109 protein-coding genes (2 of these 109 only partly in view) are annotated in these 113,198 nt (G+C 73.0%); 60 read left to right on the top strand and 49 right to left on the bottom strand.

Annotated features, from left to right (window positions below; all coding sequences use genetic code 11):
• Positions 1 to 22: the start of a C40 family peptidase gene (locus HD601_RS11160; protein WP_184821870.1), read on the bottom strand. 1,328 nt of this gene lie to the left of the window's left edge; only the first 22 of its 1,350 coding nucleotides appear in the window; the start codon lies at positions 20 to 22; its stop codon lies off the left edge, out of view.
• Positions 23 to 192: 170 nt separating this feature from the next.
• The gene (locus HD601_RS11155) at positions 193 to 663 is read right to left on the bottom strand and encodes an Lrp/AsnC family transcriptional regulator (protein ID WP_184821868.1); all 471 of its coding nucleotides are present in this window, start codon (positions 661 to 663) and stop codon (positions 193 to 195) included.
• Positions 664 to 872: 209 nt separating this feature from the next.
• On the opposite strand from HD601_RS11155, the gene ddaH reads away from it, so the two are divergent.
• From ddaH to HD601_RS11125, 6 genes are all read left to right on the top strand, one after another.
• A complete protein-coding gene (ddaH, locus tag HD601_RS11150; RefSeq protein ID WP_184829700.1) occupies positions 873 to 1,670 on the top strand; it encodes a dimethylargininase in 798 nt (265 codons plus the stop codon).
• A gap of 62 nt (positions 1,671 to 1,732) precedes the next feature.
• Entirely contained in the window at positions 1,733 to 2,950 is a 1,218-nt protein-coding gene (rocD, locus tag HD601_RS11145) for an ornithine--oxo-acid transaminase (RefSeq protein ID WP_184829698.1), read from the top strand.
• A gap of 60 nt (positions 2,951 to 3,010) precedes the next feature.
• Complete coding sequence (locus HD601_RS11140) at positions 3,011 to 3,187, top strand: hypothetical protein (RefSeq protein WP_162605418.1); 177 nt, start codon at positions 3,011 to 3,013, stop codon at positions 3,185 to 3,187.
• A 37-nt stretch (positions 3,188 to 3,224) separates the two neighbouring features.
• Positions 3,225 to 5,546 carry a S8 family serine peptidase gene (locus HD601_RS11135; protein ID WP_184821866.1) on the top strand — a complete coding sequence of 774 codons (2,322 nt, stop codon included), beginning with the start codon at positions 3,225 to 3,227 and terminating at the stop codon, positions 5,544 to 5,546.
• 37 nt (positions 5,547 to 5,583) lie between these two features.
• Entirely contained in the window at positions 5,584 to 6,729 is a 1,146-nt protein-coding gene (locus tag HD601_RS11130; protein WP_184821864.1) for a hypothetical protein, read from the top strand.
• A complete protein-coding gene (locus HD601_RS11125; RefSeq protein ID WP_184821862.1) occupies positions 6,726 to 7,238 on the top strand; it encodes a hypothetical protein in 513 nt (170 codons plus the stop codon). The genes HD601_RS11130 and HD601_RS11125 overlap by 4 nt, the downstream gene beginning before the upstream one ends.
• Before the next feature lie 39 nt (positions 7,239 to 7,277).
• On the opposite strand, the gene HD601_RS11120 is transcribed toward HD601_RS11125, so the two are convergent.
• The 8 genes from HD601_RS11120 to HD601_RS11085 all read right to left on the bottom strand — a co-directional run bounded on the left by HD601_RS11120 (position 7,278) and on the right by HD601_RS11085 (position 17,667).
• Positions 7,278 to 7,958 carry a CbiX/SirB N-terminal domain-containing protein gene (locus HD601_RS11120; protein ID WP_184821859.1) on the bottom strand — a complete coding sequence of 227 codons (681 nt, stop codon included), beginning with the start codon at positions 7,956 to 7,958 and terminating at the stop codon, positions 7,278 to 7,280.
• Complete coding sequence (gene cobA / locus HD601_RS11115; protein ID WP_184821857.1) at positions 7,955 to 8,677, bottom strand: uroporphyrinogen-III C-methyltransferase; 723 nt, start codon at positions 8,675 to 8,677, stop codon at positions 7,955 to 7,957. The genes HD601_RS11120 and cobA overlap by 4 nt, the downstream gene beginning before the upstream one ends.
• Positions 8,674 to 9,813, bottom strand: a complete 1,140-nt coding sequence (locus tag HD601_RS11110; protein WP_184821856.1) for a uroporphyrinogen-III synthase — start codon at positions 9,811 to 9,813, stop codon at positions 8,674 to 8,676. Before HD601_RS11110 ends, cobA begins: the two co-directional genes overlap by 4 nt.
• The gene (gene nirD / locus HD601_RS11105; protein ID WP_184821854.1) at positions 9,810 to 10,151 is read right to left on the bottom strand and encodes a nitrite reductase small subunit NirD; all 342 of its coding nucleotides are present in this window, start codon (positions 10,149 to 10,151) and stop codon (positions 9,810 to 9,812) included. Before nirD ends, HD601_RS11110 begins: the two co-directional genes overlap by 4 nt.
• Positions 10,148 to 12,652: a nitrite reductase large subunit NirB gene (nirB, locus tag HD601_RS11100; protein WP_184821851.1), complete on the bottom strand. Its 2,505-nt coding sequence runs from the start codon at positions 12,650 to 12,652 to the stop codon at positions 10,148 to 10,150. Before nirB ends, nirD begins: the two co-directional genes overlap by 4 nt.
• Positions 12,649 to 14,109, bottom strand: a complete 1,461-nt coding sequence (locus tag HD601_RS11095; RefSeq protein ID WP_184821849.1) for an FAD-dependent oxidoreductase — start codon at positions 14,107 to 14,109, stop codon at positions 12,649 to 12,651. The genes nirB and HD601_RS11095 overlap by 4 nt, the downstream gene beginning before the upstream one ends.
• Positions 14,106 to 16,193 (bottom strand): molybdopterin oxidoreductase family protein, encoded by a 2,088-nt coding sequence (locus tag HD601_RS11090; protein WP_184821847.1) that lies wholly within the window; start codon positions 16,191 to 16,193, stop codon positions 14,106 to 14,108. Before HD601_RS11090 ends, HD601_RS11095 begins: the two co-directional genes overlap by 4 nt.
• 94 nt (positions 16,194 to 16,287) lie before the next feature.
• Positions 16,288 to 17,667: an MFS transporter gene (locus tag HD601_RS11085; protein WP_184821845.1), complete on the bottom strand. Its 1,380-nt coding sequence runs from the start codon at positions 17,665 to 17,667 to the stop codon at positions 16,288 to 16,290.
• 189 nt (positions 17,668 to 17,856) lie between these two features.
• On the opposite strand from HD601_RS11085, the gene HD601_RS11080 reads away from it, so the two are divergent.
• A complete protein-coding gene (locus tag HD601_RS11080; RefSeq protein WP_184821843.1) occupies positions 17,857 to 19,239 on the top strand; it encodes an FAD-dependent oxidoreductase in 1,383 nt (460 codons plus the stop codon).
• Here HD601_RS11080 and HD601_RS11075 read toward each other — a convergent pair.
• Both HD601_RS11075 and HD601_RS11070 read right to left on the bottom strand, forming a co-directional pair.
• Positions 19,205 to 21,682, bottom strand: a complete 2,478-nt coding sequence (locus HD601_RS11075; protein ID WP_184821841.1) for a transglycosylase domain-containing protein — start codon at positions 21,680 to 21,682, stop codon at positions 19,205 to 19,207. The two genes, HD601_RS11080 and HD601_RS11075, sit on opposite strands and share 35 nt — an antisense overlap.
• Before the next feature lie 246 nt (positions 21,683 to 21,928).
• Positions 21,929 to 22,447, bottom strand: coding sequence for a gluconokinase (locus HD601_RS11070; protein ID WP_246400982.1), 519 nt, complete (start codon positions 22,445 to 22,447; stop codon positions 21,929 to 21,931).
• Between the two features lie 92 nt (positions 22,448 to 22,539).
• On the opposite strand from HD601_RS11070, the gene HD601_RS11065 reads away from it, so the two are divergent.
• The gene (locus HD601_RS11065; protein ID WP_184821837.1) at positions 22,540 to 22,944 is read left to right on the top strand and encodes a VOC family protein; all 405 of its coding nucleotides are present in this window, start codon (positions 22,540 to 22,542) and stop codon (positions 22,942 to 22,944) included.
• Positions 22,945 to 23,413: 469 nt separating this feature from the next.
• Here HD601_RS11065 and HD601_RS11060 read toward each other — a convergent pair whose 3' ends face one another.
• The gene (locus HD601_RS11060) at positions 23,414 to 23,914 is read right to left on the bottom strand and encodes a CGNR zinc finger domain-containing protein (RefSeq protein ID WP_184821835.1); all 501 of its coding nucleotides are present in this window, start codon (positions 23,912 to 23,914) and stop codon (positions 23,414 to 23,416) included.
• A 142-nt stretch (positions 23,915 to 24,056) separates the two neighbouring features.
• Between HD601_RS11060 and HD601_RS11055 the strand changes: the two genes are divergently transcribed.
• Together HD601_RS11055 and HD601_RS11050 are read left to right on the top strand one after the other, a co-directional pair.
• Positions 24,057 to 24,890, top strand: coding sequence for an alpha/beta fold hydrolase (locus HD601_RS11055; RefSeq protein WP_184821833.1), 834 nt, complete (start codon positions 24,057 to 24,059; stop codon positions 24,888 to 24,890).
• A 38-nt stretch (positions 24,891 to 24,928) separates the two neighbouring features.
• A complete protein-coding gene (locus HD601_RS11050; RefSeq protein WP_184821831.1) occupies positions 24,929 to 25,351 on the top strand; it encodes a DUF1801 domain-containing protein in 423 nt (140 codons plus the stop codon).
• Here the strand turns inward: HD601_RS11050 and HD601_RS11045 are convergent.
• The gene (locus HD601_RS11045; RefSeq protein ID WP_184821829.1) at positions 25,348 to 26,169 is read right to left on the bottom strand and encodes a hypothetical protein; all 822 of its coding nucleotides are present in this window, start codon (positions 26,167 to 26,169) and stop codon (positions 25,348 to 25,350) included. The genes HD601_RS11050 and HD601_RS11045 overlap by 4 nt on opposite strands.
• 188 nt (positions 26,170 to 26,357) lie before the next feature.
• Positions 26,358 to 27,044, bottom strand: a complete 687-nt coding sequence (locus tag HD601_RS11040; protein ID WP_184821827.1) for a GNAT family N-acetyltransferase — start codon at positions 27,042 to 27,044, stop codon at positions 26,358 to 26,360.
• A 164-nt stretch (positions 27,045 to 27,208) separates the two neighbouring features.
• Here HD601_RS11040 and HD601_RS11035 point away from each other — a divergent pair, with 164 nt between their 5' ends.
• The 3 genes from HD601_RS11035 (at position 27,209) to HD601_RS11025 (ending at position 30,354) form a co-directional block, all read left to right on the top strand.
• A complete protein-coding gene (locus HD601_RS11035; RefSeq protein WP_184821825.1) occupies positions 27,209 to 27,880 on the top strand; it encodes a response regulator transcription factor in 672 nt (223 codons plus the stop codon).
• On the top strand, positions 27,877 to 29,103 hold the full coding sequence (locus tag HD601_RS35635) for an ATP-binding protein (RefSeq protein WP_184821823.1): 1,227 nt from the start codon (positions 27,877 to 27,879) through the stop codon (positions 29,101 to 29,103). The genes HD601_RS11035 and HD601_RS35635 overlap by 4 nt, the downstream gene beginning before the upstream one ends.
• Positions 29,104 to 29,286: 183 nt before the next feature.
• Positions 29,287 to 30,354 (top strand): fatty acid desaturase family protein, encoded by a 1,068-nt coding sequence (locus tag HD601_RS11025; protein WP_221440825.1) that lies wholly within the window; start codon positions 29,287 to 29,289, stop codon positions 30,352 to 30,354.
• 21 nt (positions 30,355 to 30,375) lie between these two features.
• Here HD601_RS11025 and HD601_RS11020 read toward each other — a convergent pair whose 3' ends face one another.
• Positions 30,376 to 30,873 (bottom strand): cupin domain-containing protein, encoded by a 498-nt coding sequence (locus tag HD601_RS11020; protein ID WP_184821819.1) that lies wholly within the window; start codon positions 30,871 to 30,873, stop codon positions 30,376 to 30,378.
• Between the two features lie 160 nt (positions 30,874 to 31,033).
• Between HD601_RS11020 and HD601_RS11015 the strand changes: the two genes are divergently transcribed.
• Positions 31,034 to 32,794: a DEAD/DEAH box helicase gene (locus HD601_RS11015; protein WP_184821817.1), complete on the top strand. Its 1,761-nt coding sequence runs from the start codon at positions 31,034 to 31,036 to the stop codon at positions 32,792 to 32,794.
• Positions 32,795 to 33,001: 207 nt separating this feature from the next.
• Here the strand turns inward: HD601_RS11015 and HD601_RS11010 are convergent, their stop codons facing one another.
• Entirely contained in the window at positions 33,002 to 33,406 is a 405-nt protein-coding gene (locus HD601_RS11010; RefSeq protein ID WP_184821815.1) for a hypothetical protein, read from the bottom strand.
• 144 nt (positions 33,407 to 33,550) lie between these two features.
• On the opposite strand from HD601_RS11010, the gene HD601_RS11005 reads away from it, so the two are divergent.
• The 10 genes from HD601_RS11005 (at position 33,551) to HD601_RS10960 (ending at position 44,558) form a co-directional block, all read left to right on the top strand.
• The gene (locus HD601_RS11005; protein ID WP_184821813.1) at positions 33,551 to 34,714 is read left to right on the top strand and encodes an ROK family transcriptional regulator; all 1,164 of its coding nucleotides are present in this window, start codon (positions 33,551 to 33,553) and stop codon (positions 34,712 to 34,714) included.
• The gene (locus tag HD601_RS11000) at positions 34,711 to 35,676 is read left to right on the top strand and encodes a carbohydrate ABC transporter permease (protein ID WP_184821811.1); all 966 of its coding nucleotides are present in this window, start codon (positions 34,711 to 34,713) and stop codon (positions 35,674 to 35,676) included. The genes HD601_RS11005 and HD601_RS11000 overlap by 4 nt, the downstream gene beginning before the upstream one ends.
• Positions 35,669 to 36,469 (top strand): carbohydrate ABC transporter permease, encoded by an 801-nt coding sequence (locus tag HD601_RS10995; protein WP_184821809.1) that lies wholly within the window; start codon positions 35,669 to 35,671, stop codon positions 36,467 to 36,469. The genes HD601_RS11000 and HD601_RS10995 overlap by 8 nt, the downstream gene beginning before the upstream one ends.
• A 24-nt stretch (positions 36,470 to 36,493) precedes the next feature.
• Complete coding sequence (locus tag HD601_RS10990; RefSeq protein WP_184821807.1) at positions 36,494 to 37,741, top strand: ABC transporter substrate-binding protein; 1,248 nt, start codon at positions 36,494 to 36,496, stop codon at positions 37,739 to 37,741.
• On the top strand, positions 37,738 to 38,853 hold the full coding sequence (locus tag HD601_RS10985; RefSeq protein ID WP_184821805.1) for a glycoside hydrolase family 15 protein: 1,116 nt from the start codon (positions 37,738 to 37,740) through the stop codon (positions 38,851 to 38,853). The genes HD601_RS10990 and HD601_RS10985 overlap by 4 nt, the downstream gene beginning before the upstream one ends.
• A complete protein-coding gene (locus tag HD601_RS10980) occupies positions 38,850 to 41,078 on the top strand; it encodes a glycoside hydrolase family 31 protein (RefSeq protein WP_184821803.1) in 2,229 nt (742 codons plus the stop codon). Before HD601_RS10985 ends, HD601_RS10980 begins: the two co-directional genes overlap by 4 nt.
• A 4-nt stretch (positions 41,079 to 41,082) precedes the next feature.
• A complete protein-coding gene (locus HD601_RS10975) occupies positions 41,083 to 41,487 on the top strand; it encodes a VOC family protein (RefSeq protein ID WP_184821801.1) in 405 nt (134 codons plus the stop codon).
• 103 nt (positions 41,488 to 41,590) lie between these two features.
• Positions 41,591 to 42,868 (top strand): ATP-binding protein, encoded by a 1,278-nt coding sequence (locus tag HD601_RS10970; RefSeq protein ID WP_184821799.1) that lies wholly within the window; start codon positions 41,591 to 41,593, stop codon positions 42,866 to 42,868.
• A gap of 122 nt (positions 42,869 to 42,990) precedes the next feature.
• Complete coding sequence (locus tag HD601_RS10965; protein ID WP_184821798.1) at positions 42,991 to 43,737, top strand: hypothetical protein; 747 nt, start codon at positions 42,991 to 42,993, stop codon at positions 43,735 to 43,737.
• Positions 43,738 to 43,745: 8 nt separating this feature from the next.
• Positions 43,746 to 44,558, top strand: a complete 813-nt coding sequence (locus tag HD601_RS10960) for a HoxN/HupN/NixA family nickel/cobalt transporter (RefSeq protein WP_221440823.1) — start codon at positions 43,746 to 43,748, stop codon at positions 44,556 to 44,558.
• On the opposite strand, the gene HD601_RS10955 is transcribed toward HD601_RS10960, so the two are convergent.
• Positions 44,516 to 46,048, bottom strand: coding sequence for a DUF7059 domain-containing protein (locus tag HD601_RS10955; protein WP_221440822.1), 1,533 nt, complete (start codon positions 46,046 to 46,048; stop codon positions 44,516 to 44,518). The two genes, HD601_RS10960 and HD601_RS10955, sit on opposite strands and share 43 nt — an antisense overlap.
• Before the next feature lie 17 nt (positions 46,049 to 46,065).
• Between HD601_RS10955 and HD601_RS10950 the strand changes: the two genes are divergently transcribed.
• The 4 genes from HD601_RS10950 to HD601_RS10935 are packed head-to-tail and all read left to right on the top strand — an operon-like array spanning position 46,066 to position 48,274.
• Positions 46,066 to 46,374, top strand: a complete 309-nt coding sequence (locus tag HD601_RS10950; protein WP_221440821.1) for a DUF2470 domain-containing protein — start codon at positions 46,066 to 46,068, stop codon at positions 46,372 to 46,374.
• 2 nt (positions 46,375 to 46,376) lie between these two features.
• Positions 46,377 to 47,327, top strand: coding sequence for a phosphotransferase family protein (locus HD601_RS10945; protein ID WP_184821795.1), 951 nt, complete (start codon positions 46,377 to 46,379; stop codon positions 47,325 to 47,327).
• A 36-nt stretch (positions 47,328 to 47,363) separates the two neighbouring features.
• Entirely contained in the window at positions 47,364 to 47,936 is a 573-nt protein-coding gene (locus HD601_RS10940; protein ID WP_184821794.1) for a dihydrofolate reductase family protein, read from the top strand.
• Positions 47,933 to 48,274, top strand: a complete 342-nt coding sequence (locus HD601_RS10935; protein WP_184821793.1) for a YciI family protein — start codon at positions 47,933 to 47,935, stop codon at positions 48,272 to 48,274. The genes HD601_RS10940 and HD601_RS10935 overlap by 4 nt, the downstream gene beginning before the upstream one ends.
• Before the next feature lie 380 nt (positions 48,275 to 48,654).
• On the opposite strand, the gene HD601_RS10930 is transcribed toward HD601_RS10935, so the two are convergent.
• The 3 genes from HD601_RS10930 to HD601_RS10920 all read right to left on the bottom strand — a co-directional run bounded on the left by HD601_RS10930 (position 48,655) and on the right by HD601_RS10920 (position 57,520).
• The gene (locus tag HD601_RS10930; RefSeq protein ID WP_184821792.1) at positions 48,655 to 49,305 is read right to left on the bottom strand and encodes a LysE family translocator; all 651 of its coding nucleotides are present in this window, start codon (positions 49,303 to 49,305) and stop codon (positions 48,655 to 48,657) included.
• A gap of 182 nt (positions 49,306 to 49,487) precedes the next feature.
• Positions 49,488 to 56,765 carry an HtaA domain-containing protein gene (locus HD601_RS10925; RefSeq protein WP_184821791.1) on the bottom strand — a complete coding sequence of 2,426 codons (7,278 nt, stop codon included), beginning with the start codon at positions 56,763 to 56,765 and terminating at the stop codon, positions 49,488 to 49,490.
• Entirely contained in the window at positions 56,762 to 57,520 is a 759-nt protein-coding gene (locus HD601_RS10920; RefSeq protein ID WP_184821789.1) for a hypothetical protein, read from the bottom strand. The genes HD601_RS10925 and HD601_RS10920 overlap by 4 nt, the downstream gene beginning before the upstream one ends.
• 141 nt (positions 57,521 to 57,661) lie before the next feature.
• Between HD601_RS10920 and HD601_RS10915 the strand changes: the two genes are divergently transcribed.
• The 5 genes from HD601_RS10915 to HD601_RS10895 all read left to right on the top strand — a co-directional run bounded on the left by HD601_RS10915 (position 57,662) and on the right by HD601_RS10895 (position 62,567).
• Entirely contained in the window at positions 57,662 to 58,342 is a 681-nt protein-coding gene (locus HD601_RS10915) for a biliverdin-producing heme oxygenase (protein ID WP_221440820.1), read from the top strand.
• A gap of 217 nt (positions 58,343 to 58,559) precedes the next feature.
• Positions 58,560 to 59,522: a heme/hemin ABC transporter substrate-binding protein gene (locus HD601_RS10910; protein ID WP_246400974.1), complete on the top strand. Its 963-nt coding sequence runs from the start codon at positions 58,560 to 58,562 to the stop codon at positions 59,520 to 59,522.
• Positions 59,519 to 60,679, top strand: a complete 1,161-nt coding sequence (locus HD601_RS10905; protein WP_184821785.1) for a FecCD family ABC transporter permease — start codon at positions 59,519 to 59,521, stop codon at positions 60,677 to 60,679. Before HD601_RS10910 ends, HD601_RS10905 begins: the two co-directional genes overlap by 4 nt.
• The gene (locus HD601_RS10900; RefSeq protein ID WP_184821783.1) at positions 60,676 to 61,506 is read left to right on the top strand and encodes a heme ABC transporter ATP-binding protein; all 831 of its coding nucleotides are present in this window, start codon (positions 60,676 to 60,678) and stop codon (positions 61,504 to 61,506) included. The genes HD601_RS10905 and HD601_RS10900 overlap by 4 nt, the downstream gene beginning before the upstream one ends.
• A 467-nt stretch (positions 61,507 to 61,973) precedes the next feature.
• Positions 61,974 to 62,567, top strand: a complete 594-nt coding sequence (locus HD601_RS10895; protein WP_343076399.1) for an RNA polymerase sigma factor — start codon at positions 61,974 to 61,976, stop codon at positions 62,565 to 62,567.
• 28 nt (positions 62,568 to 62,595) lie between these two features.
• On the opposite strand, the gene HD601_RS10890 is transcribed toward HD601_RS10895, so the two are convergent.
• Together HD601_RS10890 and HD601_RS10885 are read right to left on the bottom strand one after the other, a co-directional pair.
• Positions 62,596 to 63,006: a protein-tyrosine phosphatase family protein gene (locus tag HD601_RS10890; protein ID WP_184821779.1), complete on the bottom strand. Its 411-nt coding sequence runs from the start codon at positions 63,004 to 63,006 to the stop codon at positions 62,596 to 62,598.
• Between the two features lie 83 nt (positions 63,007 to 63,089).
• Positions 63,090 to 64,007 carry a DMT family transporter gene (locus HD601_RS10885; RefSeq protein ID WP_184821777.1) on the bottom strand — a complete coding sequence of 306 codons (918 nt, stop codon included), beginning with the start codon at positions 64,005 to 64,007 and terminating at the stop codon, positions 63,090 to 63,092.
• A gap of 66 nt (positions 64,008 to 64,073) precedes the next feature.
• On the opposite strand from HD601_RS10885, the gene HD601_RS10880 reads away from it, so the two are divergent.
• Positions 64,074 to 65,375: an aminotransferase class I/II-fold pyridoxal phosphate-dependent enzyme gene (locus HD601_RS10880; RefSeq protein WP_184821775.1), complete on the top strand. Its 1,302-nt coding sequence runs from the start codon at positions 64,074 to 64,076 to the stop codon at positions 65,373 to 65,375.
• A 185-nt stretch (positions 65,376 to 65,560) separates the two neighbouring features.
• Here the strand turns inward: HD601_RS10880 and HD601_RS10875 are convergent, their stop codons facing one another.
• Positions 65,561 to 67,819: a sodium-translocating pyrophosphatase gene (locus HD601_RS10875; protein ID WP_184821773.1), complete on the bottom strand. Its 2,259-nt coding sequence runs from the start codon at positions 67,817 to 67,819 to the stop codon at positions 65,561 to 65,563.
• 299 nt (positions 67,820 to 68,118) lie between these two features.
• Positions 68,119 to 68,466 carry an anti-sigma factor antagonist gene (locus tag HD601_RS10870; protein ID WP_184821771.1) on the bottom strand — a complete coding sequence of 116 codons (348 nt, stop codon included), beginning with the start codon at positions 68,464 to 68,466 and terminating at the stop codon, positions 68,119 to 68,121.
• A 92-nt stretch (positions 68,467 to 68,558) separates the two neighbouring features.
• Here HD601_RS10870 and HD601_RS10865 point away from each other — a divergent pair, with 92 nt between their 5' ends.
• The 3 genes from HD601_RS10865 (at position 68,559) to HD601_RS10855 (ending at position 72,455) form a co-directional block, all read left to right on the top strand.
• Entirely contained in the window at positions 68,559 to 70,985 is a 2,427-nt protein-coding gene (locus tag HD601_RS10865) for a DEAD/DEAH box helicase (RefSeq protein ID WP_221440818.1), read from the top strand.
• 80 nt (positions 70,986 to 71,065) lie between these two features.
• On the top strand, positions 71,066 to 71,521 hold the full coding sequence (locus tag HD601_RS10860) for a hypothetical protein (RefSeq protein WP_184821769.1): 456 nt from the start codon (positions 71,066 to 71,068) through the stop codon (positions 71,519 to 71,521).
• A 64-nt stretch (positions 71,522 to 71,585) separates the two neighbouring features.
• Positions 71,586 to 72,455 carry an EamA family transporter gene (locus HD601_RS10855; protein WP_184821767.1) on the top strand — a complete coding sequence of 290 codons (870 nt, stop codon included), beginning with the start codon at positions 71,586 to 71,588 and terminating at the stop codon, positions 72,453 to 72,455.
• Between the two features lie 40 nt (positions 72,456 to 72,495).
• Here HD601_RS10855 and HD601_RS10850 read toward each other — a convergent pair whose 3' ends face one another.
• The 8 genes from HD601_RS10850 to ssd form a co-directional block, all read right to left on the bottom strand.
• The gene (locus HD601_RS10850) at positions 72,496 to 72,858 is read right to left on the bottom strand and encodes an Rv3654c family TadE-like protein (protein ID WP_184821765.1); all 363 of its coding nucleotides are present in this window, start codon (positions 72,856 to 72,858) and stop codon (positions 72,496 to 72,498) included.
• Positions 72,858 to 73,235: a TadE family type IV pilus minor pilin gene (locus HD601_RS10845; protein ID WP_184821763.1), complete on the bottom strand. Its 378-nt coding sequence runs from the start codon at positions 73,233 to 73,235 to the stop codon at positions 72,858 to 72,860. The genes HD601_RS10850 and HD601_RS10845 overlap by 1 nt, the downstream gene beginning before the upstream one ends.
• Positions 73,232 to 73,420: a DUF4244 domain-containing protein gene (locus HD601_RS10840; protein WP_184821757.1), complete on the bottom strand. Its 189-nt coding sequence runs from the start codon at positions 73,418 to 73,420 to the stop codon at positions 73,232 to 73,234. The genes HD601_RS10845 and HD601_RS10840 overlap by 4 nt, the downstream gene beginning before the upstream one ends.
• A 162-nt stretch (positions 73,421 to 73,582) precedes the next feature.
• Positions 73,583 to 74,011: a TIGR03668 family PPOX class F420-dependent oxidoreductase gene (locus HD601_RS10835; protein WP_184821755.1), complete on the bottom strand. Its 429-nt coding sequence runs from the start codon at positions 74,009 to 74,011 to the stop codon at positions 73,583 to 73,585.
• 72 nt (positions 74,012 to 74,083) lie between these two features.
• On the bottom strand, positions 74,084 to 74,941 hold the full coding sequence (locus HD601_RS10830) for a type II secretion system F family protein (RefSeq protein ID WP_184821753.1): 858 nt from the start codon (positions 74,939 to 74,941) through the stop codon (positions 74,084 to 74,086).
• The gene (locus tag HD601_RS10825; protein WP_184821751.1) at positions 74,938 to 75,747 is read right to left on the bottom strand and encodes a type II secretion system F family protein; all 810 of its coding nucleotides are present in this window, start codon (positions 75,745 to 75,747) and stop codon (positions 74,938 to 74,940) included. Before HD601_RS10825 ends, HD601_RS10830 begins: the two co-directional genes overlap by 4 nt.
• Positions 75,744 to 76,913: a TadA family conjugal transfer-associated ATPase gene (locus HD601_RS10820; protein ID WP_184821749.1), complete on the bottom strand. Its 1,170-nt coding sequence runs from the start codon at positions 76,911 to 76,913 to the stop codon at positions 75,744 to 75,746. Before HD601_RS10820 ends, HD601_RS10825 begins: the two co-directional genes overlap by 4 nt.
• Positions 76,914 to 76,992: 79 nt before the next feature.
• Entirely contained in the window at positions 76,993 to 78,120 is a 1,128-nt protein-coding gene (ssd, locus tag HD601_RS10815) for a septum site-determining protein Ssd (RefSeq protein WP_184821748.1), read from the bottom strand.
• A gap of 372 nt (positions 78,121 to 78,492) precedes the next feature.
• Between ssd and HD601_RS10810 the strand changes: the two genes are divergently transcribed.
• Positions 78,493 to 79,302 (top strand): HAD family hydrolase, encoded by an 810-nt coding sequence (locus HD601_RS10810; protein ID WP_343076398.1) that lies wholly within the window; start codon positions 78,493 to 78,495, stop codon positions 79,300 to 79,302.
• Positions 79,303 to 79,461: 159 nt separating this feature from the next.
• Here HD601_RS10810 and HD601_RS10805 read toward each other — a convergent pair whose 3' ends face one another.
• Complete coding sequence (locus HD601_RS10805; protein ID WP_184821746.1) at positions 79,462 to 79,914, bottom strand: tetratricopeptide repeat protein; 453 nt, start codon at positions 79,912 to 79,914, stop codon at positions 79,462 to 79,464.
• 101 nt (positions 79,915 to 80,015) lie between these two features.
• Between HD601_RS10805 and HD601_RS10800 the strand changes: the two genes are divergently transcribed.
• Positions 80,016 to 80,921: a hypothetical protein gene (locus tag HD601_RS10800; RefSeq protein WP_184821744.1), complete on the top strand. Its 906-nt coding sequence runs from the start codon at positions 80,016 to 80,018 to the stop codon at positions 80,919 to 80,921.
• A 180-nt stretch (positions 80,922 to 81,101) separates the two neighbouring features.
• Here HD601_RS10800 and HD601_RS10795 read toward each other — a convergent pair whose 3' ends face one another.
• From HD601_RS10795 to HD601_RS10785, 3 genes are all read right to left on the bottom strand, one after another.
• The gene (locus HD601_RS10795) at positions 81,102 to 81,869 is read right to left on the bottom strand and encodes a Fic family protein (RefSeq protein WP_184821742.1); all 768 of its coding nucleotides are present in this window, start codon (positions 81,867 to 81,869) and stop codon (positions 81,102 to 81,104) included.
• A 271-nt stretch (positions 81,870 to 82,140) separates the two neighbouring features.
• Positions 82,141 to 82,701, bottom strand: a complete 561-nt coding sequence (locus tag HD601_RS10790) for a DUF1707 SHOCT-like domain-containing protein (RefSeq protein WP_184821740.1) — start codon at positions 82,699 to 82,701, stop codon at positions 82,141 to 82,143.
• The gene (locus HD601_RS10785; protein WP_184821738.1) at positions 82,698 to 83,309 is read right to left on the bottom strand and encodes a PadR family transcriptional regulator; all 612 of its coding nucleotides are present in this window, start codon (positions 83,307 to 83,309) and stop codon (positions 82,698 to 82,700) included. The genes HD601_RS10790 and HD601_RS10785 overlap by 4 nt, the downstream gene beginning before the upstream one ends.
• A 96-nt stretch (positions 83,310 to 83,405) precedes the next feature.
• On the opposite strand from HD601_RS10785, the gene HD601_RS10780 reads away from it, so the two are divergent.
• The 6 genes from HD601_RS10780 (at position 83,406) to HD601_RS10755 (ending at position 89,259) form a co-directional block, all read left to right on the top strand.
• Positions 83,406 to 84,131, top strand: coding sequence for a methyltransferase domain-containing protein (locus HD601_RS10780; RefSeq protein WP_184821736.1), 726 nt, complete (start codon positions 83,406 to 83,408; stop codon positions 84,129 to 84,131).
• A 67-nt stretch (positions 84,132 to 84,198) separates the two neighbouring features.
• Complete coding sequence (locus HD601_RS10775; protein ID WP_184821734.1) at positions 84,199 to 85,260, top strand: FecCD family ABC transporter permease; 1,062 nt, start codon at positions 84,199 to 84,201, stop codon at positions 85,258 to 85,260.
• Entirely contained in the window at positions 85,257 to 86,363 is a 1,107-nt protein-coding gene (locus HD601_RS10770; protein ID WP_221440816.1) for an iron chelate uptake ABC transporter family permease subunit, read from the top strand. Before HD601_RS10775 ends, HD601_RS10770 begins: the two co-directional genes overlap by 4 nt.
• A complete protein-coding gene (locus tag HD601_RS10765) occupies positions 86,356 to 87,159 on the top strand; it encodes an ABC transporter ATP-binding protein (protein WP_184821732.1) in 804 nt (267 codons plus the stop codon). Before HD601_RS10770 ends, HD601_RS10765 begins: the two co-directional genes overlap by 8 nt.
• 43 nt (positions 87,160 to 87,202) lie before the next feature.
• Positions 87,203 to 88,288, top strand: coding sequence for an IS630 family transposase (locus HD601_RS10760; RefSeq protein ID WP_184820886.1), 1,086 nt, complete (start codon positions 87,203 to 87,205; stop codon positions 88,286 to 88,288).
• Between the two features lie 146 nt (positions 88,289 to 88,434).
• Positions 88,435 to 89,259, top strand: coding sequence for an alpha/beta fold hydrolase (locus HD601_RS10755; protein ID WP_184821730.1), 825 nt, complete (start codon positions 88,435 to 88,437; stop codon positions 89,257 to 89,259).
• Here HD601_RS10755 and HD601_RS10750 read toward each other — a convergent pair.
• Positions 89,225 to 90,172, bottom strand: a complete 948-nt coding sequence (locus tag HD601_RS10750) for a LysR family transcriptional regulator (protein ID WP_184821727.1) — start codon at positions 90,170 to 90,172, stop codon at positions 89,225 to 89,227. The two genes, HD601_RS10755 and HD601_RS10750, sit on opposite strands and share 35 nt — an antisense overlap.
• 83 nt (positions 90,173 to 90,255) lie before the next feature.
• On the opposite strand from HD601_RS10750, the gene HD601_RS10745 reads away from it, so the two are divergent.
• The 5 genes from HD601_RS10745 (at position 90,256) to HD601_RS10725 (ending at position 95,447) form a co-directional block, all read left to right on the top strand.
• Positions 90,256 to 91,272, top strand: coding sequence for a threonine ammonia-lyase (locus HD601_RS10745; protein ID WP_184821725.1), 1,017 nt, complete (start codon positions 90,256 to 90,258; stop codon positions 91,270 to 91,272).
• A gap of 84 nt (positions 91,273 to 91,356) precedes the next feature.
• Positions 91,357 to 92,544 (top strand): sensor histidine kinase, encoded by a 1,188-nt coding sequence (locus HD601_RS10740; protein ID WP_184821723.1) that lies wholly within the window; start codon positions 91,357 to 91,359, stop codon positions 92,542 to 92,544.
• Positions 92,545 to 92,606: 62 nt separating this feature from the next.
• Positions 92,607 to 93,356: a LytR/AlgR family response regulator transcription factor gene (locus tag HD601_RS10735; RefSeq protein ID WP_184821720.1), complete on the top strand. Its 750-nt coding sequence runs from the start codon at positions 92,607 to 92,609 to the stop codon at positions 93,354 to 93,356.
• Positions 93,357 to 93,360: 4 nt separating this feature from the next.
• Complete coding sequence (locus tag HD601_RS10730) at positions 93,361 to 93,723, top strand: hypothetical protein (protein WP_184821718.1); 363 nt, start codon at positions 93,361 to 93,363, stop codon at positions 93,721 to 93,723.
• A complete protein-coding gene (locus HD601_RS10725) occupies positions 93,720 to 95,447 on the top strand; it encodes a sodium:solute symporter family transporter (RefSeq protein ID WP_184821716.1) in 1,728 nt (575 codons plus the stop codon). The genes HD601_RS10730 and HD601_RS10725 overlap by 4 nt, the downstream gene beginning before the upstream one ends.
• A 26-nt stretch (positions 95,448 to 95,473) precedes the next feature.
• Here HD601_RS10725 and HD601_RS10720 read toward each other — a convergent pair whose 3' ends face one another.
• Positions 95,474 to 95,830, bottom strand: coding sequence for a hypothetical protein (locus tag HD601_RS10720; protein WP_221440815.1), 357 nt, complete (start codon positions 95,828 to 95,830; stop codon positions 95,474 to 95,476).
• 47 nt (positions 95,831 to 95,877) lie between these two features.
• A complete protein-coding gene (locus HD601_RS10715; RefSeq protein ID WP_184821712.1) occupies positions 95,878 to 96,498 on the bottom strand; it encodes a nucleotidyltransferase domain-containing protein in 621 nt (206 codons plus the stop codon).
• Positions 96,499 to 96,825: 327 nt separating this feature from the next.
• Here HD601_RS10715 and HD601_RS10710 point away from each other — a divergent pair, with 327 nt between their 5' ends.
• The 3 genes from HD601_RS10710 (at position 96,826) to acs (ending at position 100,840) form a co-directional block, all read left to right on the top strand.
• Complete coding sequence (locus tag HD601_RS10710; protein ID WP_184829684.1) at positions 96,826 to 97,113, top strand: DUF485 domain-containing protein; 288 nt, start codon at positions 96,826 to 96,828, stop codon at positions 97,111 to 97,113.
• Positions 97,113 to 98,729, top strand: coding sequence for a solute symporter family protein (locus HD601_RS10705; protein WP_184821710.1), 1,617 nt, complete (start codon positions 97,113 to 97,115; stop codon positions 98,727 to 98,729). The genes HD601_RS10710 and HD601_RS10705 overlap by 1 nt, the downstream gene beginning before the upstream one ends.
• Before the next feature lie 146 nt (positions 98,730 to 98,875).
• Positions 98,876 to 100,840 (top strand): acetate--CoA ligase, encoded by a 1,965-nt coding sequence (gene acs, locus HD601_RS10700; RefSeq protein WP_184821708.1) that lies wholly within the window; start codon positions 98,876 to 98,878, stop codon positions 100,838 to 100,840.
• 45 nt (positions 100,841 to 100,885) lie between these two features.
• Here the strand turns inward: acs and HD601_RS10695 are convergent, their stop codons facing one another.
• Positions 100,886 to 101,851, bottom strand: coding sequence for a WYL domain-containing protein (locus HD601_RS10695; protein ID WP_184821706.1), 966 nt, complete (start codon positions 101,849 to 101,851; stop codon positions 100,886 to 100,888).
• A 63-nt stretch (positions 101,852 to 101,914) separates the two neighbouring features.
• On the opposite strand from HD601_RS10695, the gene HD601_RS10690 reads away from it, so the two are divergent.
• The 4 genes from HD601_RS10690 to HD601_RS10675 all read left to right on the top strand — a co-directional run bounded on the left by HD601_RS10690 (position 101,915) and on the right by HD601_RS10675 (position 105,232).
• A complete protein-coding gene (locus tag HD601_RS10690; protein WP_184821704.1) occupies positions 101,915 to 102,388 on the top strand; it encodes a pyridoxamine 5'-phosphate oxidase family protein in 474 nt (157 codons plus the stop codon).
• Positions 102,389 to 102,478: 90 nt separating this feature from the next.
• On the top strand, positions 102,479 to 103,774 hold the full coding sequence (gene nhaA, locus HD601_RS10685) for a Na+/H+ antiporter NhaA (protein WP_184821702.1): 1,296 nt from the start codon (positions 102,479 to 102,481) through the stop codon (positions 103,772 to 103,774).
• 121 nt (positions 103,775 to 103,895) lie between these two features.
• On the top strand, positions 103,896 to 104,309 hold the full coding sequence (locus HD601_RS10680) for a phage holin family protein (protein ID WP_184821700.1): 414 nt from the start codon (positions 103,896 to 103,898) through the stop codon (positions 104,307 to 104,309).
• Complete coding sequence (locus HD601_RS10675; protein WP_221440811.1) at positions 104,306 to 105,232, top strand: alpha/beta fold hydrolase; 927 nt, start codon at positions 104,306 to 104,308, stop codon at positions 105,230 to 105,232. The genes HD601_RS10680 and HD601_RS10675 overlap by 4 nt, the downstream gene beginning before the upstream one ends.
• Before the next feature lie 196 nt (positions 105,233 to 105,428).
• On the opposite strand, the gene HD601_RS10670 is transcribed toward HD601_RS10675, so the two are convergent.
• The 3 genes from HD601_RS10670 to nth are packed head-to-tail and all read right to left on the bottom strand — an operon-like array spanning position 105,429 to position 107,997.
• Positions 105,429 to 106,622 carry a MarP family serine protease gene (locus HD601_RS10670; protein WP_184821698.1) on the bottom strand — a complete coding sequence of 398 codons (1,194 nt, stop codon included), beginning with the start codon at positions 106,620 to 106,622 and terminating at the stop codon, positions 105,429 to 105,431.
• The gene (locus HD601_RS10665; RefSeq protein ID WP_184821696.1) at positions 106,619 to 107,296 is read right to left on the bottom strand and encodes an NUDIX hydrolase; all 678 of its coding nucleotides are present in this window, start codon (positions 107,294 to 107,296) and stop codon (positions 106,619 to 106,621) included. The genes HD601_RS10670 and HD601_RS10665 overlap by 4 nt, the downstream gene beginning before the upstream one ends.
• Positions 107,293 to 107,997, bottom strand: a complete 705-nt coding sequence (nth, locus tag HD601_RS10660) for an endonuclease III (RefSeq protein ID WP_184829680.1) — start codon at positions 107,995 to 107,997, stop codon at positions 107,293 to 107,295. Before nth ends, HD601_RS10665 begins: the two co-directional genes overlap by 4 nt.
• Positions 107,998 to 108,212: 215 nt before the next feature.
• Here nth and HD601_RS10655 point away from each other — a divergent pair, with 215 nt between their 5' ends.
• Positions 108,213 to 108,890, top strand: coding sequence for a Crp/Fnr family transcriptional regulator (locus tag HD601_RS10655; RefSeq protein WP_343076396.1), 678 nt, complete (start codon positions 108,213 to 108,215; stop codon positions 108,888 to 108,890).
• 10 nt (positions 108,891 to 108,900) lie between these two features.
• Here HD601_RS10655 and HD601_RS10650 read toward each other — a convergent pair whose 3' ends face one another.
• From HD601_RS10650 to HD601_RS10630, 5 genes are read right to left on the bottom strand one after another with little or no spacing between them, the layout of a single operon-like run.
• The gene (locus HD601_RS10650; protein ID WP_184829676.1) at positions 108,901 to 109,602 is read right to left on the bottom strand and encodes an MBL fold metallo-hydrolase; all 702 of its coding nucleotides are present in this window, start codon (positions 109,600 to 109,602) and stop codon (positions 108,901 to 108,903) included.
• Positions 109,603 to 109,658: 56 nt separating this feature from the next.
• The gene (locus tag HD601_RS10645; protein ID WP_184821694.1) at positions 109,659 to 110,345 is read right to left on the bottom strand and encodes an NUDIX hydrolase; all 687 of its coding nucleotides are present in this window, start codon (positions 110,343 to 110,345) and stop codon (positions 109,659 to 109,661) included.
• Between the two features lie 11 nt (positions 110,346 to 110,356).
• Positions 110,357 to 110,821, bottom strand: coding sequence for a RidA family protein (locus HD601_RS10640; RefSeq protein WP_184821692.1), 465 nt, complete (start codon positions 110,819 to 110,821; stop codon positions 110,357 to 110,359).
• Positions 110,818 to 110,976: a Sp36 family protein gene (sp36, locus tag HD601_RS10635; protein WP_184821690.1), complete on the bottom strand. Its 159-nt coding sequence runs from the start codon at positions 110,974 to 110,976 to the stop codon at positions 110,818 to 110,820. The genes HD601_RS10640 and sp36 overlap by 4 nt, the downstream gene beginning before the upstream one ends.
• A gap of 24 nt (positions 110,977 to 111,000) precedes the next feature.
• Entirely contained in the window at positions 111,001 to 111,513 is a 513-nt protein-coding gene (locus tag HD601_RS10630) for an Lrp/AsnC family transcriptional regulator (protein ID WP_221440806.1), read from the bottom strand.
• 113 nt (positions 111,514 to 111,626) lie between these two features.
• On the opposite strand from HD601_RS10630, the gene pdhA reads away from it, so the two are divergent.
• Together pdhA and HD601_RS10620 are read left to right on the top strand one after the other, a co-directional pair.
• Positions 111,627 to 112,772: a pyruvate dehydrogenase (acetyl-transferring) E1 component subunit alpha gene (gene pdhA, locus HD601_RS10625; protein WP_184821688.1), complete on the top strand. Its 1,146-nt coding sequence runs from the start codon at positions 111,627 to 111,629 to the stop codon at positions 112,770 to 112,772.
• Positions 112,769 to 113,198 carry the start of an alpha-ketoacid dehydrogenase subunit beta gene (locus HD601_RS10620; protein ID WP_184821686.1) on the top strand. The gene runs 581 nt beyond the window's last position, so the window shows 430 of its 1,011 coding nt (coding positions 1-430); its start codon is at positions 112,769 to 112,771; its stop codon lies beyond the right edge, outside the window. The genes pdhA and HD601_RS10620 overlap by 4 nt, the downstream gene beginning before the upstream one ends.

Raw genomic sequence — 113,198 nt, 5'->3', positions numbered from 1 at the left:
TGGCGAAGGCCCCCGCCCACATGCATTTTCGCACCCTGACAACCTCCCCCGTACCTGGCGTCCCATCCAGCACAGTAGCCAAGGAAGTCACGTTAAGGAACAGGAATCACAGGAATTTCAACCGTCACGCGGCGTGTCGACTTGACTAACCACACTCGTGTAATTTCGAAAGCGCTGGACAATCCGGCCGAATCAGCCGGTGGCACCCTCGTCGGTGCGGGGTGCCTGAACCCGGCGGAGCAGCGGCGACAGCACCAGGACGCTGCGGGTCCGGGCCACGAACGGCTCCGCCGAGATCGCCGTCAGCACCCGCTCGAAGTGCTGCATGCTGCCGGCGAAGACGTGCAGCAGGGCGTCGGCGTCACCGGTGACCATGAACGCCTCGACGACCTCCGGATAGGTCTGGACGCGGCGGGCGATGTCCTCGCTGGTCGTGCGCGGGTTGCAGAACAGCTCGACGTAGGCCTCGGTGCTCCAGCCGATCTCGGCCGGCTCGACCCGGACGGTGAACCCGGTGACGACGCCGCGGGCACGCAGCCGGTCGACGCGGCGCTTCACCGCGGGGGCGGACAGGCTGACCTTCGCGCCGATGGCGCCGTAGCTCGCCCGCCCGTCGGCCATGAGGACCCGGATGATCTGCTCGTCCAGCGCGTCGAGTGTCATGGGTGGATCGTCCCGTTTCACGGGTTCGCGCGCAACGAATCGCCGTCTGTTCGAGAACGGACGCAACGTTTCGCACGTAGGCGCGCAACAGAACGATCTCGATCGCCGCCCGGCCCCGGCTCTACCTTTCAGGTGTGACCGTGAACGACGCCACGGAGCTGACCCGGCTCCCACGCGGCCACCGCGTCGCGACGACCCGCGACTACGTGATGTGCCGCCCCGACCACTTCGCCGTGCACTACTCGATCAACGTGTGGATGAACCCCGCCCGCCCGGTCGACCGCGACCGCGCGCTGGCCCAGTGGGACGACCTCCGCGCCACATACGAGCGGCTGGGCCACCGCGTGCACCAGCTCGACCCGCTGCCCGGCCTGCCGGACATGGTATTCGCTGCCAACGGCGCGTTCGTGGTCGGCGACCGCGCGCTCGGCGCCCGGTTCCGCGAGCTGGTCCGCGCCGACGAGGCGCCGGCGCACCGGTCCTGGCTGTCGGGCGTGGGGATCGCGGTCACCGAGCCGCTGGCCGTCAACGAGGGCGAGGGCGACTTCGCCTGGGCCGGCGGGCGCATCCTGGCCGGCGCCGGCTTCCGCTCCGACCCCGCCGCGCACGCCGAGCTAGCCGCCGTCTTCGACGTCCCCGTCGTGCCGCTGGAGCTGGTCGACCCGCGCTTCTACCACCTCGACACCGCGCTGGCCGTGCTGGACGCGACCACGATCGCGTACTACCCGCCGGCGTTCGCGCCGGCCAGCCAGGAGGTTCTGGCCACGCTGTTCCCCGAGGCGATCGTCGCCACCGAGGCCGATGCGCTCGTCCTCGGCCTGAACGCCGTCAGCGACGGCCGGCACGTGGTGCTGGCCGCGCAGGCGGCCGCGCTCGCCGACGCCGTCGCCCGGGCCGGGTTCGAGCCGGTCCCCGTCGACGTCTCCGAGCTGTTGAAGTCCGGAGGCGGCGTCAAGTGCGCCACTCTGGAACTGCACCGCCGCCCGCACACCGAGGAGCGCTCATGACGGTCGCAGACCGCGAGGTCACCTACGGACACGAGTCGCGGAAGGGAACAGGGGAGCAGCCCATGCAGACCACCCGGACCCAGGACGCGATCGCGCTCGCCGAGAGCAGCACCGCGCACAACTACCACCCGCTCCCCGTCGTCGTCACCGAGGCCGAGGGCGCGTGGGTCACCGACGTCGAGGGCCGGCGCTACCTCGACTTCCTGGCCGCGTACTCGGCGGTGAACTTCGGCCACCGCAACCCGGAGATCGTCGCGGCCGTCAAGGCGCAGCTCGACCGCGTCACGCTGACCAGCCGCGCCTTCCACCACGACGTGCTCGGCCCGTTCGCGAGCGAGCTGGCCGCGCTCGCCGGCAAGGACCTCGTGCTGCCGATGAACACCGGCGCCGAGGCCGTCGAGACCGGCCTCAAGGTCGCCCGCAAGTGGGGCTACGAGGTCAAGGGCGTCCCGGAGGACCGGGCGACCGTCGTCGTCGCGGAGGGCAACTTCCACGGCCGCACCATCAGCGTCGTCAGCTTCTCCACCGACCCGGTCGCGCGCACCCACTTCGGCCCGTTCACGCCCGGCTTCCGCGTGGTGCCCTACGGCGACGCCGCGGCCATGGCGGCGGCCATCGACGAGACGACGGTGGCCGTGCTGGTCGAGCCGATCCAGGGCGAGGCCGGCGTCGTCGTGCCGCCGGCCGGCTACCTGCGGTCCGTGCGCGAGCTGTGCGACGAACGGCGGGTGCTGTTCATCGCCGACGAGATCCAGTCCGGCCTCGGCCGCACCGGCACCACGTTCGCCTGCGAGCACGAGGGCGTCGTGCCGGACCTCTACCTGCTCGGCAAGGCGCTGGGCGGCGGCGTCGTCCCGGTGTCCGCCGTCGTCGGGAACAGCGACGTCCTCGGCGTCATCCACCCCGGCGAGCACGGCAGCACGTTCGGCGGCAACCCGCTGGCCTGCGCCGCCGGCCGCGCCGTCGTCGCCATGCTGTCGACCGGCGAGTGGCAGCGCGCCGCCGTCGAGCTGGGCGAGCACCTGCACGCCCGGCTGCGGTCGCTGATCGGGCGCGGAGTGGTCGAGGTCCGCGGGCGCGGGCTCTGGGCCGGCGTCGACATCAACCCGGAGTTGATGAGCGGCCGCGAGGCCTGCGAGGCGCTGCTCGCCGAGGGCGTCCTCGTCAAGGACACGCACGGCTCGACCATCCGGTTCGCGCCGCCGCTCGTGATCACGCGCGAGGAGATCGACCTCGCGATCGACGCGCTGGAGCGGGTGCTGGCGGCGCGGGTGGCGTGACGGTGGACACATCCACGTCACCGTCATCTGGTGGACACCTGACAGGCGTACGGTGACCCGGTGCCGAAGAAGCCGGACGACGAGGTCACCGTATTCCGCGTCAACCCCGCCGTATGGGCCCAAGCACTGAAGGCCGCCGACGGCGACGCCCGACGCATCGAGATCCGCGGCGAGTTCGATGTCGTGGTGCACAACGAGCCGTTGCCACCCGGTGAGCGGGTCAACCGCCAGTCCTGACCCGTCTGGATCCAAACCCTGTGTAAGGTGACCGGCCGTGAAGCGCCCCCTGCTGCTCGGAATCGCCGCCGTAGTCGTCGTCATCGTCGTGGCCGTGGTCGCGATCGTGCTGGTCACCAGGGACGACGGTGAGAGCCCCGGCACCGCGGACGGGGGCGTCTCGCTCACCGACGTCCTCAGCGAGGACCAGCGCGCGCTGCTCGACACCGCCGTCCCGAGCCCCGACTGTCCGGACGAGCCGGTCGCCGCTCCGGACGACGAGTCGCTGGTCGCGCTGGACGTGCTGCGGGTCGACGGCGACTGCCTGGTCGCGACCACCGAGTACGTCGCCGCGGACGAGGTCGACGCGCGCCGGGAGGCACTGCTGTCGGAGGACGGCGTCGTCGCCGCCGGCGTCGTGCCCGACGTCTCGATCGACGAGGAGGACGACCGCCGCGACGACCAGTGGCCGCTGGACCGGCTCGGCGCCGAGGAGGACTCGCCGGACCTGCCCTGGCCGGACGGCGACGGCGCCGTGCTGGCGGTCCTCGACACCGGCATCGACGAGACTCACCCGGATCTCGGCGACGCCGTCATCGAACGCCGCCACTACCCCGGCGAGGGCGAGCACGACCCGGACGGCCACGGCACCCACGTCACCGGGATCGCGGCCGCCCGGCGCGACAACGGCGGCATCATCGGGGTAGCGCCGCGGGTGAGCGTCCTCGACGTGCCGGTCCGGCTGAAGGACGTCAACGACAACGGGCCGAGCTGGCCGACCGGCCTCGCCTGGGCCGTCAACCACGGCGCCGACGCGGTCAACATGTCCTTCGGCGGGCCGATCCCGGCGAACCCGGACGTCGAGGAGGCCCACAACCTCGAGGTCGCCGCGGCCGCGGTGTACTTCGCCGTCACCAACGACGTGGTCGTGGTCGCGTCCGGTGGCAACTGCGGGCCGTCGCCGCTCACCGACTGCGACGAGACGAACCAGCAGCAGAACCCGGCCTCGTTGCCCGGCGTGATCGCCGTCGGCGCGGTCCAGGAGGACTTCGACCTGCCCGGATACTCCACCCGGAACGAGTTCATCGCCCTCGTCGCGCCCGGTGGCGGCGACGCGATCAACACCGTGGTCTCCACGTACCCCGGTGGTGGGTACGAGGGGCTCAGCGGCACGTCCCAGGCCGCGCCGCACGTGGCCGCCGCGGCCGCGCTGATCCGCGGCTCGGCGCCCGAGGCCTCCGGCGACGACATCGCGCAGGCGTTGCTCGACACCGCCGACCTCGATCCGCTGGACGAGGAGGACCGGCTGGGACTCGGCGTGGGCCACGGCTTCCTCGACATCCGCGGCGCACTCGAGCAGGTGCTCGGCGGCGAGCCTCCGGCCACGCCGTCGGCGGACCCGGCGGAGGCCACGCAGGCCGTGTTCGTCGAGGACGACGTCGTGTTCGCGTTCGACGGCAGCAGCGTGCAGCGGGTGCGCGAGCTCGACCCGGGCGTGCGGCTGCGCTGGGCCGACTGGTCGGCGGATCGGTCGACACTGTTCGGCGCCGACGACGGCGAGCTGTTCTCCTGGACCGGCGCGGACGAGACACTGGTCGAGGCGCCGTGCAGCTGGTGCTCCGACGACGGCGTCACCCCGGCCTATCTCGAGGGTGTCACCGTCGACGGAGAGGCCGGTGACTTCGTCGTCGGCATGGACTACTCCGGTCTCCTCACCTGGTACGACGCGGCGACGTTGGACGAGGCCGGCACGACGACGGCGACGTTCCCGCCCGACGCGGTCGGTTCGAAGACGCTGCTCGGGGCGGTCGGCGGGCAGCTGCTCGTGCACGAGTCGGGCGGCGCCCAGGCGCTGGAGCGGGTCTGGCTGCTCGACCCCGCGTCCGGCGCCGCGGAGATCTCCTACGAGATCGGCGGCATCAACCAGGTGCCCATCGCCGTCGCCGCCGATGACTCACGGGTGGCCGTCGTCACCGGCTACGGCGCCTGCGGCGCGGAGGTCTCGGTGCTCGACGGCGGGGATCTCACCGAGGTCGCCGGCGCCCCGGTGCCGGAGGAGCTGATCTACGACGAGGTCTTCTTCAACGGCGACGTCCTCTACGCGACCATGGAGGTCGCGGCGAGCGACTGCTCGGCCCTGCAGTCGGGCGGGCTGTGGCGCCTCGACGGTGACCAGTGGGTCGAGGTGAACGAGCTGCCGATCGGCGCCCGGCCGCTCGAGGGGATCGCGGGCTCGGTCCCGCAGAGCTGGCTGCTCGCCCGCTCCGACGGCAGTGTCTTCGACCCGCCGCTGGACGGCACCCCGTCGCCCGTCGAGCTCCCCGCGATCACCGACGGTCCCTGGGCGACGCCGACGCGCACCGAGGTTCCGTGGCCGTGAGTGTCACAGGGCTGGGCCGGAGGCGACCTTCGGGGGTGTGAACGGGCCGGGCGGGGTGCGGCGGGCAGTCGAGTCACTGCTGCACGCCCACCACGATGCCCTGCGGTCGCTGGGCGGTGCCGCCGATGCCGCCCGCGACCGCGTCACCCGGGTCGCCGAAGTGGCCCGGCAGGCCGATCATCCGGCTGTTCGTTCCGTCGGTGACGATGTCGCGGCGGTCGCCCCCGGCGTCGAGCGCGCGATGGCGGATCTGACGGCCGCGACGGGGACTGTTCTTGCGCGCGAGGTGCACGCCCTCCTCGACCTCCTCGCCGTCTCGCACCACGGGTTGGACCCGCTCCCCGCGCTGGACCTCGAACCCTTGGCCGAGCCCGCCGACTCTCGCGCCTTCGTGGCCGCGTTTCCTGCCGGGTTCGCGCGCTCCTACGTGGCGACCGTGCTCGCCGACCTGCCCGGCGGCGCGACCACCTCCAAGGCCGAGGCGGCCGCCCATCCCGGCGCCGATCAGGCCGCCATCGACGCCGCGCGCGAGCGGATCCTCGCGGTGGTCGCGCCCGAGCACCGGGCCCGGGTGCGGGCCTGGCTCGAGCATCCTGACTGTCACGCGGTCGAGATCCACGGGCCGCAGGTGGGCGATCGCGAGCTCGAGCTGCGCGCCGGCTGGACCCGCCCGCCCGACCACGGCACGGATGGCGCCGACAAATGGCGCGTCCGCGAAGACGACCAGAAAGTCGTCTCTGAACACTCGGTGGGCATCGAGGCCAGCCGGTTCACCAGCCCGGAGGCGTTCGCGCGGCCGCTCGGTGTTCTCCTCGATGCCGCTTCGCGGCACCCAGATGGCCTCGACGGCTTCCTGGACCAGCATTTCCCCGCCGGGATCGCGCCGATCTTCATCGACGCCGATCGGGCCGGGCTCGCGCCCGGCGATGCAACCGGCTTCCGTGGCGCTGGGACTGGCACGCCACAGGCCGCGAAGGACTGGAAGAAGCTGCGCAACTCGGCGATGAAGAAGGACGGCGAGTGCCTGCCGCCGGTGCACACCGTTCCGTACGATCCGATCCAAGAGGGGTCCGACTCCGGCGCAAGACTGATCTTCAAGAAGCGGGGAACCTGGTCGATGACCACGTACTATCCGACCGGCGAGCCCGCCTACGACAACGTCCGGCTGGAGGAACTGACGTGACCCCGCGCTCCACGAACTTCCGGAGCTGGTTTGCCTGGTTCAGCGACACCTCGCAGGAGCCCGGCTCCTACATCGAAGCCTGTGAGCGGGTCTCGGAGTGGCTGGCCGAGGACAACCAGGCGTTCATCGAGTTCCGCGATGAGTTGGCCACGCACATCCGCGACTCGTCGTTGCCGCCGCGGCGCAACGACACGCAGTGGGGCACCGACGAATGGCTGCGCGACATCTGGTTCGACGCGTTCGGGCCGGAACCCGCGCCGGGCGACCCCTACCCCGTGCCGGCCGACCACTGGGGCCGCGTGCGGTTCACCGACTACATGCTGCACGCCGTCGATGAGGACGACGAGGGCAGCAGCGACGGCGCTGCCGCCTGGCTCGCCCAGCGCAACCTCACCGCCCAGGGGGTCTACGCGGCGTTCTCCCGCGAGATGACCCGCCGGCCGGAGCCGGAGGGGTACGCCGAGCACCTGCGCCGCGCGACGGAGGCCGGCCTCCGCGAGGATGGTTGAGGGATCGGTGTCGCCAGAGCGACACATATCCCTCAGCCATCAGCCCGCCGCCGCGCGATAACGAGAGGCGATCAGCTCGGCCACCAGGGGGTGCACGCCGATCGGGGGCGCCACCACGTCCGCCCCGACGGCGTCGAGGCGCTGCTGGAACAGACCGGGCGCCAGCAGGTAGGACGCCACCCCCACCGTCGCGTGGCCGTCGGCGCGGAGGATCGAGACCGCCTCGGGCACCGACGGGGACGCCGTCGTCACGTAGGCGGGCAGGACCGGCCGGTCCAGCGACATCGAGAGCAGCGAGGCGGCGACGTCGACCTCGGACAGCGCGTCGGCGTCGGACGAGCCCGCGGCCGCCAGCACCACCGCGGACGGCAGCGAGCCCACAACCGAGCGAAGCCGCGCCTCGACCGCGGCCACGATCGCCGGATCGGGGCCGAGCGCGGGCGTCACCACGGCACGGCCGCCATCCGAGGCGACCGCCGACGGCACGTCGACGCGCACGTGGTACCCCGATGCCAGGAACATCGGCACCACGACCGGCCGCACCCCCGCCGGCAACCCGGCCAGCACCGACTCCAGCGTCGGCGAGATCACATCCACGTACGCCACCCGGACGTCGACGCCGGGGAGCAGTTCCCGCACCGAGTCCAGCAACGCCGACAGCACCACCGGGCCTTCAGGGGCGCGCGTCCCGTGCGCCACCGCCACCAACACGTCAGTCACGACACCAGCATGGACCGTAACGCCACCACATCGCCCACCACCACGACGGCGGGCGGCTCGATCCCCTCGGCCGCGCAGGCCACCGTGTCCAGGGTCGCCACCACGACCCGCGCCCCGCTGGACACCACGACAGCGACCGGTGTGCTCCCCCGCCGCCCGCCGCGCACCAGCCGCGCACAAAGAGCAGCCAGGTGCGTGACGCCCATCAGCACGACGATCGTCCCCGAGCCGGCCGCCAGCCGGTCCCAGTCCACCGTCGACTCCGGCGAGTCGGGATGGGCGTGGCCGCTGACGATCGTCACCTCCTGGGTCACGCCGCGCTGCGTCACCGGGATGCCGGCCATCGCGGGGACGGCGATCGCGCTGCTCACGCCCGGGACCACCTCGAACGTGACGCCGGCCGCCGCGCAGGCCAGCCCCTCCTCGCCGCCGCGGCCGAAGACGTACGGGTCGCCGCCCTTGAGCCGGACGACGCGCAGGCCGCGGCGGGCGCGGTCGATCATCAGCGCCTCGATCTCGCGCTGGCTGCGCCGGTGCCGGTGCGGCTCCTTGCCGACGTCGACGACCTCGACGTCCGGGCGCAGCGCGTCCAGCAGCGACCGCGGCGCCAGCCGGTCCACCAGCACGACGTCGGCCTGCTTGAGCAGGTCGAACCCCCGCAGCGTCAGCAGGCCCGGGTCGCCCGGCCCACCACCGACGATCGCCACATGGCCCGTCATCGCGCACCCCCGTACTTCGCAGAACCGGACGCCTCCGGCTCGTAGGCCAGCCGATACCCACGTTTGACGACCGTCTGGACGACGCGGGCCCCGACGGCGCCGCGCAGCCGGGTGACCGCCATCTCGACGGCGTGCTCGTCGGTGCCGCCGCCGGGCAGGACGCCCAGCAGCTCGGCCCGCGGCACGACGACGCCGGGCCGGCGGGCCAGCTCGGCAAGCACCGCGAGCGGGCCGGGCGGCAGCTCACGCGCCTCACCATCGACGACGACGGCGTGCCCGCGCAGCTGGACGGCGTGCCCGGCGACCCGCAGCGTGCGGCGGCGGGCCGGCAGCTCGGCGACGATCTCGCGGACCAGCGCGCCCAGCCGGGAGCGGGCCGGCTGCACCGTGTCGACACCCAGCCGTTCCAGCCGCGCCCCGGTCACCGGCCCGACGCACGCGGCGAGCACCGACGAGCGCAGCGCGTCCAGCACCACGTCCTCCAGGCCCATCGACGACGCGAGCGCCAGCAGGCTGGCCACCGCCGGCGCGCTGGTGAACACGACGCAGTCGATCTGCCGGGCCGCGAGCGTCTCGACCAGCCGGCTCAGCGGCGCGACGTCGTCCGGCGGCACCCACCGGTACACCGGCACCGCGACGACGATGGCGCCGGCGGCGGTCAGCGCGTCGGTGAAGTCCGGCAGCGGCTCGCCGTGCAGCTGGACGGCGATGCGACGACCCACGAGGTCCTGCCCCAGCAGGTGCTCCAGCACCTCGGCCGACGACTCCGACGGCGGCGCCCAGTCGTCGGTCAGCCCGGCCGCCCGCAGCGCGCCGCGCGCCTTCGGGCCGCGCGCGAGCAGCGTCGCCGACCCGAGCCGGTCCAGCAGCCGCTCGCCCAGGCCCCAGCCGTCGGCCGCCTCCATCCAGCCGCGGAAGCCGATCCCGGTGGTCGCGACGGCGATGTCGATCGGCTCGTCGACGCACCGCTTGGTCGCAGCCAGCAGCTCGGCGTCGTCGTCCAGCGGCACGATCCGGATCGCCGGCGCCTGCACGACCCGGGCGCCGCGCCGCTCCAGCAGCGCGCCCAGCTCCTCCCGCCGGCGCGCGGCCGTCACCGCCACCGTGAAGCCGGCCAGCGGCGGGAGGTCCGTCACGGCACCGCCACCTCGACGTCGCCGTCGCGCACCCGCACGTCGTAGACCGGCACGGCGACGCCGGGCTCGTCCAGGCACTCCCCGGTGACCAGCGAGAACACCTGCTTGTGCATCGGCGACGCCACCGTCGGCCCACCGCCGCGCGAGCCCACGATCCCGCGCGACAGCACGTACGCGTCGCTGAACGGGTCGCGGTTGCCGACGGCGTACACCTCGCCGGAGAATCCGCGGAAGATCGCCACCTGCACACCGCCGACCAGCGCCGCCACCCCCCGTTCGGGCAGCAGGCGGTCGAAGCGGCAGACGACGGTCCACAGCCGGACGTCGAGAACGGTCATCGGCGCACCACCTCCAGGGTCGGCCCGGCCACCACCGGGCGGATCTGCCCACGCTCCAGCTCGAACCGGATGCTCGGGTCGGGGGCCTCGGGGGCGTTGACGAACGACACGAACCGGCCGAGCTTCTCCTCGTCGTCGAGGACCGCGGCCCACTCGTCGGTGTAGGCGCCGACGTGCGCCTCCATGGCCGCCGACAGCTCGGCGCCCACGCCCAGGGAGTCGTCGACCAGCACCCGCCGCAGGTACTCCAGCCCGTCGCCGTGCTCGTCGGTGAGCGCCTCGATCCAGGCCGACGTGCGCTGCAGCCGATCAGCCGTCCGCACGTAGAACATGAGGAACCGATCGACCAGCGCCACCAGCTCGGCCGACGACAGGTCCGACGCGAACAGCTCCGCGTGCCGCGGCCGGAACCCGCCGTTGCCGCCGACGTAGAGGTTCCAGCCGTTCTCCGACGCGATGATGCCGACGTCCTTGCTGCGGGCCTCGGCACACTCGCGCGCACACCCCGAGACACCGGCCTTGATCTTGTGCGGCGCCCGCAGCCCGCGGTACCGCAGCTCCAGCATGATCGCCAGCGACGTGGAGTCCTGCACGCCGTAGCGGCACCAGGTCGAGCCGACGCACGACTTCACCGTCCGCAACGCCTTGCCGTACGCGTGCCCGCTCTCGAACCCGGCGTCGACCAGCCGCTTCCAGATCGCCGGCAGCTGCTCCACCCGCGCGCCCAGCAGGTCGATCCGCTGCCCGCCGGTGATCTTGGAGTACAGCCCGAAGTCGCGGGCCACCTCGCCGATCGCGATCAGCCCCTCCGCCGTCAGCTCGCCGCCCGGCACCCGGGGCACGACGGAGTAGGTGCCGTTGCGCTGGATGTTGGCCAGGAAGTGGTCGTTGGTGTCCTGCAGCGCCGCCTGCTCGCCGTCCAGGACGTGCCCGGCACCCAGGCTGGCCAGGATCGACGCGACGACGGGCTTGCAGATGTCGCAGCCGCGGCCGCTCCCGTGCCGGGCGACGATCCCGCTGAACGTCCGCAGCCCGGTGACCCGCACGATGTCGAACAGCTCCGCCCGCCCCATGGAGAAGTGCTCGCACAGCGCCGGGTTCGCCTCGACGCCGGACTGCGTGAGCAGCGTCTTCAGCAGCGGGACGCAGCTGCCGCAGACGGTGCCGGCCCGCGTACACGCCTTCACCGCTCCGACGTCGGCGCAGCCCTCGTCGTGGATGGCCGCCCGGATCGCGCCGGCGGTGACGTTCTGGCACGAGCACACCTGTGCGTCGTCGCCGAGGTCCGACGTCGACGGCCCCGCCAGCAGCAGCTGCTCCGGGGTGTCGGTGAGCGGCTGGCCGACCATGGTCCGCAGCGCCGCGTACGCCGACGCGTCGCCCACCAGCACCCCGCCGAGCAGCCGCGACGCGTCGTCGGTCACGACCAGCTTCTTGTAGACGCCGCCGACGGGGTCCGCGTAGACCACCTCGAGCGCGTCCGGGGTCGTCGCATGGGCGTCGCCGAAGCTGGCGACGTCGACGCCGAGCAGCTTGAGCTTCGTCGACAGGTCCGCCTCGGCGAACGTCGCGTCGCCGCCGAGCAGCCGGTCGGCCACCACCTCGGCCATCTCGTAGCCGGGCGCGACCAGCCCGTACACCCGCCCGCCGGCCACCGCGCACTCGCCGACCGCCCATATGGACGGGTCCGACGTCCGGCACGCCTCGTCGACGACGACGCCGCCGCGCTCCCCGACCGCCAGACCGGCCGCACGCGCCAGCTCGTCCCGGGGCCGGATCCCCGCGGAGAACACCACCAGCCCCGTGTCCAGCGACGAGCCGTCGGCGAACGTCAGCCGCAGGCCGTCGTCGACGACGGCGATCCGCTCGGTCGCCGTGTCCAGCCGGGCCGCCAGCCCGAGCGCCTCGACCTTCCGGCGCAGCACCTCGCCGCCGCCCTGGTCGACCTGCGCGGGCATCAGCCGCGGAGCGAACTCCACCACGCTCGCGGCCAGCCCCAGCGCGAGCAGCGCGTTCGCCGCCTCCAGCCCGAGCAGCCCGCCGCCGATCACCACGCCCGACGACACCGACGCCGCCCGTGTGCGCAGAGCGTCCAGATCGTCGATCGTCCGGTACACGAAGCAGCCGTCCAGGTCCGCGCCCGGCACCGGCGGCACGAACGGCCGCGACCCGGTGGCCAGCACCAGCGCGTCGTACGGCAGCACTCGCCCCGACGCCGTCGTGACGACCCGCGCGACCCGATCGATGCCCGTCACCGCGTCGCCGACGGACAGCGAGCTGTCGCCGTCGTAGCATCCGTCCGGCACCAGCCCGAGCTCCGCCTCCGTCACTCCGGTGAGGTACGACGTCAGCGCGACGCGGTCGTACGCGGGCCGGGGCTCCTCGCCGAGGACGGTGATCCGCCACCGCCGGTCCCGGTCGCGCTGCCGGACCGCCTCGACGAGCCGCTGCCCGACCATGCCGTTGCCGACGACGACGAGCCGGCGTTGCGATGTGCTCATGCGGGGACCTCCACTGTGGGGCGCGTGGCGGACAACAGGGCGGCGACGTCGGAGCGGCACCCGCCGCAGCCGGTGGTCGCGCGGGTGGTGGCGGCGAGGTCGGCGACGGTGTCCGCTCCGGCCTCGCACGCGGCCCGGACGCGGCCCGCTGTGACGCCGTTGCAGCGGCAGACGGTGTGGTCGTCCGGGAGGTCGGCGGGGTCGACGGCGCCGCCCGCATCGACCACGCCGGGAAAGATCAGGGCACGCCGGTCGGCCGGAACCGGCGCGGCGCGGTCGAACAGCTGGGTGACGGCGCCGACGGTCTCGGGGCCGCCGAGCATGATCGCGCCGGTGACGCGGTCGTCGCGGATGACGACCTTCTGGTAGGTCCCGCGGGCCGGGTCGGCGAACCGCAGCACCTCGAGCCCGTCGTCGGCGGCGAAGTCGTCGACGTCCGTCTCGCCCATCGCCGCGAGGTCGACGCCGGCCGCCTTCAGCCGGGTGACGATCGCCGAGCCGCCGTACCGCGCCGGCCCGCCCGCCAGCACGTCGGCCAGCACGGCCGCCTGCTCCCAGGCCGGCTGGACCAGCCCGTACACCTGGCCGTCGTACTGCGCGCACTCGCCGATCGCGTGGATCGCCGGATCGGTCACCGAGGTCATCGTCTCGTCCACCACCACCGCGCGCCCCACGTCGAGCCCCGCGGCCGCCGCCAGTGCGCTGTTCGGCCGCACCCCGCAGGCGACGACCACCAGGTCGGCCGGCAGCCGCGTCCCGTCGTCCAGCCGGACCCCGCGCCCGCCGCCGCCCCAGCCGTCGGTGAACCGGACCGCCTGCGCGTTCAGCCGCACCCGCACGCCCAGCCCGCGCAGCGTCCGCGCGAGCACCCGGCCGGAGTCGAGGTCGAGCTGGCGCTCCATGAGGCGATCCGCCGGGTGCACGACCTCGACGTCCACGCCGCGCCCGGCCAGCCCGCGCGCGGCCTCGAGCCCCAGCAGCCCGCCGCCGAGCACGACGGCGTACCGCACCCGGCCGAGCCGGGACAGCATCGCGCGGCAGTCGGCCAGCGTCCGGAAGACCACGACGTCGCGGTCGAGCTCGCCGTCGTCGCCGACCAGCCCGTCGACCGGCGGCACCCACGGCCGGCTGCCGGTCGCCAGCACCAGGTGGTCGTAGCCGACGTGCTCGCCGGCGGTGGTGAGCACCCGCCGTCGCCGCCGGTCGATCCGCCCGACCTCGACGCCCGTGCGCAGCTCGACGTCCTCGGCGGCGTACCAGGCCGACGGCACCGTCTCGATCTCCGCCGGGGTCAGCGAGCCGGCCAGCACCGACGACAGCAGCACCCGGTTGTAGGCGGCCTCCGGCTCCGCGCCGAACACCGTCACCTCGAACCGGCGGCCCTGGTCGCGGGCGCGCAGCTCCTGCACGAACCGCGACCCGGCCATCCCGTGCCCCACGACCATGATGCGCCTCATGAGGAGGTCACCCGCTCCAGCCGGACGGCGCAGACCTTGAACTCCGGCATCCGCGAGACCGGGTCGAGCGCCGGGTTCGTCACCCGGTTGACCGCCTGCTCGCCGCCCCAGTGGAACGGCATGAACACGGTGTCCGGGCGGATCGCCGAGGTCAGCCGGACCCGTCCGACGGCGTCGCCGCGCCGGCTGACCACCCGCACCAGGTCGCCGTCGGCCAATCCACTCCGTCCGGCGAGATCGGGATGCACCTCGACATGTGGCTCGGCGGCCGCGGCGGCCAGCGCCGGGATCCGGCGGGTCTGCGCACCGCTCTGGTACTGCTGCAGCACGCGGCCGGTGGTGAGGTAAATGGGGTGCTCGGGGTCGACGTCCTCGGCCGGCGGACGGTGCTCGACGGCGACGAAGCAGGCCCGGCCGTCAGGCGTCGGGAACCCGTCCGCGAACAGCCGCGCCGTCCCCGGATGGTCTGCCGACGGGCACGGCCAGAACACGCCGCCCTCGGCGTCGATGCGGTCCCAGCCGATTCCGGCGTAGTCGGCGATCCCGCCGGCGCTGGCCCGGCGCAGCTCGTCGAAGACGGTCTCCGGGTCGGCGTCGAACGGCGCCACGCACCCGAGCAGCCCGGCCAGCGACGTCAGCACTGACAGCTCGGTCCGCACCCCCGGCGGCGGCGCGACCGCGCGGCGACGGCGGATCACCCGGCCCTCGAGGTTGGTCATCGTGCCGTCCTCCTCCGCGAACTGCGTCACGGGCAGGACGACGTCGGCCAGCGCGGCGGTCTCGGACAGCACGACGTCGCTGACGACCAGCAGGTCCAGTGCTGCCAGTCGCTCGGCCACCCGGCGCGCACGCGGCGACGACACCGCCAGGTTGGTGCCGTGCACGAGCAGCGCCCGCGGCCCGCCGTCGGTGCCCAGGCTCTCGATCAGCTCGTACGCCGACGGGCCCGGCCCCGGCAGGTCGTCCGGGTCGACGCCCCAGACGGCGGCGACGTGCGCCCGCGCGGCGGGGTCGTCGATCCGCCGGTAGCCGGGCAGCTGGTCGGCCTTCTGCCCGTGCTCACGCCCGCCCTGCCCGTTGCCCTGCCCGGTGATGCAGCCGAACCCGCTGGACGGCCTGCCCGGCAGGCCGAGCGCGAGCGCCAGGTTGATCAGCGCGCTGACGGTGTCGGTGCCCTTGCTCTGCTGCTCCGCGCCGCGGGCGGTCAGGACGACGGCGCCGCGGCCACGCGCACCGGCGGCCAGCTGCGCGACGGTGGCCCGCTGCGCCGCGACCGACACGCCGGTCACCCGTTCGACCCGCTCCGGCCACCACTGCGCGGCCGCCCGCCAGGCCGCCTCGAACCCCGTCGTCCGGTCATGGATGTAGCCGCGGTCGGCGTGCCCGTCGGCGACGGCGACGTGCAGCAGGCCGAGCGCGAGCGCCAGGTCGGTGCCGGGCAGGACCGGCAGGTGCAGGGTCGCCCGCTCGGCCGTCGCGGTGCGGCGCGGGTCGGCGACGATCAGCGACCCGCCGCGGTCGACGACCGCGGCGAGGTGCTGCATGAACGGCGGCATCGTCTCGGCGACGTTGCCCCCGGCGATCAGCACCGCGCCGGTCTCGGCCAGGTCGGGTAGCGGGAACGGCAACCCGCGGTCGATGCCGAACGCCCGGTTCGACGCCGCCGCGGCCGACGACATGCAGTACCGGCCGTTGTAGTCGATGTTCCTCGTCCGCAGTGCGACCCGGGCGAACTTGCCCAGCTGGTAGGCCTTCTCGTTGGTCAGCCCGCCGCCGCCCAGGACGGCGACCGCGTCGGGCCCGAACTCGCGCCGGGTCGCCCGCAGCCGGGACGCCACGACGGCGAGCGCCTCGTCCCAGGTCGCCTCGCGCAACGGCGCCGACCGGTCCTCGCGCAACAGCGGCGTCGTGAGGCGGTGCGGCGACCCGAGCAGGTCCGCCGCCGTCCAGCCCTTCTGGCACAGCCCGCCGCGGTTGGTCGGGAAGTCCCGCGGCTGCACGGTGACCCGGCCGCCGGCGTCCGCCGTCAGCGTCATGGCGCACTGCAGGGCGCAGTACGCGCAGTGGGTGGCCGTGGTGCCCATGCCCGCTACGGTGTGAAGCGGCGGTTTCGCGGCCGCCTCGGACACGTTACGCCCGCGATAAATGCCTCGCACTCGTCGCCTCCGCGGGCCGTGATCAGCTGCCGGCGCCGGCCGGCGCCGCGCCCCGTCGCGCGTAGTTCCACCAGGTCAACAGCGCGCAGGTGACGTAGAAGCCGAGGAAGAGCACGAACGCGGTCGCGACGGCGCTCGCCGGCACCCCGCCGTCGTTCACCAGCCCGAGCACACCGAACGTCGCCACGATGGCGAACCCGCCGAACGCCCCGACCGCCGACGACAGCCCGATGACGGCGGCCGCCTCGGTCCGGTTGCGGAAGATCATCGGGATCATCCGGAACGTCGACCCGTTGCCGAGCCCCGTCGTCACGAACACCAGCAGGAACGCGCCCAGGAACAACGGCCAGCTGCCGCCGTCGACCGCGACGATGACGAGCACGGTGCCGGCAGCCATCGCGGCGAAGTTCCACAGCGTCACCCGTGCTCCGCCCACCCGGTCGGCCAGCCAGCCGCCGAACGGACGCGCCACCGAGCCGACCAGCGCGCCGAGGAACGCGTAGTGCGCCGCCGGCACCTCCGGGAACTGCAGCGCGACGAGCAGCGGGAAGGCCGACGAGTAGCCGATGAACGAGCCGAACGTGCCGATGTAGAGCCAGGACACGATCCAGGTGTGCCGGTGCCGGACGACGGCGATCTGCTTGCGGAACGGCGCCAGCGACACCGACAGGTTGTCCATGAACAGCCACGCGCAGAGCGCCGCCACCACGCCCAGCGCCGCCCACACCCATCCCGCCCGCGCCAGGTCCACCCCGGCGGCGCTCGCCCCCACCAGCCCGAACAGGCCGCCGGCTCCGACGATCAGCGGCAGGCCGAGCTGGAGCAGCGCGACGCCGATGTTGCCGCCGGCCGCGTTCAGGCCGAGCGCCAGGCCCTTGCCCCGGTCGGGGTAGAAGAAGCTGATGTTCGTCATGCTGGACGCGAAGTTGCCGCCACCGAGCCCGGCCGACGCCGCGATCAGCAGGAACACCCAGTACGGCGTGCCCGGGCGGCCGACGGCGAGCGCCAGCAGCACCGTCGGGACCAGGAGCAGCAGACCGCTGACCACCGTCCAGTTCCGGCCGCCGTAGCGGGGCACCGCGAACGTGTACGGGATCCGCAGCACCGCGCCGACGACGTTGGGCACGGCGACCAGGAAGAACAGCTGCGCGGCGGAGAACCCGACGTCGTAGTGCGCCACGAGCAGCGCCGCCGAGATGCTCCACAGCGTCCACACCGAGAACGCCACGTTCTCCGCGAGGATCGAGGCGACCAGGTTGCGCCGGGCGACGGCACGGCCGGTGCGCCGCCAGAACGTCTCGTCCTCCGGCTCCCAGTGGTCGATCCAGCGTCCGCCCCGGCGCGGGGGCGCCGGCGCCGGTGCCACGTCACGGTCGGGGGCGAGGGTCGGCGTCTCGGTCATGACGGCCTCCGGGGCGGGGTCTGGGGGTTCGGGATCCGCTGGCCGCCGACGCTAGGAACCCGGCATTACGCCGACGTGCCGTGAACCGCGCCCCCGTGTCAACGTCTCCTCACCCCGGCCCGGCGCGCGGCGTGAGACACGAGAGACAGGGGCTGGTGCGGGCGGCGTCTCACGGCATACGTTGGGTGAATGGAGGACGACGGGAGTCGATCCGGGGCGGCCGGCCGGGCTGCCGCCATCGTCGGAGCCGGTCCGGCCGGGCTGTACGCCCTCGCCGCGCTCGTGCGCAGCGACCGCTTCGACCGCGTCGACGTCTTCGAGGCCGCGCCCGCGCCGTACGGGCTGGTCCGCTACGGCGTCGCCCCGGACCATCCGAAGACCCGGAACATCTCACGCGTGCTGGCGCAGGGGTTCGCGCACACGCGCGTGCGGTTCCTCGGCAACGTGCACGTGGGGCGCGACGTCACGGTCGACGAGCTGCGCTCCGGCTATGACGCCGTCGTCGTGTCGACGGGCATGCTGGGCGATCGCCGGCTGGGCATCCCGGGCGAGAACCTCGCCGGGTCGTACGGCGCGTCGGAGCTGGTGGCCTGGTACACCGGCCACCCGCAGGCGCGCGCCGTCTCACTGCCCGACGGCCTGACCAGCGCGACGGTCATCGGCGCCGGCAACGTGGCGCTCGACATCGCCCGCATCCTGGCCAAGGACGCGACGGCGCTGCGCGGCACCTCGATGCCGCGGCACGTCCTCGAGACGCTGGCCGCCAGCACGGTCACCGACATCCACCTGGTCGCGCGGCGCGGCCCGGCGCAGGCCAAGTTCACCTCGCCGGAACTGCACGAGCTGGGCGCGCTCGAGGGCATCGACCTCATCGTCGACCCCGCCGACCTCGTCCTCGGACCGGCCGACGAAGAGGCCGTGGCGACCGACCGGCACGCCAAGGTCACCGTCGACGTCTGCCGCGAGTGGTCCGAACGGCCGCGCACCGGCGCCCGGCGCCGCATCCACCTGCACTACTGGAGCCGTCCGGTCCGCATCCTCGGCACGACGGCGGTCACCGGCATCGAGCTGGCGCCCACCCGGCTCGGCACCGCCCCGCCACCCGACGACCTGCCGACCCGGACGCTGCCGACGGAGCTGGTCGTGCGGGCCATCGGTTACCACGGCTCGCCCATCCCCGGCCTGCCGTTCGACGAGGCCGGGGGCACCGTCCCGTCGCAGGACGGCCGGGTGCTCGACGACGGCGCGGTGCTGGCCGGCGTCTACGTCACCGGCTGGTTGCGCCGCGGCCCGACGGGCGTCATCGCGACCAACCGCGGCGACGCCAACGAGGTGGCGGAGTCGGTCCTCGCCGACCTCGACACGCTGCCCACCCGCGCGGGCGACCCGGACACCGTCGACAAGCTGCTGACCGAGCGAGGAGTCCAGGTGGTCGGCTGGCCCGACTGGCTTCGCCTCGAGGCGCACGAGAAGGCGGCCGGCGACGCCGGGGGCGGCGACCCGATCGTGGTGCACGACCTCGCCACCGCCCTCGAGGTCATCGCCTCCGGCGGCTCAGGCCCCCCACGGTAAGGGCGCCGGCGCCGAGCAGCAGCACCGCGGCCTGGCTGCCGCGGCTGTCCGGGTCGGGCGTCCCGCTCTCGGCACCGCTGTCGGTGCCGGTCTCGGCGCCGCTCTCGGCGCCCGACTCGGCCCCGGTGTCGGTGCCCGTGTCGCCGGACGTGTCACCGGTGTCGGTTCCGGCGTCGGTACCCGCCTCGGTCCCGCCGGTCTCCTCGCCACCGGCGTCGGTGCCGGACTCCGTGGCGCCGGACTCGTCGCCGCCCCACTCGGTGCCCGGCTCGGCGCCGCCGGTCTCCTCGCCACCCGGCTGCTCGGTGCCCGGCTCGGCGCCGGCCTCGTCGCCGCCCGGCCCCTCGCCGTTCTCGTCGCCGCCGGGACCGCCGCCGTCCTCGTCAGCGGGCCGCTCGCCGTTCTCGTCGCCGCGCTCGCCGTTGTCGTCCTCGTCCTCGTCATCGTTGTCGGGACGGTTCGGCCGGTCGGGACGCTCGTCGCCGCCGTCGTTGCCGTTCTCGGCGCGGATGTTCGCCGGCTCCGGGAACTCCTCCTCGGGCTGGCCGTCGAGCGCGCCCTCCATGTAGGCCGTCCAGGTGCGGCCGGGGTACGCGCCGCCGCTGAAGCTCTGCATGCCGCCGACGCCGTCGAGCGACTCGGTGCCGTCGCCGCGGAAGTAGACGACGGACGTGGCCAGCTGCGGGGTGTACCCGCTGAACCAGGCCGTGAGGTCGTCGTGCGTCCCGGTCTTCGCGGCGACCGGGCGGTCGAGGTCCTGCGCGACCTCGGCGGTGCCGTTGTCGACGGTCTCGGTGAGCGAGTAGGTGACGTCGCTGGTGACGTCCTCCTCGAAGACCCGCTCGGGCGCGGACTCGTGCTCGAAGGCCACGGCGCCGTCGCGGTCGACGACCGAGCGGACGGTGTAGGTGTCGGCGTGCATGCCCTGGGACGCGAGCGTGGCGTAGGAGTTGGCCATGTTCAGTGCCGAGACGCCGCCGATGCCGATGGCGAGGCGGGGGTTGAGGTTCGCCTGCACCTGCTCGTCGTCGGGGAAGCCGGCCCGGATGAGCGAGTCGGCGACCTTGTCGGGCCCCATCTCCAGGGCGAGGTCGACGAACGCGGTGTTGATGGAGCGCTCCATCGAGCGTTCCAGGGTGACGTTGCGGCCGTAGTCCTGGTTGCCCTGGTTGTTCACCGGCGGGCCGAGCTCCGGCGGGTCGAACGGCGAGTTGCCCCAGAACCGGCTGCGCAGCGAGTACCCGTTCTCGAGCGCCGCGGCCAGCACGAACGGCTTCACCGTCGACCCGGCCTGCGGGATGGCGTCGACGGCGTCGTTGTAGCTCTGCGCGACGGCGTCGGCGCCCCCGTACACGGCCACGACGGCGCCGTCGCCGGGCCGCACCGACGCGAGGCCGATGCGCACGCCGTCGGCGTCCTCGGTGGGCCGCTCCTCGTCGATGGCGCGGATGGCCGCCGTCTGCGCCGCCGCGTTGAACGTCGACGTGACGCGCAGTCCGCCGGTCTCGATCTCCTGCTCGTCGTAGCCCAGGGCCATCAGCTCGTCGCGGACCATCATGAGCAGGTAGCCGTTGGGGCCGCCATAACGGTTGACCTGCTGCTCGGGCAGGACCTCGGGCGCGACGGTGGCGGCGGCGGTGGCCTCGTCGATGGCGCCCGTGGCCACCATGCCGTCGAGCACGTACTGGAACCGCTGGGCGAACCGCTCGGCGTTCTCGGGGCCGAGGGTGGGGTCGTAGCGCGTGGGCGAGCGCAGGATCGCGGCGAGCGCGGCGCTCTGCGCGAGGTCGAGGTCGGCGACGTCGGCCCCGAAATAGGCCCGCGACGCCGTCTGCACGCCGTAGGTGCCGCGGCCGAACCAGATGGTGTTGAGGTAGTCGGCCAGGATCTGGTCCTTGTCGACGTCCTGGTCGATCTTCACCGAGATGACGAGCTCGCGCAGCTTGCGGGTGTAGGAGCGGTCCTGCGTCAGGTAGTAGTTCTTGACGTACTGCTGGGTGATGGTGGAGCCGCCGCCACCGCCGGACGAGCCGCGCAGCGCGTCCCAGCCGGCCCGGGCCATACCGGTGACCGAGAAGCCGGAGTTGTCGTAGAAGCTCCTGTCCTCGGCCGCCACCACGGCCTGCTGCAGGGTTTGCGGGATCTCTTCGATGCCGACGATCTCGCGGTTCTCGGCGCTGAACCGGCCGAGCTCGGTCTCGCCGTCGTCCCAGTAGACGATGCTCGTCTCAGACGTCGAGAAGTCGTTCGGGTCGGGCACGTCGATCATGGCGAAGGCCACGCCGACGGCCCCCGCACCCAGCAGGAACATGCCGAGGGCCGTGAAGCCGAAGACCTTCCAGTTGAACACGCGCCGCCAGCCGGTCCGCTTGCGGCGGCCGGCGCGATATTTGGCGCCCTTCTCAGGGCGCGACTCGTTCTCGGGTTCAGCTTCGGAACTCATGACGTCTTCGATGGTAGGTGCCGCGTCCAGTCGGGCGCGCGTGCCATGGAGAAGACGGCTGGGGCGGCGGCAGAGTTCCGGCAGCGGAACTCGCCGCGGCGTCCGCCGCCGCCCGCCCGGGGACGGGCACGGCGCAGCGACGTTTCTCCGCCACCCCCGCGAGCGGAGATCACGATCCGCCGCGCCCTGCCCGCCGACCCGGTATACCCGGTGCGTACCACTGCTGAAACCGAGGTGGGGATCACATCACTCGGCGTGACCGGACGGTGCCGCTGCGTGACCGCCTTGCAATCCGAGGCGGCGCAGCGCGTCGGCGGCGATGTCGTCCGGTGAGCCCGCGATCGGCACCCGCACGCCGTCCTCGCCCGGCTGCAGCGGCTCGAGCGTGTCCAGCTGCGAGCGCAGCAGGCTCGGCGGCATGAAGTGGCCCTTGCGCTCCTTCATCCGGGCGGCGATGAGCTCCGGGTCGCCGTCGAGGTGCACGAACCGCACCCCGCCGGCCGCCTCGCGCAGCACGTCGCGGTAGACCCGGCGCAGCGCGGAGCAGGTGACGACGGCGCTGTGGCCCTGCTCGGCCTGCGCGCTCAGCCAGTCGCGGACGGTGCGCAGCCACGGCTCGCGGTCGGCGTCGGTCAGCGGCGTACCGGCCGACATCTTGGCGACGTTGGCCGGCGGGTGCATGTCGTCGGCCTCGGCGAACGGACGGTCCAGCAGCTCGGCGACGCGGGTCGCGACCGTCGTCTTGCCGGAGCCGGACACGCCCATGACGACGAGGTGCGGCGGGATGGGCGGGATGCTCACGCCGTCCAGCATCACACGCCCTGGCCCGGTGGGGCGGCGGCGTCCAGACTGGGGCCATGACCGACACCGCTCCCGTGCGCGAGCTGCGGCTCGTCGTGACCGTCCCCGACTACGACGAGGCCGTCCGGTTCTACCGCGACGTCCTGGGCCTGCCGGAGCTGGCCGACTTCTCCTCGCCCGACGGCCGAGTGATGCTGCTGGGCGCCGGCCGGGCGACCATCGAGATCGTCAACGAGGACCAGGCCGCCTTCATCGACCGCGTCGAGGTCGGCCGCCGCGTGGCCGGCCACATCCGGGTGGGCCTCGAGGTCGACGACGCCGCGGCCACGACGAAGCTCCTGGCCGACGGCGGCGCCTCGGTGCTGGCCGAACCCACCCGCACCCCGTGGGACTCCCTCAACGCCCGCCTCGACGCCCCCGGCGACCTCCAACTCACCCTCTTCACCGAACTCGGCAACTGACCACACCGCAGCCCGCGCGAGAGTCGCCCAACGCAGCCGCCTGCGGTTCCGCTGTGGTCATCCAGCCCGCCGACTGTCGATCATGGTGAAATACGGCTTCAGGTCACTGGAGAGCCCACCTTCTCCATGATCAATCGACGATGAACGAGGTCTCGTCCTTGGCACGTCGGCGGTGACCCCTTGGCACGTCGGAAGTGAGCTCAGACGCCTGAATTGTGCCGGTTTGCGGAACGCTCCAGCGTGCCAAGGCTCGATGGTGCGCGCACGACCAGCATTGGTGGGAGATCTCTGCCTGATCGGCGTGGCGATGCTGTCGCTCCGACAACAGTTCCCCCACACGCTCCGCACAGTGATCTCACACCGTCGCCATGCGTCACCGCGTGAAGGGGTCGGGCGCGCGTACTCACGCGGTGACCAGGTCCCCCGCCACGGGTGTTTCTGATCGTGGATCCGCGCCGCCGGAGATCCGTCAGACACCCCTACCGTCGGACTTGGTCCGCGCGTAGTGGCGCCGCGCTTTCGCCCGGTTGCCGCAGATCTCCATCGAGTGCCACTTTCGGGCGTTCGCCCGGCTGTGGTCGACCAGGAAGTGCTGGCAGTCGTGCGCGGCGCAGGGGCGGATGCGCGACCCGTCCGGCCCCTGCAGCGCCGCCCACTCCTCGATGGCACGCGCCCCGACGCGCAGGCCGGCCGGGACCTCGTCGCGCCAGCGGAGGCCGTCGCGGGTGAGCGTGGCCTGCCGGCGCATGGCGCCGACCCACGGCTCGAGTGCGTCGAGCGTCTCCTCGCCCCTGATGACGGCGGCCAGCAGCGGCCGGACGGCGCGCGCGTCGGCGATCTCCTCGGGCGTGCCCTGGGCGCCGCGTTCGCGCAGCCAGGCGCGCGCGGCGTCGTCGCCGGCGAGCTCGTCGTGCGGCCCGTCGGGGTACACGATGCGCGAGTTCACGAGGTCGAGCAGCAGCGTCGTCATGGCGGGTCCTTCCGGTCAGCCCTCATTCTAACCCCATAGGGTCGCTTGACAGGTTGGAATAGCGGTGCTTCGATCTGACTTATAACCGCCACGAATCAATGAACCGGTTAGAGTGACCGGTCGAAGGAACGGGAGCCAGGCCATGCCGTACATCACCGTCGGAACCGAGAACTCCGCGAACATCGACCTCTACTACGAGGACCACGGCAGTGGTCAGCCGGTCGTGCTGATCCACGGCTACCCGCTCGACGGGCACTCGTGGGAGAAGCAGACGCCCGCACTGCTCGACGCCGGCTACCGCGTCATCACCTACGACCGCCGCGGCTTCGGCCGGTCCAGCCAGCCGACCACCGGCTACGACTACGACACGTTCGCGGCGGACCTGAAGGCGGTCCTCGACACCCTCGACCTGCGCGACGTCGTCCTCGTCGGCTTCTCGATGGGCACCGGCGAGGTGGGCCGCTACCTCGGCACGTACGGCAGCGACCGCGTCGCCAAGGCCGCGTTCCTCGCGTCGCTCGAGCCGTTCCTGCTGCAGACCGACGACAACCCGACCGGCGCGCCGGCCGAGGGCTTCGCCGACATCGAGGCCGCCGCCAAGGGCGACCGCTACGCCTGGTTCGACTCGTTCTACGAGAACTTCTACAACCTCGACGAGAACCTCGGCACCCGCATCAGCGAGGCCGCCGTCCGCGGCAGCTGGAACGTCGCCGCCGGCGCGTCCTGGTACGCCTCGTACGCCGTGGTGCAGAGCTGGCTGACCGACTTCCGCGCGGACATCGAGAAGATCGACGTGCCGGCGCTGATCCTGCACGGCACCGCCGACCGCATCCTCCCCATCGACGCCACCGCCCGCGAGTTCACCAAGCGGCTGCCGTCGGCGGACTACATCGAGATCGAGGGCGCGCCGCACGGCCTGCTCTGGACCCACGCCGACCAGGTCACCGAGGCGCTGCTCACCTTCCTGCGCAAGTGAGCCGCCGCTGACGCGCCCCTGGCCCCCAGAATGGGGTCATGAGCGCGACGGAGGTGGACGCCTACCTCGACACGGTGACCCCGCGGAAACGGGCCCGCGACGCCCGGACGCTGGTGACGCTGATGCGCGAGGTGACCGGCCACGAGCCGGATCTGCACGGCACGATCATCGGCTTCGGCCGGTACCACTACGAGTACGAGAGCGGCCGCCGGGGCGATGGCCCGGCGGCCGCCTTCTCGCCCCGCAAGGCGGCGTCGACCGTCTACGTGCCCGACGGCGTCGGGGCGCACGCGGGCGACCTGGCGAGGCTCGGCCCGCACACCACCGGCGTGGGCTGCATCTACCTCAAGGACCTCGACGAGGTCGACCTCGACGTCCTGACGCAGATCGTGCGGCACTCGTACGCGACGCTCACCCGCGGCACCTACGGCCTGCGCGCCCGCGAGGGCGGCACGAGCTAGGCGGCGCGCTCGAAGCCCAGGTGCACGTGGTCGCGGTGCAGGGCGTCAGAGAAGTGCTTCCCACCCGGGCCGTCGGGGTCGACGGGGCCGCCGATCTCGTCGCTGCCGGTGGAGCGCACCGCGGCCAGGAAGTCGAGCAGGAACGGCTCGTCCTTCGCCATCGAGACCACCGGCCGCCCGTCGACCGCCCAGATGTCGACGGCGCGGCCGCGGGTGTGGTTGCTGGTGCGGTCGGTGCCGAAGACGTTCTCGGGGTGGCCGGCGCGGAACACCGTCACGGCCAGCTCGTAGGTCCGCGACAGCGCCAGTAGCGCCCCGACCACCCGCGTGTCGACGGCCTCGGCGGCGAGGTCCGCGGCGGCCGCGTTCGGCAGCAGCACCCGGGGCGACGCGGCCAGCTCGGCGGCCGGTCCGCTCAGGGCGGCGACGGCGTCGGGCTGCGGCGCGACGGGGTGCAGCTCGCTCACCGTCCACGCTCCGCCGGCCCGCCGCAGCCGCACGTCCGCCGTCACCAGCCGGTCCCGCCGCTCCGCGCCGTCGGTCCAGGTCTGGCGCACCACGGCCATGACGCTCGCGGTGTCACGCTCGAGCCCGCCGTACTGCGGGTAGACGAGCTGTGCGACGGCGGGCGACGACGGCGGCAGCAGCGGTCCCGCCGCGGCCTCGAGCGCGGGGTCGGCTCCGGCGGCCGCCAGCCGGTCCGCCGCAGGACCGACGGGGACGCCGTCGGGCACGGTGCCCAGCGCCTCCAGCACCCGAGCGGCGGCCAGCTTGATCTCGGGCGAGATCTCGTTCCCGCCCGGGACCCACGGGGACACCACCGGAAGGTCCGGCACCGGTAACGGGGGCTCCGGCGCCGGACCCGCCGGCTGCTTTTCAGGAGGCCGCGGCAGAACGCGGCCCGCGCGCGGCTGCGACGGCTCGTCCGCACCGCATCCCGCGAGCACGGCCGCGGCTGACGCCGTCGCCCCCAGGAGGAAGCCGCGGCGGCCGACGACGCGACCGTTCATCGAGTCCGCACGAACCGTGGGTCGATCCGGTACGTGTGGACCTCGTCGCCGTCGCGGTCGACATGGCTGCCGACGCGGCGCCAGCCGGCCCGCTCGTAGAACCCGGCCGCACCGCGGGCACCCGCCTTCGTGATCAGCTCGACGCGGTCGCCGCCGGCCGCCGCGACGATCGAGAGGAACTCCTCGGACAGCGCCGTGCCCGCCGACGCGCCACGCGCCTCGGGCGCCACGACGATCGCCTCGAGCACCGCGATGGGCCCGAAGCCGGCCTCCGGCACGTCGCCGCGGCTCGCCACCCGGGCCGGCACCGCAGCCCGTCCGAGCAGCCGCCGCGCGTACCGCGGGCCCCGGGTCCGCACGAATCCCAGGGCCAGCGCCGGCCGCGTCAGCAATGCCCGCAGGCCCGCCGTCATCAGCTCGCGGCGCCGGCGGCCGAGGATCCAGGCCACGTTGGCCGGCCGGTCGGTGGTGCCGAGCAGGAAGCCCACCACGTCGCCGCCGCGCCGCGCCACCAGGACGACGCCGTACTCGGACTCGAGATGCGCGCGGTGCCAGCGCCGGACGAACCCCTCACCGAGCCGCGGGAACAGGCCGTGTGGCAGCTCGGCGACGTGCAGTGCCGCGGTCCTGCGCAGGTCGTCCTCGGTTGCCGGCCCGACCTCGATCTCGCCACCAGCGCTCATCATCAGCCTCTCTGCAGCCGCGTCACACTCGGCCCCCGTTGCCCTGATAGACGACATTTCGCGCGGTTGCGTTGTCGCCCGAGGCGATCTCTCATCGACCGTGGCTCCATGGTTCGGCGCCGATCTCAGAGGAACCTCAGAGCCGCCGTGCGACCATCGAGGTCATGACGGGCGCGGAGGACCGCACGCTGCTGCTGGTCGAGGATGACGCCAAGCTGGCGGCGCTGCTGGACCGGCTGTTCAGGGACGAGGGCTACACCGTCGACGTCGCCCGCGACGGCCAGTCGGGGCTGCACCACGCGCTGACGCAGCAGTACGCCGTCATGGTCATCGACCGCGGGCTGCCGGCCATCGAGGGCGTCGACCTCGTGCGCCGGCTGCGCGCCCGTGGCGTCACGACGCCGATCCTCGTGCTGACGGCGCGCGGCACCACCGAGGACCGCGTCGAAGGGCTCGACGCGGGCGCCGAGGACTACGTGGTCAAGCCGTTCGAGATCGACGAGCTGCTGGCCCGGCTGCGCGCGCTGCTGCGCCGGCACACGGACACCTCGACCCGGCTGGACCTCGGCGACCGGCACCTCGACGTCACCGCGCGGCGGGTCGTCGGAGGCGAGACCGGCTCGATCGAGCTGTCCGGACGCGAGAACGAGCTGCTGCAGCTGTTCGCCGCCCATCCGTCGCAGGTGTTCACGCGCGACGAGCTGCGCCGGCAGGTGTTCCCCGACGCCGACAGCCCCGGCGCCGTCGACACCTACGTCTACTATCTGCGCAGGAAACTCGGCCGGGACGTCATCCGCACCGTCCACGGCCTCGGCTATCGGATGGGGTCCGCGTGAGCCGGCGCCACGACGGCCCGCGGGGCCGCCGACCGCAACCCGCACCCGCCGACCGGCGGCTGCTGCGGCGGGCGTCGGTCGTCGTCGCGGTGCAGACGGGCGCCGCCGCCGCGCTGGTCATCGCCGTCATCATCGCGCTCGTCTACTCCATCAGCGGGCAGGAGCGGATCTCCGCCACCGACCACAAGCTCCAGGCGAAGCTCGCGGACTCCGTGCCGGCGTCGGGCGGCACCATCGTCGACGGCGTCCCGCCCGGCTGCTCCGAGGCGGACGTCCGCGCCGCCGTCGACGAGCTGGAGCCCGGCACCCGGCGGTTCGAGGTCTGCGACACCCCGTTCCTCGCCCACGTCGACGAGAGCGGCGGCGAACGCCTCGCGGCGGCCACGAACTTCACCGAGCAGCAGGAGGAGACCGAGCGCCTGGCCCGGCTGTCCATCCTCGTCGGCGTCGTCGGCGTGCTGGCAGCGGCCGGGCTCGGCTGGCTGGTGGCGCGGCGCGCCGTGCGCCCGCTCGGCGACGCGCTCGCCTCGCAGCGCCGGTTCGTCGCCGAGGCGGGGCACGAGCTGCGCACCCCGCTGGCCATCCTGCACACCCGGGCCCAGCTGCTGCAACGCCGTCCGAGCACCGACGACGACCAGCGGCAGGAGATCGACCAGCTGGTCGACGACGCGCGGGTGCTCACCGACATCGTCAACGACATGCTGTTGTCCGCGGAGATGCAGTTCCGGCCCGAGGCGCGCCAGCCGGTCGACCTCGCCCGCGTCGCCACGCAGGTCAAGGACTCCTTCGCCGCCACCGCCGACGAGGCCGGGGTCGACCTCGTCGTCGACAGCGTCCCCACCGACTCCCACGTCGTCGCCGGCGTGCCCAGCGCCCTGCGCCGCGCCGTCGCCGCCCTGGTCGACAACGCCATGGACCACGTCGGGCGGGGCGGGACGATCACGCTGGGGCTGAGCGGGTCGGACGCGTCGGGCGGGTCCGGCGGCACCGTGTGCATCGCCGTCATCGACGACGGCGACGGCCTCGACCCGCAGCTGGCGGCCGAGCTGACCCAGCGCTTCCACCGTGGTCCGGGCGCCAACGGCAACGGCCAGCACCCGCGGCTCGGCCTCGGGCTCGCTCTGGTCGACGAGATCGTGCACGCCCACGACGGCACCATGGTCATCGACGGCCGCCCGGGCGACGGCGCCACCGTGAGCCTCACGTTCCCCGCCGCGCCATGAGCCCGTCATGTCCGATGCGCGGTCCGTGCGTGGCCATGCGTATGTGGGTACCTATAGGTTCTGGTTGCTGCCGGAACCCGTGTCACGACGGAGCCGTTGACGCAGCAACGACGTCACAGCTGTGACGCCTCGGCCGGGCACGGCCGCGATCACCAGAAGGGTGCCCCTTTGATGACCACGGCCATGGAGAGTTCGCCTGCGCGCGGAACCGCCCGGGAACGGCACGTCAGCGCCTACGCGGAGCTGTCGAAGATCATCCAGGGTGCCGGGCTGCTGAAGCGCCGGTACACGTTCTACTGGTCCCTCATCGGCGGCACGATCGCCGCGTTCGCCGCCATCTGGGTCGGCTTCGCCCTGCTCGGCGACTCCTGGTACCAGCTGCTGCTCGCCGCCGCGCTCGCCGTCGTGCTGGCCCAGTTCGGCTTCATCGGCCACGAGGGCGCCCACCGGCAGATCTTCGCGTCGCACCGCTGGAACGAGTGGACCGCCCGCGTGGTCTCGGGGCTGTTCGCCGGGCTCAGCTACAGCTGGTGGATGCGCAAGCACACGCGCCACCACCTCAACCCGAACAAGGAGGGCGCCGACCCCGACATCGCGCCCGGGGTGCTGGCGTTCTCGCCCGCGGCCTACGACCAGCGCGGCCCGGTCGGGCGCTGGTTCGCCAACCGGCAGGGCTGGTTCTTCTTCCCGCTGCTGCTGCTCGAAGGCATCGCTCTGCACGCGCACAGCATCCAGAACATCCTCCGCCGCGAGCGTCTCGAGCACCGCTGGGTCGAGATCCTGTTCATGACCGTCCGGCTCGGCGGCTACCTGGCGGCGCTGTTCATCGTGCTGCCGCCGGCCAAGGCCGTCGCGTTCTTCTGCGTGCAGATGGGGCTGTTCGGCGTCCTGCTCGGCGGGGCGTTCGCGCCCAACCACAAGGGCATGCCCATCGTCCCCGCATCCATGAAGATCGACTTCCTGCGCCGCCAGGTGCTCATGTCGCGCAACATCACCGGCGGCCCCGTCGTCGACCTCGCCATGGGTGGGCTCAACTACCAGGTCGAGCACCACCTGTTCCCGAGCATGCCGCGGCCCAACCTGCGCCGCGCCCAGCCGATCGTCAAGGAGTTCTGCGCCCGGCACGGCATCGCCTACACCGAGACGACGCTGACCGGGTCGTACCGGATCGTCGTGCAGTACCTCAACGACGTCGGCCTCAAGGCGCGCGACCCGTTCCAGTGTCCGCTGACAGCGCAGTACCGGACGTAGGGCTCGCCCCGGGTCGGCTGCTCAGGCCCAGTGGTTGTCGTGGCGGAGGTAGAACGCCGTGCGCTCCTCCTCGCTGAGCTCCAGCCCCTTCGACACCGCCGCGAGCGTCTCGAAGTAGTCCTCGCGCGGCGCGCCGGGCGTGAACATGAGCAGCATCGACGCCGGCTCGCCGAGGACGTTCTTGAACCCGTGCACGCCGCCCGGCGGGACGTGCAGGAAGTCGCCCTGGGTCGCCTCGACCCAGTCCGTGCCGTCGAAGAGCAGGACCGCGCCGGTGAGGACGTAGAACGACTCCGTGATGGTGCGGTGGAAGTGCGGGCCCGGGCCGGACTCGCCGGGGCCGAACGTCCACCGGTAGAGCCCGAAGTCGCCGCCGGTCGAGGCGCCGGTGGCCAGGTAGTCGACCGTCACGCCGGAGGCGTACGTCACCTCCGGCGGGGCGTCGGCGCGGCGGAGCTGGACGTTGACCTCGCCGTTCTCGCCGTCGTAGCGCTGGGGCGGGTAGGGCGGGAAGCTCATGGCTCTCCTCTCGGTGCGCGCGACGTCGCGCGCCTCGTGCGCGGCGGGCTCGGTTGGTGACCGAGGGCCCGATGAGGCAGACTAGGCACCGACGGGACGTGAGTGCACGTCCCCGAGGTCGAGTGCGACGCGCCTTTCCAGGCGCAGGTCCCCCTTCCCGATGACGGGCGTCCCCCTCGTGACCGGCCACTCCCTCCACGTCCTCGGAAGGACGTCTGTGACCATCGACACCCGCACGTCGCGGGGCGACGGCGCTCGCCGCCGCCCCCGCAACCGCCGCCGCCCGGCAGCGGTCACCAGTCCTCACCCGGCCGCCGAGCCGGCGGTGGCGCGAGCCGCCACCGTCACGCCGGCCGTCGCCGACGCGCGCTCGTTCGCCGAGCTCGGCGTCCCCGCTCGGATCGTCGCCGCCCTCGCCGCCGAGGGCGTCACCACCCCGTTCCCCATCCAGGCCGCGACCCTGCCCGACACCCTCGCCGGGCACGACGTGCTCGGCCGCGGGCAGACCGGGTCGGGCAAGACCATCGCTTTCTCCGTGCCGACGATCGCCCGGCTGGTCGCCTCGGGCGCGCCGCGCCAGGCACGCCGGCCGCGCGCTCTGGTGCTCGTCCCGACCCGCGAGCTCGCCAACCAGGTCGCCGCCACCGTCGCGCCGCTCGCCGCGGCCACCGGGCTGCGCCTCGCCACCGTCTTCGGCGGCGTCGGCCAGGGCCCGCAGGTCAAGGCGCTCAAGAACGGCGTCGACGTGCTCGTCGCCTGCCCCGGCCGGCTCGAGGACCTCATCGCGCAGGGCTTCTGCGACCTCGGCGCCGTCGAGGTCACCGTCCTCGACGAGGCCGACCACATGGCCGACCTCGGGTTCCTGCCCGCGGTCCGCCGCCTGCTCGACGCCACGCCGCGGGGCGGCCAGCGGCTGCTGTTCTCTGCGACCCTCGACAACGGGGTCGACCTGCTGGTGCGGCGGTACCTGAACGACCCGGTGCTGCACTCGACGGCGCCGGCGGTCGCCCCCGTCTCGACCATGGCGCACCACGTCATGGCCGTCGAGGCGGGCGAGAAGGCGCTGGTCGTGCGCGAGCTGGCCTCCGGGCTCGGGCGCACGCTGCTGTTCGCCCGCACCAAGCACGGCGCGAAGAAGCTGGCGAAGGTCCTCACCGCCGCCGGCATCCCCGCTGTCGACCTGCACGGCAACCTCAGCCAGGGCGCACGCGAGCGGAACCTCGCGGCCTTCTCGGCGGGGACGGCGCGCGTACTGGTCGCCACCGACATCGCCGCCCGCGGCATCCACGTCGACGACGTGAGCCTGGTCGTCCACGTCGACCCGCCCGCCGAGCACAAGGCCTACCTGCACCGCTCCGGCCGCACCGCCCGGGCCGGCGCCGACGGCGTCGTGGTCACCGTCATGACGCCCGACCAGACGGCCGACGTGCGCACCCTGACCCGGCAGGCCGGCATCACCCCCTCGATCACCCGCGTCTCGCCCGGCCACCCGGCCATCACCGGCCTCACCGGCCCGGCGGCGCCGCTGGTCGCTCCGCCCGAGCCGGCCGCTCCCGCTCCGACGGGCGCCGGTGGTCGCGGCCGTGGGCGCGGCTCGCGGGCGGGCTCTGGCTCGGCCGCTGGGACCGCCGGCGAGCCGGACGGACGGGGTCGATCGCGACGCCGCCGCGGCGGACGCTCGGGACGGGGTGCCGACGGCGTCAGCTCCGGCACGACCGGCGGGAACCGCTCGGCCGGACGCGGCTCGGCCGGGCACGGCGAGCGCACGGCCGCCAAGCCGCGCCAGGACCGTTCCGGCCAGTCCGCCGAGCCGACGCAGAGCACCCGGCGCGGAGGCGGCGGCGGTCGCGGCCGCTCCGGCGCGCCCACGTCGTCGACGCGAACCGCCGACACCTTCTCGGCCTCGCTCCGCCGCCGCTGATCCACTCCTCGTGATCATCGGCGATTGCTGGTGCCCTGACGCCAGCGATCGCCGATGATCACGGGGCCGGCCGGGTTTCGGGATCGCTTCGGTGCGGTGCTGGTCCCCGCCCGGTTGGGAGGGTGCCCACCCTAGGGGCGGGCACCGACACTCTCGCCGTCGACGCCCGGCGCCAGCCCGGCGCCGCCCTGCCGGCCGGGCGCCCGGCTACTTCTTCGCGCCGCCGGTGAAGGGCGGCTCACCCGGCTTGGACGCGCGGAACCGCAGTGCCGACCACACGTCGTCGACGGCGACCTGGCCGTTGGGGCGCAGCCCGAACTCGGCGACGATCGGCCAGAGCGTGTCGCGGTTGATGTCCGACCGGCCGCCCTTCGGGTAGGCGATCCAGACCACCGGCGGCGCCGTCACGGTCGCGCGGTGCTGCTCGAGGACGGTCCGGACCGACGCCGCGTCGTCGGCGAAGACCACGGCCACGCCCGCGTCGGCGGGACCCTCGACGGTCCGGACGTCGGCGGGCAGCGGGTCCAGCAGCTCGCGCCGGTCGGGGTGCGACACCCACACCGACGTTCCGGGTTTCACCAGCAGCTTCTCGGCCACGGTCTTGGTGCTCATCGGCGCCTCTCCTGTTCGTCGTACCACGCATTCACCAGCACTCAGCCTGCTACCGACAAGAAAGTTTGTCAAGGATTCTGGACTTGACAGCGTGATGCCGCAGGTGTTCCTTTATGACTAACTTTAGTTGTGAAGGAAGTGCTGATGCCCGTTCCCCGCGGTGACCTCACCCGCTCGGCCGTCCTGGCCGCGCTGGGCACGTCCGGCCCGCTGAGCAGGACGGACATCGCCCGCATGCTGGGGGTCAGCCCGGCCACCGTCACGCAGATCGTGAAGGATCTGGTGGCGCGCGGCCTGGTCGCCGAGGTCGAGCACCGCCCGTCCCGCGGCGGTCGTCCGGCAGTGCTGCTGGGGCTCGTGGGGTCGGCCGGGCGGGCGCTGGGCGCGAAGGTCGCCGCCGACCACGTCGCCGTCGTCGACGTCGGGCTCGACGGCCAGGTGCGGCAGTCCTGGGAGTACCCGTTCGACGCGACGGCCGCCGACGCCCCCGACCGGCTGGTCGACCTGCTCCAGCCATTGGCCGAGGCGCCCGCGGACGAGAACGACGCGCCGATCCTGGGTGTGGGCATCTGCGTCCCCGGGGCGGTCGACGACCAGGAGGCGGGCGCCGTCGACGCGCCGACTCTGGGCTGGCAGCGCCTCGCCCTCGGCGCCCGGCTGCGCGCCGCCCTCCCCGTCCCTGTCCTCGTCGAGAACGACGTCAACGCGCTCGCCGTCGCCGAGCGGCTGTACGGCAAGGGCCGCGACCACCGGAACTTCCTCGTCGTCACGATCGGGCGCGGTGTGGGCGCCGGGCTGGTCGTCGACGGCAGCGTCTACCGGGGGACGAACGGCGGCGCCGGCGAGTTCGGCCACTTCCCCGTCCGCCCCGACGGGCCGCGCTGCTCGTGCGGCAACACCGGCTGCCTCGAGGCGTCCGTCGGCCAGGAGGCGCTGCTCCGCGCCGCCCGCGAGGCCGGGCTGGACGCTCCCGACGCGACGATCTTCGCGGCGGCCGGCGAGCTGTTCGGCCGCGGCGTCGCCGGGCTGATCAACGTCATGGACCCGGAGGTCGTCATCGTGCTCGGCGAGGGCACGCGCGCCTGGGAGCACTGGCGTCCCGGTTTCGAGCCCAGCCTCCGCGCGCACCTCATGCCGTCGCGCCGCGGCGTCCCCGTCGTCGTCGAGTCGTGGGACGACACGTCGTGGGCACTGGGGGCCGCCGCCCTCGTCCTCGCGACGCCGTACGACGCGGCCGGCGCGACCGGCGGCCAGGGCGAGCTGGTCCGGGCCCGGCTCGGCGGCGCCCTGGCCGGGGAGCTGTCATGAGCACCTCGACCGCGCCCCGCACCGGCCCGCAGCTGACGCCGTCGCCACCCAGCAGACGACGACGGAACCGGAACGCCCTGCGCCACGGCGGCAACCGGCTGCGCTACGCCGGCATCGTCGCACTGTTCCTGGCGCCGAGCCTGATCCCGCTGACGCTGTTCACGCTGGTCCCGATGGTCAGCTCGCTGTGGGTGGCGCTGCATGACTGGAACCTCATCACCCCCATGGAGTTCGTCGGCCTGGCGAACTTCCGCGAGCTGCTGGCCGACGGCGACACGTGGGCCGCGTTCGGGCACACGCTCGGCTACATCGCCGGCTACCTGCCGCTCGTCTACCTCCTGGGCCTCGGCGCCGCCCTCGCGCTCAACACCGCGCTCAAGGGCCGCAACGTCCTGAGGGCCGCCTACTTCCTGCCGGTCGTCACCAGCTGGGTGGTCGTCGCGCTGTTGTGGCGCTGGCTGCTGAGCCCGTCGAACGGCCTGGTCAACCACGTGCTCGGGCTGGTCGGCATCGACGGCCCCGGCTGGTGGACCGACCCGACCTGGGCGATGCCGTCGGTGATCCTGGCGTCGGCCTGGAAGGACCTCGGCTTCGTCATGATCATCCTGCTGGCCGGCCTGCAGGCGATCCCCGGCGAGCTGTACGACGCGGCGCGGGTCGACGGCACGAGCGCCTGGCAGCGGTTCCGCCACGTCACGCTGCCGCTGCTGTCGCCGTCGACCTTCTTCGTGGTCGTCATCTCGCTGATCAACGGCTTCCAGGTGTTCGACCAGGTGTACGTCATGACCGGCGGCGGACCGGCCGGCGCCACCGAGGTCGTCGTGCAGCAGATCTACGACCTCACGTTCCGCTACGGCCGGGCCGGCGACGCGTCGGCGCTGTCGTGGCTGCTCTTCCTAGTGGTGCTCGTGGTCACGATCGTCCAGGTCCGCGGCCAGCGCCGGTGGGTGACCTATGCGTAGGCCCGCGCTCTACACAGCCGTCACCGTCGGCGCGCTGGTCATGCTGTTCCCGTTCGCCTGGACGGTGATCACCTCGCTCACGCCCGGCGCCGGCCTGGGCACGCCCGACCTGATCCCCGACGAGCCCGGCCTGGACGCCTACCGCACGCTGCTCGAGGCGATGCCGTTCTGGCGGATCCTGGCGAACAGCCTCTGGATCGCCGTCGCGTCGACGCTGCTGCAACTCGTCACCAGCGCGATGGCCGCCTACGCGTTCGCCCGGCTCGACTTCCCCGGCCGCAACGCGCTGTTCCTCGTCTACCTCGCGACCCTCATGGTGCCGATGCAGGTGCTCGTCGTGCCGCTGTTCATCGAGATGCGCGAGCTGAACCTCGTCGACACCTACGCCGCCCTGCTGGCCCCGAGCATCGCGTCCGCGTTCGGCGTCTTCCTGCTCCGGCAGGCCGTCGCGCAGGTGCCGATCGAGCTGGACGAGGCGGCCACCATCGACGGCGCCGGGCACCTGCGCATCTTCGTCTCCGTCGTCTGGCCGCTGATCCGCCCGGCGCTGGCGACCTTCGCCGTCCTCGCGTTCATGTCCAGCTGGAACAGCTTCCTCTGGCCGCTGGTGGTCATCCGCTCGCCGGAGCTGATGACGCTGCCGCTCGGCCTGTCCACCCTGCACGGCCAGTTCACCACCGAGTGGGACGTGGTGATGGCCGGCTCCGTGATCAGCATCGTCCCGATCGCCGTGCTCTACCTCGCGGCGCAGAAATACGTCATCCAAGGCGTCGCCCGCTCCGGGCTCAAGTGACGCTCGACTCGAAACGGAGTTCCCATGGCCCACTCGATCCGCCTCGGCACCGTCGCCGCCGCGGCCGCACTGCTCGCCCTGTCGGCCTGCTCGCAGGGTTCCGCCACCCGTGAGTCCAACGGCGAAGACGGCCAGACCGTCGTCCACTACATGGAGTTCTCGTCCAACGGCGGCAACGAGCAGAACCTGGAAGCAATTGTCGCGTCGTTCGAAAGTGAGAACCCCGGCATCGACGTCCAGGTCGAGACGACGCCGTTCGCCGACTACTTCACCAAGCTGCAGACCGCGGTCGCCGGCGGCACCGAGGCCGACGCGTTCGAGCTCAACTACGAGAACTTCGTGACCTACGCCGAGAGCGGCGCGCTGGCCGAACTCGACGTCGACGGCGGCGCCTACACGCCGTCGCTGCTCGAGGCCTTCCAGCACGACGGCGCCCAGCTCGGACTGCCGGAGTCGTTCAGTGACGTCGTCCTCTTCTACAACAAGGACCTGTTCGCGGCGGCCGGCGTGCCGGAGCCGACGGCGGACTGGACCTGGGAGGACGAGCAGGCGGCCGCCACCGCGCTGACCGACGCCGCAGCCGGCGTCTGGGGCGACTACCAGCCCGCGACGTTCCACGAGTTCTACAAGGCGCTGGCCCAGGCCGGCGGCCAGTTCCTCACCGACGACGGCAGCGCGACGGCGTTCAACAGCCCCGAGGGCATCGCGGCCGCCACCTGGCTGGCCGGCAAGTCCGGCACCGTCATGCCGACCGAGGCCGAGGGCGCGGGCACGCCGGACTTCGACTCGACGCTGTTCCGCGAGGGCAAGCTGGCCATGTGGCACAGCGGCATCTGGATGTTCGGCCCGCTGGCCGACGTGCCATTCGAGTGGGACGTCGTGGTCGAGCCGGGCTCCACCAACCGGGCCAGCGCCATGTTCACCAACGGCGTCGTGGTCAGCGCGAACAGCGAGCACTCCGAGGAGGCGCAGGCCTGGCTGGAGTTCCTCACGTCGTCGGACACCACCGTCGACACCCGGCTGAACGCGGGCTGGGAGCTGCCGCCGATCGCCGACCAGGACAAGCTGGCGCCGTACCTCGAGCAGACCCCGCCGGCGAACCGGCAGGCCGTCTTCGACGCGCTGGAGGAGACCGTGCTGCCGCCGGTCATCGTCCGCCAGCAGGAGATGCAGGACGCCGTCACCGAGGAGCTGGGCAACGCGGCGGCCGGGCGCAAGACCGTCGAGCAGGCCGTCGCCGACGCCGCCGCGCGGGTGGACGAGCTGCTGTGACCGACCTGCTCGCGCTGGCCGAGGCCTCCCACCGGGTCATCGCCACCCATCAGGCCCCGTCCGGCGCCTACCCGGCCAGCCCGACATTCAGCGCCTACCGCGGCTACAGCTGGTTCCGCGACGGCGCGTTCATCGCCGAGGGCGCCAGCCGCTACGGCGACGCCGACGGCGCGGCGGCGTTCCACCGGTGGTGCGCCGACGTGCTCGCCAAGCGCACCGACCAGGTCGACGCGCTGGTCTCGCGTTCTACGCGCGGTGAGCACATCCCGGTCGCGGACCTGCTGCCGACCCGCTACACGATCGACGGCGCAGTCGGGAATGACCCGTGGTGGGACTTCCAGCTCGACGGCTACGGCACCTGGCTGTGGGCACTCGCGGCCCACACCGACCGGCACGGGGTGGTCGATGGTGTCGACGGCGGCGTGGCGACGGCAGTGCGCTACCTGACGACGTTCTGGGCGCGGCCCTGCTACGACTGGTGGGAGGAGCACGTCGACCACCGGCACGTGTCGACGCTGGGCGCGATCCGGGCCGGTCTGGCGGCGGCGACGGCGCACCCGGCGCTGACGGCGGCCCTGTCGGCCGGCGAGCGCTCGGCCGCGGCGGACGCCGTCGGGGAGCTCGATGCGCTGGTGCTGGCCGAGGGGGTCTCCGACGGCGGTCACCTGACGAAGTGGCTCGGCGCGGCCGACATCGATGCCAGCCTGCTGGCGTGCGTCGCGCCGTTCGGGCTGGTCGCCGTCGACAGCTCGCTGGGACGCGGGACGGTGTCCGCGGTCGAGGACGCGCTGTGCGTCGACGGCGGCGTGCACCGGTACGCCGCCGACACGTTCTACGGCGGCGGGCAGTGGCCGCTGCTCACGGCGTTCCTCGGCTGGAACCAGGCCGCGGCGGGGCGTCGTGAGGAGGCGCTGGCATCGTTGCGCTGGATCGCCGCGCAGGCGACGCCGTCGGGCGAGCTGCCCGAGCAGGTCGGGCACCACCTGCTGGCGCCGGAGCGCGAGCAGGAGTGGATCGAGCGCTGGGGGACGGTCGCCACGCCGCTGCTCTGGTCGCACGGCATGTACCTGGTGCTGGCGGCGGAGCTCGGCCTGGTGGGGAGGGCGCGATGATCCGGCACCGTCCGTTCGGCTCCGAACACCCGTACGCCGTCACCGGCGACCAGCGGGTGCCGGCGCTCCCGGTCGACGGCGAGACCTGTGAGCTGCGGGTCCGCGCGTCGGCCGCGGTGGCGTCGGTGGTGTGCGAGTGGTCCGGCCCGTCCGGGGTCGAGACCTGGCCGCTGCTGCCGCCGTCGTCGATGATCGGCGACGACGGTGCCGGCGACGACGGCGGGCACCTGGCGGCCGCGCAGGCGCGCTCGCTCGCCGACCGGTCGTACTGGTCGGTGCAGACGCCGCCGCTGGCCGCCGGGACGGTGTACCGGTACCGGTTCGTGGCGACCCTGTCGTCCGGTGCGGTGCGGCGGACCCGCTGGTACGAGGTGTCGGCGGGTGCGTGGTCGGCGCGCGGCGGGTCGCTGACGGTGGACGACGGCGACCGGCTGGTGCCGGGCAGCGTCGAGTGGCTGACCGGTCCGGAGGGGCCACGGCGGGTCCGGTTCGCGCTGCGGCTGGCCCCGGGCGAGCACGTGGTCGGGTTCGGCGAGCGCTACGACGCCGTCGACCAGCGCGGCCGCACGCTCGACGCCGTCGTGTTCGAGCAGTACAAGGCGCAGGGCGCGCACGGGCGGACGTATCTGCCGATGCCGTTCGCGCTGGTCGTGGGCGCTGCCGGCTCGTGGGGCCTCCACGTCCGGACGGCGCGGCGGACCTGGTACGACGTCGGCGCGACGACCCCGGACCGGCTGGTCGTCGAGGCCGAGCTGGACGGCGACGACGCGCTGTCGGTCGGGGTGTTCTCCGGGTCGCCGGCGTCGGTCGTGCGCGAATTCGTCGCGGAGGCGGGCCGGCCCGAGGAGCTGCCGGACTGGGTGTTCCGGCTCTGGGCCAGCGGCAACGAGTGGAACACGCAGGCCAGGGTCATGGCCGAGCTGGACGCCCACCGCGAGCACGACATCCCCGTCGGCGCCCTGGTCATCGAGGCGTGGAGCGACGAGTCGACGTTCACGGCCTTCCGCGACGCGCAGTACGAGGTGAACGAGGACGGGGGGCCGCACCGGCTGGCCGACTTCACCTTCCCCGCCGACGGCGCCTGGCCGGACCCACGCGGCATGGTGTCGGAGCTGCATGCGCGGGACGTGAAGGTGCTGCTGTGGCAGATCCCGCTGCTCAAGATGCGGCCACATCCGCGCGGCCAGCTGGCGGCGGACGCCCGGGCGGCGGTGGCCGGCGGGTTCGTCGTCACTGAGGCGGACGGACGCCCGTACCGCAACCGCGGCTGGTGGTTCCCGCTCGCGCTGATGCCGGACCTGGCGTCGGAGAAGGCGCGCGACTGGTGGACGTCGAAGCGGCGGTACCTCGTCGAGGAGCTCGGGATCGACGGCTTCAAGACCGACGGCGGCGAGCACGCGTGGGGACGGGACCTGCGCCACGGTTCTGGGTCGGTTCGAGGGATCGCCGGCAACGACCGGTTCCCGGTCGAGTACGCGCGCACCTACGGTGACCTGCTGCGATCCGCGGGCAAGGCGCCGGTGACGTTCAGCCGGGCCGGGTTCACCGGGTCGCAGGCGCACGGCGCGTTCTGGGCCGGCGACGAGGACTCGACGTGGGACGGCTTCCGTTCGGCGGTGGTCGCCGGTGTGACGGCCGGAGCGTGCGGCATCGTCTACTGGGGCTGGGACCTGGCCGGCTTCTCCGGCGACGTGCCCGACGCCGAGCTCTACCTGCGCGCCGCCGCGGCGTCGGCGTTCATGCCGATCATGCAGTACCACTCCGAGTTCAACCACCACCGGCTGCCGCTGCGCGACCGCACGCCGTGGAACGTCGCCTCGCGTACCGGGGACGACCGGGTGCTGCCGGCGTTCCGGCGGTTCGCGCACCTGCGCGAGCGGCTGGTGCCGTACCTGTCGGCGTCGGCTGCTTCGGCTGTCGCGGGCGGGGCGCCGCTGATGCGGGGGCTGTTCTTCGACCACCCCGGCGACGCGGCGGCGTGGGAGGTCGTCGACCGGGAGTTCCTGCTGGGTGACTCCTTGCTGGTGGCGCCGGTGCTCTCGCCGGGCGCGTCGAGCTGGGAGGTCTACCTGCCGGCGGGTGACTGGGTGGACGTCTGGACGGGGACACCTGTGGCCGGCGGGCGGACCGTCACCCGGCCGGTGCCGATCGACGAAGTGCCCGTCTACTGCCGGGCGTCCGCATGGCCGGAGCTGCGCGAGGTGTTCGCCGACCTGCCAGGCTGAGCCCATGACGTCCCGCATCTCGCACACGACGGTCGACTGCGCCCACGCCTACGAGCTGTCCGAGTGGTGGAAGCAGGTCCTCGGCTACGTCGACATCGCCGACGACCCCAACGAGCCCGGCCACGAGGAGTGCATGATCCAGGCCGAGGACGGCAGCCACCAGGTGCTGTTCATCGAGGTGCCCGAGGCGAAGGCGGGGAAGAACCGGATCCACTTCGACCTTCGCCCCACCGACCGCACCCGCGACGACGAGGTCGAGCGGCTGCGCGGCGTCGGCGCCACCGAGGTCGCCGACCATCGCGGCATCTACGGCCCCGGCACCGGCTGGGTCACCCTCGCCGACCCGGAGGGCAACGAGTTCTGTGTCCTGCGCAGCGACGCCGAGATCACCACCTCGACGCAGTCCTGACACCGACCGGGCCAATCCGACGGATCCGTGGACAACGGCTCGACGAAAACACTGCTAAACTCTCGACGAATCAACGGTAGTACGTTCGACGAAACGAGTGGCGATGACCGGACTCATCCCGAGACTCGCCCGGCCGCGTCTCGACGAACAGCTGCGCAGCTTCCGAGCCGTCGTGGTGAACGGTCCGCGGCAGGCCGGGAAATCGACGCTGCTCCACATGCATACGAAGGAGCATGGCGGCACCTACCGATCCCTCGACGACCCTCAATGGCTGACAGCAGCCACCGACGATCCCACCACGTTCGTCTCCACCGGTGACCGACCGCTTCGAATCGACGAGGTGCAGCGCGGCGGAAACGACCTGGTGCTGGCGGTGAAAGCCGCCGTCGACCGCTCTCGCGAGAAGGGCCAGTTCGTCCTCTCGGGCTCGTCCAACTTCCTCACCGTGCCGTCGTTGTCCGAGTCACTCGCCGGGCGCGTCGGGTTCGTCGAAACCTGGCCGTTCACCGTGTCCGAACGTACTGGTGCACCGCCGGACTTCTGCGACCTCGCCTTCGAAGACCCGCGTTCTCTGCTGCGGGCTCCCACTTCTCCCTGGACCCGATCGGACTACCTGGCCCTGATCTGCTCAGGTGGCTACCCCGAAGCCGTCGAGCTGAGAGAGGCACGCGCGCGGCGGCAGTGGTTCGACAGCTACCTGCGCAGTGTGGTGACTCGCGACGTGCGTAGTTTCGCTCGACTGCAGCATGCAACGAGAGTCCCGCGGCTTCTCGAGCTCGTCGCTGCTCGGGCCGGTTCGATCACGGTGGTCGCCGACGTCGCACGGTCCCTGGAGATCTCCACCGAGACTGCGCGGACCTACCTGGGGTACCTCGGCATCGTCTACCTGACCGTGGATCTACCGGCGTGGTCGACCAACCTGACGACCAAGGCCGCTCGAACGCCGAAGACCTATGTGTCCGACCCGGGCCTGGCGGCACACGTCGTTCGAGTGAACGCTGATGGCCTCCAGCGCCCCGGCCATCCCGCACTGGGTGGCCTGACGGAGACGTTCGCGGCCACGGAGCTGATCCGGCTGCGTGGCGCGGCATCGACAGCCTTCGATCTTCATTACTTCCGCGATCGCGACGGCCGTGAGATCGACTTCGTTCTTGAGTCGTGGGACGGACGCGTGGTAGCCATCGAGGTCAAGGCCTCGGCCACGCCCAAGTCCGCCGACGCTCGTCACCTGCGCTGGTTGCGTGACAAGCTGGGCGACCGCATGCGCGGTGGAATCGTTCTCCATCTCGGCGAGAACGCCATCTCCCTCGGTGACGACATCGTCGCCGTACCGCTCTCGGCGCTCTGGAGTCATCGACGCCTGGACTCCGGCACCAGCTGACGGACACACCGGGACGAACGGGAAGTTCATCTCGGATTCACGCGGACGACGGCCGGGCGGCGGATGCTGCGCGCCCAGCCGATGTTGGCTGTGCGGAGTCCCGTCACGTCGAAGGAGGGCCGGTGCCGATCGTCCACCGGAGCCGCGGCCTGCGCAGGCTGGTCGCAGCCGCGATCGCCGCCGTCATCCCGGCCGCAGGCGTCGCCGTCATGGCCGCACCGACCGCCGAGGCGCATCCGTTCGGGCCGCCGCTCTCGGCGCGCCTGGACGTCGACGGCGCCGAGGTGACGGTCACGTGGACCGCGGCCGAGGACGACTGGGTCAACCTCGGCGAGTTCCTCGGCGCCTTCACCGGCCAGACGGACCAGAACGGCGGGGGCGGCGAGCAGCTCACCGGCGCGGAGATCCTGTCCCAGTCGGACAACCTGCCCAGCTACTTCCTGTCGCACTTCGTCATCGAGCAGGACGGGCAGCCGTGCCAGGGGCAGGTCACGCAGCTGCAGGACCTGCTGACACTCGGCGCGCAGCTGGTCTACACCTGCCCGCAGCCGGTCACCACGGTCGACCTCACGGTCACGACGCTCACCGACATCAACGAGGCCTACCGCACGGTCGTCACCTCCGACGTCCCGTCGGAGCCGGCGCAAGGGCTGTTCACGACCACCACCGCGACCCAGCAGTGGAGCTTCGACCACGGAGCCGGCGGTGGGACCGCGCAGATCGCGCTCGTCGCGGCCGGCGCGCTGATCCTCGCCGCGCTCGCCGGCGGCGTCCTCTGGTGGCGGCGCAGCAGCCGCCGGGCCAGGCCGGCCCAGGCCGAGCCGGGCTCGCCGGCCGAGCCGGCCCGACCGGAAGAGGCCGTCCGTTGAATGGCCTGATGGGCATCGAGCAGCGGCTGATCGAGCTGTTCGACAACCCCGGCGTCTGGTGGACCGGACTGGTCGTCGCGCTCGTGGTGGGCGCCGCACACGCCGTCGCACCGGGGCACGGCAAGACCATCGCCGCCGCTTACCTGATCGGCTCGCACGGCCGGTACCGCGACGCGTTCCTGCTGGGCGCCATCGTCGCCGGCATGCACACGTTCTCGGTGCTGGTGCTCGCGCTCGGCTGGGTCGGGCTGACCAGGTCCGGCGGCGCCGACACCGAGCAGCTGACCTCGTGGCTGCAGGTCATCGCCGCGGTGGTGGTCGTCGCGGTCGGCGTCGGACTGCTGCGCCGGTACGTCGCAAGCCGGCGGTCGGTGCGCGAGCTCGCCGGTGCGACGGCGGGGCACGGACACGGGCACGGCCACGGCCACGGCCACGGCCACGGACATGGGCACGGCCACGGGCACGAGCCGCCGCCCGGCGTGGCGCCCTGGTCGCGCCGGGGTCTGGTCGCGCTCGGGTTGTCCGGCGGGCTGCTGCCGTCGCCGTCGGCGTTCCTCATCCTGATCAGCGGCATCCTCACCGGCCGGACGGCGTACGCGCTCATCCTGGTCGTCTGCTTCGCCATCGGCCTGGCGGGAACGCTCACCGGGGTCGGCCTGCTCGTCATCAAGGGCAGCACCATGCTCGCGGAGTCGACGCGGCGCTCGTCCGGGCTGGCGTGGATCACCCGCTGGGTCCCGCTCGTCGCCGCGGTGGGCGTGACGCTCGGCGGCCTGATCTACCTGTTCGTCGGCATCTCCTCGGTCGCCGCCGCCTCCTGAGCGAGCTCCAGGAAGCCGTCCTGGACGAGGGCCCGGACCCGCGGCACCAGGTCGGCCCGCAGCGCGGCGGCGTCGGTCTCGAGCACCGTCGCCAGCGCGTCGACGATGGCCCCGACCGGCAGTGTCCCGTCGCAGGCGCCGACGAGGCCGGCCTCGGCAGTACCGGCGGTGACGGCACGCAGCAGGCCTCGTCGCTGCCGCAGCACCAGGTGCTCGGGACCCTCCTCGCCCGGCCGGCCGACCTGCTCCTGCACCAGGTCGGCGGCCATGGTGAGCCGCGCGCCGAGCAGCGCGTCGTCGTCGATCCGCAGCGCCGCCGCCCGGTCGAACCAGGCCGCGACGTGGTCGCCCAGGGGTTGCTCGACGGCGTGCGGCCAGTCCTCGATGCGCACCACCGGGTCGGCCGCGCCGGAGCGGCGCAGCGCGATCCAGCCGAACCCGATGCCCTCGACGGCGTTCTCGTCGAACCAGCGCAGCCATGCTGCGTAGCGCTGCGCGTACCGGGGCCCGCCGGCTTCGCCGGAGTCGCGCAGCCACAGCTCGACGTACTCGGCCGGGTCCTCGACCTCGCGCTGGATCACCCAGGCGTCGCACCCCGTCGCTGCGACCCACGAGCCGAGGCGGTCCTGCCAGTCCTGCCCGCGCACGTGCATCCAGTTCGCCAGCGACTGCAGCAGCCCGCCCTCGGCCAGGTGCGCAGCGCCGTCGACCACGACCCGGCGGGAGATCTCGTCGCCGGGCAGGCCGCCGTCGCGGTAGACGTGGCTGCCGCCGGGCGAGACCACGAACGGCGGGTTCGTCGCGATGAGGTCGAACGTCTCGCCGGCGACCGGGGCGAACAGGCTGCCCGCGCGCAGCTCGATGGTGTCGGCCAGCCCGTTGAGCCGAGCGGTCAGCGAGGCGAGCGCGAGTGCTCGCGGGTTCACGTCCGTCGCGACGATGTGGTCGCAGTGGCGGGCCAGGTGCAGCGACTGGACGCCGCAGCCGGTGCCGAGGTCGAGCGCGCGGGCGGCCGGACGGCGAGCGGTCAGCTGGGCGAGCGTGCTGGAGGCCGCGTTGAGCCCGAGCACGTGGTCGGCCGCGATGGGCGCCCGGTGGCCGTCCATGCCCGGGGTGAGGTCGGCGACCACCCACCAGTCGCCGGCGTCGTCGGCGTACGGCCGGACGTCGACGACCGCGCTGACGGTGTCGTCGTCGTAGTCGGCGATCAGGAGTCCACCGGCGACGAGCGCCTCGACCGGCAACGCCCGCTCGAGCGCGGGCCACTCGACCGGCTCCTGCAACGACCACAGCCGGGTCAGCAGCGACAACGCGTCGTCGCGCCCCGCGACGGCCAGCCGGCCGGGCGTGGTCTCGTTGCGGTCCAGCGCCGCCGACGCCCGCGCACCGAGCAGGTCACGGACCCCGTCGACGGTGTAGCCGGCCGCCGCGAGCGCGTCGCGAAGCCGGGCGATGTCGTCCGTGGACAGGCCGGGAAGTCGTGTCGTCACGCCGATATTCTGTCGCGGTGAGCCAGAACCCGTTCGGACCCGACGTCATCGCCGCGGTCAGCCGCCACATGAACGACGATCACACCGCGGACTCGCTGGTCATCGTCCAGGCCCTCGGCGACACGCCGGAGGCGACGGCGGCCCGGGTCGTGCACCTCGACGGGGTCGGCGTCGACTTCGCGGTCACCGTCGACGGCGCCGAGCGCACCGTGCGCGTGCCGTTCGCCCGGCCGCTCACCGAGCGCCCCGAGATCCGTGTCGAGTTCGTCCGCCTCTACACCGAGGCCGCCACCGCGCTCGGCATCGAGCCCCGCGCCGAGGGCTGACCTTGGCCCGCGCGGCCGGTGTCCGCATCGGCTATGCGGAGGTCCCGGCGACGGTGCGCGCCTGGGTCGAGGCGGTGCTCGGCTCGGCGGTCGTGGCGACGGCGGAGCAGTCCGGCGGCATGTCCCCCGGTTGCGCCACCCGGCTGGTGACGGCCGCGGGCACGACGGCGTTCGTCAAGGCTGCCGGTGCGTCGTTGTCCGACGGGACGCCAGCACTGTTCCGCCGCGAGGTCGAGGTGCTGACGTCGCTGCGGGCGTTGCCGCCGGTGCCGTACCGCCCGGCGCTGCTCGACGCCTACGACGACGGCGACTGGGTCGCGCTGCTGCTCGACGACGTCGACGGCCGTCCGCCGGACCTCGCCGATCCCGGCGGCGCCGACGCACTCGCCGTCCGCGACCTGGTCGAGCGGCAGGCGCGTGAGCTGACGCCGTCGCCGATGGGCGGGCAGGGGGTGCGGTCGCTGCGGTCGCTGCCGGCGATGGCCGAGATCTGGCGCGGCCGCTGGGCCGAGCTGGCCGGCGCGCCGGACGGGATCCTGCCGCCGTGGACGGCCGGGCGGATCCGCGATCTGTACCGGCGGGTGGCGACGGTGCCGGGACGGCTGACCACCGAGACGCTGTGCCACTGGGACGTGCGCGAGGACAACCTGCTGATCCGGCACGATGGCTCGGCGGTGATCGTCGACTGGGGCATGGCCTGCGCCGGGCCGTCCTGGGGCGACGCGTTCATGCTGGCGCTGACCTGGGTCCACACCCCGGCGTTCGACGCGCTGACGGCGGAGCTGCCCGTCGGTGGCGACGGCGACCTGGTGACCGATCTGCTGCTGGCGTTCGCCGGGTCGCAGGCCTGGCGCGGGGCGCAGCCGGCGCCGCCCGGGCTGCCGACGTTCGCGGGGTACTGCCGGGCCGAGGCGGCCCGTGCGTTCGCCGGCCTCTTCCGCCGTCTCAACTGATTGCAATTCAGGAGCACTTTCACTAGCGTCGCGGGCATGGGAACCCTGATCTACGAGATGATCACGTCGCTGGACGGCTACACCGCCGACGCCGACGGGAACTTCGGCTGGAACGCCCCGGACGAGGAGCTGCACAGGTTCGTCGGCGAGGCGTCCCGGGGAGTCGGCACGTACCTCTACGGCCGGCGAATGTACGAGACGATGGTCTACTGGGAGACCGCCCACACCCTCCCCGACCAGCCCGAGTTCGTCGTCGAGTGGGCGCGCCAGTGGCAGGCGGCCGACAAGGTCGTGTACTCGACGACGCTCGAGTCCGTGAGCAGCGAACGGACCCGGCTGGAGCGCACGTTCGACCCCGACGCCGTCCGCGAGCTCAAGGCGAGCGCGGGTCACGACCTCACCGTCGACGGGCCGGCGCTCGCCGCGTCGGCGCTGCGGGCCGGACTGGTCGACGAGGTGGGGCAGTACATCGCGCCGGTGGTCGTCGGCGGCGGCACCCGCTTCCTGCCCGACGACCTCCGGCTCGACCTGGAGCTGGTGCGCGAGCACCGGTTCGGCAACGGCGTCGTGTACGTCCACTACCGAGTCCGCCAGGAGTCGACACGATGACGAAGTACCTGATCTCCTTCCCGAGTGGCGCCATGGACTTCCCCGCCGAGGACTTCCAGGCGGTCGTCGATGCCTCGCACGCGGTGGTGCAGCAGGCGAAGGACGCAGGCGTCTGGGTGTTCGGCGGCGGAATCGACGAGAGCATCCCGCCCGTCATGGTCGACGGCGACGGCACGGTGACCGAGGGCACGTACCCGCAGACCAGGCAGATCGAGGGCGGCTACACGGTCCTGGAGGTGCCGTCGCGCGAGGCGGCACTGGAATGGGCCGCGAAGATCGCCGTCGCCTGCCGGTGCGCGCAGGAGGTGCGCGCGTTCCAGTACGACCCCGCCAGCTGACCTGCCTGGCCGATCATGGCGAGCCGAGTGCTTGCGACGGGGATCGGGCCGAAGGCGGCGCCGCCCCATCCTCACTCGCGCCTGCCGCACCTCACTCGCCGCAGTACCGCATGGCGGGCTGTTCGAAGCACCATCAGGCCTCCAGGCGGGTGACGTCCCCTCCGCGCGAGTGAGGCGCCGCCCGCGGTGGCGAAATGGCGTCGCGGCGCGGGGCGATGCGCCGCCACCCTCGGCCTGCCCTGCGGCACTGACCGCCACGGCAGCCCGCACGCATGGCCCCGTGATGCCAGTCGGGGCGGCCGGGCAATCAGAGGCCCCCAGGCGCGGCGAGAACACCACAGCCCGCGACGCCGGAACCGCGCCAGGCTCGCGGGAAGGCGTCAGGTCGCGGCGGCGATCGGCTTGGACCGGTCGGCGAGCATCCGCACGGCCAGGGCCGCCAACACCGAGCCCATGACCCAGCGCTGCACCCGCAACCACACCGGCCGCGAGCCGAGGAACGACGACAGCGACCCGGCGGTGAGCACGATCAGCGCGTTCACCGTCAGCGCGACCACGATCTGGGTCAGCCCGAGCACCACGCTCTGCGCCGCCACGCTGCCGCGCGACGGGTCGACGAAGTGCGGCAGCAGCGACACATAGAGGATCGCGATCTTCGGGTTCAGCAGGTTCGTCACCAGGCCCATGGCGAACAGCCGGCGTGGCGGGTCGGCGGGCAGCGGCTTCGGCGTGAACACCGACTCACCACCGGGTCGGATCGCCTTCCACGCCAGCCAGAGCAGATAGGCCGCGCCGGCGATCTTCAGCGCCGTGTACAGCGCCGGGACCAGCGAGAAGACGGCCGCGATGCCTGCCGCGGCGGCGAGCAGGTAGACGAAGAACCCGGCCGCGACACCGGTCAGCGAGATCAGCCCGGCTCGCCGCCCCTGCATCACGGACCGCGACACCAGGTAGATCATGTTCGGCCCGGGCGTGAGCACGAGGCCCAGCGCGACAGCCGTGATTCCGAGCAGCGCCCCTGTACTCACCATGTTCCCTCCAACCCGTCGTCGGTGACGGCGATTCCGGATCGCCGAAGTTGATCTTGGACGAAGAGTATGCCAACCTGATTCCAAGATCAACTTTGAGCCGATCGGAGGGCACGATGCACTGCATCAGACAGCGACGGGCACCGGGCCGTCCGCTGCGGAACGGCCCGGTGCCCCTGCGGCGATCAGGCTCGGCGCCGCCGGTCGTACAGCGCAACCGCGATGCCGCCGGCCAGCAGCAGCACGCCGACTCCCAGGACGAACAGCGGGTCCGTGCCGGTGTCGGGCAGCGGCCCGTCGCCGTCCTCGGTCCCGTTGTCCGACCCGACGTCGTCCCCGCCGTCGTCCGCGCCGCTCTCGTCGACGCCGTCGTCGTCGCCCGACTCCGAGCCGTCGTCGCCCGTCGAGGCGGCCGCCACCGTGAACTCCGCCGATGCGGACCGCTCGGACTCCGCTCCTCGCAGCGTGACCGTCGCCGGGCCGACCGGCGAGTCGGCCGGCACGGTCCACTCCAGCTCGACGGAACCGTCGGCCGACGTCGTGCCGGTGACGGTCACCGGGTCGGCCTGCGCCGCCTCGGCCAGCTCGGCGGCGCTCACGAACTCCAGCGGCACCCGCAGGTCGAACGCGCGGTTCGCCGCCGAGCGGTGGTCGGTGCGCAGGTACAGCACGCAGCCGGCGTCGCAGTCGGCGTACTCGTCGGCCGCCACCAGCGCGATCGGCGTCTCGGCCACGCCGTCCTCGATGGGCACCACGACGTCCTCGCTCCCCGGGTATGGGAAGTTGGTGATCCACCGCGACGTGCCGGTCTCGCCAGTAGTGTCGGCGCCGCCGATGGCCGGCGTCGCCACCTCGCCGGGGCCGTTGTCGACGGCCGTCAGCAGGTAGAACCCGGCCGGCGCGTCCGGCGTGTTCTCCTCGCTCGTCGGCTCGAGCCCGGTGAGCGTCACGTCCAGCTCCCCACCGTCGACGACCAGCAGCCTGCCGTCGCGCTGCACCAGCGGAGTACCGTCCGCCGACCGCACCGTGACGGCCTGGCCGTGGTCGTTGTCGAAGGTGAGCTCCTCGGTCGCGGCGTCGACGACGATCGTCGCCTCGACACTCTCCTCGGCGCCGAAGTCGGTGCCGGCGAACGTCACCGTCTCGCCCTGCGCCACCGACCCGGGGTCGACGGTGACCGACGGCTCCGGGTCCGGTTCGGGCTCGGGTTCCTCGTCGGCCGCCTCCACGGTGAACGTCGCACGCGCCAGCGACTCCTCCGCGACCACCAGGTCGACGGTGTGCCCGCCGACCGCGAACTCGGCCGGAACGGTCCAGCCGATCTCGACCGTGCCGTCGTCGCCGACGGTGCCGGTGCCGGCCTCGACCGCCGCGCGCGCCAGGCGGGCTGCCGCGGTCTCGTCGACCGGCACCGAGAACGTGACGGGGTCCAGCTCGGTGCCCGCGGCGTAGAAGTCCGCGAACGCCGCCACGCCGTCCTCCGTCAGCGTCGCCGGCACGTCCGCCGCCGCGACGACGCCGTCCGTCTCGGTCACCGGGTGGCCGGTGAAGTCCAGCGCCGCCAGCTCGACGTCGTCGTAGGTCACCAGCTCGCCGCTGGCCAGCGACTTGCTGACCACGTCGGCCACCAGCACGCCGTCGGTCGCCGAGGCCACCTGAACCCGCGGGTCGGTGATGGTCAGCTCGAGCAGCGGGCCGGCGCCCATGTCGTGACCGGAGAAGTAGACCTCGCCGCCGAACGACAGCGCGGTCGCATCGCCCGTGCCGTCGGCGAAGCGGTACGTGCCGTCGGCGTTCTCGCTCGCCGGGTCGCGCACCTCTATGGAGCCGTGCGCGATCGGACCGGTGATGTAGTTCCGGAACGACGCCTTGACGCCCCAGTCGAGCGTGCCGGCACCCACCGGCGCCTCGTCGCGGTCGACCACTGCCGCCACCGTCGTGCCGGGCACGAGCCCGATGCCGGTGAAGGTCACGGGCTCGCCCTGCACGGCCGGGTCGGGAGCGACGGCGACAGCCGGCGGCTCCGGCTCGGGGTCGGTCACGTCGGCGAACGTCACCGGGACCAGCACGTCCTGGCTCCGGTCGGCGCGGTAGTCCACCGGCGTCGCGTCGGCCTCCTGCGCCGAGCTGAAGCTCGCCACGAAGCAGGCGGTCGTCACGCAGTCCACGTCGCTGCCGGTGACGGTGCCCGCCACGACCAGCGTCCGCGACAGCGTGCCGTCGGCGCCGGCTTGCACGACCTCGTGCTGCAGCCAGCCGGTCGGCCAGCCGTACTCGGGGTCCTGCTCGACGCCCCCGGTGAACGCCAGCGAGATGCGGCGGTTCGGCGCGAAGCCGGTGCCCTCGATGATCACCTCGGTACCGACCGCCAGCTCCTCCGACGGGGTGACGGTGAGCTGCGGGGTCCGCACGTCAGCGAACCTGATCGGCGTCTGCGTCGTGAACGCCGGGTCCGCCTCCGGGTCGACCGGCGACGTGTGGACCGCCAGCGTCGTGCCCGGCGCCACCGCCTGGGTGGTGAGCGTGACCTCGAACTCGCCGAGCAGCGCTGCCCGGGCGAACCCGAGCAGGCCGGCCGGCTCGAAGGTCACGGTCTCCACCGGGTCCAGCGCCGGCACGCTGCCGTCGCCGGTCGGCTCGCCGATGCCCACCCGCAGCCCGCCGGCCAGGTCGGCGGCCGTGAAGCCGGACCCGGCGACGGTGATCTGGTCGGCGTACGGGTCGAGGTCGGCCACCTCCGAGACAGTGACGGTCGGCGTCGGCGCCGGCGGCTCGTCCTCGAGGGCGACGGTGAACGTCACGGCGTCCAGCTCGGTGCCGGCGGCGTAGAAGCCGGCGAACGCCTCGGCGCCGGCGGCCGTCAGCGCGGCCGGGACGCCGGTCGCCGAGGCCACCCCGTCGGTCACGGTCACCGGGTGCTCGGCGAAGTCGAGCTCGGCGAACTCCACGTCGTCGTAGGTGACCAGTTCGCCCGACGACAGCGACTTGCTGACCACGTCGGCGACCAGCACGCCCGCCGTAGCCGACGACACGGTGACCCGCGGGTCGGTGATGGTCAGCTCGAGCAGCGGGCCGGCGCCCATGTCGTGGCCCGAGAAGTAGACCTCGCCGCCGAACGACAGCGCCGCCTCCGACGCGGAGCCGGTCCCCGTGCCGTCGTTGAACCGGTACGTGCCGTCGTCGTTCTGCGTCGCCGGCTCGCGCACCTCGATGGAGCCGTGCGCGATCGGGCCGGTGATGTAGCTGCGGAACGACGCCTTGACGCCCCAGTCGAGGTAGCTGTCGCCGGCCGGCGGCTCGTCCTCGGCGAACGTGATCGGGACGAACACGCTCTGGCCCAGGTCGGCGCGGCGGCTCGGGAAGACCGCCACGGCGCACTCCACCTCGCGGCAGTCGACGGTCACGCCGTCGGCCGTCGTGAAGGTGGGCGTCACGTCGGTGAGGCGCAACGCGAACGCACCGTCGCCCTCACCGGGGACCAGCTGGCTGGTGCCGGCGGGGTTGCGCGGCAGCTCGCGCGGGTCGGCGGCCGTGCCCAGCGCGCTGGTCTGCACGACCAGCAGGTGGTCGCCGGCGATGAACCCGCCGCCGGTCACCGTGGTGGCGCCGCCCTCGGCCGGGAACTCGGTGGTGTCCAGCGTCGCCGACGGCGCGGGCCGCTCGGCGTCGTCGAACGCGATCGGCACCCACACGTCCTGGGTCCGGTCGGCCTGGTCGCCGAAGTCGTAGGCCAGCACGACGCACTCCACGACCTTGCAGTCGTAGACGTCACCACTGCCGGTGGGCACGAACCGCGAGGTCACCTGGTTCAGCGACGCCGGGACCAGGAACTCCCCGGCGGGGGTGGTCATGACACGGGCCGCGCCGATCGCCTTCGGCCAGGTCGTCGGGTCCGCGCCCTCCACGCGGACCGCCTGCACGACCTCGATCGCGGTCTGCGGGTCGAAACCGGCGCCGGTCGCGTCGACGACGTTGGTGCCGGCGTTGTCCAGCCCGGCCGAGGCCGACAACGTGAGCGACGGCCCGGCCGGCTCCTCGTCCTCGGTGACGGTCAGCGGGACCGACAGCTCCTGGTCGGCGTTGGTCGTGCCGCCCGCGGCGTAGGTGTAGACACCCAGCGTCCCGTCGGCCGGCCACTCCACCGGCTCACCCGTCGTGCGGTCCGCCGGCTTCGCCAGCGTCAGCTCGGCCGTGAACGTGCCGTCCGCCGCGACCTCCACCCACTGCGCGCGGATGGCGCCCTGGAACTGCGCCGGCACCTGGTCCAGCGCGGCCTCGGCCAGCGCCCACTTCTGCGTGGAGGTGACCCGGGCCGACGACGGCGCGCCCTCCGACGGTCGCCACTGGTCGGCGAACGTGCCGAGCACGACGTACGTGCCCGCGGGGACGCCGGCCGGGATCGGCGGACGGTTGCCCTCCGGCGCGACGTTGCCGGCCGGGTCGAAACCGGAGCCCTTCACGACGACGGTGTCGCCGTAGGCCAGCTCCGCCTCGGCGGCCGGGGTGACGCCGTCGGCCGCGAAGACCTCGATCGACGGCTCCCACGTCGGCTCGCCCTCGGCGAACGGGATCGCCACCTCGGCGTCGTGGGTGTGGTCGCCCGGCGTGGTGCTGTACGTGACGAACACGTAGTCCTTCGCCGGGTCGATCAGCCCCGGGCCGACGTACAGCCCGGCGTCGACGAACCCGTCGGTGAAGTTGACCGACTGCAGGTTCGACCACGCGACCGCTTCGGTCTCGGCATCGAACGTGTCGTCGCGGGCGGCCCACACGTCGGCCTCGACGACGGCCATGATGGTGTCGCCGGTAGGCACCGGGTAACCGCCGCCCAACGCCTGGACCACCAGGAACTCGTCGGCCGGGTCCAGCTCGGTGCCGGAGGGGAATCGCAGCGTCGGCTCGGCCGGCGCCGGCAGCACGGTCAGCTCGGCCGGCTCGGTGACGACGTCCGGCCCGCGGCCGTTGCTGCCGACCACGCGGACCAGCAGCCCGTCCTGGCCGGCCGTGACGCCGGTGAGCTCGAGCGACGGCGACTGCCCCGCCTCGCCGTCGTCGGTCCAGGTGTCGCCGCCGTCGTCGCTGGTCTGCCACTGGTAGGTGGGCCTCGGCCAGCCGGCGATGTCGGCGTTGAACTGGGCCTTGTAGCCGGCGAACGTGGTGACGTCCTCGGGCGACGACCACAGGTTCGGCGCCTGCGCGTCCTGGGCCTGCACGCCGGCCGCGTCCGAGGTCGCCGCGATGGTGCCGTTGCCGACCACCACGCGGACGTAGGTGCCGGTGTCGGCCGCGGTCATGCCGGGCAGCGTCAGCGTGGTACCGGTGGCGCCCTCGATGTCCACCCAGTCCGCCGTGCCCGGGGCGCGCCGCTGCCACTGGTAGGTCAGCGCCGCCTCGCTCTCGGCGGTGACGCTGAACGTGGCGTCCTCACCGGTGACGACGAGCGCCCACTGCGGCTGCTGGACGATGCTGATCGGCGCGACGTCGACGAACTCGGGCACCCCGCCGTCCAGCTCGATCAGGACGGGCAGCGGCGGCTTGTTCGGGTCGGCGCTGAGGCCGCTGGTGTGCCAGTACGACGACAGCCCCGTGCGGTACTGGAAGTCGACGATCGGCGTCGGCCACGAGCCCCAGTTCGGGTTGGCCGCCTTCGCGTCGTCCGGGATCGCCGACGTCTCGCGCCGGCCCGACTCCGGGTCCGTGGGGTCGTTGAGCGGGAAGTAGTCCACACCCTGGTAGACCGGCGTGCCGGAGACGACGCCGTCGTCGATCGTGACGCCGGAGAGCTCGAGGATGGTGACGCCCGGCTCGGGGTCCAGCGGCTCCTTGACGGTCGGGTCCTCCATCGACGACGCGAACCCGCCGACCTCCGCCGCGATGGCGCCGTTGCCCTCGCCGTCCAGCGTCAGCACCGGGTCCTTGACGTACCACGGCACCATGCCGCCGTAGGAGTAGATGGTGAACGCGCCGGTCCAGGCGATGCTGCCGGCGCCGGTCGCGTCCAGCTCGCCCGCGCCCTCGGTGAACAGCGCGCGCTGGTTGATCTTGTCGTCGACCAGCGGGTAGCAGCGGTTCTCCGCCGTCACCGCGGTCGCGCGGCCGTCGTCCAGCCGCTTGAGCAGGTGGACGGCGCCGTCCTGCGTCTTGTAGCTCGCCTCGGTGCCGTCGGCGATCCCGGCGACGAAGAAGCTGCAGCCGCCGGCCGGCGACCCGTACTGCGAGACCAGGTTGATGCCCCACTCGAAGGTGGCGTCGGTGACGTCGACCGGCTCCGGGTCCGGGTCCGGCTCGGTCACGGTGAGCGGCGCCGCCAGCTCCTGGTCGGCGTTCGTGGTGCCGCCGGCGGCGTAGGTGTAGACGCCCAGCTCGCCGGTCGCCGGCCACTCGATCGGCTCGCCGGTGGTGCGGTCGACCGGCTTGGCCAGCGTCAGCTCGGCGGTGAACGTCCCGTCCGGCGCCACGTCGGCCCACTGGGCCCTGATGGCGCTCTGGTACTGGGCCGGCACCTGGTCCAGGGCGGCCTGGGCCAGCGCCCACTTCTGCGTGCCGACGACTCGGGCCGACGACGGCGCGCCCTGCGACGGGCGCCACTGGTCGGCGAACGTGCCGAACACGATGTAGGTGCCCGCGGGGACGCCGGCCGGGATCGGCGGACGGTTGCCCGCGGGGGCGACGTTGCCGGCCGGGTCGAAGCCGGAGCCCTTCACGACGACGGTGTCGCCGTAGGTCAGCTCCGCCTCGGCGACGGGGGTGACGCCGTCGGCCGCGAACACCTCGATGGCGGGTTCCCACACCGGCTCCGGGTCAGCGGCCTCGAGCGTCGCGGTGAAGCTCAGCGGGTCCAGCGCCGTGCCGGCGGTGTAGAAGTTCGCGAACGCCGGCACGCCGTCGGCGGTCAGCGTCGCGGGAACCCCCGCCGCCGACACCGTGTCGCCGTCGAACGTCAGCGGGTGGCCGGTCAGGTCCAGGTCGGCCAGCTCGACGTCGTCGTAGGTGACCAGCTCGCCGGAGTCCAGCGACTTGCTCACCACGTCGGCCACCAGCACGCCGTCGGTCGCCGACGTCACCTGCACGCGCGGGTCGGTGAGGGTGAGCTGCAGCAGCGGGCCGGCGCCCATGTCGTGGCCGGCGAAGCGGACCTCACCGGCGAAGGCCAGGTCGGCGGTGCCGGCGTCGGGGTCGGCGGTGCCGGTCGCGTCGGCGAACCGGAAGGTGCCGTCGGAGTTGCGGGTCGCGGGGTCGCCGACGTCGATCGTGCCGTGCGCGATCGGCCCGGTGATGTAGTTCCGGAACGACGCCTTCACGCCCCAGTCGAGAGTGCCGTCGACGGCATCGCGTGCGGCGGCGGCGACCTCGGCGGCGGCGGCCGCGAGGGCGGCGGGCGCGGCGCCGGCGACCAGCGTGCCGGTCCCGAGCGCGGCGGCGAGCACCGTCGCGACGGTCCGCCTGAACGTTGTGGTCCTCACGGTCGGATCGTCTCCTCGGTACGACGACGGACGGCGACGGCCACGACTCCGCCGCCGAGCAGGGCCAGTCCGGCCAGCGCGGCCGGGACGATCGGGGCGCCGGTCTGGGCGAGGTCCGACCCGCCACCGGCCGCACCCGTGGTCGACGACGGCGACGGGCTCGGCCGGCCGCCGGCGTCACCACCGTCGTCGCCGTTCTCGGCGCCGCCGGCGCCGGCGAAGGTGATCGGGAGCAGCACGTCGGCGCTGCGGTCGGCGGTACGCGTGTGGTCGGCGCGGGTGCCGATGACGCAGCCGTTGGGCGCCTGGGAGGGATCGAGGCAGTCGGTGAACTCGTCGCTCGCGACGACGTTCAGCTGCACCGAGAACGAGCCCCGGCCGCCCTCCTCCTCGAACGGCTGGGCCAGGCCCTCGCCGTAGGACGGCGGGTTCGAGGAGATCCAGGCCGACGCTCCGCCGCCGCCCTCCATGTCCGCGCCACCGAGGCACGGCGTGGGCTGCTGGCCGGCGCCGGTGTTGACGCAGACGACCACGTAGATGCCCTTGGTGAGGTCGAAGCCCTCGCCGTGGACGGTGACGGTCTCACCGCCGGGGGTCAGCCCGTCGACCTTCGAGACGGTGACCGTCTGGCCCTCCGGCCCGGTGCCTGACGCGGCCGCCGCGGTACCGGCAAAGCCCCCGGTCGCCAGGATCACCACCCCTACGGCCGTGACGAGTCGACGGCGTGGCGAGCGCCGTCGGGAAACGTTCGACATGTCCCACCCTTCAACCTGATGTCGGGTTCTGCGGATCAATGAGGCACGATACCGGTATAGGTAAGGCATACCTACATTGGGGTAGGCAAACCTAAGATGCAATACTTGTCTCATCCGCAGTGCCGACCCGGAGGAGATTCCGTGCCGACCACCCGTACGCCGGCCGAGGCCGAGCCCCGAACGTTCTCCCAGGCCCTGCGCGAGCGCAGCTGGCCTCTGCACGACGTCGCCAACGGCGCGGGCTTCATCAACGCGCTGATGGAGGGCCGGATCAGCCGCGAGGGCTACACCGCGCTCGTCACGCAGCACCTGTTCGTCTACGAGGCGCTGGAGTCCGTCGCGGCGGGCATGCGCGACGACCCCGTCGCCGGCCCGTTCGTCACCGACGAGCTCGAGCGGGTCCCGTCGCTGCGGGCCGACCTCGCCCACCTACTGGGCGGCGCCGACGCCATCGACGACCTCGAGGCGCTGCCCGCGACCCGCCGCTACGCCGACCGCATCCGCGAGACCGCGCAGTGGCCGGGCGGCTTCGTCGCCCACCACTACACCCGCTATCTGGGCGATCTCTCCGGCGGCCTCGCGGTCGGCACGCTCGTGTCGCGCACGTACGGCCTCGATCTCGGCGGCGACGGCGTGCGGTTCTACCACTTCGACCGGATCCCGAAGCCGCGCCCGTTCAAGGACGCCTACCGCGCCCGCCTCGACGCCGCGCCGTGGAACCCGGACGAGCGCGAGCGCGTCATCGACGAGGTGATCCTCGCCTACGGCCTCAACACCGAGATCTTCGTCGAGCTCGGCGCCGCGCACCCCGCGGCCGGCTGACGTGGCGCTCGGGGGGCGCGGGCTGGTCGTCGCGGCGGCTGGCCTGCTGGTCGGGCTGGCGGCGTGCGTGGCACCCTCGGACGAGACGGCCGGCGAGGGGACCGGCGCCCCGCCACCGGCCGGCAGCACGCAGGTCGCGGCCACGACGGAGCCCGTCGACGCCTGTCAGGACCCGGTCGAAGGGTTCGCCGTCACCGTCGACGCCGATGGTGAGCCGTTGCCTGAGCGCCCGGCGGGTTCCGGGTCGGCCGCGGAACAGGACCCGCGCGAGATCCTCGGGCCGTCCACCGCGACGGTCGATCAGACGGTCTTCCCGGTGGCCGACGACGTGACACCCGCGCTCCCGGTGACGGTGCACTCCTGCGACGGCGAGACCGTCGTCATCGACGACGCCAGCCGCATCCTCGCCGTCGACCTCTACGGCACGCTGGCCGAGATCGTGTTCAGCCTCGGCCTCGGCGACCGGGTCGTCGGCCGCGACGCCTCGACCGGCTTCCCGCAGGCGGCGGACCTGCCGCTGGTCACGCCCGGCGGGCACGACATGAACGCCGAGGCGATCCTCGAGCTGGACCCGACCGTCGTACTCACCGACGCCAGCGTCGGCCCGCCCGAGGTGCAGCAGCAGCTGCGCGACGCCGGCATCCCGGTGGTCTTCTTCGACGACGCCCGCGACCTCGACCGCATCCCGAGCCAGATCCGCGCGGTCGCCGGCGCCCTGGGCGTCCCCGAGGCCGGCGAGCAGCTGGTCGAGCGGACGTCCGGCGAGATCGCCGACGCACTGGCGCTCGCCCCGGCCGGCGCCGACCCGCTGCGCATCGCGTTCCTCTACACCCGCGGCGGCATGGTGCAGCTGCTGGCCGGCCCGGGCTCGGGCGCCGACGCGATGATCCGCTCGATCGGCGCCGTCGACGTCGGCACCGACATCGGGCTGGACCGGCCGTTCACGCAGATCACGTCCGAGGCGCTGATCGAGGCCGCCCCCGACGTCATCATCATGATGACCAAGGGCCTCGAGTCCATCGGCGGCGTCGACGGCATGCTGAAGCTGCCCGGCGTCGCGCAGACTCCGGCCGGCGAGAAGCTGCGCGTCGTCGACATGGCCGACTCCGTCCTGCTCAGCTTCGGGCCGCGCACGGGCCGCACCATCGAGGCGCTCGCGCACGCCGTCTACCAGCCATGACGGCGACGGTGTCGGCGCCACCGGAAGCGCCGGCGACGGCGGAGGCCGCGGCTGCCCGGCCGAGCCGCTGGCGACGCAGCCGCGGCGTGCTGCTGATCGGCGGACTGTCGGTCGCGCTCGTCGTGGTGACGATCGTGTCGGCCGGACGAGGTCAGCTGGCGATCCCGCCGTCGGAGGTCGTCGGCTCGATCATGCACCGCCTCGACGCGAACCTCGAGTGGGTGCTCGCGCAGATCGGCGTGACGGCGGACCTGCCGCTCGACGTGGGGCCGCGGCCGCAGCACGTGCAGGGCGAGAACACGCTCTGGCTGGTCCGCTTCCCGCGGGTCGTGCTGGCGCTGCTCGTCGGCGCCGCACTGGCCACGGCCGGCGCGCTGATGCAGGGCGTGTTCGGCAACCCGCTGGCCGAACCCGCCATCGTCGGGGTGTCGCCGGGTGCCGCCGTCGGGGCCAGTCTGGTGTTCGTCACGGGGGCGAACTTCCTGGGCGAGTGGACGGTCGCGGTGGCGGCGTTCGCGACCGGGCTGGTGACGACGCTGCTGGTGTACGCGCTGTCGAGGTCCGCCGGGCGGACGGAAGTCGTCACGCTGGTGCTCACCGGCGTCGCCGTCACCGCCGTCGCGTTCGCGATCGTGGCGTTCGCGACGTTCGTCGCCACGCCCGAGGCGCGCGAGCAGATCGTGTTCTGGCAGCTGGGCAGCCTCAACGGCGCGCGCTGGCAGGCGGTCCTGGCGGTACTGCCGTTCGTGGCGATCGGGCTGCTGCTCGCGTTCGCCATGGCGCGCTCGCTGGACCTGCTGGCACTCGGCGAACGGTCGGCCCGGCACCTGGGGGTGCGGGTGGAACGGCTGCGGCTGGTGGCGATCGTCGCGGTGGCGATGCTGGTCGGCTCCGGGGTCGCGTTCGCCGGCGTCATCGGCTTCGTCGGCCTGGTCGTGCCGCACCTGATCCGGATGATCGCCGGGCCCGGGCACCGCGTGCTGCTGCCGGCCAGCGCGCTCGGCGGGGCGCTGCTGCTGGTCTCGGCCGACCTGGTCGCCCGGACCGCGATCCGCTACGCCGACCTGCCCCTCGGCATGCTGACCGCGCTGGTCGGCGGCCCGCTGTTCTTCTGGCTGCTGCGCCGGACCCGGACCAGCCAGGGCGGCTGGGCATGAGAGCGGCGCTGTCGTTGCGGCGGGCGCCGCGGCGGCCCGCTCCGACGCAGGATCCGGGGATGATCGTGGCGGCGGCGGCCGGGGTCTCCGTCGTCCTCGGCGGGGCGCGCGTGCTCGACGGCGTGAGCGTCGAGGTCCGCGCGGGTGAGGTGCTCGCGCTGGTCGGGCCCAACGGCGCCGGCAAGTCCACGCTGCTCTCGGCGCTCACCGGCGACGTCGCGGTGTCGGCCGGGTCGGTGACGCTGCACGGCGAGCCGCTGACCGCATGGTCGGCGACCGAGTCCGCGATGCGCCGCGCCGTCCTCCTGCAGCAGGTGCGGCTCTCGTTCCCGTTCACCGTCGCCGACGTCGTCACGATGGGCCGGGCGCCCTGGGCCGGGACCCCGCTCGAGGACGCCGACGACGAGGCGGTCGCGGCCGCGCTGGCCGACGCGGACGTCGCGCAGTTCGCCGCGCGCCGGTTCACGTCGCTGTCCGGAGGCGAGCAGGCCCGGGTGGCGCTGGCGCGCGTGCTGGCGCAGCGGACCGGCCTGCTGTTGCTGGACGAGCCGACGGCCGCGCTCGACCTGCGCCACCAGGAGCTCGTCCTCGATACCGCCCGGACCCGCGCGGCGGCAGGCGTCGCCGTCGTCGTGGTCCTGCACGACCTCAACCTCGCCGCAGCACACGCCGACCGGGTCGCCGTCCTCGCGGGCGGCCGCATCGTCGCGACCGGACCGCCGCGCGACGTGCTCGGCGGCGCACTGCTCTCCGACGTCTACGACCACGACGTCGAGGTGATCGCGCACCCGCGCACGGGCGCACCCGTGATCCTGCCGCGCCGCTGACGCCGCGCGCCGAGGATTCCGCGGCGCCTTCCCCGGTACCCGGGCGGACGGGCCGGGACCGGGAAAGGCGCCGAGCTCGGCGGGCGCGCGGGAATGCGGCGCTAGGCGGCGGTCACCATGACCGCGCCACGAACATGGCTCTGAAGCGCTGGCGTAGTCCGGGCCTGTGGGCCCGCGCCCGGTGCGCTCCCGCGTTGCGACTGGGCGCCGTCAGATACCGCGGACCCGCCCCGAACTGGGCGTGTGCGGCCTGGTACTTGCGCCTGCGATCGGTCATGCGTATCGCCCCCTCCAACTGGCGGCTTCACCCCTGAAGAGCCGTCATGTCGGCACCACAGCACGAATAATAAACGTGATTACCGTCACAGTCATTAGCTTCCCTTGTCCACATTGAGCAGATTTGCGGGTGTTTGAACCACTCATTTCACTTCATATCCGGACCACGTACGTGATTACCGAATGCATCAATGCGGACATCCCCGACGCCGGGGAGGCCCCGTCACCGGGACCGTTTCCCCATGATCAAGGGGTGGGATCATCAGGAATCGACCGATTTGCTCGATCGCGCGAGTCAGGGGGACGACGTCGCGTTCGGCACGCTGTACAGCCGGGTGTCCCCGATGGCCCGGCGTGCGGCACACAACATCGTCCGCGACACACACGCCGCCGACGACCTCGTCCAGGAGACGTTCTATCTCGTGCTGCGGGCCGTCAGGTCCGGCCGGGGGCCGCGCGACTCCTTCGCCGGGTACGTGCTGGCGACGGTGAAACACCTGGCCTATCGGTACTGCAAGACCGAGAGCCGCACCGTCTCCAACGACGACCCGGCCATGTGGGAGCGCTTCAGCGAGGCCGTTCCGGCGCCGGCGGGGGCCGAGCGGGTCACGGCCGCCTGGGCCTCGCTGCCGCCGCGCTGGCGCAGCATCCTCTGGCTCGTCGAGGTCGACCGCTACTCGCCGGCCGAGCTGGCGGCCGGGATGTCGCTCACGCCGAACGCGGTGTCGAGCCTGGCGTCCCGGGCGCGGCAGGCGCTCCGGACGGCCTACCTGGCGAGCGACTGAGGGGGTCGCGAGCCGAGGGGGCGCGGCGTCAGGCGACGCGGCGGAGCCAGCGGCGCTGCCAGGGAGTCTCGACGGCGCGCGGGTGGTAGCGGGCGCGGATCCAGCCGACCGCCTGCTCCGCCGGCACGCCGTCGAGGATCGCGAGCGCCGCCAGCGCCGTCCCGGTCCGTCCGCGGCCGCCACGGCAGGCGACCTCGACCCGGTCGCCGTCGTGGGCGCGCCGGTGCGCCTCGTGCAGGGCGTCGAGGGCGTCCGCGCGGTCGACCGGGATCCAGAAGTCCGGCCAGCGGATCCGGCGGTGCGCCCAGGCCGGCATCGTCCCGTCGGTGAGGACGAGCGCGAAGTCCGCCGGGCTCGCCTCGGTCGCGAGCGGCCGGCCTCGCACCCGCACGCCGCTGGGCAGGGTCACCACGCCGTCGTCGTCGAGCCAGTCCGTCATCCGTCGATTCTGCGGGCGACCAGGGCCATGACGGCCGGCTTCGCCCTACGCCCGCCGCGAACGCCCGCCGCGAACGCGCGCCGCTACTCCGCAACCAAGACGGGTGGGCGGGCTCGGCGACGTTCCGGCTCGGGCGTGCGGCGCAGACCGAGAGCGATCCCGGCTCCGCAGAGCAGCGAGCCGAGCAGTCCGACCGGCGTCCACGCCGACGTCCCGGCCGCCACGCCGACGACCAGGCCGGCGATCGGCATGATCCCGGCGAACAGCCCGGCCCGGTCCGCGCCCAGCCGGACCACGCCGCCGTACCAGAGCAGGAACGCGATCGCGGTCGTGCAGACGGCGAGGAAGCCCAGCGTCGCCGCCTCGGTCGCCGTCGGGACCACGAGGTCCGCGCCGGGCGAGAGCGCGGCCAGCACGGCGAGCAGCGGCACCGCCACCAGGCACACCGCGGCCGAGACCTGCAGCGGCGTGTGCTCCTTCAGCAGCGGGACGGCGAGCAGCGTGAACGCCGCCTCGCACAGCAGGAAGCCGAGGGCGTAGGGCAGCGCGCCGAGCGGGGCGGTCGTCGCACCTTGGACGACCAGGATCCCGGCGACGACGATCGTGCTGCCCGCGACCGTGCGGGCGCGGATCCGGCCGCCGTCGAGCAGCGGGCCGGCCAGCGCGAGCAGCAGCGGCGTCGCGCCGAGGACGGCCGCGAAGAACGCCGGGTCCGACCGCTGCGTCCCCTCGATGAGCAGCCAGTTGAACGCCGCCAGCCCGGTACCGGCCAGCAGCACCAGCCGCCCGACCTGGCCGGCCCGGAAGCGCGGGAACGGCACCCGGCGCACCCGCATGACGGCGAGCAGGACCAGCCCGGCCAGCAGGTAGCGCCAGGACTGGCCCGCGAGCACCGGGTAGCCGGCGAGCAGCGGGCCGAACGCGATGGAGGCGCCGACGATCGTCATGCCTGCCGTGCAGGCCAGGACGCCGGCGGTGGTGGGCGAGCTCACTCGGGTCATGGGGTCGATCCTCGCCAGCGATCTGGCCCATGGACAGGGCCAGTCGCGACGTGGTCCACTGGGCCAGTGACATCGGACTCCGCCGCCGAGCTGGCCACGCCCTGGGGCCCGCCGCCCGCCACCGCGAAGGCTGCCTGGCTGCGCGGCCGGCTCATCGAGGCGATCCTGGGCGGCCGGCTGCTGCCGGGAGCCATACTGCCAGGCGCTCGCGATCTCGCCCGCACGGTCGGCATCGCCCGCGGCACGGCCGACGCCGTGTACGCGCAACTGCAGGACGAGGGGTTCATCCGGTCCGAGCCGCGGCGACGGCCGATCGTCACCGGCGGGCCGGGTCGCGGCGCACCGGCGCTCGCCCCGCCCAGCTCGGCCGCCCCGCCGCCGTCGCCGGGGGTCCCGGACCCGGCGCTCTTCCCGCACCGCGCCTGGGCCGCCGCGACGCGGACGGCGCTGGCCGGGCTGTCCGACCGCGACCTCGGCTACCCCGACGCGGCCGGCCATCCGCAACTGCGCGCCCGGCTGGCGGACTGGCTGGCGAGGACCCGCGGCGTGGTCGCGGAGCCCGACCAGATCCACGTCACCGGCGGGGTCTCGCACGCCATGTGGCTGCTGACGACGGTGCTCGGCGCGGCCACGTGGGCGGTCGAACGGCCGTGCTCGCCCGGGACCATGCACCACCTGGTCCGGCGGCCGGTCGGGGTGGCGGAGGTGCCGGTCGACGGTGACGGGCTGGACCCGGCAGGACTGGGCGGGGCGGGCGGCGGGACCGGGGCCGTGATGATCACGCCGAGCCACCAGTACCCGACCGGCGTCCAGTTGTCGGCAGCACGACGGCGGACGCTGGTCGACTCGTGCCTGGCGGCGGGGCGCTGGATCGTCGAGGACGACTACGACTCGCACCTCGCGGCGCCGGGCGTCGTGCCGGCGGCGGTCCAGGCGCTGGCCCCCGACCTCGTCGTGTTCACCGGCTCGCTGTCGAAGCTGCTCGCGCCCGGGCTGCGGCTGGGCTGGATCGTGGCACCGCCGTCCGTTGCCGACCGGCTCCGGGAGCAGCGCGAGGACTCCGACCTCGGGGTGTCGGCGGTGCTGCAGCTGACGGTGGCGGCGCTGATCGAGTCCGGCGGGCTGGACCAGCACCTGCGGCGGGCACGGCGGGTGTACGACGAGCGACGGCGGCGGCTGGCGGACCGGCTGGCGCCGGCGCACGTCCTGGGCGGGGCACCGGTCGGGGTGCACGCCTTCGCGCCGACGGCGGAGGCGGCGGCCTCGGCGGTCCTCGTGCGCGGGCTGACGGACGCCGGGATCCCGGCGAGCGCCGTGGACGACGACCGGCATCCCGGCGCGGTGATCTCGGTCGCGGCGGTCCGCTGACGGCGGACGCGCTCAACCCGGCGGACCTTGCGGCGAACGCTGCAGTGACAACGCACGGTCGCCCGAGTTGACCTCTGAGGTGACCCGGCACCCAGGTGTCACCCAACGCCGTGAAGACAAAGGAAGAGAAACGAGAGCGGCGGCCGCCCACGAGGGGCGACCGCCGCTCTACGCGGTGATGCGGATCAGACCGCCGCGCCCTCGCGGGCCGGCTCGTCCTCGCCGATGATCGCCGAGCGCCGCTTGGAGAACCAGACGGCGCCGATGATGATCGCGACCGCGACGATCGCGATCGTGTAGCGCAGGCCGTCGTTGGCGTCCGCGCCCACCGACATCGAGACGATGGCCGGAGCGATCAGCACGGAGACCAGGTTCATGACCTTGATCAGCGGGTTGATCGCGGGGCCGGCGGTGTCCTTGAACGGGTCGCCGACGGTGTCGCCGATGACCGTGGCGTCGTGGGCGTCGGAGCCCTTGCCGCCGTGGTTGCCGTCCTCGACCAGCTTCTTCGAGTTGTCCCAGGCGCCACCGGAGTTGGCCAGGAACACGGCCATGAGCACGCCGGTCGCGATGGCACCGGCCAGGTAGCCGGCCAGCGGGCCGACGCCGAGGCCGAAGCCGACCGCGATGGGAGCCAGCGCCGCCATCAGACCCGGCGTCGCGAGCTCACGCAGCGAGTCCTTGGTGACGATGTCGACCACGCGGCCGTAGGCCGGGGTCGACGTGCCGGCCATGATGCCCGGGTCGTCGCGGAACTGGCGGCGCACCTCGAACACGACCGCACCGGCGGCGCGGCCGACGGCGTTGATGGCCAGGCCCGAGAACATGAACACGACCGCGGCGCCGATGACCACGCCGACGAGGACGTTCGGCGACACGATCTCGAGGAGGAACGACGAGTTGCCGGCGATGTCGCCGCCGACGTTGGCCAGCTCGCGCGAGATGGCGTCCATGTACGACCCGAACAGCGCCGTCGCCGCCAGGACCGCCGTCGCGATAGCGATGCCCTTGGTGATGGCCTTCGTGGTGTTGCCGACCGCGTCCAGCTCGGTGAGGATCTGCGCGCCCTCGCCGTCGACGTCGCCGGACATCTCCGCGATGCCCTGCGCGTTGTCGCTGACCGGGCCGAACGTGTCCATCGCGACGATGACGCCGACGGTGGTCAGCAGGCCGGTGCCGGCGAGCGCGATCAGGAACAGCGACAGCTCGACCGAGCCGTCACCCAGCAGGAACGCACCGTAGACCGCACCGCCGATGACCAGCGCGGTGTAGACCGCCGACTCGAGGCCCAGCGCGATGCCGGACAGGATCACCGTGGCCGGACCGGTGAGCGACGTCTTGGCGACGTCCTCGGTGGGCTTCTTGTCGGTGCCGGTGAAGTAGCCGGTCAGCCACAGGATGACGCCGGCGAGCACGATGCCGAGGAAGACCGCGGCGGTCGCGAGGATCCGCGGGTCGCCGTCGTGGTCGCCGAGGCCGCCGTCGAGTTGGGCGAAGCTGTCCGGCAGGTACGCGAACGCCGCGATGGCACACAACACCGCCGAGACGAGTGCTGAGATGTAGAACGCGCGGTTGATCGTCGTGAGGCCGTTCTCGCCGGCCCGCGGACGGGTCAGGTAGATGCCGAGGACCGCGGTCAGCGCACCGAGCGCCGGGACGATCAGCGGGAAGACCAGGCCCTCCTGGCCGAAGGCCACCTGGCCCAGGATCAGTGCGGCGACCAGCGTGACGGCGTACGACTCGAACAGGTCCGCGGCCATGCCGGCGCAGTCGCCGACGTTGTCGCCGACGTTGTCCGCGATGGTCGCGGCGTTGCGCGGGTCGTCCTCGGGGATGCCCTGCTCGACCTTGCCGACGAGGTCGGCGCCGACGTCGGCGGCCTTCGTGAAGATGCCGCCGCCGACACGCATGAACATCGCGAGCAGCGCGGCACCGAAGCCGAAGCCCTCGAGGACCGTCGGTGCGTCCTCCTGGTAGGTGAGGACGACGACGGCCGCACCCAGCAGACCGAGACCGACGGTGGCCATGCCGACGACGCCGCCGGTGCGGAACGCGACCTTCATCGCCGGGTCGCGGCCCTCGTCACGAGCGGCGGCGGCGACACGGACGTTCGCCCGCGTGGCCAGCCACATGCCCAGGTAACCGATGGCGGCCGAGAACAGCGCACCAACGAGGAAGAACAGCGACCGGCCGAACCGGACGCCTGTGTCACCGGGCAGCAGGAAGAGCAGCCCGAACACCAGCACCACGAAGATGCCGAGTGTGCGGAACTGACGGTTGAGATAGGCCGCGGCGCCCTCCTGCACGGCGCGCGCGATCGTCTTCATGTTCTCGGTGCCCTCACTGGCACTGAGAACCTCTCGGCGAAACAGCGCCGCCATCGCCAGGGATGCCACCGCGATCAACGCGACGACAACCACATAGGAGAGGTTGAGCCCGGTCATTCGTCCTCCTTGACGTCGCCCTCGGGCAGGGCGTTGAAACAGCTGTCCGCGCCCGGCCCACAGGACCGACCGCTGACAGGAATCGGCTCGTTCGATGTCGCCGGACCGCGACGTGGGCAGGATCCGACCGACCTGCGGAGTCTAGAGGGCGCTGGACCCAAAGTTCACACCGGACCACCCACCGATGTCGTCACGACCGTGTGAAAGTACCCACACTGGGTCGTTTCCGCGGACGCCTGCTCGGGGCGAGGCCGACCGCCAGGTCCCCAACTGAGACGAGTCCCACGAGGGAAAGGGAGCTACGACATCTCAGTGGCGGCCACGGCCTCCTCGAGGGTCTCGTGGATGGGGAACACCTTCGTCAGACCGGTGATCCGGAAGATCTTGAGGATGCGCTCCTGGTTGCAGACGAGACGCAGCGAACCGTCGTGCTGGCCGACGCGCTTGAGGCCGCCGACGAGCACGCCGAGGCCGGTCGAGTCGAGGAACTCGACCTCACGCATGTCCACGACGATGTGGTAGTGACCCGAGTCGACGAGCTCGACCAGCTGGTCGCGCAGTCTCGGCGCCGTGTAGACGTCGATCTCACCACCGACCGCGACCACGCTGCGGCCGCTCTCGGTACGGGTCGACAACGACAGGTCCACGCAGATCCTCCATCAGCCATACATCGGTCAACACACAGCGCTCACCGCGTGCCGGGCTCATCCGCATTCAACCATGATGCGAGACTCACGAGGTGCCCCGCCCGAACGACCTGCTCGATGTGCTGCTGACCGGTCCGCACCGGACCGGACGAGTCACGCACATCGAATCGATCCCCGCCCGGGCTGCCAAGCCCGGCCCGTGGCCGCGCTGGGTGGACCCCGTCGTGCGCGATCGCTTCATGTCCGCGGGCATCGTATCGCCCTGGGCCCACCAGGCACAGGCCGCTTCGCTGGCCTGGTCGGGACGGAACGTCGTCATCGCCACCGGCACGGCGTCCGGGAAGTCGCTGGCCTACCACCTCCCAGCGCTGACGGCGGCCCGCTCCGGCCGGCGGCTCGGCGGCACGACGCTGTACCTGTCGCCGACGAAGGCGCTGGCAGCCGACCAGCTCCGGTCGCTCGACGAGCTCGGCGTCCCCGGCGTCATGGCGACCACGTACAACGGCGACACCCTGATCGAGCTGCGCGACGTCGCCCGGACGCACGCGACGTACCTGCTCACGAACCCGGACATGCTGCACCACGCCATGCTGCCGGCGCACCACCGCTGGGCCGGGTTCCTCCGGTCGCTGCGGTTCGTGGTGGTCGACGAGTGCCACGGCTACCGCGGTGTCTTCGGCTCCCACGTCGCCCAGGTGCTACGGCGGCTGCGCCGGGTGTGCGCGATGTACGGGTCGTCGCCGACGTTCGTCCTGGCGTCCGCGACGACGGCGAATCCGGCCCGCACCGCCGAGCTGCTCATCGGGATCCTGCCCATCGAGGCGGTGACGGAGGACTGCTCGCCCAGCGGGGCGAAGACGTTCCTGCTCTGGGAGCCGCCGCTGATCGGCGACCACGGCCTCGTCCGCCAGGGTGACGCTGCGCGGGCCGAGGGCGCCGGGTCTGATGGAGCCGCGGGGTCCGGTGGCGGCCCGGCTCCTGCGGACGCGACCGCGGTGGCGGGCGGCGGCGTGCTCGAGGGCGGTTCCGGCGCCCGGCGTCGCGGCGTGCTGGCCGAGACCGCGGACCTGCTCACCGACCTCGTCGTGGCGGACGCCAGGACCGTGGCGTTCGTGCGCTCGCGCCGGGCGGCCGAGACCGTGTCCGGGATGGCGCGGTCGGCGTTGACCGAAGTGGACGCCTCCTTGCCCGGCAAGGTCGCGGCGTACCGCGCCGGCTACCTCGCCTACGAGCGGCGGTCGCTGGAGGCGGCGCTCAACGACGGGTCGCTGGTCGGCCTCGCCGCGACGACCGCCCTCGAGCTGGGCGTGGACGTCAGCGGACTGGACGCCGTCCTGATCGCCGGCTGGCCGGGCACGCGGGCGTCGTTGTGGCAGCAGGCGGGCCGGGCCGGGCGATCCGGCCAGGACAGCCTCGCGGTCCTGGTGGCCAGCGACAACCCGCTGGACTCGTACCTGGTTCAGCATCCGGAGGCGATCTTCGAGAAGCCGGTCGAGGAGACCGTGCTCGACCCCGACAACCCGTACGTCCTGGCGCCGCATCTGTGTGCGGCCGCGGCGGAGCGCCCGCTGACCGCCCGGGACGCGGCGATCTTCGGGCCGTCGACCGAGGACGTGCTGGCCACGCTGGAGCACCGGCGGCTGCTGCGACGGCGGGTCAAGGACGAGACCACGTGGCACTGGACCAAGCGGGAACGGCCCACGGACCTCGCCGACCTGCGCGGTTCCGGCGGCGTCGTCAGCCTCGTGGAGGTCGGCACCGGGCGGGTGCTCGGCACCGTCGACGCCGTGCGGGCGCACTCCACCGCGCACGAAGGCGCCGTCTACGTGCACCAGGGCGACACCTTCCTCATAGAGAGCCTCGACCTCGACGAGGGCATCGCGATGGCGACGCCCGGCGCGCCCGACTACTTCACGACGGCGCGCGAGGTCAGCTCGCTGCGGGTGCTCGAGGAGACCGAGGCGGTGAAGTGGGGGCAGGCTCGGCTGGCCTTCGGCACCGTCGAGGTCGCGAGCCAGGTGGTCGGTTACCTCAAGCGGGCGCTGCGCTCCGGCGAGGTCCTGGGCGAGGCGCCGCTCGATCTTCCCGAACGGCGGCTGCGGACCCGCTCGGTCTGGTGGACCCTGCCGGACGAGTCGATCGCCGCGGCCGGGGTGTCCCTGGCCGACGCCCCGGGTGCGGCGCACGCGGCCGAGCACGCGTCGATCGGGATCCTGCCGCTGGTGGCCAGCTGCGACCGGTGGGACATCGGCGGGTTGTCGACGGTGCTGCATCCGGACACCGGCCTGCTCACCGTCTTCGTGCACGACGGTCATCCGGGCGGGGCGGGGTTCGCGGAGCGCGGGTTCCACGCGGCGCGGTCCTGGCTGACGGCGACCCGCGAGACCATCGCGGCCTGCCCCTGCCGCGATGGGTGCCCGTCGTGCGTGCAGTCGCCGAAGTGCGGCAACGGCAACGAGCCGCTCGACAAGACAGGCGCGGTGCGCCTGCTGGACGCGTTGCTGGCCGACGCGGTCTGAGTCGCGCCGGAATCTCCCCCGACGGGCCGGGTGATCGCTACGGTGGGACCCGGGGGCCGGGTGAAGGGGTGGTGGTCGTCGTGGTCGCTGTCGCACTGATCGTTCTCCTGCTCGCGTTGCTGTTGACCATCGGCGTGGTCACCGGCGCCGGCGAGTCGATCTCCGTCGACCTGCTGGGCTCCGAGGTCACCACGTCCGGGTCCGGTCTGTACTTCGCCGGCCTGCTGAGCGGTGTGGCGGCGCTTGGCGCCCTCTGGCTGCTGCGGATCGGACTGCGCAAGGGCTGGCGGCAGCGCAAGCGCATTCGCGACCTCGAGCGCCGTGCCGAACGAGCCGGCGAGCCGCACGGTGCACCGGCCGGCGACCGGTCGCCCGCCGACCAGGACCGCGCCCGGGCCGACGGCAATGACGGCGACCGTGGCGACGACGAGGGCGGTGACGCCCACCAGCGCGACGAGGACCGCCGCGACGGCGACCGCCACGAGCCCGCGCGGGCTGACTCCGGCGCCCAGGCGTCGGACCGCGACCGCCCCTGACACCTGCCGCAGCCCCGGCCGCCTCGGACCTGGTCCTCGGGCGGTCACCACCTAGGCTGACGGCGTGACGTCGCCGCTCGGGAGGATCCCAGCCCCCGGGCTGGTACTCGGCGGGATCTTCTCGCTGCAGATCGGCGCCGGGATCGCCAAGGGCCTGTTCGACACGCTGCCGCCGACCGCGCTGGTCTTCCTGCGCCTGGCGTTCTCGGCCCTCGCGCTGGTGGCCCTCACCCAGCGTGCGGTCAGGGGCGCGCTGCGCCGGGCCTCGCGTGGTGACCTGGCCCTGGCGGTCACGTTCGGGCTCTCGCTCGCCGCGATGAACATCGCGATCTACGAGTCCTTCTCGCGTATCCCCCTCGGCATCGCCGTCACCATCGAGTTCCTGGGCCCGCTCGGGGTGGCGGTCGCCCTGTCGCGGCGCCGCCTCGATCTGCTGTGGGTGCTGCTGGCCGGCACCGGTGTCGTGCTGCTCGCGCGTGGCGGGCCGGGCGGCATCGATCCGGTGGGCGTGGCGTTCGCCCTCGTGGCCGCGGCGGGCTGGGCGACGTACATCCTCCTGGGCAAGCAGCTCGGCCAGCGGTTCCCGGGGTCGTCGGGCCTGACCGTCGCCAGTGTGGTCGGAGCGGTCGCGGTGGCGCCGATCGGGCTGACCACCGGCGGTGCGGACATGTGGCAGCCCGATCTGCTGGTTCTGGCTGCGGGTATCGCGTTGTTGTCATCGGTGATTCCGTACTCCTTCGAGCTCGAGGCGCTGCGCCGCATGCCGGCGACGGTGTTCGGGATCCTCATGAGCCTCGAGCCGGCGGCGGCCGCGCTGGTCGGGCTCGTGGTGCTGAACGAGGTGCTGCACGCGCAGGAGTGGGTCGCGATCGGCCTGGTGGTGGCCGCCTGCCTTGGTGCGACGCAGCGGCCACCGACCCGCACCGAGACCTGACGTCCGCCCGCCGTCGCTGTGGCCCGGCACGGGTCGTTGGTCAGCCCGGCCGCGGCGGCCCGGCTCGGGCGCGACGATCCTGGGCCGGAAGCCACGGCAGCGCCGACTGCGTCTCGACCCGCACCTGGACCTCCACCTCCGCACCGTCGACGACACAGTCGCGCAGGTCGGCGCCGTTCGCCTGGGCGATGCGGCCGGCGTCGGCGCAGGGATCGACCGCGCCCGACGCCAGCCGTTGCGCCGCCGCCAGCGCGGCGAGGTCGGCCGCCGCGGCGGCCCGGTGGCGGGCCGTCTGACCCGCAGCCAGGACCGCCACGGCCTGCACGGCGACCATGACCACCAGCACGACGGCCAGGACGAGCACCGTCCCGGCACCACGTTCGCCACACCGTCGGCCCCGCATCAGCCGCCCTCCGCCAGCGCCACCGAGCGACCCGACACCGTCAGCGCCGGGAGGGTGTCGCCCAGCGGCCCGGGCATCGCCATGCGAGCGCTGACCCGCACCTCGAGCGTGCCGTCGACCTCGACCAGGTCGACGGCGGCGCCCTCGGGCGCGGCCTCGGCGGCGACCTGCTGGACCACCGACAGGTCCTCGCCGCGCGACGCGGCCCGGGCGGCCTCGCGTGCGGCATCGGTGCACCGGAGCTGCCCGGCGGCGATGGTGATCGCCCAGACCGCCATGATCAGCACGAGGACGAGGGCGGGGAACGCGGCGGCGAGCTCGGCGGTGACCATGCCCCGCTGCGGGTCGCCTCGCGCCGCGGGTCTCAGACGCCTCATCCGCCGATCACCCCGAACGCCTTCTCGATGACGTCGCCGAGCAGGTTCTGGACCGAGTCGCTGGTGAGGAGCTTGTAGAGGATGCCGCCGAACCCGCACGCGGCGACCGTGCCGACCGCGTACTCGGCGGTGGTCATGCCGCACTCGCTGCGCAGGCGGCCGAGCCGGTTGATGACCTTGGACATGGGTGGACCTCCCTGGGGATCCGGCGACCGGCCGGCGCGGAGCCCGCGATCTGCGGGGCTGCGACCAGGTTCTTCGGTCGGGAGGCCGGATCCCAGGCCAGAATCCGGATTTGGGGACAACCGGCGGAATTCGTTCCGCCTGTGGATCATGGCCGCCTGGAGTCAGGCGTAGGACCAGCCGGACCAGTCGGCGACGTCGATGAGGATGACCGGGCCACGAGGCGGGTCGGCGCGGTACTGCCCGTACCGGAGGCAGAGCGCCACCAGGGCGCCGGCGCGACCTTCACCGTCGTCGAGGACCACGGCGCTGCCGTCGGCGCGGACCCACCAGAGCCGGGTCCAGTCCTCGTCGTAGTGGTCGCACATGATCGCCACCTGCGGGTTCTCGGCGATGTTACGCAGGCGCCGCAGGTCGAGGGTGGTCTTCGGCTTCTGGTCGACGGCGATGGCGATGCGGTCGACACCGGCGGCCGTCACCAGCGCGAACGTGACGGGGACCAGATGCGGCCGGCCGTCGCCGCCGGTCGTGGCGAGGTGCGCGACGCGGGCAGCGGCCATCCGCTCCCGGCACGTCTCCGGCGTCAGCCGCACGTCGCATCACCGCCCGGTCGAAGGCTATCGATGTCGGTCCGGGCGACGCAGGGCAGCCGGCCCGGTACTCGATCAAGGAACGAGGATGCCCGACGTCGCGACGATGGGCACGACGCCGACGAGGACGAACGCGGGCAGGAAGCACAGTCCCAGCGGCGCGGCGGCCCGGGCGCCGAGCGATCGGGCGCGGGCCTCGCCGCTCCACCGCGCGGCGTCCCGGGCATCGGCGGCCACCCGGGTCAGCACCGGGGACGGCGACGTGCCGCGGGTCAGCGCCGCGGTGAGGGCCCGGGCCAGCGGACGGACGGCGGGATCGGCAGCGAGGTCCGACCAGGCGCGGCCGGGCTCCACACCCACGCTCGCGGCCGCGGCGGCGTCGACGAGTGCGCGGCCCAGCGGCCCGCCGATCGCCGCGCCGACGGTCTCGGCCGCCACGGTGGGCGGGCCGCCCGCGGCGAGTGCGGCCGCCAGCAGATCGGCGGCGAGCGGGAGCATCGCGACCACCCGTTCCCGGTCGCGACGGCGACTTGCAGGCTCGAGCCGGCCGAGTCCGTACCAGGCGGCGACGCCGACACCCGCACCGGCGACCAGGCCGAGAACCCCTTCGAGCAGCCAGAACGCTCCCAGGGCCGCGACGACCGCCGCTAGGCTCCGGCCGCGGGCCGACACCGCGGCGGCCGTCCCGCCGGCGGATCCGTCAGCGGGCCGCGCGCCGGCTGCCGCTCGTGCACGCCGGGCGGCTCCGGGGGCGCCGATGCGAGCGCTCGACGGGTGGGAGTCGCGGGCCGGCTCCGGATCGCGAGCGGACCGGCTTCCGAACACGGCGCCGGGCCGGCCACCGATGATCGACCGGAGCCTGACCACGCCGGGCGCCGGTCCCAGCATCACGACGGCGGCGAGCGCCGCGCAGACCACCGCGAGTGCCGTCATGACTCCCACACCGACCGCGACCCGCGCGACACCCGATCGACCCAGAACAGCCCGGCACCGACGAACAACGTGGCGAGCAGCAGGCAGCCGATCCCCGCGGCGGTGCCGGTGAGGAAGCCGACCGCGTCGCCGTCGCCGGCGGAGAACAGCAGCAGGGTCCCGGCCGGGAGGCAGGCCATCAGGCGCGAGGTCGCGCGGACCGAGGCCAGCTGCGCCTGTGCCTCGCGCCGCACCGTGGCCTCGGCGCGGACGGAGTCGGCGACGGCGACGAGTGCGGCAGACAAGCCGGCGCCGGTGCGCTCGGACACCTCCCAGGCCGCGGCGACCGCGCGCAGTGCGCCGGCACCGGGGGTGGCGGCGGACTCGTGCAGGGCGGCCGCGGGATCGCCGCCGAGTGCGGCGCGCCCGGCCGCCGGGCCGAAGAGCTCGGGCCATTCGGCGGCGACCGCGGCCAGCGCCCGAGCGGCCGGGACTCCGGAGGCGAGCTCGCCGGCGAGCGCGACGCAGCCCTCCGCCACGTCCGCCTCGCGCCGCTGCCGCAGCCGGCTCGCCCGCCGCCGGCCGAGCCACCAGCGGACGACCGGGACGCAGGCCAGCCCGGCCACCGCGCCGACCGGCCCGGTCAGCACGTATCCCGCCACCGCAGCCGCGAGACCACTCGCGATGGTGACGACCACCGGAGCCGGACGCCGCAGTATGCGCAACCCAGGATCGGGCCGGCCCAGCCGTCTGACCAGCAACGACGGCCGCCCGGCCCACATCGCGACCGCGAGCCCGGCCAGCGTGATCGCCAGCACGCGCGTCACGGAACGCACCCCCGTCGGGCGAGGATGCCGGCCAGCGCGTCGAAGCCAGGCCCGCGCGAGACCGTCCCTCCGTCGTCCACCACGAACGCCGCGCTGGTCCCCAGCCCACCGCCACCCCCACCCGCCCCCACCACATCGACCTGGGCGACCCGGCGCCGGCCGGAGTCGTCGCGCACGAGGTGGATCACGACGTCGAGAGCGGCGCGAGCCTGGGCGTGCACGGCGTCGCGGCGGAGACCGGCAGCCAGGCCGAGCGCCTCGAGGCGCGCCGGGACGTCCGCCGCCGAGTTGGCGTGGAGGGTGCCGCAGCCGCCCTCGTGGCCGGTGTTGAGGGCGGCGAGCAGGTCGACCACCTCGGCGCCGCGGACCTCGCCGACGACGATCCGGTCGGGCCGCATGCGCAGCGCCTGCCGGACCAGCACGTCGAGCCCCACCCGCCCCGCCCCCTCCACGTTGGCCGCACGGGCCTCCAACCGCACGACATGCGGGTGGTCGGGCCGCAGTTCGCCGGAGTCCTCGACGAGCACGAGGCGCTCGCGTGCGTCGCACACGCCGAGCAGCGCCCCGAGGACCGTGGTCTTCCCGCACCCCGTCCGACCCGTCACCAGGAACGCCAGCCGGGCCCGGACCAGCGCCGTCAGCCAGGGTTCGAGGGTCGCGGGCACGGTGCCGGCGGCCACCAGGTCGGCCAGGCCCAGCGAACGGCCGGACGGGACCCGCAGCGAGATCACCGTGCCGTCCGGGGAGATGGGCGGCACGACCGCGTGCAGCCGGACGCCGCCGGCCAGCCGCGCGTCGGCGTACGGGACGGCGTCGTCGAGGCGCCGGCCCGCCGAGGCCGCGAGCCGGACCGCGAGCCGCCGGACGGCCGGTTCGTCGCGGAACCGCACCGGTTCGCGGCGCAAGCCGTCGCCGTCGTCGATCCAGACCTCGTCGGGGCCGTTGACCAGCACGTCGGTGACGCCCGGCCGGCGCAGTAGCGGGTCGAGCGGCCCGGCGCCGGTGATCTCGGCCCGCAGCGACTCGGTGACCTCGAGAACGGCGGCGTCGCCGAGGACCGCGCCCTCGGCCCGGAGCAGGGCCGCGACCCGCGCGGGCGTCGGCGCCTCGGACGTCAGCGCCAGGCCGGACCGGATGCGGTCGAGCAGCCCGTCGTCCACCCTCATCGGGCCACCACCCGGTGCCCGGGCCACAGCGCCTCGAGAAGCGCACCGCAACCCCGCACGAACAACCCCTCGCCCACCCTCATCCGGCTACCACCCGGTGCTCAGGCAGGAGCGCCTCGAGGAGCGTGCCGCAGCCCTGGACGAGCGGCCCCTTCTCGTCGAGGCCGGGCGGATCGCCGCGGTCGAGCTGCGCCGCGAGCCGCGGCTCGGCCGCCAGGTGCACCCCGAACGGCAGCCCGAGCGCGGCGGCGACGTCGGGGCCGCTGAGCCCGGACGACGAGGGCCCGCGCGTCACCACCCGCACGTCGGCCGCCAGCGTGGTGAGCCCCACCGCGACCCGGGCCGCCGCCGCGACCGCCCGGACCTCGGCCGGCACCACGAGCAGCACCGAGGAGCACAGCCCGATGGCCTGCTCGGCCGCGGGATCGGGCCAGCGCGGGAGGTCGAGGACCACCAGGTCGCAGGCTCGCCGGGCCGCGGCCAGCACAGCGCCGGCGGCGTCGGGCGCGAGGGTCAGCAGGTCGCCGCGGTCCCACGAGAGCACCGCGAGCCCGTGCCGTCCGGGCAGCTCGGACTGCAGCGCCCGCGCGCCGAGCCGGCCCTTGCTGTCGGCGAGGTCGGGCCAGCGCAGGCCGGTGACCTCCTCGGCGCCGAGGACGAGGTCGAGGCCGCCGCCGAGCGGATCGAGGTCGGCCAGGATGACCGACAGCCCGGTCCGGCTCGCCGTGACCGCCAGGCCCGTGGCCAGCACGGATGCACCGGCGCCGCCACGCCCGCCCATGACTCCGACCACGACCGCCTCGCCCGACCCGCCCTCCGCGGCGTCGGCGAGCCGTCCCGCCAGCCAGGACTCGTCGTCGGGCAGGAACAGGACCTGCTCGGCGCCGAGCGCGACCCCGCGCCGCCACACGTCGGGGTCGCCGTCGCGGCCGCCGACGAGCAGGACGCCCGGCCGGCGTGGCAGCGACAGCTCGGTCAGCAGCGCGGACTCGTCGTCGCCCACGACCACCATCGGCCCCTGCGACCAGCGTGATCGCACGGACTCGGGCCGGCCTGCGACCTCGACCTCGACCGACGCGGCGGCCGCGACCCTGAGGAGGTCGTCGAGCAGGTCGTCGTCGCGCGTGACGACGAGCGGCCGGCCCGGCGGAGCCGCACCGGACGGGGCGGGCGGCCGGCGACGCGAGCGGGTGGTGGTGCGGGGCACGTGGACCTCCGGGGACGGGAGCGGATCTCCCGTCCAGCCTTGCCGCCCGAACGCGGGGCGGGGTCGCCGAAACCGCGGAATGTGGACGAGTCCGCGAATTGGTGCCGCCTGTGGACGACACGCCCGGCGAGCCCTGGACCCCAGGAGAAAAGACCCGGAAAATAGACACGGCCCCTGCCGGGTGGGAGGCAGGAGCCGTGCGGACCCGGCCAGGGGGGCGGGCCGGGTCAAAAGGCGGCGGGGGGGTGCCGCCGAGAGGCATCGTGCCCAGCGCTCACGGGGGCCAAACACACGTGAGGAACTTTTAATCCAGGACCCGCCACCGACCTGTTGCGGAGCAGCGGCGGACCCGGATCGATATCCTCGTTACTCGTGGACAACGACGACCGCCCTGCGACAGCGGCGTTCTTCGACCTCGATAAGACGATCATCGCGAAGTCGAGCACGCTGGCCTTCTCCAAGAGCTTCTACCAGGGCGGTCTGATCAACCGTCGAGCCGTGCTGCGCAGCGCTTACGCACAGTTCGTCTATCTGGTGGGCGGCGCCGACCACGACCAGATGGAGCGGATGCGCGAGTACCTGTCCGGCCTGGTCACGGGCTGGGACGTGCAGGTCGTCAAGGACATCGTCGCCGAGACGCTGCACACCATCGTCGACCCCATCGTGTACGACGAGGCGGTCACGCTCATCGAGGAGCACCACCTCGCCGGCCGCGAGGTCGTCGTGGTGTCGTCGAGCGGCGCCGAGGTGGTCGAGCCGATCGGCGAGCTGCTCGGCGCCGACCGCGTCATCGCGACCCGCATGGTCGTCGGCGACGACGGCAAGTACACCGGCGAGATCGACTTCTACGCCTACGGCGAGAACAAGGCCGAGGCGATCCGCGAGCTCGCCAAGGACCAGGGTTACGACCTCACCCGCAGCTACGCCTACACCGACTCGGTGACCGACCTGCCGATGCTCGAGGCGGTCGGCCACCCGTACGCCGTCAACCCCGACCGCGGGCTGCGCAAGACCGCCGCCGACCACGGCTGGCCGGCCCTCGTCTTCTCGAAGCCGGTCGCGCTGCGCCAGCGCGCCTCCATCCGCGACGCGCCGAGGCCCGCCATCGCCGCGGCGGCCATCAGTGCGGGAGCCGCTGCCGCCGGGCTCGCTTGGTATGCCGTCCGGCGGCGCCGCGCCTGATCAGAAGGAGCATTCACGGCGCTCCCTGCGGTCCCGCCGTGGTCGCCTCAGAGGTTCACACCGGGACCACGTGCGTTGCAGCCGCGGCGTGAGCCGACACAGTCCGCCGGGCGGACGTCGGCCGCAGCCGCCGCGCCCGCCCGACCCCGACGAGGCCGGCTACTCGCCGAGCTCGCGCGCCCGGTCGCGGTAGTGGGCGGCCTCGTCGTCGCGGCCGAGCTCGTACAGCACCTCGCCGAGGCGGGCCATGGCCGGGCCGTGGCCCGCGTCGGCGGCGCGGCGGTAGAACCGTTCCGCCGACTCGTACTCGCGCCGCTCCACATAGGAGTCGGCGAGGAACATCCAGTTGGAGATGTTGCCTGCGGAGGGGTCGCTGACCTGGCCGGACTCGGCCGGCTGGTCCGGGCCGACCGCCCGTTTCACCGGCAGCCGCGAGCTGCTGATGATGAGCCCCGCCGAGATGACACCGCAGGCCGCCAGGATCGCCGCCGAGGCGCCGGTGGAGATCTGGACGTCCATGGCGATGGCCACGATCAGGGCAGCGAGCAGCAGCACGACGCCGCCCAGAACGATCCACATGACGTATCTGAGCCGGTTCCCCCGGTTCACCATGGTTTCCGATCATGGCCCCCAAGGGCAGACCTCGCAAACGGAACGAACCGTGATCCCCCTGTGCTGTGCGAAATACCCGGGTTCACGCAACAATCGGTTTCATGACCGAGGACGACCGCACCGAGCCGCTCGTGCTCGGCCCCGTGCGTCCGTCCGACGGGCAGGACGACACCGACCGCGCGACTCCGGCGTGGCAGCGCTGGGGCGGACTGGGCGCGGCGCTGGTGGTCGGCGCGGTCGTCGGGATCGTCGCGAACAACGCCCGCAACGACGCCGCCGAGTACGGCGAGGTCGACCTGGTCAGAGGCACCATCGACGTCGAGTACGGCTCGCCGCTCTCGTCGAACGCGCAGCGGCTCTACGTCAACCTCGTCAACAGCGGCCCGCGCGAGGTCGAGATCCTCGCCATCGACGTCGACGGGTTCACCACCGTCACGGGCGACGAGGGCGGTGACACCGTCACGGCGGAGCCGGGCGAGTGGGTCCGGGTCGAGACGAACGTCGAGGCCGACTGCGACACCCGCCCGCCAGGGACGCTGCAGGTGCACGTCCGCACCGGCAGTGGCGAGCAGAACGTCGTCGTGGCCGGTCAGCCCGGCGACGACCAGCTGATCTGGGCCTGGCAGGGCGGCTGCGACTCGTCCGCGGGAACGGGCGTCTTCATCGGCGACACCCGGACCATCGAGGCCGACGCCAGCGGGGCGCGCATCATGCTGCCGGTGACCAACGGAGCGCAGGAGCCGCTCACCGTCACGGCCATGGAGACGACCACTCCCGGCTTCGCCATGCAGACCGACCCGCTGCCCGTCGACGTCGAGGCCGGCGGCACGGTGCAGGTCGAGACGCTGTGGACGGTGACCGACTGCGAGGCGGCCGCGCGCTTCTCCGAGGCGACCGTCGCCGTCAACATCCACAACGAGTCCATGGACACCCGGGTGTCGCAGCCGCTGGACAATCCGACACTGATCGAACTGGTCCGGCTCGCCGTCCGCGTCTGCGAAACGTAAAGATCTCTCCGTTGCCCTTTCGCCCACCCCTCGCGATGGCCTACACATGAGGTACGGACCGAGAGGTCCAGAGCACGGCGGAGGGAACCCACGCGGCGATCGACCCATGTACGGGCAGTCGTCCCGGGAATGCCGAGGCGACGGACGTGATGCACGCTCTGGTACCCCTGCTCAGCCGTGTCAGCGGCGGCGCCCTACCTCACGCGGGGCGCCGCTCGCATGTGCGCCGGGCCCTGCCGAGATCGTCTCGGCCAGCGTGAGCCCCACCTCCGCGCCACGGGCGTACGCGTCGGCGCAGTGCCGGATCCAGGCGCCCACGCCGTCGGGCCGGCCGCCGGCGTAGGCCTCGGCCAGCGGCTCGTAGGCGCGGGCCAGCGCGAGGTGGCCGGCCTCCGGCACGCTCACCGCCTTGGTGTCGACGCCGCGGGCCACGAGCACGACTCGCTCGGCCGCGCGCGCGACCACGCCGTCGGCCGTCCCGAACGTCCGCAGCGCCAGCAGCTCACCGTGCACCAGGGCTGCGACGACCACTCCGGGAGCCGCCGTCGGCGCCGTCGCCAGGCGCAGCAACTGGTCCAGCCGGACGGCGTCCGCCTCGGCCCGCGGGCGGCCCAGCCGGTCGGGATCGTCGACGAGGTCGCGCGCGGCCAGCACGTGCAGCCGCGCCAGCGCCTGCCGCGGCGAGCGCCCCCACACCTGCGCCAGCTCGGGCACCTCGGCCGTCACGCGCAGCGCACCTTGGAGCACGGGGTCGTCGACGGCGTCCGCGTCGCCTCCGCCGAGGGTCGCCGACGCCCGCGCCCCCTGCAGCGCCGACTCCGACGCGAGCCGGCCGGCGTCGCGGCGCAGTGCCCGATGCCGCAGCAGTGCGTCGACGGAGCTGCGAGCCTGTGCGGCCGCGGCGCCCACGCCGGTGAGGGTGAGCACCCCCGCGAACGGATCGTCCATGCCCGACAGCCTAGGGATCGCGAGCTTGTCGGTGCCGCCAGGCACGATGGCGCGAACCATGGAGGACGAAACACACCGATGACGAGCTGGACCTCGCCTGCCGGGCCGGCAAGGTCGCCGGGCCGCCCGGCGACGTCCGGGGATCTCTCACGTCGGCATGTAGACGTCAGTGCCAACAGTTGGCATCAGCGTCTACACGCCGAGTTGGCACCGTCCCGTTCGACGCCGAGAGCCGGCCCCGGAGGTTCGGGACCGGCTCTCGATTCGAGGGTCAGGAGCGGCCGGAGCCCCAGCCCGGTCCCGCGGCCTGACGCCACTCACGCGCCGCCCGGCCCCACGGAGGACCGCTCGGCGGGCCCCAGCCGGGGCGAGCGCCTCGCCGCACGCTGTCGCCGTCGTACCCGTAGCCCTGCCACTGACCGTGCCACTGGCCGTGCCAGTGCCGACGGCGGCCGGGCGGGCCGCCGAGCAGGAACAGGATCCCGACGATGAACAGCAGCCAGGGCGCCGTCACGACGATCAGGAACAGCAGCCCGCCGATCGCCATCATCGCCAGCGGCAGCATGACCAGCAGCTTCGGCCACGGCGGCCGCACCGCACCGGCCGGACGTCCCGACGGCGCCGACTCCGCGCGGACGGCGACCGGCTGCGGGAGGTCGGTGAAGAGCTCGTCGAGGTCGTCGGCGTAGCGGGCCGACCAGGCGCGGCCGGACCGGTCGTCGAACTCGTCCTTGGTGAGGCGGCCGGCGGCGAAGTGCTCGCCCAGGGCCGCCACCGCGGCATCGCGCTCGGCGTCGCCGACCCGCAGCACACCGGGGACCTGGCCGGTCATCGCGGTCCCTCCTCGTCGTCGTCGCCGTTTGCGAGGATGCCGTAGAGCTTGCGCCGGGTGTCGGACAGCACGTCGCGGGCCCGGGCCTGCTGGTCGGGGCTGCCGGTCGCCATGATCTGCCACAGCGCCGACGCCGTCTGGCCGATGAGCGGGCGCAGTCCGGCGGCGTCCTCGCCCTCGGCGTTCGCGGACATCGCCTCCCACGGCGCGTTGACCTCGGCCGCGTGCGCCCGGACGTACTCCTCGCCCTCGGGGGTCAGCCGGAAGACGCGGCGGCCGCCGTCGTCCTCGGCCCGGACCAGGCCCTCGTCCTCGAGCTGCTGCAGCGTCGGATAGATGGAGCCGGGGCTCGGCTTCCACGCGCCGCCGCTGCGCTCGGCGATCTCCTGGATCATCTGGTAGCCGTTCATCGGCTGGTCAGCCAGCACGCCGAGGATCGCCGCGCGGATGTCGCCGCGCCGCGCCTTCGGACCGCGTCGGCCGGCCCACGGCGGCGGACCACTCCACGGGCCCGCGGCCCACGGCGGGCCGCCCCACGATCCGCGGCCACCGCCGCCTCCGAACATGTCCCACGGCCCGAAGCCGTGGCTTCCGCGTCGTCCGTGCATCTCCCGTCACCCACTCCCGTCGAACTGTCGCGATACTTTGACGATATATCGTGACTGTTCGGAGAACAAGACCCCGAAGAGCGTTAGAGTCACGACGTGACGACCGACGAGTTCCACCAGCGAGCCACCTCGTTCGGCGGCGTCGCCGACGTGTACGAGCGCTCGCGCCCCGGCTACCCGGCCGACGCGGTCGCCTGGCTGACGGGCGACGCGCCGGTGCGCGTGCTCGACCTCGGCGCGGGCACCGGCAAGCTCACCCGGTCGCTCGTCGCCGCCGGTCACGACGTCGTCGCCGTCGACCCGTCCGAGCCCATGCTGGCCCAGCTGCGGACGGTGCTGCCGGCCGTCGACGCCCGGCTGGGGTCGGCCGAGCTGCTGCCGCTCGAGGACGCGTCGGTGGACGTCGTGACGGCCGGGCAGGCCTACCACTGGTTCGACCCGGCGGTCGCACTGCCCGAGATCGCGCGCGTCCTGCGCCCCGGCGGCCGGCTCGGCATCGTCTGGAACCTGCGCGACGACTCCGTCGGCTGGGTCGACGAGCTCTGGTCGATGTTCGGCGAGCACGAGAGCCGGCGCGCCGACGATCCCCAGGTCCTGCCGCCGTTCGGCCCCGTCGAGCAGCGCACCTTCCGGCACGAGCAGCGCCTCGACCGCGACGGCCTGCTCGGACTGGTCGCGTCGCGCTCGTACGTCGCGGTCCTGCCGGCCGACCGGCGCGCCGAACTGCTCGCCCGGGTCGCCGAGCTCTACGACCGCGTCGCCGGCCCGGACGGCGTCGTGCTGCCGTACCAGACCTACTGCTTCCGCTCGCGCCGCGGCTGACGGCCGGCGCCGGGAACGACACGGGGACGATTCGCGCCCTCTGCCCGACTAAGGTTAGCCTCTGCTCATGCCAGTCCCCACCGTCGACCAGCCGGTCGACGACGCCCAGACCGCAGCGGCGGGGCTGGTGCGCACCACCCGCGGGCGGCTGTTCTGGCTGGCCGTGTGCGTGGCGGTGCTGGCGGTGACCTGCCTGGCCAGCATCGCGATCGGCGCGAAGTACATCCCGCTGGACGACGTGGTGCGGGCGCTGCTCGACACCGGTGACGTCAACAACCAGGTGATCGTCGGCGACATGCGCGTCAACCGGACCATCCTCGGCCTGGTGTGCGGCATCGCGCTGGGCCTGGCCGGCGCGCTCATGCAGGCGCTCACCCGCAATCCGCTCGCCGACCCCGGCATCCTCGGCGTCAACGCCGGCGCCGCGTTCGCCGTCGTGCTGGGCGTGACGCTGTTCGGGTCGATGAGCCTCACCGGCTACATCTGGTTCGCGTTCGCCGGCGCGGCGCTCGCCAGCACCGTCGTCTACGCGCTGGCCATGGTCGGACGGGGTCAGGCCTCGCCCGTGCGGCTGGCGCTGTCGGGCATCGCGCTCGCGGCGGTCCTGCTGGGCTTCACCGACGCCCTGATCATCTCCAACCCGCACGTGCTCGACGTGTTCCGGTTCTGGCAGGTCGGCTCGCTGGCCGGCCGCGACGCGGACACGTTCGGCGCGGTGCTGCCGTTCATCGTCGTCGGTGTCGTGCTGGCGCTCGGCCTGGCCCGGACCCTCGACGCGATGGCGCTGGGCGACGACACCGCCGCCGCGCTGGGCGTCAACGTCATGCTCGCCCGCGTCGTCGGCGTGGTGGGCGTGACGCTGCTGTGCGGTGCCGCGACGGCCGCCATCGGGCCGGTCGCGTTCGTCGGCCTCATGGTGCCGCACGTCGTGCGCGCGTTCACCGGCCCGGACCAGCGCTGGATCCTGCCGTTCTGCCTGGTGGTCGCCCCGATCCTCATGCTGGCCTCGGACATCGCCGGCCGGGTGGTCCTGGGCACCGGCGAGCTCCCGGTCGGCATCGTCACGACCGTCGTCGGCGGCCCGGTCCTGATCGCGCTGGTGCGCCGGCGCCGGATGGTGGCGTCGTGAGCGCGCCCGCACCCGCACCGGCCCGGAGCCGGAGCCGGCGGATCGCCGTCGAGCCCACCGGCCTGTCGCCGACGGCGTCCGTGCTGCGCGCGCCGGGCGACGTCTCCGTCCGGTTCGACCGCCGCGTCCTGCTCATGTGCTCGCTGCTGGTCGCCGCCCTGGTCGCGGTGTTCCTCACGTCACTGGCGGTCGGCGACTACACGATCTCGGCGGCGGACGTGGTGCGCACGCTGTTCGGCAGCCCGCCGGACCCGCTCGCCGACTTCATCGTCAACGGCCGCCGGCTGCCGCGTGTGCTCGTCGCGTTCCTCGTCGGCGGCGCGCTGGGCGCGTCCGGCGCGGTGTTCCAGAGCCTCTCGCGTAACCCGCTGGGCAGCCCCGACGTCATCGGCTTCACCTCGGGCGCCTCGGCCGGCGCGGTGTTCGTCATCCTGGTGACCGGCGGCGGCATGCTGCAGATCGCCGGCGGCGCGGTCGCGGGCGGCGTGCTCACCGCGATCGCGGTGTACCTGCTCGCCTACAAGCGCGGCGTGCAGGGCTTCCGGCTCATCCTCGTCGGCATCGCGGCCGGCGCCATGCTGACGTCGGCCGTCCACTACATGCTCATGCGCGCCGAGCTGATCCAGGCCGCCGGTGCGCAGGTCTGGCTGACCGGGTCGCTGAACACCCGCGCGTGGGACCACGTGATCGCCGTCGGCGTCGGTGTCGCCGTCATCGCGCCGCTGCTCGCCGTCCTGTCCCGGCCGATGCGGATGATCGAGATGGGCGACGAGGCGGCGACCGGCCTGGGCGTGAACGCCGAGCGGGTCCGGCTCGGCATGCTGATCGCCGCGACGGTGCTCGCCGCCATCTCCGTCGCGGCGGCCGGGCCGATCGCGTTCATCGCACTCGCCGCGCCGCATCTCGCGCGCCGGCTGACCGGCGCCACGGGGGCGGCGGTCGGCTCGGCGGCCCTGATGGGCGCGGTGCTGCTCGGCGCGAGCGACCTCGTCGCGCAGTGGGTGCTGCCGTCGCCGCTGCCGGTCGGCGTCGTGACGGTGTGCATCGGCGGTCTGTACCTCGTCTGGCTCCTCGCACGCGAAGGGCGGCGCCACCATGTCTGAACCCCGGCTGCACGGGAACGACCTCACGCTCGCGTACGACGAGCGGGTCATCTCGCGCGAGCTGTCCGTCTCGATCCCCGACGGGTCGTTCACGGTCATCGTCGGGCCGAACGCGTGCGGCAAGTCGACGCTGCTGCGCGCGCTGGCCCGCATGCTCAAACCGTCGGCCGGAGCCGTCCACCTCGACGGGCAGCTGATCACCCAGTACTCCACGAAGGAGGCGGCCCGGCGCCTCGGGCTGCTGCCGCAGTCGTCCGTCGCGCCCGAGGGCATCACCGTCGCCGACCTCGTGTCCCGCGGCCGCTACCCGCACCAGCGGCTGTTCCGGCAGTGGTCGGCGGCAGACACCGACGCCGTCGCCGAGGCCATGGCGAACACCGGAATCACCGACCTGCGCCACCGCCGGGTCGACGAGCTCTCCGGCGGGCAGCGCCAGCGGGTCTGGCTGGCCATGGTGCTGGCCCAGCAGACGCCGATCCTGCTGCTCGACGAGCCGACGACGTTCCTCGACATCGCGCACCAGATCGAGGTGCTGGACCTCTGCCACGACCTGCACGTCTCGCACGGCCGCACGCTGGTCGCCGTCCTGCACGACCTCAACCACGCCTGCCGCTACGCCACCCACCTCATCGCCATGCGCGACGGCGAGATAGTGGCGCAGGGCCCGCCGGGCGCGATCGTCGACGAGACGCTGGTGCGCGACGTGTTCGGGCTGAACTGCCGCATCATCGACGACCCCGAGACCGGGACCCCGCTGGTCATCCCCGCCGCGCGGCAGGCCGTCGGCACCGTCTAGTGTCGTGAGTCAATAGTTCGTATTTAGTGGGTAGGCTTTGCGGGTGCCGAGTCCGGTTGCCCCTGTTGTGACGTTGACTGATGAGGAGCGGTCGCAGCTGTTGACGTGGTCGCGGCGGCCGACGAGCGCGAATGCGTTGGCGGTGCGGTCGCGGATCGTGCTGGCCGCTGGTGACGGGCTGGGGAACACCGCGATCGCGCAGAAGCTCGGGATCGCGGTGTCGAGTGCGCGTAAGTGGCGCTCGCGGTTCGTCGCCGACCGACTCGATGGCCTGCTTGATGAACCGCGCCCTGGCCGGCCCCGCACGGTTGGTGACGAGCAGGTCGAGGCGGTGATCACCCGGACGCTGGAGACGACGCCGAAGGATGCGACGCACTGGTCGACTCGGTCGCTGGCGGCCGAGCTGGGCCTGTCGCAGTCCGCGGTCTCGCGGATCTGGCGGGCCTTCGGCCTGCAGCCGCACCGGCAGGAGTCGTGGAAGCTGTCCAAGGACCCGCTGTTCGTCGACAAGGTCAAAGACGTCGTGGGTCTCTACCTCGACCCGCCCGAGCGGGCCGTGGTGCTGTGCGTGGACGAGAAGTCCCAGATCCAGGCCCTGGACCGCACGGCCCCGATCCTGCCCATGCTCCCGGGCACCCCGCAGCGCGCCACCCATGACTACAAGCGCTACGGCACGTCCAGCCTCTACGCCGCCCTCGACCTCGCCACCGGCCAGGTCATCGGCTCGCTGCACGCCCGCCACCGAGCGATCGAGTTCAAGAAGTTCCTGGCCAAGATCGACGCCGAGGTGCCCGCGGAACTCGACGTGCACGTCGTGCTCGACAACGCCTCGACCCACAAGACACCGGCCGTGAAGCGATGGCTGATCGAACACCCCCGCTTCACGCTCCACTTCACCCCGACCAGCTCCTCATGGCTCAACCTGGTCGAACGCTGGTTCGGCGAGCTGACCACGAAGAAACTCCAACGCGGCACCCACCGGTCAGTCCGCGAACTCAACACCGACATCCGCGCCTGGATCGACACCTGGAACGACAACCCCAGGCCCTACGTGTGGACCAAGACCGCCGACCAGATCCTCGAATCCATCGCCAGATACTGCACGCGAATTAACGACTCAGGACACTAGCACGTCTGCGCGTCCGCCCGGTACTGCTCCACCGCTGGGGCTGTCGGACCGGCAGAAGCGCCGTTAGTGTCGTGGGAGTGGTGTGCTGAGGAGCCTGGGTCCGTTCGGGTCACGCCTCCGACGACCTGCTCCGAGAGGGGGCAACCGTGGGAACGATCACCACCAGCGACGGTACGGAGATCTTCTACAAGGACTGGGGAGAGGGACAGCCGATCGTCTTCAGTCACGGCTGGCCGCTGTCCGCCGACGACTGGGACAACCAGATGCTGTTCTTCCTGTCCAAGGGGTACCGCGTCATCGCGCACGACCGCCGTGGTCACGGCCGGTCGGCACAGACCAGCGACGGTCACGACATGGACCACTACGCCGACGACCTCGCCGCGGTCGTCGAGCACCTCGACCTGCACGACGCGATCCACGTCGGCCACTCGACCGGTGGCGGTGAGGTCACGCACTACCTGGCCCGGCACGGCGAGGGACGGGCCGCCAAGGCCGCACTGCTCTGCGCTGTACCGCCGCTGATGGTGAAGACCGACGCCAACCCGGAAGGTCTGCCCAAGGACGTCTTCGACGACCTTCAGGCACAGCTGGCCGCCAACCGCTCGCAGTTCTACCGCGCACTTCCGGAGGGTCCGTTCTACGGCTTCAACCTGCCCGGTACGCAATCGTCCGAGGCGATCATCGCGAACTGGTGGCGCCAGGGCATGATGGGCGGTGCGAAGGCCCACTACGACGGCATCGTCGCGTTCTCGCAGACCGACTTCACCGAGGATCTGAAGAAGATCGCGATCCCGGTCCTGGTCGTCCATAGCAAGGACGACCAGATCGTTCCGTACGTCGCCTCGGGCCCGAAGTCGGCCGAGCTGCTGAAGAACGCGGTCCTGAAGACGTACGAAGACCTGCCCCATGGCCTGCCCACCACGCACGCCGACGTGGTCAACGCCGACCTGCTGGAGTTCTTCCAGTCGTAGACCGGAACGCCTCCGCCCCGGCCGGCCAGGCGGGTTCGAGGACGGCAACCTCGCGCAACTCGGTGAGGAAGGCCTGGACCGGCAGCGGCGCCGGCGCGCGGCCGTAGGTGGCGACGGCGACGGTGCGTCGGTCGCCGGGCAGCGGGTCGGCGCGGACGCCCGGATGCCGGTTCGCCGTCAGCGCCAGCCCGGGCAGCGTGCTCACGCCCAGCCCGGCCGCGACCAGCGACTGGACCGCCACGTAGTCGTCGGTCTCGAACGCGATCGAGGGCGTGAACCCGGCCCGCTCGCACGACTCGACGAGGTGGGCGCGGCAGCGCTCGCAGCCGGCGATCCAGCGGGCGTCCGCATACGCGGCCAGCCCCGCGGCCGCACCACTCACGCCGTCGTCGATGGGCGTGACGAGGTACAGCGGCTCGGTGAGCAGCGGCTCGACGGTGACGCCGCGCTGCTCGAGCGGGCCGTGCGCGAAGATGATCGCGATGTCGACGTCGCCGGTGCGCAGGGCCGTCAGCGCGGCCGGCGGCTCGGCCTCGGTGAGCGCGAGCTCGACGTCCGGGTGCGCCGCGGCGAACCGGGCCGCGGCCGCCGGGACCAGCGTGGCCAGCGCCGACGGGAACGCCGCCAGCCGGACCCGGCCGGTGCGCAGGCCGGCGTGCGCGGACAGCTCGGCCTCGGCCGCCTCGACCTGGCCCAGGATCTCCTCGGCCCGGCGGGCCAGCAGCAGTCCCGCCTCGGTGAGCCGGATGCCGCGGCCGGCCCGCTGGGTGAGGGGCACTCCGGCCTCCGCCTCGAGCCGGGCGAGGTGGTGGCTGACGGACGGCTGGGCATAGTGCAGCGCGTCGGCGGCCGCCGTGACCGACCCCTCGCGGGCGACGGCGACCAGGACGCGCAGCCGGGTGAGATCCAGCATGACCAGCAAGCATAGATCGTGTCGATGGAGTCGTAGAAAACCGGCATTGGACCTATGAGTCGGTGCTGCGCGACCGTGGACGCATGGAGCCGCCCACTCTCCCCGACGTCCTCGACGCCCAGCGACTACTCGCCCGCCACCTGCCGCCCACCCCGGTGTGGAGCTATCCCGCGCTGGACGCCGCGGCCGGCGCGACGGTGTTCGTGAAGCACGAGAACACCCAGCCGACCGGCGCGTTCAAGGTGCGCGGCGGCATCACACTGCTGTCGCGGCTCGACCCGGCGGCGCGCCGCCAGGGCGTCGTCGGCTACTCGACCGGCAACCACGCCCAGTCGCTGGCCTACGCCGCGCGCCTGTTCGGCGTGCCGTGCACCATCGTCATGCCCGAGCGTCCCAACCCGGCCAAGGCCGACGCCGTCCTTCGGCTCGGCGCGGAGCTCGTCGAGCACGGCGCGACCTTCGACGACGCCGCGCCGCACGCCCGGGCGTTGGCGGCGGAGCGCGGGATGCGGCTGGTCAGCGCGGCCGACGAGCCGGACATCATCGCCGGCGTCGCGACGGTGTACGCCGAGCTGTTCGCGCAGCAACCCCACCTGGACGCAGTCGTCGTCCCGGTCGGGAGCGGCAGTGGCGCTGCGGCGGCCTGCCTGGTCGCCGGGGCGCTGGCGCCGGGCTGCGAGGTCATCGCGGTGCAGGCCGCGGACTCGCCCGCGGCTCACGACTCGTGGCGCTCGGGGTCGCTGGAGCGGCGGGCGAACCGGACCGCCGTCGAGGGCCTAGCGACCGGGTCCGGGTTCGCACTGCCGCAACGGATGCTGCGGTCGCGGCTCACGGACTTCGTCCTGGTCGACGACGACCAGATCGCCGCGGCGCAGTGGCGGCTGCTGCGCGACGCCCACACGCTCGCCGAGGGCGCCGGCGCGGCCGCGCTCGCGGCCGTCCTCGCCGACCCGGACCGCTTCGCCGGCCGCCGCGTCGCCGTCGTCTGCACCGGCGGCAACGCGAGCGAGACCGAGCTGCGCCGCTGCCTGGCCGTCGGTGCCCCGGGAACGACGGCGTCCGCTGCGGCGGGTCTCGGGGCGAACCTCGCCCGGCTCTAGGCGAAGTCGGGAAGGACTTTTCCCCGCTATGGCGAGGAGAACTCCCTCCTGGCGGCACCAGGTCGCCCAGTAGGGTCTGCGTGCATGGAGTCGCAGGTCGTGGTGTTCGTCGTCGCGGTCATCGCGGTGTCGTTGGCGGCCGTCCTGCTGACCCGGCTGGTGCGCTCGCGGCTGGTGCTGGGGACCACCGAGGACCAGACGACGTACCGGATCCTGCACACGACCAGCCTCGCTTCACCCGAGCTGCGCGCCGGCCTGGCCGCCGGTGCGGACAAGGCGGTCCGGCACCTGCGCGAGCTGCTGGCCACGCCCGCTCTGGCGCTCACCGACGGCGACGGCGTCGTGACGTGGGACGGCGCCGGCGCCAACGCGCACGTCCACGACGTCCGGCGGCACGCGGCCCGGGCGCTCGACGGCGGCAACACCGACGTCCTCGGGCCGAACGTGGTCGAGTGCCAGCGCATCGACTGCCCGGTCCGCCACGCCGTCTCCGCGGCGCTGACCATGGACGACCGCGTCGCCGGCGCGCTCATCGCGTACACGTCGGCGCGGCCGTCCGCCGGCCTGGTCCGCGCCGTCGAGGAGGTCGCCCGGTTCGTGTCCGGGCAGCTCGAGCTGGCCGAGTTCGACCGCGAGCGGGCCAAGCTCGCCGAGGCCGAGATCCGGGCGCTGCGGGCGCAGATCTCGCCGCACTTCATCTACAACGCGCTCGGCGCCATCGCGTCGTACGTGCGCACCGATCCCGAGCACGCCCGCGAGCTGCTGCTCGAGTTCGCCGACTTCACCCGGTACTCGTTCCGGCGGCACGGCGACTTCACCACGCTGGCCGAGGAGCTGCGCTCCATCGAGCGCTACCTGACGCTCGAGAAGGCGCGCTTCGGCGACCGCCTGTCGGTGACGCTGCGGGTCGCGCCCGAGGTGCTCCCCGTCGCCGTCCCGTTCCTGTGCCTGCAGCCGCTGGTCGAGAACGCCGTCCGGCACGGGCTCGAGGGCCGCTCGGATCCCGGGCACATCACGATCGTCGCCGAGGACGCCGGCAACGAGGCCCTGATCAGCATCGACGACGACGGCGTCGGCATGGACCCGGACCTCGCGCGCAGTCTGCTGGCCGGCGACGTCGCCGGCGACCGCGTGGGCGTCGGCAACGTCGACGAGCGGCTGCGCGCGGTGTTCGGCGACGAGTACGGCCTGGTCATCGAGACCGCGAACGGCGCCGGGACGAAGGTCAGCCTGCGGGTGCCGAAGTACCGGCCGGGCGTGCACGCGACGTGACGGAAGCCGCCCTGCCGCGCGACGCTGGCCTTCCGCGGGCGCCGGGCACTAGCCTCGCCGCCATGCTCAGCGTTCTGGCGGTCGACGACGAGCCACCGGCGCTGGCCGAGCTCGCCTTCCTGCTGGAGCAGAACGAGCACGTCGGCCAGGTGCTGACCGCGGGCGACGGCGCCGGCGCGCTCCGGCTGCTCGAGCAGCAGCACGTCGACACCGTCTTCCTCGACATCCGGATGCCGGGGCTGTCCGGGCTCGACCTCGCCCGCGTCCTGGCCCGCTTCCGCCGCCCGCCCGCCGTCGTGTTCGTCACCGCCTACGACGACCACGCCGTCACCGCGTTCGACCTGCACGCCGTCGACTACGTCATGAAGCCGTACCGGCGCGAGCGGCTGTTCGAGGCGATCCGGCGGGCCACCGACGCCGTCAACGGGACTCGCGCCGCTGCCGCCTCGGTGGCCGGCGACGACTCCGACGACGAGACCATCTCCGTCGAGCTCGGCGGCGTCACCCGATTCATTCGCCGCAGCGAGGTCGCCTACGTCAGCGCGCAGGGCGACTACGCGCGGCTGCACACGTCCGACGGCGGCAGCCACCTGCTGCGGGTGCCGCTCGCGACGCTGGAGGACCGCTGGGCGCAGGCCGGGTTCGTGCGCATCCACCGCAGCTACCTCGTCGCGCTGACGTCCATCGAGGAGCTGCGCGCCGACGCCGGGCGGTACACCGTCGTCATCGGCGACACCACCCTCCCGGTCAGCCGGCGGCACACCCGCGACCTGCGCGACCGCCTGGTCCGGCGGGCCGGCGGCAACCGGTGACACGATGACCGAGCGGGTCACCGTCACGGGACCCCGTCGCCGTCGCCCACCGGCCCGGCGACGCGCGGTGACCGCGGAGATCGACGAGCAGACGCAGCTCGGCGAGGTGTACATGCGGGCGTTGCTCCGGGCCCAGCTGCGGCTCAGCCTGTCCGTGGCGGGTGTCGTCCTCGGGCTGCTCGCGACGCTGCCACTGCTGTTCGCCGTCGTGCCCCGGATCAGCGCGATCGAGCTGGCCGGGGTGCCGCTGCCGTGGCTGGTGCTCGGCGGGCTGATCTACCCGGCGCTGGTCGCGGCGGCCTGGTTCTACGTGCGGGCGGCCGAGCGGGTCGAGCGCGACTTCGGCGACATGGTGAACCGCCCGTGAGCTCGTCGACCGGCATCGTCGCGGTCGTCCTGACGGCGCTGGCGACGGTGCTCATCGGCATGTACGGGGTCCGCGCGGCCCGCACGACCAGCGACTTCTACGTCGCCTCGCGGACCGTGACGCCGTGGTGGAACGCGTCGGCCATCGGCGGCGAGTACCTGTCGGCGGCGTCGTTCCTGGGCGTGGCAGGGCTGGTGCTGGCGTACGGCACCGACATGCTCTGGTTCCCGGTCGGCTACACCGCCGGCTACCTCATGCTGCTGGTGCTGGTGGCGGCACCACTACGGCGGTCGGGCGCATACACGCTGCCGGACTTCGCCGAGGCGCGGCTGGAGTCCTCGGCGGCGCGGCGGATGGCGAGCATCCTCGTCGTCACCATCGGCTGGCTCTACCTGCTGCCGCAGTTCCAGGCCGCCGGGCTGACGCTGCGCACCGTCACCGGGGCGCCGCTGTGGGCCGGACCCGTCGTCGTCGCCGTCGTCGTGCTGGTGAGCGTGCTCGGCGGCGGCATGCGCAGCATCACGTTCGTCCAGGCGTTCCAGTACTGGCTGAAGCTGACGGCGCTGCTGGTGCCGGTGATCTTCCTGCTGCTGGTGTGGCTGAACGACGGCCGGCCGGAGCTGGCGGCGCCGGGGTCGCCGGTCTTCGATGAGCCGACGTCGGTCGAGGTCACCACCGACGTGACGATCGACGTGCCGTCGCGGGTCACGGTCGTGGCGGACGGCGCGGCGCTGGTGCTGGAGCCGGGCCCGCACGACGTCTCGGCGGGGACCGTGCTGGACTTCCCGGCCGGCGCGCCCATTCCGCACGCGTCGTCGCTGACCCCGATGACCGGCGAATCGTGGGCGCTGCCGCTGACCGCCGGCGGCGACCACCCGCTGTACGCGACGTACTCGCTGATCATCGCGCTGTTCTTCGGGACGATGGGACTGCCGCACGTGCTCGTGCGGTTCTACACCAACCCCGACGGGCGAGCCGCGCGGCGCACGACGCTGGCGGTGCTGGGTCTCTTGGGCGTGTTCTACGTGCTGCCCGGGCTGTACGGCGCGCTCGGACGGCTGTACACACCGGAGCTGCTGCTGACGGGTCGGACGGACGCCGTGGTGCTGGTGCTGCCGGCCCGGTTGATCGACGGGGTGGCGGGCGAGGCGTTGTCGATGCTGGTGACGGCGGGCGCGTTCGCCGCGTTCCTGTCGACGTCGTCCGGGCTGACGGTGTCCGTGGCCGGCGTGCTGTCGCAGGACCTGCTGCACGGGCGGGTCCGCAACCCCGTGACCGGCTTCCGGCTGGGTGCGTTCCTGGCCCTGCTGGTCCCGATCGGACTGGCGCTGACCAGCCCGTTCCTCGGCATCGCCGACGTCGTCGGGCTCGCCTTCGCCGTCGCGGCGTCGTCCTTCTGCCCGCTGCTGCTGCTCGGCATCTGGTGGCGGCGGCTCACCTGGCCGGGGGCGGTGGCCGGGCTGCTCGCCGGCGGCGGCGCCTCGACGGCGGCCGTCGTGGTGACGATCCTGGGTGGGCCGCAAGGGGGGTGGGTGGGCGCGCTGCTCGCCCAGCCGGCGGCCTGGACGATGCCGCTCGCGTTCCTCGTGATGATCGTGGTGTCGCTCGGGACGCAGCAGCACCTCGCGCCGGGCGTGAACCGCACCATGGTCCGGCTGCACACGCCCGAGAACCTCGACCTCAACCGCGGCGACTGGGACCCCGAGGACCGCTGGCGCACCTGAGGCCAAGCAGCACGAGATACTGCTGATCAGCCGTGTCCGAGGCTTGCCGACCGCGCCGACTCGACCAGTTGCGCCGCGGCGCGCGCGGCTTTCTTGACATCGGCGGCACTGGCACCCAGGTGGCTGTAGCCAGCCTTCGTCTTCATCGACAGCAACACAGCGAGGTGGCGGCTCGAGCCGGAGTCGGCCGTCTTCAGCAATCCGATCGCCTCGGCATGGTTGTCCCCGATCGGATGCTGTCCGAGCCGCGCGCAGCAGATGACGTCGGACGCGGCGATGCCCGCATGCACGTAGAGCGTCACGACGGAATCGCGCAACTGCTCACCGTCATCGAGCAGGTCGATGTCGTCGGCTGCTTGGAGAAAGCCCTCCGCCTTGAGCATCCGGCCGCGACGCACCGTGACGGGGCAGGGTCGTGCACCCATACGTCTCAGACCGTCCTCTCTCGCAGTCGCCTGCCCAGCCAGGATCGATCTCCGACGACGGTCACCCCGGTTCTCAGCACATCGCGTAGCACCGGCTCGCCCCCGGACCGGCGCAGTTCGGCGACCGTGTATTCCAGCGGCCTGGTGTCATTGCCGGTCCAACGGGTGACCACCTCGACCAGGTCGTCCACCTGTCGTCCCCAGACCACCTCGTCCGCGTCGTTCGCACGGATCAGGAGCACGTCGATGTCGCTGTCGGGCCTCATCTCGCCCCGCCCGGCCGAGCCGAACAGCGCGGCGTAGACAGGCGGCTGTTCCCAGCCGGCGAGCTTCTGTTCCATTCTGTGCAGGAAGGTGCTTCGCAGGCTTGCCAGGCCGACGATGTGCTGTGCCGCCAGATGGTCCCGGTTCAGCCGGTAGCTGACCGCAGGCCCGACCTGTTCGGCCGACACCACCCCTTGTTCAGCCAGCCGGCGCAGGACCTTGCGGATCCCCTCCTCCGACCCGCGGCCCAGCACGCGTCCGAGTTGCCCGGTGGTGAAGGCTCGGTCCGCCAGCGCGAGAGCAGTCAACACCGGGCCGTCGAGGGTCGGCGTCACCACAGCCAGTGGCTGCGACAGTTGCACGAGACAGGCCTCCTCACCAACTATCGTTGGGCCATCCCAACAATAGTACAGCTATCCGTACTATTCTGAGGTCTCGTGTTCCGACCGCTCGTCGCAGACGGACGACCGCTCGTCGCAGGGGCGAGACCCGCACGCCGCACCCATGTACCGCTCACCGACAGCCCGCGCGAGGCGTCTCCCGAGCCCGCAGGCGGCGGCCCTACCGTGGCGCCCCACAACCGGATCACTGTGAGCCGGACCACATGACGACGAGGAGGTCGGAGCGTGGCCAGTCTCGAGACACCCCCGCCCGAACGCGCCGTACCCACCGCCGAGGAATACGAGCGGATGCAGGCCAGCCCGGAGTTCGCCGAGCTGCGCCGCAGGTTCCGCAACTTCGCGTTCCCGATGACCGCCGCGTTCCTGGCCTGGTACCTGCTCTACGTGCTGCTGTCGACGTACGCGGTCGACTTCATGTCCCAGCGGGTGGCCGGCAACATCAACGTCGGCCTGCTGTTCGGTCTCGGCCAGTTCGCGTCGACGTTCCTGATCACGTGGCTGTACGTGCGGCACGCGGACCGGAAGCTGGACCCGATCGCGAAGCAGATCCGTGACGAGCTGGAGGGGGCACGCTGATGGACACCCATGTCGGAAGCCCCGGCGTCAACATCACGATCTTCGCGGTCTTCGTCGCGATCACGCTGGTCATCGTGCTGCGGGCGTCGCGCAACAACAAGACCGCGGCGGACTACTACGCCGGCGGCCGGGCGTTCACCGGCCAGCAGAACGGCATCGCGATCGCCGGCGACTACCTGTCGGCCGCGTCGTTCCTCGGCATCGCCGGCGCCATCGCCATCTACGGCTACGACGGCTTCCTCTACTCCATCGGCTTCCTGGTGGCGTGGCTGGTCGCGCTGCTCCTGGTCGCCGAGCTGCTGCGCAACACCGGCCGGTTCACCATGGCCGACGTGTTGTCGTTCCGGATGCGGCAGCGCCCGGTGCGCACCGCGGCCGCGACGTCGACGCTGGCGGTGTCGTTCTTCTACCTGCTGGCGCAGATGGCCGGCGCCGGCGGCCTCGTCGCCCTGCTGCTCGGCGTCACCGACCGGGGCGGCCAGGGCGTCGTCATCGGCGTCGTCGGCGCACTGATGGTCTTCTACGTGCTGGTCGGCGGCATGAAGGGCACCACCTGGGTGCAGATCGTCAAGGCGGTCCTGCTCATCGCCGGCGCCTTCGTCATGACCATCTGGGTGCTGGCCCAGCACGACTTCAACCTGTCGCAGCTGCTCGGTGCGGCCGTCGACTCCGCGGGCGGCGCGGCCGGCCTGCTCGACCCGATGAACCAGTACGGCGCGTCGGACACCTCGAAGCTGGACTTCATCTCGCTGGCGCTGGCCCTGGTGCTCGGCACCGCCGGCCTGCCGCACGTACTGATGCGGTTCTACACGGTGCCGACGGCGCGCGACGCCCGGCACAGCGTGACGTGGGCGATCGCCCTGATCGGCCTGTTCTACCTGCTGACGCTGGTACTCGGCTACGGCGCCGGCGCGCTCGTCGGGCCGGAAGAGATCCTGGGCGCACCGGGCGGCGTGAACTCCGCGGCGCCGCTGCTGGCCTACGAGCTGGGCGGCACGATCCTGCTCGGCATCATCGCCGCCGTCGCGTTCGCGACCATCCTCGCCGTCGTGGCGGGCCTGACGATCACCGCGTCGGCCTCGTTCGCGCACGACGTGTACGCCAACGTCATCAAGAAGGGCGAGGTCGAGGCGAACGACGAGGTCCGGGTCGCCCGGATCACGGCGGTCGTCATCGGCGCGGTGGCCATCGTCGGCGGCATCTTCGCCAACGGCCAGAACATCGCGTTCCTCGTGGCGCTCGCGTTCGCCGTCGCCGCCAGCGCGAACCTGCCGGTGATCCTCTACTCGCTGTTCTGGAAGCGCTTCAACACCCGGGGCGCGGTGTGGAGCATCTACGGCGGTCTGCTCACCGCGGTGACGCTGATCGTCTTCTCGCCGGTGGTGTCGGGCAAGCCGGTGAACCCGGCGACTGGCCGCAGCCCGTCGATGCTCCAGGACGTCGACTTCCACTGGTTCCCGTTGGACAACCCCGGGATCATCTCCATACCGGCCGGATTCTTGTTCGGTTTCCTGGGCGCACGGCTGTCCAAGGAGTACAACGCGTCCAAGTACGCGGAGATGGAGGTCCGGTCGCTGAGCGGCGCCGGAGCCGAGAAGGCCACCTCCTCGCACTGAGCCCGCACCCACCCCGGCGCGCGCTGCCGTCGACCTCACCGTCCTTGCCCCGCGGGCACATGCGATGGTGAGGTAAGACGGCAGCGCGCTCGGGTGCGCTGCCCGGGCGCACCAGCTGCACGACCGTCGACAAGGAGCAGACGAACGTGACCAATGACGCTCTCTCCAATCTGCTGCACGAGGACCGGAGCTTCCCTCCGTCCGAGGAGTTCGCAGCGCAGGCCAACGCCAAGGCCGACCTGTACGAGGAGGCGGCCGCGGACCGGCTGGCGTTCTGGGAGCGCCAGGCGCGCGAGCTGCTGTCGTGGGACACCGAGTGGTCGCAGGTGCTCGACTGGAGCAATCCGCCGTTCGCGAAGTGGTTCGTCGGCGGCAGGCTCAACGTGGCATACAACTGCGTCGACCGGCACGTCGAGGCCGGCCACGGCGACCGCGTCGCGATCCACTGGGAGGGTGAGCCGGGCGACTCGCGCACCCTCACCTACGCCGACCTGCAGCGCGAGGTCTCGAAGGCCGCCAACGCGCTGACCGAGCTCGGCATCGGCCACGGCGACCGCGTCGCGATCTACCTGCCGATGATCCCCGAGGCCGCCGTGTCGATGCTGGCGTGCGCCCGCATCGGCGCCATCCACTCCGTCGTGTTCGGCGGGTTCTCGGCCGAGGCGCTGCGCAGCCGCATCGAGGACGCGCAGGCCAAGCTCGTCATCACGGCCGACGGCGGGTACCGGCGGGGCAAGCCGTCGGCCCTCAAGCCGGCCGTCGACCAGGCCGTCGCCAAGTCGCCGTCCATCGAGAAGGTCCTGGTCGTGCGCCGCACCGAGCAGGAGGTCGACTGGAACGAGAGCCACGACGTCTGGTGGCACGACATCGTCGACCGGCAGTCCGACCAGCACACCCCCGAGGCGCACGACTCCGAGGACACGCTCTACATCCTCTACACGTCCGGCACCACGGGGAAGCCGAAGGGCATCAAGCACACGTCCGCCGGCTACCTGCTGCAGTCCGCCTACACGCACCGCAACGTCTTCGACCTCAAGCCCGAGTCCGACGTGTACTGGTGCACGGCCGACGTCGGCTGGGTCACCGGCCACAGCTACATCGTCTACGGCCCGCTCGCCAACGGCGCCACCCAGGTGATGTACGAGGGCACGCCCGACTTCCCCGAGGCCGGCCGCTGGTGGGACATCGTCGAGAAGTACAAGGTCAGCATCCTGTACACCGCGCCCACGGCCATCCGCACGTTCATGAAGCAGGGCGAGGAGATCCCGGGCCGCCGCGACCTCTCGTCGCTGCGCGTCCTCGGCAGCGTCGGCGAGCCGATCAACCCCGAGGCCTGGATCTGGTACCGCCGCGTCATCGGCGGCGACCGCACCCCCGTCGTCGACACCTGGTGGCAGACCGAGACCGGCGCCATGATGATCAGCCCGCTTCCCGGCGTCACCGCGGCCAAGCCCGGCTCGGCGCAGAAGGCACTGCCGGGCATCTCGGCCGATGTGGTCGACGACGCCGGCAACGTCGTGCCCGACGGCCACGGCGGCTACCTCGTGCTCACCGAGCCCTGGCCGTCCATGCTGCGCACCATCTGGGGCGACGACGAGCGCTTCATCGAGACGTACTGGTCGCGCTTCGAGGGCCGCTACTTCGCGGGCGACGGCGCCAAGAAGGACGACGACGGCGACATCTGGCTGCTGGGCCGGGTCGACGACGTCATGAACGTGTCCGGCCACCGCATCTCGACCACGGAGGTCGAGTCGGCCCTCGTGTCCCACCCGAAGGTCGCCGAGTCCGCCGTCGTCGGCGCCTCGGACCCGACCACCGGCCAGGGCATCGTGGCGTTCGTCATCCTGCGCGCCAGCGCGGGCGACGGCGGCGCCGACGTCGTCCAGGAGCTGCGCAACCACGTCGCCAAGGAGATCGGCCCGATCGCCAAGCCGCGGCAGATCATGATCGTGCCGGAGCTGCCGAAGACGCGGTCCGGCAAGATCATGCGCCGTCTGCTGCGCGACGTCGCCGAGAACCGCGAGCTGGGCGACGTGCAGACCCTCGCCGACCCGACGGTGATGAACCTCATCAGCGACGGCCTGTCCCAGGGCGGCGCGTCCGAGGACTGACCCCGCACCCCACGTGAGCCGGCGCCGTCGACGGACGGCGCCGGCTCACGCGTTCTTCGCCGCCACCTCGAGGGCGACGGAGCGCAGGGTCGCGCGCAGGGACGCCGGCTCGAGCACCTCGACCGCGTTCATCAGCGTGAACAACTGGTGGGCCGCGACCTCCTCGGACTCGGTCCACAGCTCGACGGCGCTCCAGCCGTCGCCGTCGGGCTCCCCGGCCGTCTCCCTGGCCTGTGCCGCCGCCAGCGCGCCGACCGCCGTGTGCAGCCGACGCAGCGCCGACGGGGAGAGCCGCACCCGGCAGCGGTAGCGCAGCAGCGACCGGTCGAACTCGGCCGACGACGCCGCCCACCACGAGGCGAGGTCGAAGCCGTCGGGCCGCCAGCTCGCCTCGGCCCGCACCGTCGCCGCGTCGATGCGCCCGGCCCGGTAGGTGCGCACCTGCTGCCGGTGCGCCGCGACGAGGTACCAGGTGCCGGCCTTGAGCACGAGCCCGAGCGGGTCGAGCAGCCGCGACACCGTCCGGTCCGAGCGCCGGTACGCGACCTCGAGCCGCCGGCCGGACCAAACGGCGTCGGACACCGCGGCCAGGTGCGCGGGCGGCGCCGACGTGTCGAACCAGCCGGGTGCGTCGACGTGGAAGCGCTCGCGCAGCCGGGCCGCCCGGCCGCGCAGCTCCGGCGGCAGCATGGCGATGACCTTCGTCTGGGCGGCGACGAGGACGGTGCCCAGCCCCAGGTCGGCGACGGCGCTGGGGACGCCGCCGAAGAACAGCGCGGCCGCCTCGTCCCCCGTCAGGCCGTCCAGAGTCGTCCGCCAGCCCTCGACCAGCCGGATGCCACCGCCCGGCCCGGACTCGGTCCACAGCGGCACCCCGGACGCCTGCAGCGCCGCGACGTCGCGGTAGACCGTGCGCACGGACACCTCGAGCTCGCGGGCGACCTCGGTGGCCGTCATGGTCCGCTTCTGCTGGATCAGCAGCATCATCGCCATCAGCCGGCTCGCTCTCACACCGTCGAACCTATCCGGAGAAGCTGACAGAAGATGTCAGCGATGCGGCAGGACCATGGAGTCATGGCGACCTGGAGACAGTTCGAGGACGAGGCACCCGAGCTCGCGGTGATCGCGCGCGAACGGCTCACGGCGACGAAGCACCACGTGCTCGCGACGCTGCGCATGGACGGATCGCCGCGGGTCAGCGGCACCGAGGTCGCGTTCGAGGGCGAGCACCTGACGCTCGGTTCCATGCCCGGCGCGTTGAAGGCTCGCGACCTGCAGCGCGACCCCCGCTACGCCCTGCACTCCAACCCCGGCGACGGGTCGATGACGGCGCCGGACCTCAAGATCTCCGGCCCGGCCGTCGAGGTCGTCGGAGCGGAGTTCGACGCCTACCGGTCCGGCCACGAGACGGAACTGCCGCCGGGACCGTTCCACCTGTTCCGGCTCGGCCTCGACGACGTCGTGCTGGCCGGGCTCAACGACACCCGCACGGGCATGGAGATCACGCTCTGGCGGCCCGGGCAGCACGTGCGGACCTTCACCCGCTGACGCGCCCCGCGAGGCGGACGATAAAATATCCCGCAGGTGTGCCGGGAAGTCTGGTCGGCGTGACGTCGTCGTGCGCCCAGACTCGAAAAGGTGAAGCCCGTGCCCCGCCGCCGCTTGTTCGCCCGGTCCACCTGGCCCGAGGCGCAGTACGTCGCCTCCGTGCTGCGCAACGAGACGACGGGCGGCCTGCTCATGCTGGCGGCCGCGGCGACGGCGCTCGTCTGGGCCAACGTCGGCACCGAGTCCTACGAGGCGGTCCTGACGACAACCGTGGGCCCGGCGGCGCTGCACCTCGACCTCGACCTCGCGACGTGGGCCGCCGACGGCCTGCTGGCGATCTTCTTCCTGGTCGCCGGCCTGGAACTGAAGCGCGAGCTCGTCGTGGGCAGTCTGCGCCGGCCGGCCGAGGCGGTGCTGCCCATCGTCGCGGCCGTCTGCGGGATGATCGGCCCGATCGTCGTGTACCTGGTGGTCAACGGCGTCGGCGGCGGCCGCACCGACGGATGGGCCGTGCCGACGGCGACGGACATCGCGTTCGCCCTGGCCGTCCTCGCCGTCATCGGGTCGCGGCTGCCGTCGGCGCTGCGGGCGTTCCTGCTGACGCTCGCCGTGGTCGACGACCTGCTGGCGATCCTGCTCATCGCGATCTTCTTCACCACCGACGTGCGGCTCTGGCCGTTCGCCGGCGCGGCCGCGATCCTCGTCGCCTACGGCTTCATGCAGCACCGCCGCATCAGCGCATGGTGGCTCTACGTGCCGATGGGCGTCGTCGCCTGGGCGCTCATGCACGAGAGCGGCGTGCACGCGACCGTCGTCGGCGTCGCGTTCGGGCTGCTGACCCGTGCGCACCGCGAGCCGGGCGAGGACCAGGCGCCGGCCGAGCGGGTCGAGCACCAGGTGCGGCCGTTCTCCGCCGTGCTGTGCGTGCCGATCTTCGCGCTGTTCGCCGCCGGGGTCACCCTCTCGTCGGACACGCTGCGCGACATGCTCACCGAGCCGGTGGCGCTCGGCGTGATGCTCGGCCTCGTGGTGGGCAAGACGATCGGGGTCTTCGGCGGCACCTACCTGACCGCCCGGTTCACCCGAGCGGAGCTGAGCAGCGACCTCACCTGGGGCGACGTGTTCGGGCTGGCGACCATCGGCGGCATTGGCTTCACCGTGTCGCTGCTCATCGGCGAGCTCGCCTTCCGCGGCGATCCGCACCTCGAGGAACTGGTCAAGACGGCGGTCCTCTGCGGATCCGTGCTCGCGGCGGTGATCGCCACCGTCGTGCTGGGCCGGCGCAACGTCATCTACCGGCGGCTGGCCGAGGAGGAGACCCGCGACGACGACCACGACGGGATCCCGGACGTGTACCAGGTCGAGGACCCGGGTACTCGCCCGTAACGCGTCGGCCCGTCTTCGCGACCATGGTCACCGACCTGCTCTAGAGTCGAACACGAGGCCACGCCGGCAGCCGCCGCCGCGGCCGTCGTGACTCGTGACTATTGCGACGAGGGGGTTCCGGATGGCCGCACGGGCAACCAGTGAGGCCGACGGGTCTGCCTCCATCGGCCGGCTCGTGGCCTCCATCAAGGACGACCTCACCGGTCTGGTCCACAACGAGATCGAGCTGGCCAAGGCGGAGCTGAAAGAGGACGCCAAGTCCGCCGCCATCGGCAGCGCGATGACCATGGTGGCCGCGTTCCTGGGTGTGGTGGCCTTCCTGCTCGCCTCCTTCGCGCTCGTCTACGGCGTCCGCGCGCTCGGCCTGACCATCGGCTGGGCGTTCCTCGTGGTCGCCGGCTTCTACGTGCTCGTCGCACTCGTCCTGCTGGTGGTGGCCCGTGGCCAGTTCGGCAGGATCTCCATGGCCGAGCGGACGAAGATCTCCGCTCGCGACGCCGCCCGCGCTCTGAAGAGGTCCAACGGCAGCACGTGATCACCAACGACGCACATCGCCAGACGGTCGAGATCCCTGGCCCCTGGACGCACCGCACCGTCGCCGCCAACGGGGCACAGTTCCATGCCGCCGAGATGGGCCACGGGCCGTTGGTCCTGCTCCTGCACGGGTTCCCCGAGTTCTGGTGGGCCTGGCGCCACCAGCTGCCCGCGCTCGCCGCGGCCGGCTGGCGCGCCGTCGCCCTCGACCTGCGTGGCGCCGGCGGCAGCGACAAGACCCCGCGCGGGTACGACGCCTTCACGTTCGCCGCCGACATCACCGGCGCCATCCGCTCCCTCGGTGAGCGACGAGCCGTCCTGGTCGGGCACGGCTGGGGCGCCTACGGGGCGTGGACGGCCGCAGCCATGCGGCCCGCGCACGTCGACGCGCTCGCCGTCCTGTCGATGCCGCACCCGCTGATCTTGCGTCGGCACCTGCTGCGCGGGCGGCTGCGGCACAGCGGCTCACTGGCCTGGGTGCAGACCCCCATGGCCCCGGAACGGCGGCTCATCGCCGACGACGGCGCGCACGTCGAGACCCTGCTGCGGCGCTGGTCCGCGCCCGGCTCGCCGTTCCCCGACGACGAGGCGGCCCGCAACTACCGCGCCGCCATGCAGTTGTGGCCGGCGCCGCACTGCGCGCTGGAGTACCAGCGCTGGCTGTTCCGCTCTCTCTTCCGCGGCGACGGCCGGCGCTTCGCCAAGCGCGTCCAGGACCCGCTCACCATGCCGGTGCTGCAGGTGCACGGCGCCCAGGACTCCAACTTCGACATCGACCTCGCCGCCTCGTCGCGCACCATGGTCGGCGGCGAGTACCACTGGCTCTCCCTGGAGTCGGCCGGTCACTTCCCGCACGAGGAGGCGCCCGACGCCGTCACCGACGCCCTCCTCGACTGGCTGGTCAAACAGCGCGATCACGACTGAGGCACGGGACGTTGCGGCGTGGCTGCGAGAGGCATCGGGCTCGTGGCATGGCCCACCTACGCGATCATCCGAACGATCGAGTCACGGCCATGATCACCTGTGGACACGCGTGATGGCCGGCGATTGCTGGCGTGATGACGCCAGCAATCGCCGATGATCAAGGGCGGGGACCGGCGGCGCAGCGCCACCGGCCGGGTCAGGTGCAGGAGCCGGTCGAGACGGGGTCGGTGGCCTGGGCGGCGTTGGCCGCGAGCTCGCTGAACTCGCTGGGCGCCAGCGCGTAGCCGGTGTCGGGGTCGGTCAGCGACGCCGCGAAGACGACGCCGAGGACGACGCCGTCAGGCGAGATGAGGGGGCCGCCGGAGTTGCCCGGCCGGATGCTGCCGCGCAGCGACACGACGTCGCGGGTGATGGTGTTCTCGTCGTAGATGTCGTGGCCGATGAGCTGGTGCACGTCGCGGACGCGGACCTCTTCGCTGCGCAGCGGGCCGTTGTTCGGGTAGCCGATGACGGCGGCCTCGTCGCCGTTGGCGGGGTCGTCGGTGATGATGGGGAGCTGCTCGAGCGTCAGCCCGGGGACGGCGAGGACGGCGAGGTCGGTCTCGGGGTCGAAGGCGACCACCTGGGCGGCGAGCGGGTCGCCGTCGGGGAAGGTGATGACGGGCTCGGCGACGCCGGCCACGACGTGGGCGTTGGTCATGATGCGCTCGGGTGCGACGACGAAGCCGCTGCCGGTGATGACCCGCTCGCAGGCGTCGGCGCGGCCGGTGATCTGGACGACGCTGGTGGCGGCGGTGCGGACCTCGGGGTCGCGGCGGAGCAGGCTGCCGGGCGGGCCGACGTCGACGATGGGCTCGGACGCCCACGGCACGACGACCTGCGGGAAGCCACCGGCCGCGACGACGTCCTCGAAGGCGTCGCGCAGGCTGTCGGGCGAGATGGGCACCGCCTGGTCGACGAGGTCGAGCAGCCGCGACTCGCGGACGCCCGGCGACGCGTAGGGGACGGCGGCGGTGGAGATGGCCAGGCCGACCGCCCACGCGGCGAGCAGCAGGCCCGCGACGCCCAGGACGGCCCCGCCGGCGGCGTCGAACTTCTTGGCCGGCTGCGACGACACCTTGGAGCGCACCCAGCCGCCGGCCCAGGCCAGCACGCCCTGACCGATGGACGCCACGCCGAGCACCAGCAGGACCGCCAGCACCGACACCCCGAGCCCCGGGTCGAAGCCGCCGAGCACCAGCGGCACCAGCAGCAGCCCCGCGGCAGCACCGCCGACGAACCCGACGAACGACAGCAGGCCGACGACGAAGCCGTGGGTCCAGCCGGTGTAGCCGACGACGACCGCCAGGATGATGATGATGAGGTCGACGGCGTTCAAGCCCAGCGTCACGACCCACCTCGACCTTCACGGCTCAGGCCCGCCCCCGTTGGCATGGGCTCGACGAGAGTACGATCCCACGGCTCGGCGATTCCGGCAGCATCGAACAAGGTGGACAGCACGCCCGCCGTGAACCCCCAGATGAGCAGGCCACTGGCCCGGAAGGCCGGTCCGGAGTGGCCCGACGGGTAGCGCAGCTGCAGGCGGTTGGCGGGGTCGGTCAGCTCGCTGAGCGGCACCCGGTGCACCGACGCGACCTCGACGGGGTCGACGACGCGCACCTCGCACGGCTCGCGCCACCAGGCCAGCACCGGCGTGACGGAGTAGTTGGAGACGGGGACCCACAACGGCGGCAGCGTGGTGATGATCTCGACGCCGGCGGGGTCGACGCCCGTCTCCTCGGCGCACTCGCGCAGCGCCGTGCCGACCGGTCCGCCGTCGCCGGGATCGGCGCCGCCGCCGGGGAACGCTGCCTGCCCGGCGTGGTTGCGCAGGCCGGCCGCACGCTCGATGAGCAGGACGTCGGGCTCGCCGTCGGTCTCGCCGAACAACAGCAGGACGGCGGACTCGCGGGCGGAGTCGTCCGGTGGGCCCCACCGGCCGGCCTGCTCGGCCCACTCACCGGCCGCGGCGTCGGCGATGCCCCGCAGCCAGGCGGGCGGCCGCGGACCGGCGGGGGTGGTCATGCACGCGGCCCTTCACGGACCAGCTTGGCGGCGACCTTGGAGTCAGTGGGGCCCTCGCCGAACGACGGGCACAGCCGGGCCAGCGGGCAGACCCCGCAGGCCGGGCGCCGGGCGTGACAGCGCCGTCGCCCGTGCCAGATGACCCGGTGCGACAGCATGGTCCACTCGCTCTTGGGGAACATGGCGCCGATCTCCGCCTCGACCTTGTCGGGGTCGGTCTGCGTGGTCCAGCCGAACCGGCGGACCAGCCGGCCGAAGTGGGTGTCGACGGTGATGCCGGGGACACCGAACGCGTTGCCGAGGACGACGTTGGCGGTCTTGCGACCGACGCCGGGCAGCGTGACGAGGTCCTTCAGCGTGCCGGGGACCTCGCCGCCGAACCGCTCGACGATGGCCTGCGACAGCCCGAGGATGGACTGCGTCTTGGCCCGGAAGAACCCGGTGGGCTGGATGATCTTCTCGACGTCCTCGCGCTCGGCGGCCGCCAGCGCGACGGCGTCGGGGTAGCGCGCGAACAGCGTGGGGGTGACGCCGTTGACCCGGACGTCGGTGGTCTGCGCGGACAGCACGGTGGCGATCAGCAGCTCGAACGGGGAGGTGAAGTCGAGCTCGCAGTGCGCGTCGGGGTACGTCGCGTCGAGCTCACGGTTGATCTTGCGCGCCCGCCGGGTGAGAGCGAGCTTGGACTCGGTAGCGACCATCGACACCACTTCACTCTACGTTCCCGCTCCGACAGTCCGACCAACGGAAATGCCGACCGGACAGAGCGTGTTCTCCAACAGGACCAATTCGCAGGGGCGAATGGTGAGCCATGATGGGCCGCAGGCACAATAGGTCGCGGCCGACGTGACGCGAAACACCCGGGCTTCCGGGACCGCGCGACCGCACGTGGCTCGATGGCAAGGAGGATCTGGCTGTGGCTGACGACGCTCTACGGAGCGCACTTCTGTTCCGCGAACTCGACGACGAGGCCGCCGGCGCGCTGCGTGCGTCGATGACCGAGGTGCACCTGGGCCGCGGCGAGACGCTCTTCCGCGAAGGCGACGAGGGCGACCGCGTCTATGTCGTCACCGAGGGCAAGATCAAGCTCGGCCGCACCGCACCCGACGGACGCGAGAACCTGCTGGCGCTGCTCGGTCCCGGCCAGATGTTCGGCGAGCTGTCGCTGTTCGACCCCGGGCCGCGCTCGGCCACGGCCACGGCGGTCACCGACACGACGCTGTGGAGCCTCAGCCACGCCGACCTCACCCCCTGGCTCACGGGCCGCCCCGAGGTGGCCCGCGGCCTGCTTCTGCAGCTGGCGTCGCGGCTGCGCCGGTCCAACGACATCCAGACCGACCTCGTCTTCTCCGACGTGCCGGGCCGGGTGGCCAAGCAGCTGCTCGACCTCTCGCAGCGCTTCGGCGTCCCGTCCGAAGAGGGCATGCGCGTCGTCCACGACCTCACGCAGGAAGAGCTGGCCCAGTTGGTCGGCGCCTCGCGCGAAACGGTGAACAAGGCGCTGGCCGACTTCGTGTCGCGCGGCTGGCTGCGGCTCGAGCAGCGCTCCGTCGTCGTCCTCGACGTCGACCGCCTGCGCCGCCGCGCCCGCTGACGCCGTCCGCTCAGCCGGCCGCGCGCAGGTAGTGCAGCGTCGCCTCGACGGTGCGCTCCGCGGCCGGCCAGAGCCCGCGGTCGATGTCGGCGTAGACGACCTCGACGACGTCGCGGGCGTTCCGCGCCCCGCCGTCGAGCGCCGCCCGCACCTGCTCGATCCGCTGGCGCCGGTGGGCGACGTACTCGTCGACGACGGCGGCAGCCCCGTCCCGTAGCGGGCCGTGGCCGGGCAGCAGCAGCGCGCCGGGCGGCACCGCCGTGCGCAGCAGCTCGAGCGAGGCGAGATAGGCGCCGAGGTCGCCGTCCGGGTACGACACGATGGTGGTCCCGCGGCCGAGCACGGTGTCGCCGGTGAACAGCAGCACGGACTCGCCGTCGTCGGCGACGAAGGAGACCGAGTCCGCGGTGTGTCCCGGCGTGTCCAGTACCAGCAGGCCGAGGTCGTCCAGCCGCTCGCCGTGCGCGGGCAGCTCGGCGTCGGCGCCGCTGGCGACCGGGTCGCGGGCCAGCACGGGCGCGCCTCCGGTCAGCTCGCGGAACAGCTCGATCCCGCCGCAGTGGTCCGGGTGGTGGTGCGTGATCAGCGCGAGCGAGACCGACCCCAGCGACAGGACGGCGTCGAGGTGCTCCTCGAGCCACGGGCCGGGGTCGATGACGACGGTGCCGTCGGCGGTGCGCAGCACGTAGGTGTTCGTGCCGTCCAGCGTCATGGGACCGGGGTTGTCGGCCCGCACCAGCCGGCACCACTCCGGCAGCACGACGTCGCTCACGCGTTGTCCCCTCGGTCGTCGCCGGGATAGTCGGGGTCATCGGGCAGCAGGCTCCACACCTGCGTGCCGTCGTCGAGCCAGCCGGGCACGACGGTCTCGACGAGCCGTCCGTCGCCCGCGGCCAGCACGTCGGCCACCGTGGCGAACGGGATCAGCGAGGTCAGCAGCACCGCCGTCGGCGGCAGCACGACCCACTCGCCCGCCTCGGCCCGGGCCAGCGCGTCGGCGGGGCGCACCCAGCCCACCTCGGACGCCTCGCCGGAGACGTCGGCCGCCTCCTGGTCCGGCGGCAGCGCGGCGAGGTAGAACCAGGTGTCGTAGCGGCGTTCCTCGAACCGCGGCGTGATCCAGTGCGCCCACGGCACGAGGTCGCCCGGCGCCAGCACGACGCCGGTCTCCTCGTGCGTCTCGCGGATCGCGGCGCGGACGAACGCCTCGGCGGGATCGGCGCCGTCGGCGGGGTCGACCTTGCCGCCGGGGAAGGCCAGCATGCCGCCGAACGCCATGCCGAGGTGGCGGACGTGCACGTACACCTCGACACCGCCGCCCGCGACGTCGGCGCTGTCGCGCAGCAGCCCGACCGTCGCCGCCGGCCGGGAGGGCCCGACCGGCAGGCCGCCCGCGACGAACGCCCGGGCCCGCTCCGCCATGGGAGCGGGCAGCGGGCGCCGCGCGTCATTCATGCGAACGAGCCTCAGCCGACCTCGACGATCATCTCGACCTCGACCGGCGCGTCGAGCGGCAGCACCGGGACGCCGACGGCGCTGCGGGCGTGCTGGCCGGCGTCGCCGAAGACCTTGCCGAGCAGCTCGCTGGCACCGTTGACCACCTGCGGCTGGCCGGTGAAGTCGACCGTGGACGCGACGAAGCCGAGCACCTTGACCACCCGGGTGACGGCGGACAGGTCGCCGACCTCGGCGCGAATGGCGGCCAGCGCGTTGAGGGCGCACTGCTGGGCGCACTCGTAGGCCTGCTCGGGCGTGACCTCCGCGCCGACCTTGCCCTTGTGGACGAGCTCGCCGCCCCGCATCGGCACCTGGCCGGAAGTGAACACGAACGAGCCGCTGCGCACGGCCGGCACGTAGGCCGCGACCGGCTTGACGACGTCGGGCAGGCTCAGGCCGAGGGCGGCCAGCCGCTCCTCAGGGGTCCCCGTCATTCGGACTTCTCCCGCTTGAAGTAAGCCACCACGTTCTCGGGGTTCATGCCGGGGACGATCTGGACCAGTTCCCAGCCGTCCTCGCCCCAGTTGTCCAGGATCTGCTTGGTCGCATGCACCAGCACGGGTGCGGTCGCGTACTCCCACTTGGCCATGGGCGCGAGCCTACTGGGCCACCCTCAGGCCCAGCGCGACCCCTGGCCCACGTGCTCGTCGAATACCAGCCAGGTGCGGGTGCTCAGCACACCGGGGACGTCCTGGATGTGCTCGAGGACGACGTGGCGCAGCTCGCTGTTGTTGGGGGCACGGACCAGGGCCAGCACGTCGAAGTCGCCGCCGACCAGCGCGAAGTGCTCGACGTACGGCAGCGAGCCGAGCGCCGCGGCCACTTCGCGCCAGGCGTTCTGCTGGATGGACAGCATGACGTAGGCGCTGGTGGCCAGGCCCGCCCGCTCGGGGCTGACCTGGGCGGCGAACCCGGTGATGACGCCGTCGGCGAGCAGCCGGTCGACCCGCGCGTAGGCGTTGGCGCGCGAGACGTGCACCCGTTCGGCCAGCTGGCGGATGGACAGCCGGCCGTGGTCGACCAGCTCGGCGAGGATGCGGCGGTCGACGTCGTCGAGCTCGCGCGCAGACGATCGGCCGGTATTCCAGGTGTGACCGCTGTCACTCTGAGACATCTGGTCGCTCATGGCGCCTCCTCACTGCCGATTGTCACCACTTTCGGCCCGATGTGGAGATGACCATCTCACAGGGGCACGATTCAGGGATACAGCGTCCGCCTGCCGACAGGGGTGTACGAGCCATGACCACGCAGGCCGAGCACCACATGCCCACGGCCGCCGCGCCCGCCGAGGCCGGCCTGTTGCCGTCGCCGGAACCGGTGCGCTTCCTCGACGACGACGGCGCTCCCGCCCCGGGCGACGCCCACGGCCGGTACGAGCGGCCGCCGAGCGCCCTCCTCAAGCGCGCCTACGACGCCATGGTGCTGGGCCGCCGGTTCGACGCACAGGCCACGGCGCTGACGAAGCAGGGCCGGCTCGCCGTCTACCCGTCCAGCCGCGGACAGGAGGCCTGCGAGATCGGCGCCGTGCTGGCGCTGCGCGAGACCGACTGGCTGTTCCCGACCTACCGCGACACCATGGCGCTGGCCGCGCGCGGCATCGACCCGGTCGAGGCGCTGACGCTGCTGCGCGGCAGCTGGCACTGCGGCTACGACCCCGTGGCCACGCGCACCGCGCCCCAGTGCACGCCGCTGGCCACGCACGCCCCGCACGCCGTCGGCGTCGCCTACGCCGCCCGCCGGCGCGGCGAGGACGCCGTCGCGCTGGTGCTCATCGGCGACGGCGGCACCAGCGAGGGCGACTTCCACGAGGCGCTGAACTTCGCCGCCGTCTTCCACGCGCCGGTCGTCTTCCTGGTGCAGAACAACGGCTTCGCCATCTCGGTGCCGCTGTCCCGGCAGACGGCGGCACCGTCGCTGGCGCACAAGGGCGTCGGCTACGGCGTCCGGAGCGAGCGCGTCGACGGCAACGACCCGCTCGCCGTCCTGGCGGTGCTGACCGACGCCGTCGAGTGGGCGCGGGCCGGCGGCGGGCCGGTCCTCGTCGAGGCGCACACGTACCGCGTCGAGCCGCACACCAACGCCGACGACGACGCCCGCTACCGCGACCACGACGAGGTCGAGGCGTGGAAGCGGCGCGACCCGCTCGCCCGGCTCGAGGCGCACCTGCGCGCCCGCGGCGAGCTGACCGACGACGACGTCGCGGCGGCACGCGAGGCGGCCGAGGCCTACGCCGCCGACGTCCGCGCCCGGCTCGGCGAGGAGCCCACCGGCGACCCCGCCGACCTGTTCGCGCACGTCTTCGCGGAGCCGACGCCGCAGCTGCGCGAGCAGGCGACCTGGTTGGCCGAGGAGCTGTCGCACGACGCGGCGGAGGGCGCCCGATGACGCTGACCATGGGCAAGGCGCTCAACGCGGCTCTACGCGACGCGATGCGCGAGGACGAGTCGGTCGTGATGTTCGGCGAGGACGTCGGCGCGCTCGGCGGCGTCTTCCGGGTCACCGACGGCCTGGCGGCGGAGTTCGGCGAGGACCGCTGCTTCGACACCCCGCTGGCTGAGGCGGGCATCGTGGGGCTGGCCGTGGGCATGGCGATGAACGGCTTCCGCCCAGTGGTCGAGATGCAGTTCGACGCGTTCGCCTACCCGGCGTTCGAGCAGATCGCCTCGCACGTCGCGAAGATGCGCAATCGCACGCGCGGCGCCGTCGGGCTGCCGATGGTCATCCGGGTGCCGTACGCGGGCGGCATCGGCGGCGTGGAGCACCACTCGGACTCCTCCGAGGCGTACTACGCGCACACGCCCGGCCTCAAGG

Source organism: Jiangella mangrovi (assembly GCF_014204975.1).
GTDB lineage: Bacteria > Actinomycetota > Actinomycetes > Jiangellales > Jiangellaceae > Jiangella > Jiangella mangrovi.
The sequence above is the reverse complement of the archived record's forward strand: the minus strand, read 5'-3'. Positions and strand labels throughout refer to the sequence as shown.

Bases quoted from the DNA above. Each gene is read 5' to 3' on its own strand.
- HD601_RS10665 (WP_184821696.1), bottom strand. From the start codon at position 107,296: ATGACCACCCCCGCCGGTCCGCGGCCGCCCGCCTGGCTGCGGGGCATC.
- rocD (WP_184829698.1), top strand. From the start codon at position 1,733: ATGCAGACCACCCGGACCCAGGACGCGATCGCGCTCGCCGAGAGCAGC.
- HD601_RS10805 (WP_184821746.1), bottom strand. From the start codon at position 79,914: ATGGTGAACCGGGGGAACCGGCTCAGATACGTCATGTGGATCGTTCTG.
- HD601_RS10990 (WP_184821807.1), top strand. From the start codon at position 36,494: ATGGCCCACTCGATCCGCCTCGGCACCGTCGCCGCCGCGGCCGCACTG.
- HD601_RS11005 (WP_184821813.1), top strand. From the start codon at position 33,551: ATGCCCGTTCCCCGCGGTGACCTCACCCGCTCGGCCGTCCTGGCCGCG.
- HD601_RS10845 (WP_184821763.1), bottom strand. From the start codon at position 73,235: ATGAGGCGTCTGAGACCCGCGGCGCGAGGCGACCCGCAGCGGGGCATG.
- HD601_RS10850 (WP_184821765.1), bottom strand. From the start codon at position 72,858: ATGCGGGGCCGACGGTGTGGCGAACGTGGTGCCGGGACGGTGCTCGTC.
- HD601_RS10795 (WP_184821742.1), bottom strand. From the start codon at position 81,869: ATGGACGATCCGTTCGCGGGGGTGCTCACCCTCACCGGCGTGGGCGCC.
- HD601_RS11070 (WP_246400982.1), bottom strand. From the start codon at position 22,447: ATGGGCGTGTCCGGCTCCGGCAAGACGACGGTCGCGACCCGCGTCGCC.
- HD601_RS10775 (WP_184821734.1), top strand. From the start codon at position 84,199: ATGCCAGTCCCCACCGTCGACCAGCCGGTCGACGACGCCCAGACCGCA.
- HD601_RS10820 (WP_184821749.1), bottom strand. From the start codon at position 76,913: ATGAGGGTGGACGACGGGCTGCTCGACCGCATCCGGTCCGGCCTGGCG.
- HD601_RS10720 (WP_221440815.1), bottom strand. From the start codon at position 95,830: ATGCTCAAGGCGGAGGGCTTTCTCCAAGCAGCCGACGACATCGACCTG.
- HD601_RS10705 (WP_184821710.1), top strand. From the start codon at position 97,113: ATGGACACCCATGTCGGAAGCCCCGGCGTCAACATCACGATCTTCGCG.
- HD601_RS10790 (WP_184821740.1), bottom strand. From the start codon at position 82,701: ATGACCGGCCAGGTCCCCGGTGTGCTGCGGGTCGGCGACGCCGAGCGC.
- HD601_RS10740 (WP_184821723.1), top strand. From the start codon at position 91,357: ATGGAGTCGCAGGTCGTGGTGTTCGTCGTCGCGGTCATCGCGGTGTCG.
- HD601_RS10730 (WP_184821718.1), top strand. From the start codon at position 93,361: ATGACCGAGCGGGTCACCGTCACGGGACCCCGTCGCCGTCGCCCACCG.
- HD601_RS10995 (WP_184821809.1), top strand. From the start codon at position 35,669: ATGCGTAGGCCCGCGCTCTACACAGCCGTCACCGTCGGCGCGCTGGTC.
- HD601_RS10875 (WP_184821773.1), bottom strand. From the start codon at position 67,819: ATGACCGGGCTCAACCTCTCCTATGTGGTTGTCGTCGCGTTGATCGCG.
- HD601_RS10650 (WP_184829676.1), bottom strand. From the start codon at position 109,602: ATGACGCTGGACGGCACGAACACCTACGTGCTGCGCACCGCCGACGGC.
- HD601_RS11010 (WP_184821815.1), bottom strand. From the start codon at position 33,406: ATGAGCACCAAGACCGTGGCCGAGAAGCTGCTGGTGAAACCCGGAACG.
- HD601_RS10680 (WP_184821700.1), top strand. From the start codon at position 103,896: ATGGCCGCACGGGCAACCAGTGAGGCCGACGGGTCTGCCTCCATCGGC.
- HD601_RS11065 (WP_184821837.1), top strand. From the start codon at position 22,540: ATGACCGACACCGCTCCCGTGCGCGAGCTGCGGCTCGTCGTGACCGTC.
- HD601_RS10765 (WP_184821732.1), top strand. From the start codon at position 86,356: ATGTCTGAACCCCGGCTGCACGGGAACGACCTCACGCTCGCGTACGAC.
- HD601_RS10890 (WP_184821779.1), bottom strand. From the start codon at position 63,006: ATGACGGACTGGCTCGACGACGACGGCGTGGTGACCCTGCCCAGCGGC.
- HD601_RS11155 (WP_184821868.1), bottom strand. From the start codon at position 663: ATGACACTCGACGCGCTGGACGAGCAGATCATCCGGGTCCTCATGGCC.
- HD601_RS10710 (WP_184829684.1), top strand. From the start codon at position 96,826: ATGCAGGCCAGCCCGGAGTTCGCCGAGCTGCGCCGCAGGTTCCGCAAC.
- HD601_RS10830 (WP_184821753.1), bottom strand. From the start codon at position 74,941: ATGACGGCACTCGCGGTGGTCTGCGCGGCGCTCGCCGCCGTCGTGATG.
- HD601_RS10750 (WP_184821727.1), bottom strand. From the start codon at position 90,172: ATGCTGGATCTCACCCGGCTGCGCGTCCTGGTCGCCGTCGCCCGCGAG.
- HD601_RS10690 (WP_184821704.1), top strand. From the start codon at position 101,915: ATGGCGACCTGGAGACAGTTCGAGGACGAGGCACCCGAGCTCGCGGTG.
- HD601_RS11060 (WP_184821835.1), bottom strand. From the start codon at position 23,914: ATGACGACGCTGCTGCTCGACCTCGTGAACTCGCGCATCGTGTACCCC.
- HD601_RS11095 (WP_184821849.1), bottom strand. From the start codon at position 14,109: ATGAGGCGCATCATGGTCGTGGGGCACGGGATGGCCGGGTCGCGGTTC.
- HD601_RS11040 (WP_184821827.1), bottom strand. From the start codon at position 27,044: ATGAGCGCTGGTGGCGAGATCGAGGTCGGGCCGGCAACCGAGGACGAC.
- HD601_RS10935 (WP_184821793.1), top strand. From the start codon at position 47,933: ATGACGAAGTACCTGATCTCCTTCCCGAGTGGCGCCATGGACTTCCCC.
- HD601_RS10735 (WP_184821720.1), top strand. From the start codon at position 92,607: ATGCTCAGCGTTCTGGCGGTCGACGACGAGCCACCGGCGCTGGCCGAG.
- HD601_RS11055 (WP_184821833.1), top strand. From the start codon at position 24,057: ATGCCGTACATCACCGTCGGAACCGAGAACTCCGCGAACATCGACCTC.
- HD601_RS10630 (WP_221440806.1), bottom strand. From the start codon at position 111,513: ATGAGCGACCAGATGTCTCAGAGTGACAGCGGTCACACCTGGAATACC.
- HD601_RS10970 (WP_184821799.1), top strand. From the start codon at position 41,591: ATGACCGGACTCATCCCGAGACTCGCCCGGCCGCGTCTCGACGAACAG.
- HD601_RS10960 (WP_221440823.1), top strand. From the start codon at position 43,746: ATGGGCATCGAGCAGCGGCTGATCGAGCTGTTCGACAACCCCGGCGTC.
- HD601_RS10640 (WP_184821692.1), bottom strand. From the start codon at position 110,821: ATGACGGGGACCCCTGAGGAGCGGCTGGCCGCCCTCGGCCTGAGCCTG.
- HD601_RS11090 (WP_184821847.1), bottom strand. From the start codon at position 16,193: ATGGGCACCACGGCCACCCACTGCGCGTACTGCGCCCTGCAGTGCGCC.
- HD601_RS11020 (WP_184821819.1), bottom strand. From the start codon at position 30,873: ATGAGCTTCCCGCCCTACCCGCCCCAGCGCTACGACGGCGAGAACGGC.
- HD601_RS11035 (WP_184821825.1), top strand. From the start codon at position 27,209: ATGACGGGCGCGGAGGACCGCACGCTGCTGCTGGTCGAGGATGACGCC.
- nirD (WP_184821854.1), bottom strand. From the start codon at position 10,151: ATGACCGTTCTCGACGTCCGGCTGTGGACCGTCGTCTGCCGCTTCGAC.
- HD601_RS10940 (WP_184821794.1), top strand. From the start codon at position 47,364: ATGGGAACCCTGATCTACGAGATGATCACGTCGCTGGACGGCTACACC.
- HD601_RS10745 (WP_184821725.1), top strand. From the start codon at position 90,256: ATGGAGCCGCCCACTCTCCCCGACGTCCTCGACGCCCAGCGACTACTC.
- HD601_RS10645 (WP_184821694.1), bottom strand. From the start codon at position 110,345: ATGAATGACGCGCGGCGCCCGCTGCCCGCTCCCATGGCGGAGCGGGCC.
- HD601_RS10785 (WP_184821738.1), bottom strand. From the start codon at position 83,309: ATGCACGGACGACGCGGAAGCCACGGCTTCGGGCCGTGGGACATGTTC.
- HD601_RS10900 (WP_184821783.1), top strand. From the start codon at position 60,676: ATGAGAGCGGCGCTGTCGTTGCGGCGGGCGCCGCGGCGGCCCGCTCCG.
- HD601_RS11000 (WP_184821811.1), top strand. From the start codon at position 34,711: ATGAGCACCTCGACCGCGCCCCGCACCGGCCCGCAGCTGACGCCGTCG.
- sp36 (WP_184821690.1), bottom strand. From the start codon at position 110,976: ATGGCCAAGTGGGAGTACGCGACCGCACCCGTGCTGGTGCATGCGACC.
- HD601_RS10930 (WP_184821792.1), bottom strand. From the start codon at position 49,305: ATGGTGAGTACAGGGGCGCTGCTCGGAATCACGGCTGTCGCGCTGGGC.
- HD601_RS11075 (WP_184821841.1), bottom strand. From the start codon at position 21,682: ATGAGTTCCGAAGCTGAACCCGAGAACGAGTCGCGCCCTGAGAAGGGC.
- HD601_RS10975 (WP_184821801.1), top strand. From the start codon at position 41,083: ATGACGTCCCGCATCTCGCACACGACGGTCGACTGCGCCCACGCCTAC.
- HD601_RS11015 (WP_184821817.1), top strand. From the start codon at position 31,034: ATGACGGGCGTCCCCCTCGTGACCGGCCACTCCCTCCACGTCCTCGGA.
- nirB (WP_184821851.1), bottom strand. From the start codon at position 12,652: ATGAGCACATCGCAACGCCGGCTCGTCGTCGTCGGCAACGGCATGGTC.
- HD601_RS11025 (WP_221440825.1), top strand. From the start codon at position 29,287: ATGGAGAGTTCGCCTGCGCGCGGAACCGCCCGGGAACGGCACGTCAGC.
- HD601_RS10800 (WP_184821744.1), top strand. From the start codon at position 80,016: ATGACCGAGGACGACCGCACCGAGCCGCTCGTGCTCGGCCCCGTGCGT.
- HD601_RS10885 (WP_184821777.1), bottom strand. From the start codon at position 64,007: ATGACCCGAGTGAGCTCGCCCACCACCGCCGGCGTCCTGGCCTGCACG.
- ddaH (WP_184829700.1), top strand. From the start codon at position 873: ATGTGCCGCCCCGACCACTTCGCCGTGCACTACTCGATCAACGTGTGG.
- HD601_RS11050 (WP_184821831.1), top strand. From the start codon at position 24,929: ATGAGCGCGACGGAGGTGGACGCCTACCTCGACACGGTGACCCCGCGG.
- HD601_RS10920 (WP_184821789.1), bottom strand. From the start codon at position 57,520: ATGTCGAACGTTTCCCGACGGCGCTCGCCACGCCGTCGACTCGTCACG.
- nth (WP_184829680.1), bottom strand. From the start codon at position 107,997: ATGGTCGCTACCGAGTCCAAGCTCGCTCTCACCCGGCGGGCGCGCAAG.
- HD601_RS11085 (WP_184821845.1), bottom strand. From the start codon at position 17,667: ATGACCGAGACGCCGACCCTCGCCCCCGACCGTGACGTGGCACCGGCG.
- HD601_RS10895 (WP_343076399.1), top strand. From the start codon at position 61,974: ATGCGGACATCCCCGACGCCGGGGAGGCCCCGTCACCGGGACCGTTTC.
- HD601_RS10905 (WP_184821785.1), top strand. From the start codon at position 59,519: ATGACGGCGACGGTGTCGGCGCCACCGGAAGCGCCGGCGACGGCGGAG.
- pdhA (WP_184821688.1), top strand. From the start codon at position 111,627: ATGACCACGCAGGCCGAGCACCACATGCCCACGGCCGCCGCGCCCGCC.
- HD601_RS10980 (WP_184821803.1), top strand. From the start codon at position 38,850: ATGATCCGGCACCGTCCGTTCGGCTCCGAACACCCGTACGCCGTCACC.
- HD601_RS11080 (WP_184821843.1), top strand. From the start codon at position 17,857: ATGGAGGACGACGGGAGTCGATCCGGGGCGGCCGGCCGGGCTGCCGCC.
- cobA (WP_184821857.1), bottom strand. From the start codon at position 8,677: ATGACGGGCCATGTGGCGATCGTCGGTGGTGGGCCGGGCGACCCGGGC.
- HD601_RS10840 (WP_184821757.1), bottom strand. From the start codon at position 73,420: ATGTCCAAGGTCATCAACCGGCTCGGCCGCCTGCGCAGCGAGTGCGGC.